This window comes from Lysobacter enzymogenes (genome assembly GCF_017355525.1).
Classification (GTDB): Bacteria; Pseudomonadota; Gammaproteobacteria; order Xanthomonadales; family Xanthomonadaceae; genus Lysobacter; species Lysobacter enzymogenes_C.
Genome location: NZ_CP067395.1, coordinates 5,650,146 through 5,762,218 on the forward strand (window position 1 = coordinate 5,650,146; position 112,073 = coordinate 5,762,218).

Sequence of the window (112,073 nt, forward strand, 5' to 3'; positions counted from 1 at the left end):
GCGAACACGCCCTGCTGATCCAGCCTCACTCCGGCGGCGCGCCGGAGGAGGACCTGCTGGAAGAGTTCGCCGACCTGGCGCGCTCGGCCGGCGCGTCCGTGGCCGCGGTGCTGACCGCGCGGATCGACCGGCCCAACGCGGCCATCCTGATCGGCAGCGGCAAGCTCGAGGAGGTCAAGGCCGCGGCCGAGGCCACCGGCGCCGACCTGATCCTGGTCAACCATCCGTTGAGCCCGGGCCAGGAGCGCAACCTCGAGCGCGCGCTGCAGCGGCGCGTGGTCGACCGCACCGGCCTGATCCTCGACATCTTTTCCCAGCGCGCGCGCAGCGCCGAGGGCAAGCTGCAGGTCGAACTGGCCCAGCTCAAGCACATGTCGACCCGGCTGGTGCGCGGCTGGACCCACCTGGAGCGCCAGCGCGGCGGCTCGATCGGCCTGCGCGGCCCCGGCGAAACCCAGCTGGAAACCGACCGCCGGCTGTTGCAGAAGCGGCTGGAGCAATTGCAGAAGCGCCTCGACAAGGTCGAAGTGCAGCGCAACCAGATGCGCCGCGCGCGCCTGCGCAGCGAACTGCCGCGGGTCGCGCTGGTCGGCTACACCAACGCCGGCAAGTCGACCCTGTTCAATGCGCTGACCGGCGCCGACGCCTACGCCGCCGACCAATTGTTCGCCACGCTCGATCCGACCGTGCGCAAGATCAGCCTCGCGCCCGGCTCCGAGCCCGGCCGGGCCGGCGCGGGCGGCGGCGTGGTCCTGGCCGATACGGTCGGGTTCGTGAGGGATCTGCCGCACGACTTGGTCGCCGCGTTCCGCTCGACCTTGTCGGAAGCGCGCGAGGCCGACCTGCTGCTGCACGTGATCGACGCCGCCGACCCGCACCGCGACGAGCGCATCGCCCAGGTCGACGCGGTGCTGGCCGAAATCGGCGCCGGCGATCTGCCGCAGCTGCTGGTGTTCAACAAGATCGACCGGCTCGACGGCGTCGCGCCGCGGGTCGACCGGCCCGGCGAGGAACGCCATCGGGTGTTCCTGTCGGCGCGCGACGGCGGCGGCCTCGACCTGCTGCGCGAGGCGCTCGGCGAGGCCTTGCAGTTGCGCCGCGTTCAGGGCGCGGTGCGGGTCGCGCCGCAGGACGCGCGCCTGCGCGCGCGCCTGCACGAACTCGGCGCGGTGCGTTCCGAGCTGGCCGACGAGCACGGCTGGCAGCTCGAAGTCGACCTGCCCGTGGCCGACGCCCAGCGCCTGTTCGCCCAGGCCCACGGCGAGCCGCTGCGGCCCTTGCTTGAGACGGTGGAGACCCCCACCTAGAATCGACAGGTTCGCGCGCAGGTGAATGCGCGCGCGACCCGCCGCGGGCGTCCCGACGTCCGCGGACCGGCATCGGCCCTGCCGCGGCCGGTGCTCGGGCGCAGCCGCACTGCCGAACGGCAGGACGCCGCGCCCGGCGTCCACTTTCTTAGGAGCAGGCATGGCCTGGAACACCCCCGGTAGTGACAATTCCGGCGACAACCGACCGTCGCGGCAACGCAAACCCTCCGGCCGCGGCCTGGATTCCCTGATCGATTCCGCGCGCGGGCTGTTCGGCAACGGCGGCAGCGGCGGGATCCTGCGCTGGCTCGGCCTGCTGGTCGCGCTGTGGCTGGTGTTCAACTGCTTCGTGCTGGTGACCGAACAGGAACGCGGCGTGGTCCTGCGCTTCGGCACCTTCTCGCGCGTGCTCCAGCCCGGCCCGCACTTCAAGCTGCCGTGGCCGGTCGAGAGCGTGAAGAAGGTCAACGCGACCCAGAGCAAGGCCTACAGCGAGAACGTTCCGGTCCTGACCCGCGACGGCAACATGGTCAACGTCGAGATCAACGTCCAGTACCGGATCGAGTCGCCGCGCCAGTTCCTGTTCGGTTCGCGCGAACCCGAGGAAGTGCTCAAGCAGGCCGCGCAGAGCGCGGTGCGCGAGCAGATCGGCCGTTCCGACCTGGACACCGTGCTCGGTTCGCGCAGCGTGCTGACCACCCAGGTGCGCCAGCGCCTGCAGTCGTCGCTGAAGGACTACGAGACCGGCCTGACCGTCACCGAGCTCAACCTGCCCAACGCGCGCCCGCCGGACGAGGTCAAGGACGCGTTCGACGAAGCCCAGCGCGCCAACGCCGACAAGTCGACCGCGATCAACGAGGCCCAGGCCTACGCCAAGAAGATCGTGCCGGAAGCGCGCGGCGACGCGCAGCGCATCCGCACCACCGCCGAGGGCTACAAGACCTCGATCGTGGCGCGCGCGCAAGGCGACGCGGCGCGCTTCTCGCTGCTGGTCGAGCAGTACAAGGGCGCGCCCGACGTGACCCGCAAGCGGCTGTGGCTGGACACCGTGCAGGACGTGCTGAGCCAGAACCGCAAGATCGTCGGCGGCGACTCCAAGCAGATCCTGTACGTGCCGATGAGCGACCGCAGCGGCGTGCCGGTGACCCCGGGCCCGGTCAGCGTGCCGTTGAACCAGCCCGAGCTGCTGCCGTCGGTGACGGCGACCGATTCGTCCTCGTCCAGTTCCAGCGTTCCCTACGTCGGCCGCCCCACGCGCCCGAAGACCCGCGATGAGGTGATGCGATGAGAGTTCCTGCCCTGATCGCAGCGGGCGTGGCCCTGCTGCTGGCCCTGCTGGGCTCGGTGTTCGTGGTCAACGAAGGCCACAGCGCGATCGTGTTCCGCCTCGGCACCGTGGTGCGCGAGGACGTCGGCCCGGGCCTGCGCTTCAAGTGGCCGCTGATCGAAACCGCGCGCACCTTCGACCGCCGCCTCAAGGTGCTGCCGGCCGAGCCGGAGCGCTACCTCACCGCCGACAAGCTCGACGTCAGCGTCGACTTCTTCGCGCTCGGCCGGATCGAGGACATGCGCCGCTTCTTCCAGGCCACCGGCGGCAACGAAGACGTCGCGGCCGAGCGCCTGGCGCCGATCATCCGCGATTCGCTGCGCAACGAGATCAACTCGCTGAAGCTGCTCGACGTGGTCAAGGGCGACCGCGAAGCCGTGGTCGGCAAGCAGCTCGAAGCGATCAACCGCGGCGCGTCGACCCTGGGCGTGAAGATCCTCGACATCCGGATCAAGCGCATCGACCTGCCGCAGGACAGCAACGTGCTGCAGTCGGTCTACAACCAGATGCGTTCGCAGCGCTTGCAGGTGGCCAGCCAGTTGCGCGCGGAAGGCTTCGAGCAATCGCAGGCGGTGCGCGCCTCGGCCGATCGCGACAAGACCGTGATCCTGGCCGAAGCCGAGCGCGACGCCCAGCGCCTGCGCGGCGAAGGCGATGCCGAGGCCGCGCGCCTGTACGGCGAGGCCGCGTCGAAGGATCCATCGTTCTTCGCGTTCCAGCGCAGCCTGGATTCCTACCGCAAGGCCTTCGCCGACGGCCAGAGCGTGATCGTGCTCGACCGCGACGACCCGTACCTGCAGTACCTCAAGTCCGACCGCTGAGGCCGGCCGATGGCCGGCGAGCTGTGGCGGGCCTTGTGCCTGGTGGCGGTGTTCGAGGGGCTGGTGCTGTTCGTCGCCCCGAACGGCTGGAAGCGCGCCGCCGAGCAACTGCGTTCCTTGCCCGACCCGCATCTGCGCGCGGTCGGCGGGATCGTGGTGGCGATGGCGGTGACGGCGCTGTGGTGCCTGCGCAGCGGGTGACGGCGGCGCGCAAGGCGTCCGCCGCATCCGCCGTTGCCGCGTTCGCCGCAACGGCGACGGATTGATTGAACGGCGCGGGACGTTTTCACGGCGCGCGTTCGGCTGCGCAGCCGGGCGCGATGCCGAAAGTCCGCGCATCCTGCGACCGCGCGCACGCTGCGCGCCGCCGCCGCGGGCTCTCGCCGGTTGCGCAACGGCCTCGTACGCCGCACGCTTCGATCAGGCTCCGCCGCTAAAGCGCCGCGACCGTCGCAAAACCGGCGCGCCGCCGCGCTCACCGAATCTCCCGCCGCTTGACCGTCTTCAAGCGCGCCCAGCGACTGCCATCACCCAAATGCGGATATGTCCGCGCGCGCTGCGAATCCTTCCCGCGGCGTCCGCGTTCGTTCCCGTTTTCGCCCTGTCGGCCGCGCGCCGCGCCGTCTAGAACCGACGGCGGCCGGCGTCCGCGCGGATCCGTCCGGCGGGGAGCGCCGGATCCGCGGCGCGTCGCGCCTTCTCCGTCGAGGCCGCCGCCGCGCCGCATCCGCCAGCCGCAAGGCCGGGCGGGGCGGGCGCCGGCCGCGACGCCGCCAACGCCCCATCGCGCTAATGGAGTCAGCGTCATGAAGCAGATCCCGTCGTTGCGGCGCAGCGCGCTCGCGCTCGCGTTGCTCTCGCTCAGCGGTTCGGCCCTGGCCGCCACCTGTCCGGCGTACAACCCGTCGAACAAGGCCAACAAGCTGTACCTGGTGTTCCCGACCGCGAACATCGCCTATCCCTCGTTCGGCTTCAGCGCCGGCTCGGTCACCAACCCGGCCGCGCCGTTCTCGGCCGCCGACCTGCCCAGCTACACCGGCACCACCGCGGCGCTGCGCTCGGCGGTCAAGCACGTGGTCGAACTGGACTACTGCGAGTTCAACGTGCAGGTGCTCGACACCACGACCTTGCCGCCGACGACGTTCGCGCGCCGCAACACGGTGGCGGTGACGACCAAGTCGGACATCACCGACGGCCTGTTCGGGCTGGCGCAGGCGGTCGACACCGGCGACACGACCGCGGTCGATTTCTCCTACGTCTGGGGCAAGACCTACCAGGACTGGACCGGCGGCCCCGGCGGCGCGCTCAACGGCGCCAGTTCCACCCTCGACCGCTGGGCCAACTCGATCGGCGGCACCGCCGCGCACGAAGCCGGCCACAACTACGGCCTGGCCCACAACACCACGCTGAACCCGGGCGAAGACACCTTCAAGCACCACGTCATGCCGGCCGGCGGCAGCCTCACCGCCGAAGACCGCGCCGGTTACCGCCGCCATTTCAGCGACACCGAATTCTCGATCCTCGCCGCCAACGTCGGCCTGTCGCTGCAGACGATGTGGAACTGGGACCTGGTCAATCCCAACGCCAATCCCGCGCACAGCCTCGAACTGCGCGTGCTGCATCCGTCCAGCACCGCGCCGTCGATCGACTGGTCCTACGCCGGCTGCAACAGCCCGTGGATCAACCCGACCGTGATCGGCCCGATCGGCCCGGCCGAAACCTTCCAGGGCGGCACCTACTACCCGTACACGGTGAAGTGGAGCACGCCGAATCCGGCCTGGGCGACCGGCTCCTGCGCCGGTCTGCCGGGCCCGCCGGGACAGGCGCCGGGCGGCATCCTGTTCCACATCGGCGCGTCGTTCATGGGCGTCAACTTCAACCTGTCCACGCCGAATCCGATCGTCATCAAGGACATCACCCTGCGCGACGCGTCGAGCACGGCGATGGCGCTGAACCCGCGCCTGCACGCGTTCGATGCCGGCACCCTCGACACCATCGGCAACCTCAACCTCGGCGTGTTCAACGTCGCGCAAGTGCCGCTGCGCCTGCAGAACCTGCAAGTGCGCGAGCTGCCGCGCGTGCTCGGGCTGGACCAGATGGTCGCCGACGGGCGCATGGCCGATTTCACCGGCCAGGAGTTCCGCGCCTGGGAGAAGACCGAACGCACCCTGGTGCAGGAGCGCCAGAGCCGGCCCGGCGAAGCCATCGCGATTCCGGTCGCGCACGTGTCGCAGCCGCGCCACGTCTACCAGGTGATCACCGCCGACGACTGCAAGCAGGGCGACAGCCTGTACAGCGGCCGCGACGTGGCCGACTGCAAGCCGGGCACCGCGATCGACCTGTTCCCGTCGACGACGATGTACTTCACCGCCAACACCATCGACGACAACGCCACGTATTGGGATCCGACCAAGCGCGAATACGTGCGCGGCCCGCTGGCGTCGCGCACCTACTACCAGGTGACCGGACGGCGCCTGGACCGCAACAAGAACGGCGTCGACGACTACATCGACGAGCGCCAGGGCAAGTAAGCCGCCGCGCCGCCGGAGCACGGGCTCCGGCGGCTGCGGTTCGATCCATCGTTTCGAGGGCGCGCCGCGCGTCGGACCGCGGCGCCGCTGCGGGCCCGGCGCAAGGCCGGGCCCGCGTTTTTCGCTGCGGCGGGGAATCAGCTTAATTGACGGACTTCCGAGCCGAAGTAATTCAAGACTTTAGTGGTGCGCCCATTGAGGATCGGCAGGTCCTCGCGATTGCACCAGCCGATCAGTTCCTGCACGTTGGCTGTGCCGAATTCGTTGAGTTTGTAGTCGGTCGAGTAGATGACGTTAGCCATGCGGTCGACCACATGGTCGGAGCCGTGCACCAGATAAGCGAGCGTGTCGCGGGTACGCACAGGATCGTTGTAAGTGGGGAACTCGCGCCTCCAGGTCGCCATGCCTCCGGCGAAGAAACGGAAACGGTCGTGGAACGAGTGGAGGGTGGACAGGGCGTCGAACAGTTCCGAATCGTCGGCTTGCCGGATCGATTGTGGCGAGGCGAAGACGCGCGTGAGGCGGGGATAGTTGATCGCGACGATAGTCTGTTCGAAGTGAGGCCACGGATTTTGACGCCACTCCTGCATCAGTGAGCCAACTAGGGCGTGTTGTTCTTGCCGGGAGCGCCGCGGCGCTTGCCGCCATGATTCGCCGATGGCGTAGCGTTCGCGGACGAAGCTGATGAACGAGTCGATTTCTATGCGCAGCGGGACGGCGGCCTCATCAGCCTTGCGATAGCCGTTGCTTCGGTAGGCGTCGCGTACGATATCGAACGCGGCGACGCTCTCCTGATACGCACGGCGGTAGCTGGACGCGAACAATGACGACTTGGAGCGCTTCGGCTTGGTGCGTTCGATGTTTTCTGGCTCGCTGTCGCCCAATTGCGAAAGTAGGCCGCGCGCGAGTTCATCGATCCCGCGCTGCTGCCGGTCGTATTCGCGGAAGGCGCTGCGGTATGCCTTCAACTGGTCATCAGTTGGAACTTCCGCGCTGTCCCAGTATTCCTCGAACAGCTCGATCAACCCGTGCAGGCGCTCGTCGTCCGCCTCGACGCTCAGCATGACCTCCTGGTTGCGCATCATTGCGCTGCGAGTGAGGTTCGCCGAGCCGACTAGCGCGGCGTCGGTTCCGAACAGATACAATTTCGGGTGATAGTGGTTCGAGGTGTAGCAGCGCAACTGAACCTGTGGATGCTTGAGCACGCGATCGATGGCGTCGGGATCGGTGGGAAATCCGAGCCGGATAACCAAATGAATGCGGCAGCCTTTATCGAGCAGCTTGAGCACCAACTCCGCGTCGGTGAAGAACGCGGATGCGATATAGATGTCGCCGCCGCCATCGGCGAGCCGTTCAATTTCGTTGAGTACGAAGTCGCCCTTGCTGTTGCGGTTCGCGAACAATCCTTTCATTCGATCCCCCTCTGGTCGTGGCGGTCGCACGGCGACGGACGCGCCTGCCGCCCGTGGCTGCGTCCTTGGATCGCAAGCGTTCCCCACGTCGATCTTGGCCCGGCGCCTGACCGGCGTCTACGCAGGCAGGCGGCCGCAGGCGCCTGGACGCTGCCGCGAGGGTCGATTTTTGCGTCATGCGGCGGCGACGGCGGGTTTGGACATGAACGCGGGGCGGCCGGCGCGGCTATTCCGCCAAAAATCGGGTCATTTTGGGGGTGGCCTTGGCCACCCGAAACCCGGATAATGCACAAAAGCCGGCTGGGGCCATCCCCGCCGGCTTTTTTCCGTTCATGGCCCTGTGGCGCGGCATCGGCTGCGACTGGGCGCGGGCGGACCTTGCGGCAGCCGCCGCCTTCACAGCTAAAAAGCGCAGGAGTTTGGACTCATGGGTCAGTCAGTCGTCGTTCTCGGTGCCCAGTGGGGCGATGAAGGCAAGGGCAAAATCGTCGACCTGCTGACCGAGCAGATCGGTGCGGTGGTGCGCTTCCAGGGCGGCCACAACGCCGGCCACACCCTGGTCATCGGCGGCAAGAAGACCGTGCTGCACCTGATCCCGTCCGGCATCCTGCGCGAAGGCGCGCTGTGCCTGATCGGCAACGGCGTGGTGCTCAGCCCCGCCGCGCTGCGCAAGGAAATCGACGAGCTCGAAGCGACCGGCGTGGAAGTGCGTTCGCGCCTCAAGATCAGCCCGGCCACCCCGCTGATCATGCCGTACCACATCGCCCTGGATCAGGCCCGCGAAAAGGCCGCCGGCGGCAAGGCCATCGGCACCACCGGCCGCGGCATCGGCCCGGCGTACGAAGACAAGGTCGCGCGCCGCGGCATCCGCGTGGCCGACCTGCATTACCCGGCCCAGCTCGCCGAACTGCTGCGCAGCGCGCTGGACTACCACAACTTCGTGCTGACCAAGTACCTCGGCGTCGACGGCGTCGACTACCAGAAGACCCTCGACGAAGCGCTGGAATTCGGCGAATACGTGCAGCCGATGAAGTCCGACGTCGCCGGCATCCTTCACGACCTGCGCAAGCAGGGCAAGCGCGTGCTGTTCGAAGGCGCGCAGGGCTCGCTGCTCGACATCGACCACGGCACCTACCCGTACGTGACCTCGTCCAACACCACCGTCGGCGGCGCGCTCGCCGGCACCGGCGTCGGCGCGGACGCGATCGACTACGTGCTCGGCATCGCCAAGGCCTACGCGACCCGCGTCGGCGGCGGCCCGTTCCCGACCGAACTCGACGACGAAGTCGGCCAGGGCATCCGCGACCGCGGCCAGGAATACGGCGCCACCACCGGCCGCCCGCGCCGCTGCGGCTGGATCGACATCGTCGCGCTCAAGCGCGCCGTCGCGATCAACGGCATCACCGGCCTGTGCATCACCAAGCTCGACGTGCTCGACGGCATGAAGACCTTGAAGATCTGCATCGCCTACGAATACCGCGGCAAGCGCACCGAGTACGCGCCGCTGGACGCGGCCGGCTGGGACGAGTGCACCCCGGTGTACCTGGAGTTCCCCGGCTGGGACGAGAACACCCACGGCATCACCGAATGGGACAAACTGCCGCCGGCCGCGCGCGCCTACCTGCGCGCGCTGGAGGAACTGGCCGGCTGCCCGCTGGCGATCGTCTCGACCGGCCCGGACCGCGACCACACGATGGTGCTGCAGGATCTTTGGGCGTAAGCGTCCAGGGTTGAGCGACGAGAAAGCCCCGCGATTGCGGGGCTTTTCTTTTGTGCGGCCAGAGGCATTGCCGGATACTCGTCCGCGCCCGCCGATGTGCGGGCGAACGGGAGGGGCGATGGCCGAGGAAGTGTCGGATTGGTACGCGTGCTTCAGCCTGTACAAGCGCGTAGTGGACTTCGAGGGCGCCGGGCTCTACCACGCGGTGCTGCGTCCCTGGCTGGACGAGCATCCCGGAGTCGGACGATGGTTGCGCGGGCTGGCCGCCGAAGGGCCCGATCCGGGGCCGTTTCCCACTTACGATCCGCTTTGGACGCTGTACGCGCTTTCGCGCGTAAACGATCTGCTGTTGTTCGGGTTTCAGCCTCACGGAGAGGACGTCGATGCGTCGTGCCGTTCGCTGGAGTTGAGCCAGGACGAATACCTGGATTTCATGAGCGCGCTCGGTATGCGCCAGGTGCGCTGGCCGCATTTCTCGCCGTTCCACCATGAAATCGTTACGGTGGCGCAGGACGCGTTTCCCGCGCGTCCGCCGGTGTTGCTGCGCGAGCGCTGGCCGTGCCTGATGCTGGGCGACATGTTGTTTTCCCGGGCCGGCGTGGATATCCGTGCGGGCAGCGCATACGTCCGCGCCGACGTGGCCGAGCGCGCGCATCTGTATTGGAGTTTTCGGCGCTTCAATCGACGGACGCACGACTTGTCTCACGGTTGGGGCAGCAATTCGCAATGGAGCACCGAGTTCCGCCGCGACTTCCACATCGGCGACGAGTTCCGTTTCAACGTCGACGGATGCCGGGACCTCAACGAAATCAAGGACGATGTCCCGGATGTGGATTACGGCCTGGTCCGCCGCGAACGCATCGAGATGGTTCGGCACCGGATGTGGGTGGTGACGGACAAGCCCGACGACGATCTGTTCCCGTACGACGATCGTTTCGTTTGCGGGGTCGAGTTCGCGCCGACGCCGATGCATCAACCCCTCCTGCGCTGAAGGCCTCGGCGCCGGATCGGCGGACGGCCCGGGGTGGACGACGGCGCCGCGGGCTTGCCCGATTGGTTCCAACCATTCCCCATTGAAACCGCCGCCCAGCGCCCAGCCGCGGCGCGCGCCTGTCTAACCTGAGCGCCCCGATCACACTGCGGCGCTCCCATGAACAAGAACATCCTCATCGTCTACGCCCACCCCGAGCCGGCCTCGCTCAACGGCGCGCTCAAGGACGCGATGCGCGAGCATCTGCTGGCCCAAGGCCACCAAGTCGAAGTCAGCGATCTCTACGCGATGGGCTGGAAAGCCGCGGTCGACGCCGCCGATTTCCCCCGGCGCGACGCCGCCGCGCGCTTGCGCGTGCCGAAGGATTCGCATGCGGCGTTCGCCGCCGGCGCGCTGACCGACGATGTGCGCGCCGAGCAGGACAAGCTGCTCCGCGCCGATGCGCTGATCCTGCAGTTCCCGCTGTGGTGGTATTCGATGCCGGCGATCCTCAAGGGCTGGTTCGACCGGGTGTATTCCTACGGCTTCGGCTACGGCGTCGGCGAACACTCCGAGACCCATTGGGGCGACCGTTACGGTGAGGGCACGCTGGCCGGCAAGCGCGCGCTGGTGTCGGTCACCGCCGGCGGCTGGGAGCCGCATTACTCGCCGCGCGGGATCAACGGGCCGATCGACGATCTGCTGTTTCCGATCAACCACGGCGTACTGCATTACCCGGGCTTCGAGGTGCTGCCGCCGTTCGTGGCCTACCGCACCGACCGGGTCGACGCCGAGCGGTTCGAACAGACCCGCGCGGCGCTGCTGCGGCGCCTGGACGGGTTGTGGAGCGATGCGCCGATCGCGTTCCGCGCGCAGAACGGCGGCGATTACGAGCTGCCCTCGCTGGAGCTCAAGCCCGGCCGCGAGAGCGGCGGCGCGCACGGATTCGGCATGCATGTGGCGGCGGCCGCCGCGGTGGGCTGAGGCCCGCCGGCGCCGCTTGGCGACAGGTACCTGAACGTCGACGGCCTGTTTTTGGCTGGAAGAAGCGTGCTTAGTGGCACAGAATAATTGTGCTATTCGTCACATTTATGTTCAGTTGATTCAGGCGGCACCGCCGTCCTCTGCCGGAGCGTCGCGCTCGAACGAGCGCGCGCCCTGTGTCCCGCCCGGCGGGAGCCGGCCGGGCGCGGCGACGTACAGGGGGAGTCCGGCGGCTTATGAAGAAGTTCCTGCAGCGCGGCCCGCGAGGGCCGCGCCCGGTGTTGTTCACGGCCTTGGCGGCGTTGGCGTTGGCGGCGGCAGGTCCGGCGCAGGCCCAGGTCCAGCGCACCTTCGTCAATCTCGGTTTCGAGCAGCCCGACCTGGGCACCGGCGCCTGCGTCGGCTTCTTCGCCGGGCCGCAGCAGGTGACCGGGTGGAACACCACCCATCCCAGCCGCGCCGCCGGCGGCTGCGGCATCACCGCCAATCCGGCCAGCGGCCCGATCGTCGAGCTGTGGGGCAACAGCTTCAACAACACGCCCGCGCGCGCCGGCAAGCAGCACGCCGAACTCAATGCCGACCAGGCCTCGCGCATCTACCAGAACATCTGCCTCACCAACGGCGAGGTGATCGGTTGGCGGCTCAGCCACCGCGGCCGCAACTCGTCGAGCGTGCCGGACGTGATGAGCTTCGGCATCAACGCTTCCGGCAGCACCGCCACCCCGGTGACCAGCGAGATCGCGCAGATCGGCACGACCAACGACGGCACCGACCGGGTCAACACCGGCGGCGCCGCGATCCCGTCCTCGGCGACCCAGGGCACGATCAGCATCGGCAGCACCGTCAACGGCTGGCGCGACTACAGCGGCAGCTTCACCTACAACGGCAGTACCGGCGTGCAGCAGGTCGGTTTCGCCGCGGTCAGCAGCAGCGGCGGCATTTCGCTCGGCAACTTCCTCGACGAGATCCAGATCACCCTGCGCCCCTACGTCGAATTCGACGCCGGCAACTACAGCGTGCGCGAAGGCCAGAGCGCCGGCCTGCCGCGCCTGCGGGTGATCGGCACGGTGCCGAGCGGCGGGATCGTGGTGCCGGTGAGGATCACCGGCGGTACCGCGACCCAAGGCAGCGACTACACCGTCGCCGGCGGCAGCGGCACGACCGTCAACGTGTCGATTCCGGCCGGCACCTACGACAACGCTACCTTCGACCTGCCGATCACCGTCATCGACGACGCGGTCATCGAAGACAACGAGACGGTGACGTTGCAGGCGCAGAGCGACGCCAACGCCTACACGCTGACCTCGACCACGACCTGTTCGACCAACGCCGCGGCGCAGACCACCGCCACCCTGACCATCCTCGACAACGACGTCGACGTGCTGACCACCAAGCAGGTCGACAACGCCGCGCCGGCGCCGGGCGGCACGGTGCGCTACACGGTGACCTTCCGCAACAACACCGCGCGCACCACGGTCGGCGACACCAGCATGCACGACGCGACGGTGAACCTCGCCGATGCGGTGCCGACCGGGCTGACCTTTACCTCGTGGACGTGCACGCCGATCGGCAGCGCGACCTGTCCGGCCGCCAGCGGCAGCGGCGCGATTTCCGCGACCGCGACATTGCCCGCGGGCAATGCCGCGGCCGGCGCCGGGCTGACCTATGTGATCGACGCGAAGGTCGGCGCCAGCCAGTGCGCGGCGGTCGCCAACACCTCGACGATCCAGGCCAACGCGCCGGTCGCCGAGGGTACGTCGGCGCAGGCCGGCTTCGTCACGCCGGCGCCGGGCGGCAGCGCCAACAACACCGCCAGCGCGTCGATCGACCCGGTGTGCGTGTCGCTGTCGCTGAGCAAGAGCGACGGCAGCGCGACCTACACGCCCGGCAGCCCGGCCGATTACGTGCTGCGCGCGTGCAACGCCAACGGGCCGGACGCGGCCGCCGGCGCCAGCGTCAGCGACGCTTTGCCGCGCGGGGTCAGCCTGCGCGCCGGATGGTCGTGCCGCGGCGTTTCCGGCGGCGGCAGTTGCCCGGCCGGCGGCGGCAACATCGGCGACACGAATGTCGCGGTGGCGGGTTTGCAGTTGCCGGTCGGCGCTTGCGTCGAGATCACCGTGCCGGTGATTTTCGCGGCTGCGCCGGGCGCGTACTGAGGCCGCGCGGCGGCATTGCGCCGCGGCCCGGCGGGATCGCAACGGCGGTGCGCGAGCGCCGCCGTTTTCGTTCGCGCGCGCCGGTGCGGGCGCCCGCGCGCGCGCCGGCGGCGCGGACCCGCGCCGGACGGACCGGCGCGGCGCAAACGTCGGATCGCGGCCATAGAGGCCGTTTTGTTCAGTTTTTACGCCAAAACTGTGATGCGGTTCCGGCTACAAGCCCGCCCGGTTCTTGTTAGGCTGCCCGCTGCCACGGTACGTGCCCGTATGTCATCTGCGGCCGGCATCGTGTGCAGTGGTCTCGCGCGACGGTAGGGGTACCGTCGCGTCGCAGCACTCCCGCCGGTCCGGCGGGCCTCGGGGAAAGTCCGTCAGGTACTCAGGAGGAGTCGCTATGTCCGCAGTGCACGCGCCGTCGCTGGCCGCCCAAGTGTTCGCCGATCCGGTCGTGGCCGAACTGGCCGATGCCGTCGCCGCCGGCGACCGCGCCGAAATCCGCCGCCTCGCCGCACGCGCGCCCGCGTCCGCGCTGAGCGCGCGCGGCGACAAGAACGTCACCCTGCCGGAGTGGGCGGTGTTCAACCAAAGCCCCGAAGGGCTCGATGAATTGCTCGCGCTCGGCGCCGATCCTTCGCGCGCCGGCGTCGACGGTTCCACCGTCGTGCATCTGGCGGCGATGGCGCGCGATCCGGTGTATCTGGAAACCCTGCTCGCGCGCGGCGCCGATCCCAACGTCGAGCACGCCCACACCGGCGCCGCGCCGCTGGCCGCGGCCTTGATGGGCGAACGCGCGATCCAGTTCCGCCTGCTGCTCGCCGCCGGCGCCGATCCGCGCCACGCCGACCGCATGGGCAACACCGCGCTGCACGTCGCCGGCAAGGTCAACCAGCCCGATCTGGCGCTGGAACTGCTCAAGGCCGGCACCGATCCGCTCGCGCGCAACGCCCAGAACGTGACCTTCCAGCGCTACGCCTTCATGACTCCGCCGAGCCTGCTCAGCGTCCAGGCCCGCGCCGACCGCGAGGCCCTGGTGGCATGGATGCGCGATCGCGGCTTGACGCTGGAACACGGCTGATCCGCGCCGCCGCCCGCGTCCGCGGGCGCGCGCATCGCAATTCGGGACAGGCACGCCAAGGAATTCAGGAGACCGCAGGATGAGCCAGCAGACGCAGCCGCAGTCCTTCGCCGACGAAGTGCGCGGCAACCAGGCCAAGCCGATCGACAAGACCTTGTCGCGGCTGATGGACGATCTGTACGACCAGGGCCCGGGCATCGACGGCTTCAAGCCGCTCAGCGCCGAACAACTGCTCGCCAAGGGCATCGACCCGGCCGGACTGGAGAACAAGGATTCGGGCTTTCTCGCCCGCATCTACGGCGACGAGCACGGCCATTACGTGGTCGCGTATTCGGGCACCGACGAAGGCAAGGACTGGCTGACCAATTTCCGCCAGGGCCTGGGCTTCGAGGACGCGCAGTACAACCAGGCCATCGCGCTGGCGCGCGAGGCCAAGGTCGCGTTCGGCGACGAAGTGGTCATCACCGGGCATTCGCTCGGCGGCGGCCTGGCCGGCGCGGCGTCGATCGCCAGCGGCATTCCGGCGGTGACCTTCAACGCCTCGGGCGTGCACGACAAGACCCTGGAGCGCATCGGCATCGACGCCGACGCGGCCAAGCGCGAAGTCGCCGACAACGGCCAGATCCGCCGTTACGCGGTCAAGAACGAAATCCTGACCGACTTGCAGGAGCACAGCATTCCGCTGAAGTGGGCGATGCCCGACGCGGTCGGGCACAAGATCGAATTGCCCGATCCGGATCCGCAGAGTTTCTGGCAGAAGTTGATTCCCGGCAGCGGCATCAAGCACGGCATCGACATCCACTACATCGAAGCGGTCATCAAGGCGCAGGAACAGGCGCGGCCGGGCGAGCGCGGGCACGATCCGGGCCGCGCCGGCGCGGCGCGCGAGGCGGGCGGCGCGCTGGTCGATCCGGCGCATCCGCAGCACGGCATGTACCAGCAGGCGCTGCACGGCCTGCGCGGATTGCCGGCCGGGGCGATGGAATTCGGCGGCGAGCCGGGCTACCGCAACGCCGCCGCGCACGCGGCGGTGGACGCGGGCGGGCAGGGCATGCGCAGCATCGACCACGTCATCGCCGGCCGCGACGGCCGCGGTTTCTTTGCGGTCGAAGGCGGGCTCGACGATCCGGGCCATCGCCGCGTGTTCGTCGACCAGCAGCGCACGCAGGCGCCGCCGGATGCCAGCGCTTCGGTGCAGGTCGCTGCGGAAGCGGCGCCGGCGCAGGAGAGCCGGCGCGCAGCGTTGAGCTGACCGCCATCGCGCGGCGAGCCTTCGGGCCCGCTGCGCGCGACTCGAACCATTGCGTTGCGTCTGATCGAACAGCATCGGGCTGAAGCCTCTCCCACAAGCGAGCTACGGTGGGAGGGCTTTTCGGGCCCGGCGCTTTTTCGTTCGGGTCGTTGCGTCCCGCCGGGCCCGACCGCATCGGGGCTGACGCCCTTTCGCAAAAAACGCGAGCCGATCAAACCTTCCACTTCCCCACCGGCTGGCGCACGGCGACGTTGAGCCGGTTCCACACATTGATGTTGGCGATCGCCAGCACCAGCGCCGACAGCGCCTTTTCGTCGTAGTGGCGCGCGGCTTCGTTCCAGATCTCGTCCGACACCGACTCGGGCCGGTCGCTGATCCGGGTCAGCGCTTCGGTCAGCGCCAGCGCGGCGCGTTCGGCGTCGCTGAAGTACGGCGCTTCGCGCCACGCGGCGACCGCGAACAGGCGTTCGGCGCTGTCGCCGTGCTTGAGCCCGTCGCGCGCATGCATGTCGACGCAGGCGCCGCAGCCGTTGATCTGGCTCGCGCGCAGTTCGATCAGGATCAAGGTGGCCGCGTCCACGCCCTGGTGTTCGAGCGAGGCCTTGAGCGCCCACAAGGCCTTCATGGCTTCGGGCAGCTGCTGGACGGGATGGGTCATGCGGGGGAAGCGGTCATGGCGGAACTCCGGTCAAGTCGAGAGAGGGGGCGATCGACCCGTGAGCGCGCAGCTCAGGGTCTTACCGGTTCGACGGGCCAGTGCGCGCGAACGTGACATGACCGGACGAAAAAATTTGCCGGACCCGTTCGGCCGCGTCCGCCGGCGCCGATTCGCCGGACCCGCGCTCGCTTGCCGCCGCGCCGCGCGCAAAGCGAAGCCGCGGAACCTTTCGGTCCCACGGCTCGCGGGAGCCGCTCGGCAACCGGCGATCACTTCAACCGTTGCAGCAGCTCCTTGGCCACGTCCGCCGCCGACGCCGGGTTCTGCCCGGTGATCAACTCGCGGTCGACCACCACCTTCGACGTCCACGGCGCGGTATTGCTTTGGTAATCCGCGCCGGCCGCCTGCAACGCGGTCTGCGGATAGAACTTCATCGCGCCGCCGCCGAGCTGCGGCTTGGCGATTTCTTCTTCCTGATTGCTGATGACCGTGACTTTGTAGCCGCGATAGATCCACTGCGGCGGCGCCGCCACCTTGCCGCCGCGCGCCAGCGCAGCGGCGAAGCCGGCGGCGTCGGGCAGGGTCGACAGCAGCGCGATCGGCCCGTGGCAGACCAGCGCGGTGGTCTTGCCCTTGGCGTGGAAGTCGCTCAGCAGCCGGCCCAGCGCCGGGCTGCGCAGCAGGTCCTGCATCGGCGCGTGGCCGCCGGGGACGTAGACCGCGTCGAAGCGGTCGTAGCCGATCTGCTGCACGCGTTCCAGGCTCAGCACCGGCGACTTGTCCGGTGCGGTCAGCGCGAGCTTGTCGAGCAGCGCCTGATGCGCGCGCAGCGCCTGCGCGTCGCCGCCGAAGTACATCGGGTCGAGCGAGCCGCGGTCCAGGGTCGGCGCGCGGCCCTGCGGGGTGGCGAAGCTGACCTCGTGGCCGGCGTCGAGCAGCGCCTTGACCGGCTGCATCAGTTCGTTGAGGTAGAAGCCGGTGCGGAAGGTCTTGCCGTCTTGCAGATCCAGATGGTCGGCGTCGGACAGCACCACCAGCACGCGCGCGGCCTGGGCGTCGCCGAACGACAGGGCCAGCGCCAGGGCGGCGCCGATCAGGGTGTAGGGTTTCATCTCGTTGCTCCTCAGGGGACGATGGCGGGCACTGTATTGCGTGCCTGGCCGGCGATAAAATCCCGCCGCGCGAATTGATTTGTTCGCCAGGAGCAAAAATGAGCCGGCGCTTCGATCACCTCGGCGATGTCGAGACCTTCATCGCCGTGGTCGACCACGGCTCGCTGACCGCCGCGGCGGTGGCCCTGGCGACCACGCCTTCGGTGGTCAGCCGCGCGGTGGCGCGGCTGGAACAGCGCCTGGGCGCGCAACTGCTGCGCCGGACCACCCGCCGCCAGGGCCTGACCGAAGCCGGCCGGCTGTATCTGGAGCAGGCGCGCGCCGCGTTCGCCCAGATCGACGAGGCCGAGCGCGCGATCCAGGGCCAGGGCGGCGAACTCAGCGGCCGGGTGCGCCTGAGCGTGCCGACCACCTACGGCCACTACCGCCTGCCGCCGCTGTTGCGGCGCTTCGCCGAGCGCTGTCCGCGGGTGCGGGTCGAACTCAACATCGCCAACCGCAACGTCGATCTGGTCGCCGAGGGTTTCGATCTGGCGGTGCGCCTGGGCGCGTTGCCCGACAGCGGGCTGGCCGCGCGCAAGCTCGAGGACGCGGCGCTGTGCGTGGTCGCCTCGCCCGAGTACCTGCGCCGGTGCGGCGAGCCCCATAGCCTCGACGATCTGGCCGCGCACACGTTGCTGCCGTTCGAGATGCCGAGCACCGGCCGCATCGCCCAATGGCAGTTCCGCGACGGCGGGCGCGACGTCGACTGGACGCCCGAATCGTCGCTGCGGGTGACCGACGACGTGCTCGGCGTGGTCTCGCTGGCCGAGCACGGACTCGGTCTGTGCCAGAGCTACGACTTCGTCGTCGCGCAGCGCGTGGCGGCCGGAAAACTGGTCGAGACTTTGCCGCATCTGCGCGGTCGCTCGCGTCCGTTCTCGCTGATCTACGCCCCGCACCGGCGTTTGTCGGCGGCCTCGCGCGCGCTGATCGACGCGCTCGCCGACGAAAGCTGAGCGGCAGATATCCGTCGCGCGCGAAAAACTGCGCGTTGGGTCTCGCGGTTACAAGTCGCGCACACTTCGACACGGCGCATCGGTTATTTCGTCAGCGCGGTCGCGAACGGTTACCTCGCCGACGCGATCGCGCGAAGCGCCCGCCTCCGCGCGTCGCCGCCGTCCGCGCTTCAGCTCCCGTTCGTACAAGCACGCATTTCCGCCGCGCGGCGGCGATGCGGTTAAACAACTCTTAAAAACCCGCCGTTAGCTTCGTGGCGCGCGTTCGCGCCGCGTCGGTCCGTTGCTGTCCTTTTCCTCCCCACCCACCAGGAAACCTTGTCCATGCGCATCGTTCGCATCGCTGCCTTGCTGTCGCTTTCGCTTCCCCTCGCGGTTTCCGCCCAAGTGCGCAAAGAAGGCGAGGAGCGCGCCGACATGGCGCCTTCGAACTGGAGCGTCGGCCTCGCCGTCGGCGGCCGCAACGAGCTGTACGCCGGCGAAGGCAACCACACCCGGGCGCTGCCGTTCTTCGGCTACGAGGGCGATCGTTTCTATTTCCGCGGCATCACCGCCGGCTATCACCTGGTCAAGAGCGAGGAGGTGGTGGTCGACGTGTTCCTGGGCGGGCGCCTGGACGCGATGGACGCCAAGGACTTCGGCCGGCGCGAACTGCTCAAGCGCGGGATCAACCGCGACCTGCTGTCGGACCGCGACGACAGCGTCGACGCCGGCGCCTCGGTGAGCTGGCGCGGCAGCGCCGGCGAGGTGCAGCTGGAAGTGAAGGCCGACATCCTCGACGTCAGCGGCGGTTTCCAGGCCGATGCGAGCTATCGCTATCCGATGCAGGCCGGCAAGTGGGCGCTGACGCCGGCGATCGGCGTGACCGTGCTGTCGAAGGATCTGGCCAACTACTACTACGGCACCTTGGACAAGGAAGTGCGGCGCGGCGTCGTCAGCTATCGCCCGGGCAGCGCGACGATTCCGTACGTCGGCCTGAGCGTGGCGCGGCCGTTCGCGGACAAGTGGCGGTTCATGGCCAACGTCGGCTATCAGGTGCTGCCGGACGAGATCAGCGACAGCCCGTTGGTGGCGGAGAACACCGATGGGGTGGCGCAGGCGTTCTTTGGGGTGGTGCGGAGTTTCTGATCGCTTGAGTAGAGCGGCCCTCACCCCAACCCCTCTCCCGCAAGCGGGAGAGGGGCTACAAGCAGCAGCGTCGCTTGCTGTCCCTTCTCCCGCTTGCGGGAGAAGGTGCCCCGAAGGGGCGGATGAGGGCAACGAGAGCGATCAGTACAACGGCGTCCCCGCGTTGTAAGCCTCCACAAACGCCTCCCAATCCAGCTTCACCTGATCGGCATACGCGAACGCGAACCCGCGAATCTCCGCCTTCAACCCGCTCTTGCTCGTCACCGCCTCGCTGACCTGCTTGTCGATGCTGTAGCTGACCACCGAGCTGTCGTAATCCTGATCGGCCAACGCATGCGCGCTCGCCAGCGCCTGGCCCAGATAACCGGCGGCGGTGTCCAGCTTGCCCGCGCTGTCGAGCTTGGCCGGATCGAAATCCTCCTGGAACGGCGATTTCTCGTGCACGTAGAACGGCACCGCGCCGACGCTGGCGTAGCCGATCAGCACGTCCGCGTCGATGGTCTGCGCCTTGGCCGTGCGCGCCACCCGCATGCCCTGATGGTTGTCGTAGGCGCTGGCCGGCAGCCGGCCCGGCGCGGCCGCGGCGACGGCGCTGACGGCTTCCTGCTTGAACTCCAGGATCACATCGTCCGCGTTCGACGAACTCGCGCCTTCGATCAGCACGTAGTAGCGCGCGCGGCCGAGGCTGCCGACGCCCGAGCCGAGCTTCTGGCGCACGTCCTTGACCGTGTAGAACGCGGCCGGATAACGCTTGGACGCGGCGATCGACGACACGTAGCCGGCCATCGACGAGGTCACGCCGCTGTAGGCCGCCGCCGGCACCGCGACCAGGTTCGACAGTGCCTGGAAGCGGCGCGCGCTGCCGCTGACGGCGGTGTACTTCGACAACAGCTTGGCGCGGGTCTTGCCGTCGGCGTCGGCGATGGTGTCGTCGACGACGCCGGTGGTGGTGTCCTTGGTCAGGCGGAACGCGCTTTCGCCGTTGTTGCCCTTGAACTCGCCCATCTGGTCGACGTAAGCGCCGACCAGGGTGTCGATCGCGGTGCCGATGGCCGCGTCGCTGAGCGAGTTGTCGCGCCCGGCCAGGACCAGGCTCGCGGCGAGCCGGCGCAGGTCCCACACGTACTGGCCCAGATAGCCTTCGTCGAAATCGGCGACCTTGAACACCGCCTTGCCGCTGCTGTCGCGCGAGGCGTCGAAGTTGCCCAGGTGGGCGTCGCCGCCGATCCAGGTGTAGCCGGTCTGGGTGGTGGCGTAGGCCGAGGCCGGCAGCGTGGTCATGTCCTGGAAGAACAGGTGCGCGGTGCCGCGGTAGAACGCGAACGGGCCGTCGGCCATGGTCGCCAGCTTGGTGTCGAGCTCGCCGCTGGCGCTGGCCGCGTACGGGTGGTTTTGCTGGTAGATCTGCTGCACGACCCAGCTCTTGCGCGCGCTGGCGGCGTCGGCCGGCATCTGCGCGCAGGCGGCGGCGGAAAGGGCGAGGGCGAGCAGGCTGGCGCGGATCGACGGCATGAGGACATCCCTGGGCGATAGCCGCGCGGGCGCGGCGGCGCAGCCGAGTCGACCACCGGCATGTGTCAGGCGAATGAATCGCGGCCCGGCGCGCCGCGCCGGCGACTGGCGCGGCGGGGCGAAATGCGCTTGCATGGGCGCCTGGATTTCCACCGGACAAGGATGCTCGCATGAAACGGTTGCGTCGATGGTTTTGGACGGCGGCGACGGTCGCGGCGGTCGCCGCGCTTGCGCTGTTTCTCGTGGTCCAGCCCGGCGCGAGCCCGCGTCCGTCGACCCCGCCGGCCGCCGACGCGCAGCGCCTGCGCGACGACGTCAAGCGCCTGTCGGTCGACTTCTATCCGCGCAGCTACGACCGGCCCGAACAGCTCGACCGCGTCGCCGCCTGGCTGCGCGGCGAATTCGAACGCGCCGGTGCGCGCGTCAGCGAGCAGCCGGTGGTGGTCGAAGGGCAGACCTACCGCAATGTGATCGCGCGCTTCGGCCCCGAGCAAGGCCGGCTGCGGGTGATCGGCGCGCACTACGATTCCTTCGCCGACACCGGCATCGACAGCGGCGACGAACGCGGCTACTCGCCGCGCACGCACACGCCCGGCGCCGACGACAACGCCAGCGGCGTGGCCGGCCTGCTGGAGCTGGCGCGCATGCTCGGCCGCGCGCAGCCGCAGCATCGGCTGGAACTGGTCGCCTACACCCTGGAAGAACCGCCGCATTTCCGCAGCGAACACATGGGCAGCGCCTGGCATGCGCGCGCGCTGCGCGCGCAGGGGCGCGAGGTCGAGTACATGCTGTCGCTGGAAATGATCGGCCGCTTCAGCGACCGTCGCGGCAGCCAGAGCTATCCGCTGCCCGGCATGCACCGGCTGTATTCCGACCGCGGCGATTTCGTCGCCGTGGTCGGCCGCCTCGGCGATTTCGGCCTGACCCGCAAGGTCAAGGCGACGATGGCCGGCGCCACGCCGCTGCCGGTGCATTCGATCAACGCGCCGCCGCTGCTGGTGCAGGGCGTGGATTTCTCCGACCACCTGTCGTACTGGCGCGAAGGCTACCCGGCGCTGATGATCGGCGACACGGCGTTCCTGCGCAGTCCGCTTTATCACCAGGCCGGCGACACTTACGACACCCTGGATTACCCGCGCATGGCCCAGGTGGTGCAGGGCGTCTACGCGGTGGCGACGGCGCCGTAGCCGGGCGCCGTCGGGACGGCGCGGATCAATCGATGCGGTACACCCGCGCCTTCGGCATGTCTTCGTCGACCTGCAGGAACCAGCGCCCGGCCACGCCGGGCACCACCACTATCTCCGGTTTGAGCATCGGCTTCTTCAGGCTCATGCGGCCCTTGAGCACCTTCCACTGCTGGCCGTTCTCCAGCTCGAACACGGTGCCGGGCTCCCAGCCGGATACGTCGTGCTTGAGCCGGCTCTTGATCGGTTCGTCGTTGAGGCCGATGAACTGGCCCGCGCCCGGGCGCGGTTCGCGCGGCGCGCCGGCGCCGACCTGCGGGCCGCTGTCTTCGTCGTTGCCGGCCGCCGCCGGCGCTTCGGCCGCGGCCGGGCCCTGCTCGGCCTCGCGCAGCATGCGGTTGAGCTTGGCCAGTTGCTCGTCGCTGAGGCCGACTTCCTGCAATTGCTGCGCAGTCAGCTTGCGCTCGATCTCGACATAGGGTTTGCGCGCCTGCGCGGCGAAAGACAGCGACAGCAGGGCCAACAGCAGGGACGCGAGCTTGAACGGACGCATGGGGGATCGCCTGGGAATCGCGGGTGAAAGGGCGAAGGCGACAGGTCCGGTGCCCGGGCCGTCGCTTCGCGGTTCCGGGCAATTTATGGCTGTTTCGTGACAGTGACGAGACAGCGGCCGTGGCGCCGCAAACGCGGCGCCACGGCTGCCCGGCCGCCGCCGGGCGCGAGCCAGAACGCGCCGCGGCGCGTGCGCGCGATCGATGCCGGCCCGGGTTCGTGCGAACATCGCCGCCGCTCGCGCGGCCCGGCCGGCCGCGCGCTCCCCTTCGGACTCCCCAGGCATGAGCGAAGCGCTGCGATCGTTGCTGGACCGATTCGACGCCGACGCCGGCTGGCGTCGGCCGGCGGGCTGGCGCGAGCGCGCGCAGTGGCAGGAGCGGATCGAGCGCCTGAGTCTGAGCCTGGAGTCCGGCGCCGCGGCGCTGCGCGACCGCGCCGACGCCGCGCTGGCGCGCCTGGACGCGGCCGACGCCGATGCGGCCGCGGCGGTGCGCGCGCGCATCGTCGCCGGCGACGGCGCGCGCGTGCTGCGCGAGTGGACGAGCGAACCGGCGGCGCAGGCGGACGGCGAAGGTTACGACCCGCTCGACGCGATGCTCGGCGCGGTGCTGGCCTTGAACGAGCCGCGCGGCGAAATCGCCGCGCCGGCGCCGCAGACGGTGTTCTATCAGCCGACCCCGGCGCGGCACGCGCTGGATCTGCTGGCGCGGCTGGACCTGGGCGCGTACGATGTGCTGATCGACCTGGGTTCCGGCTTAGGCCACGTGCCGTTGCTGGCCGCGGCGTGCACGCCCGCGCGTTGCGTCGGCATCGAGCACGAAGCGGCCTACGTCGCCAGCGCGCGCGAATGCGCGCAGGCGCTGCGGCTGCGGCGGGTCGAGTTCGTGCATGCCGACGCGCGCGTCGCCGAACTCGCGGCGGGCACGGTGTTCTATCTGTACACGCCGTTCACCGGCGAGTTGTTGGCGCAGGTGTTGGAGCGCCTGCGTGCGCTGTCGCTGCGGCGGCCGATCCGACTGGCGAGTCTCGGCCCGTGCACGCAGACGCTGGCCGCGCAACCGTGGTTGCGGCCGTTGCAGGAAACGTGGGCGCCGGATCGGATCGCGGTGTTCGCGGCTGGCGCGGCGTAACGCCGCGCAGCGAATAGCGCGGCTCGCGATCGGTTTTTGTGGGAGGGCCTTCAGGCACGACGCATTCCGGTCAAGCTGCGGCGAACCGCGATCAGCCCGTTGCGACGATACCGTCCTGGGTCATCGCCGCCGCCCGCACCGGCGACACCAACGCCGCGGCCACCAACAGCGCCAGCGCGAACCAGCACGCCAGTTCCCGCAAGGACCGCCGACGGCGCTTCCTGCGCTCCGGATCGCGGCCGGCGAGCTTGAGCCGGTACAGGCGATCCAGCCGGCTGGGGTCGCGCGAAGACGGGCACGGCCATGCCGGCGCCCCCTGCCTGCGGCCGGCGCGCGCCGCGCCCTGCGGTCCCGCGACCAAGCCCGATGCGCCTTCGGCGCGATAACCCTTCAACGATTCCATGTCGTCCTCCCCGCCGTCCTGTCGGCCGGCCCTTGCATGCTGTTGACAACGCGGCCGCCGTGGGCGGACGGACACGCCGCGGCGCTGCGCATCCTGCGGGCGCCGAAAGGGTCCAACGCGCTGCGACGGCGCGCCCGGCCAGCGCCGCGGGCGCGGGTTAAGCTGGGCGCACCCGAACGCGGAACTCACCGATGCTCATCGACGGCGCCTGCCACTGCGGCAACATCCGATTCGCCCTGGCGTGGAACGGCGAGGCCGACAGCATCGCCGCGCGCGCCTGCGACTGCAGTTTCTGCGTCAAGCACGGCGGGGTGTGGACCGCGCAAGCCGGCGCGTCGCTGCGCCTGCGCCTACGCGAACCGGACCGGGTGTCGCGCTACGCCTTCGGCACCCACACCGCCGATTTCCTGGTCTGCGCGACCTGCGGCGCGGTGCCGGCGGTGGTCAGCCGGATCGAGGAACGGCTGTACGCCGTGGTCAACGTCAATACCTTCGAAAACATCGAGCCGGCGAGCATCCAGCGCGCGCCTTCGTCGCTGGATGGCGAGAGCGAAACCGAGCGTCTGGCGCGGCGGCAGCGCAATTGGATCGGCGACGTCGAGATCGTCGAAGGCGATTGAGCCGGTCGGGACCGCGTTCGCTGCGGCGGTCGCAAGAGCGCTGAGCGCCCGGCAGGCGTCTGCTGTCGCCTTGCTGCGTAAGGTGTGGAATTCAAGGGAAATGCTGCGGATGGAATGGCCGTGGGCCATCTGTACGCGTCGGGCGAGACACCGACGATGGAACGCTGACTGGGGGAGCGGGGCGCGCCTGAGGGGCGTTGGAGCCGCCTCGAACCCGCGAATTCTTCTTTGAAAGCGCCGCCATCATAACCCAGCCCGCTGCGACCTGCGCTGAAGCGCCGGCGCGGGGCGATGCGCCAATCGCGCTGCGGCCGCGTACCATGCCGCTTCGTTTCGCGCCGGCCGCCTGGGGAGGCCGCCGGCTTCGCGGTCCGCACCGATCTTTCTCATTCCACGTCGATGCCGGCGCCGTTCCGCGGCGCGCGGCCGGGAGCGTCGATGCCGTCGGTCGTATTCGAATCCGAGCGTTCGCAGGAAGTCCTTGGTTGGTGGCAAGGCTTGCCCCGCGGGCAGCGGCTGGCGTTGTTGCGCAGCCGCTTGCGCGATGGGGCGCGCGATCGCGCTACCGACCTCGGGAGGCGATGGACGTTGGAGGTTCTGCGTTCGCTGCGGCGCGAGCGCGTCTATCGCGAAGACCCGCGTCGATGGGGCGAGCGCGATTACTACGAATACTGGGTGCAGCGCGTGTCGCAGCCGCGGCAGTTCTCGCGCTTCGACTCCCGATGGACGCGTTGCGCGCCGAACCTGCTCGCACCGAACTTGCTCGAGAACATCCCCGAGGACTAAAGAGGCGCTGTCAGCAGGCGCACTCTCGCTTCACAACCGTTCGTTTTCACCCCACAGGAGCGACGATGACTTCGATTCCCGCACCTTACGCCGTCGATGCCGATGTTTCCGCCCAACGTTGGTGGGACGGCTTGTCCGAGCACAGCCGCGATGCCCTGACGTGCAGTTGGAAGGACGACGACCGCGCCGATCCGTTGCAGCGGGTCGCGCGCAGAGCCGCGCAGTACTTGAACGATTGGCTGATCGAATGCGAGCGGCCTCGCGACCCGACCGCGCGCGAATTGTGGCGGCGAGGACTGGCGACGCATGCGACCGAGGCCGAACCGGCAGGCTGGGATTGGGGGACGCAGGATCGCTATGAGTACCGGGTCGCGCATGCGGACTTGCTCGGTGTGAATCTGCATCGGGCCTGTTACTGGGAAAGCGCTTTGCCCGAGACGCGCATGAATCGCCAGCCGACTTGCACAGACACGCTGGCGTCGGGCTCGTGGTGGGCCTTGTAGGCGTGGCGCTTGCGGCGCCTCGCGCCGATGGCGGTCTTACCTTTCCCCCGACAGGAGCCACGATGACTTCGATCCCCGCACCGTATGCCGTTTCCGCCGATCCCGCCGCGCGTCGCTGGTGGGATGGCCTGTCCGAGCAGAGCCGGCGCGCGCTCAAGCGCAGTTGGCGGGATGACGGGCGACCCGATCCACTGCATGCGACAGCACGCAGAACCGCCGCTTTCCTCAATACCAGTCTGGTCGAACGCGAAGACGCCGAGTTGGCTTGGGAGCCACTGGATTTCTACGAATACTTGATGGGGCATTTTCCCGAGCCGAGGCTCTGGCCACGCTACATCGGCGGCATCGGGCCGAGCAGATGGCTGGTCGACGGAATCTTCTGGCCCGTCAAGTACGGGCAAGTCGACCGCGCCGCGTGCAGTCTCGAACAGCATGCGCTGCTGTCGATGCACGAAGGAAACGCCTGACCGCATTTATGGCTGTTGCGGCTTGCAATCGGCCTTCACCGCCCCATCGTCCTCGCTCACGCACACCTTGAACCCCGCCGCGACCCCGACGATCTCGCGGGTCGCGCCGGCGGCGAGGGCGAAGCGCTCCACCGGCGCCTGCGCGCAGCGCGCAGCCGCCGCCGCATCGGCCGCTGCGCCGGACGCCGGCGCCGCGGTCGGACAATCGCTGCGGAACAAACTGTAATGGCACTGCCCGCTGCGGCTGGCCTTGCACTCGAAACGGGCGATGCGCTCGCTGATCCGCACCCGGCTGTCGACGATGTCGATGCCGTCGACGATGCTGTGGTGCTCGATGGTGGTGCCGCCGACGCTGCAACCGAACAAGGCGCAGAGGTAATACATCAGGGCCATCAGGTTACGCATGTCCGACTCCTTGGTGCGTGGCGCGTCGCGGGCGGCGGCGCGTTCGGGCCGCGCGTCGGGAAAACGACGCGCGCGGGCGCACGCGCCGGGGAGCGGCGCGGGCGGGGTGCCGGCGTTTGCGGCGCTGGCGGGTATTTCGGGCGGTGCGGTCGACGCGGGCGCCGGTTTCGACCCGGCTACATGCTCTTGAACAAGGCCATGAACGTCTGGCTCACCGTCAACGTCTCCGGGCGCCCGCGCAAACGCACGGTGCCCTTGCCGCTGTCGTCGCGGACGATGCCGGCGATGGCCTTGAGGTTGACGATGGTGGAGCGGTGGATCTGCTTGAAGCGTTCGCCGTCGAGGCGGTCGAGCAGGTCGCGGATCGGCGTGCGCAGCAGCGCTTCGCCTTCGGCCGTGACCACGGTGGTGTATTTGTTGTCGGCGCGGAAATAGACCACGTCGTCGACCAGGATCAGCTTGGTTTCGCGGCCGGCGCTGGCGGTGATCCAGGTCAGGCCGGGCTTGTCTTCCTGCGCCGGGCGGCGCGCAGCCAGCTGGCGCGCGATCTCGCGCAGCGCGTCGTGGCGGTCGCCGCCGGGGCCGCGGCGCGCGCGCAGGCGGCGCACGGTCACCGCCAGGCGGTCGACGGTGACGGGCTTGAGCAGGTAATCCACCGCGCCGTGTTCGAACGCGTCGATGGCGTGCTGGTCGTAGGCGGTGACGAACACCACCTGGGTCGAGGGGCTGACTTCGGTCGCGGCCGCGGCCAAGTCCAGGCCGGTCAGGCCGGGCATGCGGATGTCGAGGAAGGCGACGTCGGGACGGTGTTCGGCCAGCGCTTCCAGCGCCTGCGCGCCGTCTTCGCATTCGGCCAGGATGCGCAGCTCGGGCCAGGCTTCGCGCAGCGCTTCGACCAGGGCCTGGCGCAGCAGCGTTTCGTCCTCGGCGATCAGGGCGGTCGGCGCGCCCGCGGCGCCGTCCTGGGCGGTGGAATCAGACACGGGCGTTCTCCTGGCCGGATGCGGCCGGCACGACGATGGTGGCGGCGACGCCGCTGGGGAAATTGGCGACGATCGACAACTGCGCGCGCTCGCCGTAGACCAGCCGCAGCCGTTCGCGCACGTTGCTCAGGCCGATGCCGCTGCCGGAATTGAGGGTGTTCAGGCCCATGCCGTCGTCGGCGACGGTGATCGCCACGCCGGTTTCGCCGTTGCGCGCGCGGATCCACACGGTCCCGCCGCCGGGCTTGGGTTCCAGGCCGTGCTTGATCGCGTTCTCGGCCAGGGTCTGCAGGATCATCGGCGGCAGCGGCAGCGCGCGCAGCTCGTCGGGCACGTCGATCTGGGTCTGCAGGCGCTGGCCCATGCGCAGCTTGAGGATTTCCAGGTAAGCGCGCGAACGTTCCAGTTCGTCGCCGAGCGTCGACAGCGCGTCTTCGGTGCGCGGCAGCGAGCGGCGCAGGAATTCGATCAGGTGGCCGAGCATCTCGTCGGCGCGCGGCGGGTCGTGGCGGGTCAGGTACTGCGCGCTGGCCAGGGTGTTGTAGAGGAAGTGCGGTTCGACCTGCGCATGCAGCAGGCTCAGCTTGGCCACCGCGAGTTCCTTCTCGGTGGCGGTGCGCGCGGCGTCGGCGCGCTCGCCGCGGTGGCGCTCGGCCACGCGCCGGGCGATGGCGCGCGACAGCGCTTCGGCGTTCTCCAGGTTGGTGCCCTGGTCGACGCAGAACCAGTCGCTCCAGGCGCCGACCTCGGGTTCGCAGATCAGGGTGATGCGGCTGCCGCCGGCGCCCGGGTCGATCGTGGCCTGGATCTGGTTGCGCGCGCGGCCGTACTTCCAGCTGTTGGGATCCGCGCCTTGCACGTCGAGCGCCCAGGCCTGATCGGAGCGCTGCACCTTGGCCCGGATCTGCAGGCTGTCGCGCGCGCTTTCCACGTCCTGCACCCGCGGCAGCTCGCGGATCGCAGCGTCGAGCAGTTCGAAGGTCTCCTCGACTTCCAGCGGCACCTCGATCTGGCGGCGCTGGCGGTTGCTGCGGGTGGCGGCGTCGACATGGCCGGCGATCAAGCGCACCCGATGCAGATGCGCGAACGCTTTGGTGGCGACGTAGATCGTGACCAGGATCGCGACCATGAACAACGGACCCGTGTCCAGGCGGTCCAGCACCGGCAAGGCCGAGGCGACCAGGGCCAGCAGGACGAACGCGCCGAACCAGGCGGCGGCGAGTCGGGCGACGAAGAAGAGGTTGCGGATCACGTGGGCGGTCCGTCGGTGGCTTGCTGCGCAGGATAGTGGTCTGCGGGCGCAAGGGAAGCCGGGGCGCGACGGAAGCGCGAGGAGGGCGACCGAAACGGGCTCAGGCGGAGCGAAACGGGCGCGGACGGCGCGAAAGGGGCGTTCGGGAAGCGGAATCGGGCGCGCGCCCGCGCTGGAGGCGCTCGAATCGGCTCGGCCGTGGCCGATGCGCCTGTGCGGGCGCGCGCCGCGGCGCATCGCGAGCCATGCCGCGGCGACGTTTATCGCAGCGAAGCCGGACGCGGCAGGCCCGGCGCGGGGCGCTCAATCGCGCGAATTCTTCTTGCTGCGCTTGACGTCGTACATGGCCTGATCGGCCTTTTCCAGCAATTCGCCCAGATCTTCGCCGTCGTCGGGATAGATCGCGCAGCCGATGCTCGCATCCAGCGCGATCGGCCGCTCTTCGAACTCGAATCCGAAGCGCAGCGCCTGCGCCAGCCGCTGGGCCTGGGCGAACGCGCCTTCGCGGTGCTCGATGCGCGGCAGGATCACCGCGAACTCGTCGCCGCCGACCCGCGCCACGGTGTCGCCGGTGCGCGCGCTGAGCTTCATGCGTTCGGCGAACTCGCGGATGGCGGCGTCGCCGGCGCGGTGGCCGAGCTGGTCGTTGACCGGCTTGAGCCCGTCCATGTCCAGGTTGAGGATGCCGACCCGGCGCGATTCGCGATGCGCCTGGGCGAGGTTGTGGCGCAGGCGGTCGTAGAACAGCGCGCGGTTCGGCAGGCCGGTCAGCGCGTCGTGGGTGGCCTGGTAGAACAGCTCGTTGGTTTCGTACTTGGCGGCGTGGTACATCGCCGCGGCGATCAGGCCCGACATCATGTCGAGCACGCGCAGATCGTCGTCGCCGAACGCGGCCGGCTCGCGCGACATCACCTTGAGCACGCCGACCACGGTGTCGTGATGCTTGAGCGGCACCACGATCATCGAACGCAGCCCGACCGCGCGGCAGGCGGCGCGGTCGACGCGGTCGTCGGTTTCGGAATCCACGCAGTTCAACGGCCGGCCTTCGGCCACGCAATGGCCCGACAGGCTCGCGGCCCGGCGCAAGCGCATGCCGAGGCTGGATTCGGCGATGCCGGCGGCGGCGCGGTAGACCATCTCCTCGCCTTCGGCCAACTCGACCACCGAGCCGACCGCGCCGGTGATGCCTTGCGCGCGGTGCGCCACCAGCGCCATCACCCCGCCCAGGTCCAAGCCCAGGCGGGCGATTTCGGTCTGCGTTTCGATCACTTTCAACAGACGCTCGGAGAACGCCTGCAGCTTCGGTTCCTGCATGTTCATGGCATACGCCCCCCGGCGATGGGGCGGAGTATATCGCCGCCGTGCGTCGCGGCGCGCCGAGGGCCGGATTCAGGCGCTTTTTGCTGATGCAGCGGTCCGGTGTCCGCAGGCCGGATGGCGTCTACGGTATACGGCCGGAAGCTGCGGACGGATTCGGCACAGTGCCGGCGTTGCGCCGTCGCGATGATGTTTCGCGCGATCCGCGCGGGCTGGCGGCAGGGAGCACGATGGATCCGGACCAGGACGCGCCCGGCGCGGGCGAACGCTTGCGCGTGCGCAGGTCGCTGGATTTCATTCGCAGCCGTCCCGGACTGTTTCTGCCGGACGACGAACCGCCGGCGTTCGCGATCGCCTCGCTGTTGCTGGAAACGGCGTTGCGTCAAGGCGTAGCGCCGCTGACGGTGCGCGCGAGCGCGGACTTTCGCGCGATCGGCGCCGACCGCGATTGGTTGTGGCGCGAGCGCGACGGCGAGCGCCATGTGTTCGACCGCTTGATCGCCTTGCCCGGCGTTGCGAATTCCTTCCGCGGCGAGATCCTGCTGAGCGCGTGCGCACCGTTCTGGGCGGCGGTGGCGAACGGGCGAGTGGTGTATCGATCGTCGGCGCGCTTCGACGATGCGCGTGTGCTGCGGGAAGCGCAGGGCCTGGGCGCGTTCGCGGTGGTCGTTGCGGAAGCGGCGGAATGATCTCGGCGGAGCCGTGAGTGTTTGAGCGGTCCGCATCAGGAAGGCGGCGAGTGGCGCATGGCGAGTGAGTCGGCAGGCGGATCCTCGTCGCCGGCACAACTGGGGGCTATCTGATCGCGGCGGCTCTTGCCGCGCCCGCGGCGCCGGTCGCCGAAACCGGGCGCGCGCCTGCGCGCGCCGGGCCGGGGCCAGACGCCGCAGCCTGAGGCGGCTTGCAGTGGCAGGGCGGGCCTCCGGTTTCTCGGGGGACTGCCGCCGGGGCGCAGCGAGGAGGCCGCGGGCAGGGCACTGTGGCCCGGGACAAGCCGGGTCTGTGCGCTGCTTGGCAGAATCCCGGGTTTTGGTTAGCGTGTCGCCCCACCAAGGACGGTAAGGGGACCGCCGGGATGTTGACGATATCGCGCTTGTTGATCGCGGCGACGGCTTTGGCCGCCGCTGTGCAGTGGGGGCCGGCCCAGGCCCGGCCGGACGCCGGGGCGGCGCTCGTCGAGGCCGCGGCGGCGTCGGCTTCGCCCGCGCCCGGTGCGGCGCCGATCCCGGCCCCCGCGCCCGTGCCCGCTGCGGCGGTTCCCGCCGAGGCCGCGGGCGCCGTTGCAGCATCCGCGCAGCGGATTCCCGCCGACACCGGCGTGATCCTGGAAACCGCGCAACCCTTGAGTTCGGCCACCGCCAAGCGCGGCGACGGCTTCGCCTTGCGCCTGGCCGAACCGCTGCTGGTGGACGGCGCCATGGTGCTGCCGGCCGGCGCGGCCTGCCATGGCGAAGTGATCCACGCCGAACGCTCGCGCGGCGGCGGCAAGCCCGGCGAACTGCTGCTGGCGGCGCGCTACATCGAACACGACGGGCGGCGCATCGCGCTGCGCGGCTTCCGCCTGTCCGGCGCGGGCCAGGACAAGATGGGCGCGGCGATCGGCGTAGCGGTCGTGGCCGGGCCGCTCGCGATGTTCCTGCGCGGCGGCCAGATCGAGATTCCGGCCGGCGCGCGCGCGCAGGCCCGCCTCGCCGAAGCCGTGGACCTGTCGTCCGCGCCGCTGGCCGCGTCTGCGCCGGCCTCCGCGCCCGCCGCCGATTCGGCGTCCGCCTCCGCTGCGCCGGCCCCGGCATCCGCCTCCCATCCCGCCGCCGCGCCCGCGAGCGCGCCGCCGGCATCGATTTCCACGCAACACCCAACCACAGGGGAAGCTGTCCAATGAAGTCCAAGTCCGCGTATGTCCTGACCGCCGTGTTGCTGCTGCCGTTGTCGGCCTGGGCCTGGAACGGCCAGGCGGTCGATCCGGCCAAGCAGGTGCCGCCCGCCGCAGCGGCTACGGCCGAACCGGCCGCGCAGGCCACCGGCGAAGCGGCTGCGGCCGAAGCCAAGTCCGAGCCGGCCGCCGCTGCTGCTGCCGCTCCCGCCGCCGCTCCCGCCGCGTCGGGCGCGCTGATCGGCGCGCCGCAGCCCGGCAAGGGCCAGGTCGTGTTCTTCCGTCCGTCCAAGTTCGCCGGCGCCGCGATCGGCTACAAGGTGCGCGAAGGCACGACCGAACTCGGCAAGCTGCGCAACGGCAAGTACTTCGTCGCCGCGGTCGAGCCGGGCGCGCACGAGTACACCGTGCACTCCGAAGCCAAGGACATCCTCAATCTGGAAGTCGAGGCGGGCGAGACCTACTACGTGCAGGGCTCGGTGACGATGGGCGTGTTCGCGGGCCGGCCGAACCTGTCGCCGGCGACCAAGGCCGATTTCGACGCGGCGTCGGCCAAGCTCAAGCCGGCGGCCGAGTAAGCGCGGCGAAGATCCGCAACCGGCAGCGGACATGTACAGCGTCCTGGTGTTGCTGGCCCCTGTGGCCATCGTTTTCAGTTTCGTCTATCTGTGCGAGCTGAGAACGTTTCTGCGGGGCCTGCAGCGCGAATCCGCCGAGCTGTGGGCCGAGCTCGGCAAGCCGGTGCTGGGCGCGGCCGCCCGCCGCGTCGTCGTGCCGGTGATGCGCGGCCGCTTTGCGCTCGAGCGCCTGCCGGCCGCGCAGCGCCGACGCGCCGCACGTCTGCGCGTTTACGCGATCGCGTCGACGATCTTCTACCTGGTCTGGCTCGTGGCGATGGTCTTTCGGCGCGAACTCGGTCTGACGACCTAGCCGCGCCGAGACCGCGCCGCAAAAACAAAAGGCCCCGCGCGAGCGGGGCCTTTGCGTTGCCGGCGATTCGCCGCGGGCGGTGTGCGGGGGGTGCTTGAGCGGATTGTCCTCGCGGTCCAGGCGGCCGTCTTCGACCGCGCGGATCTGAACTAAGCGTATGGGTTTCGCACAGAAGTTTTGCCCTGTTTGGCGGCACTGTCTTGCGACTTCTCTTTTCCCTCGCGACCGGCGACCCTTTTGCCAGGGGATGGGGCGAGGTTTCCCGTCTTTCGAGCGGGCCGGTGCGGTGGCCCGATGCCGGCGCCCGGGGGGCGCGGCAGCCGGGGATCGGCTCGATAAGCGGCAGCGCTGTGCGCGTGCCGCGACTGGAGAACGATCGCAAGGAGAACGCGGCCATGAAGAATCAATCGCTACAACCTTAGTACTCACCCAACCACGATCCCTGCGGCGGACTGCGCGCGAATTCGTTCGCGCGCCGCGCCCTGCTGCAGACGTTCGCGCGCGGCGCCCGCCGTCGCGAGGCGCTATCCAGCGCCAGGACTTGCATCGCATCACGCCGAGGAACAGAAGTGATTTCCAGACCCTCTTTGTCCATCAGCCTGCTCGCCGCTGCGATAGCGGCGGGGGGCTCCCTGGCATCCGCCAGCGCCCTGGCCGCGGTCGCCAGCCCCACCGTGATCGAAGACTACGATGGTCAGGTCAAGGGCACCGAAGTGACGGTGCTTACCGCCGACGGCATGTTCGGCGACAAGACCAGTCTGTTCGACGGCGCCACCACATTCTCGGCGACCGACGTGTCGCTCAAGACCAACAGCGCGTTGACCGTGGCGATCGGGCGCAAGCTGGCGATGGCGAGCAACACGAACCAATCCTGGAACGGCGCGCAAGCCGTGTTCGGTTCGTCCTGGATACTGGACGTGCCGAACATCCACGGCATCTTCGATGAGCGCATCGGCTGGGTAGTCGCCGACCGCGAATATCAAGGCAACGGCTTTCCGGACAGTTGGAAAGGTTCGACCCAGCGTTGCAGTGTTGCCGACTACTCGCCGCCGACCGTGCCCGATCTGGATGCGTCCGACCGCAAGAGCTCCTACGCCGGCGGCGATTACTGGGCCGGCAACATGATCAACATTCCAGGCCAAGGCGAGGAGTTGATGCTCAACCTCGGCGCCGGCCAGGCTAGGCCCAGCGACGGGCTCGCCTATTACGGAGGCACCAAGTCGAACTGGAAAGTGGCCTGCCTACCGAGCGTGCGCAACGCGGCCGGCGAAGGCTTCCTGGTGGCGACGCCGAACGGCCAGCGCTACTTCTTCGACTGGATGGTGGTGCGGCCGACCAAGCGGATCCGCGGCGTTCCGGGCGAGTTCGGCGGCGGACTGGGCACGCGCCGGGTCGAAGCCTTCCTGTACGCGACTCGGGTCGAGGACGCGCAGGGCAACTGGATCGCGTACGACTACGACCCAGCCAACCCTCATCGCTTGCTCGCGGTGCGCTCCAACGACGGCGTCGAAGCGAGGCTGGCCTACAACGCTGATGGCCGGATCGAATCGATTACCGCAGCGGGCCGTGTATGGCGCTATGCGTACGCGCCGCGTCCGGAGCCGGCCAGCGGCCAGTGGCTGAGCAGCGTCACTCTGCCGGACGGTTCGGCCTGGGGTTACCAGTACGGCCAGAACTTCTATTTCATGAATACCGACGTCAATACGCTGTGGCAGACCTGTTCGCCCAACGTCGGGACGCAGACTTCGGCGCAGCAACCGCTGCCGGCCGACATGAGTTCGTTCGTCGTCACCCATCCCTCGGGCGCGGTGGGCGAGTTCAAGTTCCGGCGCCTGGTGCACGGCACCAACCGCACCAGCGCTGTTTGCTTCCCGCGTCAGGAGCAGATCTGGACGCGTCTGAGCGGTACGCCGATGGCATACACGGTCGGTTCGCTCTACTCCAAGACCGTTACCGGCCCGGGCGTGCCGGCGCTCACCTGGAGCTATGTCTATAAGCCCAGTTGGAGCTGGAAAGCCGACTGCGAGACGCCCGGTACCTGCTACCGGCCCTCGGAAACCTGGATGACCAATCCGGACAGTTCGGTGAACGTCTACAAATTCAACAACGACTTCACCCAGAGCGTGGGCGAACTGCTCGAGGAGTCGAGGCGCACTGCGGCGGGCGTCGCGTTGCGCACGGTCAGCAACACCTATGTCGGCAGCGCCGAAGGGCAACCGTTCCCGGCCATCAACGGCGCTGTGCCCAAGGTGATCGGCGGCAGCGTCGGCTACTTGAACAACCGCCCGCTCAAGACCAGGCAGATCGTCCAGGACGGCGTGACGTTCACGACCGAGAACCAGATCTTCGACGTATACGCGCGCGTGCTGCGCTTCACAGGCTACAACACGCTGGGCTATAGCCGCAGCGAAGGCAGCGAATTCTACGATCACGCCGGCAAGTGGGTGCTGGGCCAGGTCTCGGCGACCTCGCTCAACGGAGTGGAGACAGCGCGCGCCGCGTTCGATCCCGCCACTGCGCTGGTCAGCCGGGTGACCGAATTCGGCAAACTGAAAAGCGCGTTCACTTACCGCGCCGACGGCACCTTGGAAACCGTCAAGGACGGCGCCGGCAACGTCACCGCGTTCGCCAACTGGAAGCGCGGCGTGCCGCAGACGATCCAGCGTCCGGCCACGCCGGAAAGCCCCGCGGGCGCGAGCGAGTCGGCCGTGGTCGACGATCGCGGCTGGGTAGTGTCGACTACCGACGAAAACGGCTTCGCCACCCAGTACAGCTACGACGGCATGGGCCGGCTGGCCGGAATCGTTTATCCGCAGGGCGATACCGTCGACTGGCACCCGATGAGCCAAGAATTCTCGCGCGTACCGGTGGCCGAGTACGGGCTGGAGCCCAACCACTGGCGCCGCGTCGCCATCACCGGCGATCGCCGCAGCGACACTTACTACGATGCGTTCCTGCGGCCGGTATTGGAGATGGAGTTCGACCTGGGCGACGCCAGCCGCAATACCCAGAAGCAGGTGTTCACCCGCTACGACGCCCAGGGACGAATGGCGTTCAAATCGCTTCCGACCCGCCATATCGGCGATTTCCGTCAGTCGGTGCCGGGTACGGCGTACGCCTACGACGCGTTGGGACGCCAGACCGCAGCGGTGCAGGATTCCGAGCTGGGGGCGCTGACCACGACGACCGAGTATCTGGCAGGCTTCAAGCGCAAGACCACGAACCCTCGCGGGCTGGCTACGGTCGAGACTTTCCAGGTGTTCGGCGAGCCGGGCTACGAATCGCCGGCGGTGATCGACGCGCCGGAGAGCGTGCGCACGCAGATCATGCGCGACGCGTTCGGCAAGCCGCTGGAGATCCAGCGCATGTCGACAGCGCAGTAAGGGGGAGTCATGAATCGGATGCGAATCGCTGCCGGCTGCGGCAGCACCACGATGTCGGCGCAAGCGGGGAACGCAATGCAGGAAAGGCTGTCCGGCGCAAGACGCGCTGAAGTGGGCGGGGCTCGGAGTTGGCGGCTGGCGTTGCTGCGCCTGCTGATTCTGATGGTCGCGCTGGCGCCCGCGCTGGCGGCCGCCGCGCCGGCCTGGATCAAACTGGTGCCTCCGCCGCAGAGCAGCTACACGGTGCCTGCCTCTTATACCGTCGGGATCCAGTCCGGCAGCGGCATGCAGGGATCCAGCGTAGAGACCGTGCGCTCGGTGAAGGTCTACCGCAACGGCGTGCGCGCCACGAACAACACCTCCGGCGGGCTCTTCGAAGCGGGTCTGGCGCCGGGCACCTACACGTACTACGCCGAGGCCGACGGCATCAGCATCTACCGCGGCGAGGAACGCGTGCGCAAGATGCGGTCGCTGGACGTGGTGGTCACCGTCAATCCGCCTCCGGCGCAGTACAACGAAGCGCAGTTCGTTTCGCAGCAGCTGTTCGCCGAAAGCCAGCCGCGCATCTATTCCGGCCGGACCCAGGCGGTGAGCGTGCAAATGCGCAACACCGGAACCACTACGTGGTCGTCGTCGCGCGCTTACTCGCTGGGGACGCAGAATCCCCGCGACAACTTCAACTGGGGCATGAGCCGCGTCGGCTTGCCGAATGATGTGGCTCCCGGCGAGGCCGTTACCTTCAATTTCACCCTGACCGCGCCGCAAGTGGCCGAGCCGACCGCGTTCTTCGTGCAACTGCAGATGGTGCAGGACGGCGTAGAGTGGTTCGGCCAAGCCACTGCCAGCCAGACCGTGACCGTATTTCCGGTCCCGGCCGGAACCATCAGCGCGCAGCCGAATCCTTGCGAACTGCTCAAGGGCGCGACCACCTGCGGCACCACACTGACGTGGAGTTCCAACCTGCGTGGCGAACTGTGGCAGGGCGATCTCAACGGCAACGTCGTATCGCGCACGCCGCTGACGACGAGTGGTTTCTACAATCTGAACAACATCACTGAAGCCGGGGTCCGCTATCAACTGGTGTTCGACGGACAGGTGCTTTCGTCCGTCGATGTAGTCGCCCGCCGCCCGCAGCCGACGATTACCGGCAACATCGACGGCCTCACCTCCGACGGCGGCGCGCTGATCGGCTGGGCCTGCGCGACCACGCATGAGGCGCCGGTCGACGTGCAGATGTACGTGGGCGGTCCGGCCGGCGCGGCGGGCTCGGTACTCGTCGGCACGTATCCGGCGAACCAGGCCAGCGAAGCCGCGGTGGCCGCCGCGTGCAAGGTCGACAGCAACAACCACCGTTTCGCGATCCCGATCAGCAACGAACTGCGCGCGCAGTACTCCGGCCGGCTGATCTACGTCTACGGCGTTTCGCCGGTGGGCGCGGCGAATCTCGCCGTCAACGCGTCGGGCCGCTTCGGCGTGCCGGCGCCGGCGGTGCCGGTTACACAGCCCAATACGCGTCGCTACGTCTACGACGAGCAGCAGCGGCTGTGCAAGGTGATCGAGCCGGAGACCGGATCGACGGTCGTGGCGTACGACGATGCGGGCAACGTGGCGTGGAGCGCGTCGGGGCTGAATCTACCTGCCACCGACAACTGCAACCGGGCCGATGCGTCCGCGTCCGGACGCGCGATCTTACGTGGCTACGATGCGCGCAGGAGACTGAAGACCCTGGTTTTCCCCGACGGGCGGGGTAATCAGACATGGGAATACACGCCCGATGGCCTTCCGAGCAAGGTCGTTACTTACAACAAAACAGGCAGTTCGGCGCCGATCGAGAATTACTACACCTACAACAAACGGCGCTTGGTGATCGGCGAAGCTTCCGCACAGCCGGGTTCGTACCGTTTGGACCTGGGGTACGGGTATGACCGCATCGGAAATCATGCCAGCCAGGCTTATCCGAACGGCCTAGTAGTTACTCTGGAGCCGGATGCGCTGGGTCAGCCCAGACGCGTCAGCAGCCCGGGCGCGTTGTACGCGTCGCAGATCGACTACTACGCCAACGGTGGCGTGCAGCGCTTCGTTTACGGCAACGGCATCGTCCACACGATGACGCAGAATCTGCGCCAGTTGCCGCAACGTAGTACCGATGGTGGGGTGCTGGATCTCGAGACGGTCTACGACCGCAACGGAAACGTCGGTATCGTCTACGACCGTGCGCGTGGCGATCATTACAGCAAGACCATGGAATACGATGGCCTGGACAGGCTCAAGTCGGCGGGTTCCTGCAGTTTCGGCGGAGATTGCTGGCACCGGTTCTCCTACGACGCTCAGGACAATTTGCGTTCATGGGTCCTGCCTGGAGTCAGGGACTATGCCTCCTACGTTTACGACGAGCGATCGCGGCTGACGAACATTCGCAACAGCGCCGGCGAATCGATCGTCGGGCTCGGTTATGACGATCAGGGCAATCTGGAGAACAAGAACGGCCAGTCTTATGTCTTCGATTACGGCAATCGGCTGCGCGAGGCCGTCGGCTTGGAGAGCTACCGTTACGACGCCGAAGGCAGGCGTGTGCTGAGCCTTTCTTCCGACGGCAACACGCGGTTGCTCTCTCTGTACAACCGCGACGGAGAACCCTCTTACACGGAAGACTCCGATGCCGGAAAGGACAGCGCGAACATCTTCCTGCGAGGCGGCTTGCTGGCCATCCGCGAGAAGGACCGCAGCGGTGGCGCCGAACGGATTCTCTACCAGCACACCGACGCCCTAGGCAGCCCGGTAGCGGTGACCGACGCTGCCGGTCAGGTATTGTCCCGGAATGAGTTCGAGCCTTACGGAAAAGTCATCGACAACTCCGCGTACAGCGGAATTGGGTACACCGGCCATCTGATGGACCGCACCACCGGTTTGATTCAGATGCAGCAGCGGTACTACGATCCGAGCGTGGGACGCTTCCTTTCGGTGGATCCGGTCGCGGCCGACACCGGTACCGGGGCCAACTTCAATCGCTACGCTTACGCCAACAGCAATCCGTATCGGTTTACGGATCCGGATGGACGAACCCCACGGCAGGACATCAAGGATCGCAAGGACTGGAGTTCGATCGCAGCGAAAGATTCCAGTGCGGCTACCCGAATGGCCACCTCGGCGGGCTCGTCGGGCGGCGAGCGGTCGGGACGTCAGCCCGCGGGAAGCATGAGCGAGTTGATTCAGAACATCGCAGGCGCCGTCGTCGATAAGACCAACATGACGATCTACGCCGAAGTGTCCGGCGCTGCCGGCCCTGGCGGCACCTTGTCCTTTTCGGATAGCCTGAAAACCGGCGAGAAGAAACTGGAACTCATGGGAGCTCTTGGTGAAGGCGCAGGAGCGTTCGCGGGCGTCGAAGTCGATATCCTCACTTTCAATGTCCCGGGCGCGAAAGATGCGCCGGTCTTCTTCGACAGCGGAGACGTGAAGGTCGGCGATTTGGTCGCAGGCGGGCTGAAGATCCAGTTGAACCCCGGTGGAACGGCTACCTTGAAGGGATTTGGCGGTTTGGGCATCGGCGGGAAGGGCATCATCAATAAGCCCTTGTCGATCGGCACGACGCTTTGGAGCAATAAGGATGGTGATTAGTATTTTGGTGCTGCTGGCGCCGATAGCGATCGTTTTCAGCTTCGTATACCTGTATGAGCTGTCGACGTTTCTCAAAGGGCTGGAGAAAGAGTCGCGCGAGCTGTGGACCAAGCTGGGCTCGCCGCGATTGGGCGGTGCGACCCGCGCGGTCGCCTTGCCGCTGCTGCTCGGGCGTCTGCCCGGGCTCGAAAACCTCGGCAGCGAGCAGCGACGGCGTGCGACGCGCTTGCGGTTCTATCTCGTCGGGCTGGTGGCGTTCTACATCATCTGGCTTTTCATCATGCTGTTCCGTCGGGAGCTGGGGCTGACCATTTAGCCCGGCCAGGTCGTTCGAAAAAGGAAAGAGCCCCGGAAATCCGGGGCTTTTTCATTGAGCGAAGGTGCACAAGCTCGATCAGGCCGGATCGCAGCTGTAGGGTGTATGCGGCGGCCGTGCGAATCCGCAACTGCGCCGCAGACGCATCCGCGGTGAAAAAAGAAGGCCCCGCATATGCGGGGCCTTCGTTCTAGCGCGATCCGCCGAAACTTACGCCTCGACTTCTTCCTTATACGCATCCACCGGAATACAAGCGCACATCACATTCTTGTCGCCATACACATTGTCCACCCGCGACACCGGCGGCCAGTACTTCTGCAGCTTCAGCGACGGCAGCGGGAACGCGGCCAGCTCGCGCGGGTAGGCGCGGGTCCATTCGCTGGCGCTGACCTGGGTGGCGGTGTGCGGGGCGTGCTTGAGCGGGTTGTCCTCGCGGTCCAGGCGGCCGTCTTCGACCGCGCGGATCTCGTCGCGGATCTGGATCATCGCGTCGATGAAGCGGTCCAGCTCGTGCTGCGATTCGCTCTCGGTCGGCTCGACCATCAGCGTGCCGGCGACCGGGAAGCTCAGGGTCGGGGCGTGGAAGCCGAAGTCGATCAGGCGCTTGGCGACGTCCTCGGCGCTGATGCCGGTGGCGTCCTTGAGCGGGCGCAGGTCGAGGATGCACTCGTGCGCGACCAGGCCGTTGCGGCCGGTGTACAGGGTCTCGTAGTGCGGTTCCAGGCGCTTGGCGATGTAGTTGGCGTTGAGCAGCGCGACCTGGGTCGCCTTGCGCAGGCCCTGCGTGCCCATCATCGTGACGTACATCCACGAGATCGGCAGGATGCTGGCCGAGCCGAAGCTCGCCGCGCTGACCATGCCGACCTCGCCTTCGCCGTCGACGGTCTTCGGCAGGAACGGCGCGAGGTGCGACTTGACCGCGCACGGGCCGACGCCCGGGCCGCCGCCGCCGTGCGGGATGCAGAAGGTCTTGTGCAGGTTGAGATGGGAGACGTCCGAACCCCACTTGCCCGGCTTGGCCACGCCGACCAGGGCGTTCATGTTGGCGCCGTCGGTGTACACCTGGCCGCCGTGCTTATGGATGATCTCGCAGATCTCGACGACTTCTTCCTCGAACACGCCGTGCGTGGACGGGTAGGTCATCATGATCGCGGCCAGGCGGCCGCTGTACTTCTCGGCGTTGCGGCGGATGTCTTCGACGTCGACGTTGCCGTTGGCGTCGGTCTTGGTCACCACGACCGTCATGCCGCACATCTGCGCCGAGGCCGGGTTGGTGCCGTGCGCCGAGTCGGGAATCAGGCAGATGTCGCGATGGCTTTCGCCGCGCGAGCGGTGGTAGGCGCGGATCGCCAGCAGGCCGGCGTATTCGCCCTGCGCGCCGGAGTTCGGCTGCAGGCTGACCGCGTCGTAGCCGGTGCATTCCACCAGCATCGCTTCGAGCTCGTCGATCAACTGCTTGTAGCCGGTGGCCTGATCGGCCGGCACCAGCGGGTGGATGTTGCCGAACTCGGGCCAGGTCACCGGGATCATCTCGGCGGTGGCGTTGAGCTTCATCGTGCACGAGCCCAGCGGGATCATGGTGCGATCCATCGCCAGGTCCTTGTCGGCCAGCGAGCGCATGTAGCGCAGCAGCTCGTGTTCGCTGTGGTGGGTGTTGAACACCGGGTGCTGCAGGAACGCGGACGAACGCTGCAACGAGGCCGGGATCGCGTCGGCGGTGGCGGCGTCGAGCGCGTCGATGTCGAGCGCGGCGCCGAACAGGGCGGCCAGCGCGCTCAGGTCGGCGCGGTTGACGGTTTCGTCGAGGCTGATGCCGACGCTGCCGGCGTCGATCTCGCGCAGGTTGATGCGCGCGTCGCGGGCGCGGGCGTGGACCGCGGCGGCGTCGACGCCGTCGATGCGCAAGGTGTCGAAGAAGCCGTCGGCGACCTTGTGTCCGGCCTGGCGCAGCGCGGCGGCCAGCACCGCGGCCTGGCGGTGCACGCGGCGGGCGATGCGGGTCAGGCCGTCGGGGCCGTGGTAGACCGCGTACATGCTCGCCATGACCGCCAGCAGCACCTGCGCGGTGCAGATGTTGCTGGTCGCCTTCTCGCGGCGGATGTGCTGCTCGCGGGTCTGCAGGGTCAGGCGGTAGGCCGGCTTGCCGTCGCTGTCGACCGACACGCCGATCAGGCGGCCCGGCATCGAGCGCTTGTAGGCGTCGCGGCAGGCCATGAAGCCGGCGTGCGGGCCGCCGAAGCCGAACGGCACGCCGAAGCGCTGGGTGTTGCCGACCACGATGTCGGCGCCGAATTCGCCCGGCGACTTCAGCAGCACCAGCGCGAGCAGGTCGCTGGCCACGGCCAGGATCGCGCCGCGCGCGTGCAGCGCGTCGGCGGTGGCTTGATAGTCGCCGAGGCCGCCGAAGGTGTCGGGGTATTGCAGCAGCGCGCCGAACACGTCGGCGGTCGCGGCTTCGCTGTCGTCGGCGACCAGCAACTGGATCTCCAGCGGCTCGGCGCGGGTGCGCAGCACTTCGAGCGTCTGCGGGTGCACGTTCTTCGAGACGAAGAAGGTATCGGACTTGGACTTGGCCGAACGCTTGGCCAGGGTCATCGCTTCGGCCGCGGCGGTGGCTTCGTCGAGCAGCGAGGCGTTGGCGATCTCCATCCCGGTCAGGTCGGCGACCATGGTCTGGAAGTTGATCAGCGCCTCCATGCGGCCCTGCGAGATTTCCGCCTGGTACGGCGTGTAGGCCGTGTACCACGCCGGATTCTCGAGGATGTTGCGCAGGATGACGTTGGGGGTGTGGGTGCCGTAGTAGCCGCGGCCGATGAAGCTGCGGAACACCTGGTTCTTCGCGGCGATGGCGCGGATCTTGGCCAGCGCTTCCACTTCGCTGATCGCCTGCGGCAGGGCCAGCGGCTGGGGGGACTTGATCGAGCCGGGAACGATGGCGTCGGTCAGCGCTTCGAGCGAGGCGTAGCCGACCTGCTCCAGCATGTGGCCGATTTCGGCGTCGTTGGGGCCGATGTGGCGCTCGATGAAGGCGTCGTGGTGCTCGAGATCGCGCAGGGTCGAATGAGTCATGGCAGGGGGCGTCCTAAGGCAACGTGCGGTGCCGCACGCGAGGCGCCCCTCTGTCCTTTTGCCTGAGAGTTTGGAAGCGTGCTGCGGCCCAGGCCGCTTGGGGGAGGGGTGGGCCGCTGGGGCCGCTCCTGTCCGCGCTCGCTTCGTGCCCCTTCGGCGCCGGTTCCGTCCGCGATGACGCTGCGGCCGGGCGGTCTCTCCAGAGTTTTGTACACGCGACGGTATAGGGCCTGAGCGATTACGGGCGTTGCGCCTTCGGCAGCGGCCGGCCGGGAGGCCCGGGCGGTCGCTTCTCCCACCGCGTGGTCGAAGCGGGGATTATAGCCGGTGGCGGGCGGGGGTGGGGGGCGGCCAGCTCCTGTGGGAGCGGCGCGAGCCGAGACCGCGGAACCACGCTTGCGGCGCGACCGGCTACCCCGCGGTCGCGGCTTGCGCCGCTCCTACAGGGGGCTGCGGACAGATTGGTACAAGGTCGGGAGCCGTCGGCCGCGCCGCGCGGGAGTATGCTGTCGCCCCCCATTCATGCGATGAGGTCCGGCGATGGCCGAGCGCCCGTTCCGCCTGCTGCAACTCGACCACGTGGTGCTGCGCGTGCGCGACCCCGCGGCGATGGTGGCCTTCTACTGCGAGGTGCTCGGTTGCAGCGTCGAGCGGCGCCAGGACGAGATCGGCCTGATCCAGTTGCGCGCCGGCGATTCGCTGATCGACCTGGTCGACGTCGAGGGCAAGATCGGCCGCCTCGGCGGCGCCGCGCCGGGCGAGCAGGGCCGCAACATGGACCACCTGTGCCTGCGCGCCGAGCCGTTCGACCGCGACGCGATCGCCGCCCACCTCGCCGCGCACGGCGCGCGCGTCGGCGATTTCGGTTCGCGCTACGGCGCCGAAGGCGAGGGGCCCTCGCAGTATCTGTTCGATCCGGAAGGCAACATGGTCGAGCTCAAGGGCCCGCCCGATGTTCCCGCCGATCCCGCACTGAAATGAGCCCTGCCTGAAATGAGCCACGACGCCGCCACCGTCAAAGCCCCGATCCCGATCCGCCGCCTGGCCCTGCTGCTCGGCGGGCTGGCGATGTTCGGGCCGTTTTCGATCGACACCATCTTTCCGGCGTTTCCGGCGATGGGGGTGGAGCTCGGCGCCGACAAGCTGCAGATGCAGCAGACGATCAGCGTGTATCTGGTCGCTTATGCGTTGATGAGCATCGTGCATGGGCCGCTGTCGGATGCGATCGGGCGGCGCAAGGTGATTTTGGGTGGGTTGGCTATCTTTACGTTGGCTTCGGCGGCGTGTGCTTTGGCCGACGATCTGCCTGCTTTGCTTTTCTTTCGCGCGGTCCAAGGTTTGTCTGCTGGTGTTGGCCTGATCGTAGGCCGCGCCGTCATCCGCGACCTGCTGCACGGCGACGACGCGCAGCGGCTGATGAGCCAGGTGATGATGATCTTCGGCATCGCCCCGGCGATCGCGCCGGTGATCGGCGGCTGGATCCTGGGCTGGTCGCACTGGCCGGCGATCTTCTGGTTCCTGGTCGCGTTCTCGGTGGTGCTGTGGCTGGCGGTGGCGACCTTGCTGCCGGAGACCCATCCGCCGCAGGCGCGCCTGCCGCTCAAGCCCAAGCGCCTGCTGCGCGACTATTTCGCGATCTGCCTCAATCCGCGCTTCCAGCGCCTGACCGCGGTCGGCGCGCTGAACTTCGGCGCGCTGTTCCTGTACATCGCTTCGGCGCCGGCGTTCGTGCTCGATCTGCTCAAACTCGGCGAACGCGATTTCGCCTGGTTCTTCGTGCCGACCATCGGCGGCATGGTCGCCGGTTCGTTCGTGTCCGGGCGCGCGGCCGGCAAGGTCAGCGGCGACCGGCTGGTCAACATCGGCTTCGCCTTCTGCGCGCTCGCCATCGTCGTCAACCTCGGCTACAACCTGTGGACCGACGTGCCGCGGGTGCCGTGGGCGGTCGTGCCGATGTGCATCGGGGCGTTCGGCATCGCCCTGGTGTTCCCGATCGTGACCTTGTCGATCCTCGACATGTACCCGCATCAGCGCGGCTCGGCTTCGTCGTTGCAGGCGTTCACGGGGTTGGTGTTGAACGCGGTGCTGGCGGGGGTGATCTCGCCGATGCTCAGCGACAGCGCGATCCATCTGGCGATCGCCGCCTCGTGCCTGACCGCGGCGGGGTGGTTGTTCTGGCGCTGGGAGGCGTGTGTGTCGCGCAATCGCGTGGCGCGGGTGCCGGAGGATGCGGTGGTGGTGGAGCCGCAGGATTCGTTGTAGCGGCGGATCGCCGCGTTTGCGCGATGGATTTCTGTAGGAGCGGCGCGAGCCGCGACTGCGAAACCTCGCTTACGGCGCAAACAGGCAAGCCCGCAGTCGCGGCTCGCGCCGCTCCTACAGTCGGATCCCCGCCATCGGCCAAGGCCGGCAAGCCCGCCCGCTTCGCCGAGGACTAAGCTGTAGCCCTCGCGGCGCGCAACGCGCCGCACCGGCAGCCAGGCCGCGCCACGCGCTCCCCAGCCATGTGCATACGCTCATGCAGGAGGCGCCGCCATGGCCCAACGCAGAACCTTCCATTTGTTCGATGTCTCGGTGCGTCGGCGCATCGAGCTGAGCCCGTCGATGCTGCGCTTCGTCTTCGCCGGCGATTGCCTGGCGCAGGCGCGCAGCTTCGGCCCGGACCAGCGCATCAAGATCTTTTTCCCCAACGAGGCCGGCGAACTCAGCGTGCCGCGCGGCGAGGATTGGTACGCGCGTTACCGCGACCAGCACGAGGCGCAACGCGCGCCGATGCGCACTTACACCATCCGCGCGCTGCGCGAGGACGCGTGCGAGATGGATGTGGATTTCGCGGTGCACGGCGACGCTGGGCCGGCGTCGCGCTGGGCCTTGAATGCGCGGCCAGGCGACCGGGTGGTGTTGATGGCGCCGCATGCCAGCCAGGACGACAGCGGCGGGGTCGAGTGGCAGCCGCCGGCGGACGTGCGTGAGGTGTTGCTGATCGCCGACGAAACCGCGCTGCCGGCCGTGGCCGGGATTCTCGAAGCGCTGGCGGCGCAGGCGCAGCCGCCGAAGGTGCGCGCTTATATCGAAGTGCCGTTGCGCGGCGATGCGGTGCCGCTGCACGGGCCGCGCGACATGCAGGTTCATTGGTTGCCGCGCGCCGAGCACAGCGATTCGATTGCGGTGGATTACGGCGCGCGGTTGGTTGCGGCGATCCGCGCGGCGGAGCTGGCGCCGGCGCGGGCGCATGCGCAGGAGCCGGTGCTGGCCGAGATCGATATAGACCGCGAGATCCTGTGGGAGCAGGCGGCGGCGACCGCGTCGGATTTCTATGCGTGGATCGCCGGCGAGGCCGGGGCGGTGATGGCGATCCGGCGGCACTTGGTCGGCGAGCGCGGGTTCGACAAATCGGCGATCAGTTTTATGGGGTATTGGCGCAAGGGACGGGTGTTGGATTAGGCGGTGTGTTGGGAGTGGTGGGGCTTTGTTTGTGCTTGTGTCGTTGTTGCAGTTGCGAGTGGCGAGAAGCTGCAATCAAGAGCTTCCGTCCGCAAGCGGCCGGGTCACTTTCTTTGTCTTGCCAAAGAAAGTAACCAAAGAAAGGCGCTTTCCTTGTTTTCGAATCAAGAGCCACTAAGGTTCGATGCCTGCGCAGGGATGCGGGACAAGGGCCATCCTGGCCCGGTCCCGCACGCGCGCATCCATGCGCGCGCCCTTCGGGTCTACGGTTGCCTGTGGCGAGTTCGGGACGGCGGGGGGAGCAAAGAGCAACGGCAATCGCAACAGCAAAACGGGTTCCGGCTTTCGCCGGAACCCGTTTTGATTTTTGCTTCTGCCTCAGCGTCCGGTGGGGACGGCTCGCGACTTGCTCGCCGAAGATACGACGAGAAAGCCGCGTCGCTCAGATCAACCCGGGATCGGTGATGCCGTGCGCGCCGGTCTCCACCCGCCCCGCGATGCGGCGGTAGTACTCCGGATCGTTGGCGTCGGTCAGCACGAAGTCGTACCACTGGCAGCTTTCGTCCAAGCGCAGCGGGCGATAGCGCAGCGAGCCGGCGCCGAGGCGTTCCAGGCGTGGTTCGTATACGCCGTACTGGTCGGCCAGCTCCAGCCGCAGCGGTTTGCGGCCGGGGTTGCGCAGCGCCAGCACCAGCTTGCGGTGGCGCAGGCGCAGGTCGGGGATGGTGGTCGCGCTGGGGTTGGCGCCGTGCAGCGAACCGCGGAATTCGCGGAAGAAACCGTTCGGGCCGAACACCTGCAAGGCGTAGGCGCGCGCGCCGCCGCTGCGCAGCAGCCAGTCGCCGTTGAGCGAGCGGCCGGCTTCGACGGTGTAGCGGCGCGGGATCGCGTCGGGGTCGAGCAGGTCGTAGACCTGGAACACCGCCGCGGCGCGGCCGCTGTTGCCGAAGTTCAGGCGCAGCGAGCGCGCGTCGCGGTCGAAACGTTCGCCGACGTGCAGGTCGTACGGCAGCGCGCGCGAGGGCTTGATGCCGGGCTGCTGCTGGGCCGCGCTCGGCGTCGCCGGCGGTTTCGGCGCGGGCAGCTTGCTCTGCTCGGCGACGATGCGGTCGGCGTCGCCGGTGTAGGGCAGGCTCGGGATCGGTTCGTTGTTCGGGTTTTCGAAATTGAACGCGGTGGTGAGGTCGCCGCAGACCGCGCGCCGCCACGGGCTGATGTTCGGTTCGATCACGCCGAAGCGCTTTTCCAGGAAGCGGATCACCGAGGTGTGGTCGAACACCTGCGAGTTGATCCAGCCGCCGCGGCTCCACGGCGAGATCGCGTACATCGGCACGCGCGGGCCCAAGCCGTAGGGGCGGTCGTAGTAGATCGCCGGGTCCGCCGAGGTGCCGTGCGAGGGGCCGCTGCGGGCGGTGTGGTGTTCGCCGCGCAGGTCGACGGTGGAGCCGCCGATCGGCTTGCGCTGCGCGTCCAGCGACGGCGGCGACGGCGGCGGCATGTGGTCGAAGAAGCCGTCGTTCTCGTCGAAGTTGACGATCAGCACGGTGCGCGCCCACACCGCCGGATCGGCGGTCAGCGCGTCGAGCACGCGCGCGGTGTAGTCGGCGCCCCAGATCGGCGCCGACGGGCCGGGGTGCTCGGAGTACTTGGCCGGCGCGACCAGCCACGACACCTGCGGCAGCTTGCCGCTGCGCACGTCGGCGGCCAGGTCTTCCAGCGTCCAGGTCTTCAGCGCCTTTTCCGCCAGCGCCGAACCCGGCGCCGCCGCGCGGAACTGGCGGAAGCCTTCCAGCGGGTTGTCGGAGAAGTTGTCGTCCATGTCCTGGTACAGCTTCCAGCTCACGCCCGCGCGCTCCAGGCGCTCGGGATAGGTGGTCCAGAAGTAGCCTTCGCCGGCCGGGCCGGAATCGTCGAAGGTGTTGACGATGGCGGGGCCGCCGCGGTCGGCGGCGGGATTGTTGGTGCCGGTCCACAGGAACAGGCGGTTGGGATTGGTGCCGGTCTGCTGCGAGCAGTGGTAGGCGTCGCACAGGGTAAAGGCGTTGGCGAGCGCGTACTGGAACGGGATGTCGGCCTCGACGTAATGGCCCATCGAGCGCTCGGTCTTGGCCGGCAGCCACTGGTCCATCTTGCCGTTGTTCCAGGCCGCCTGGGCATCGGGCCAGGTGTGCGGAGTGCCGCCGATGCGCTGCGCGCTGGTGGTCTTGGTGTCGATATGCCAGGGCTGGATTTCGCGGCCCTTGGCGTCGGTCTGGCGCCACACCGGGCGGCCGCTCGGCAGCGGCGCCGGGAACCGGTCGCCGAAGCCGCGCACGCCGCGCATCGCGCCGAAGTAGTGGTCGAACGAGCGGTTTTCCTGCATCAGGATCACCACGTGCTGGACGTCGTGCAGGGTGCCGGTGACGCGCGCGGCCGGAATGGCCAGGGCTTTCTGGATCGAGGGCGGGAACAGGTTCAGGGCGAGGCCGGCGGCGGTGGCGCCGGCGGCGCCGCGCAGGAAGCCGCGGCGCGAAGCATCGTGTTGGTCGGTCATGGCGATCCGGGCGAAGTTCCGCGCTGAGGCGGAGGCTGGGGGAAGCGGCGGGCAGCGCCGCTGTCGCAGCGTGCTGCGCGCGTATGGCAGTTCGGTGACGCGAAGCGCGCAGGTGCGCGCAGCTGTGCGCTAGCGCGCGCCGGCTTGCGACGCGCGTCGCAGCCACAAGCGAACGGGTACGCCGGCCAGCAACAGGATCGCGCCCCAAAACAGCGCGTCCAGGCCGATGCCGGCGAGCGCGTACACGCTGAACGCGAAGCCGCCGGCGGCGGCGATGCGGCTGCCGCGGCCTTCGCCGCGGCGCAGCCATGCGGCGCTGCCGGCCAGATACGGCACCAGCGTCGCCGCGGTCGACAGCAGGATCGCGAACACGAACACCTGCACCAGCGAGCGGCTGTAGTTGGCCAGCACCAGCGCGCTGGCCAGGCCGCTGCCGGCGAGCACGCCGAACCATGGCGTGCCGCGCGCGTCGACCCGCGCGAACGCGGCCGGGAACACGCCGTCGCGCGCGGCCGCCAGCGGCAGTTGCCCGGCCAGCAAGGTCCAGCCGTTGAGCGCGCCGAGGCACGACACCGCCGCGGCCGCGGCCATCGCCAGGCCGGCGGGCGCGCCCCAGTAGAACGCGGCGGCGTCGGCCATCGGCGCGGGCGACGCGGCCAGCTGCTGCGCCGGCAGCAAGCCGACCACGACCGTGCAGGCCAGCACCGTGGCGACGCCGGCGACCAGGGTGCCGAGCACCGTCGCCAGCGGCACGTTGCGGCGCGGGTCGGCGACCGCGCCGGCCGGCACCGTCGCCGCTTCCAGGCCGAGCAAGGCCCACAGGCACAGCGCGGCGCTGGCGTGCGCGGCCTGCCACAGCGGCTGGCCGCTGGGATTGAACGGTTCGAACGCCTGGCGCAGGTCCAGCCACCACACCCCGACCGCGCCGAACAGCAACAGCGGCGCCAGCTTCAGCGCGGTCGCCGCCACTTGCAGCCGCCCGGCTTCGCGCACGCCGGCCAGATTCACCGCCGCGCACAGCCACAACGCGGCGAGCGCGCACGCGGCCGCGCGCAGCGGCGTCGCGGTCGCCGCCGGCCACAGCGCGCCGAGGCTGCCGGCGAAGGCGATCGCGATCGCGGCGTTGGCGCACCAGATCGAGATCCAGTAGCTCCACGCCACCGCGAAACCGACGCCGTCGCCGAACGCGTTGCGCGCATAGGCGTAAGGCCCGCCGCTGCACGGCCAGCGCATCGCCATGCGGGCGAAGGTGAAGGCCAGCAGCAGCGCGCCGGCGAGGGTGACCGCCCAGCCGAGCAGGCTGGCGCCGCCGAACGGCGCCAACGCCGCCGGCAACAGGAACACGCCGCTGCCGATCATGTTGCCGACCACCAGCGCGGTCGCCGTCCACGGTCCCAGCGGGCGCGCGCTCGCGGGACCGGCGTTCAAGCGCTCAGCGCTCCGCGCCGGCGGCGGCGCGGTAGGCCTCGCGCAGCAATTCGTGGAAATGGTGCACGGCGTTCTCGCGCAGCGGATTGAGCCGCCCGGAGAAGTAGGAACCCGAGGCCAACCCGCGCTGCACGTCCTCGCAGATGGTCAGGTCCTCGATCTGCACCTCGTCGCTGAAAACGCGGTCGGCTTCGCGCCTGGCTTCGCCTTCGTCGCTGTCGTCGGGCGAATAATAGAAATCGAACTCGACCCGGCAGCGGCCGACGCCGAGCGGCACGACCCGGTTGGTCTGCAAGCGCCCGGGCAGGATGTTGAGCATGGTGTTCGGCCACATCCAGTAGTACAGCGCGTCGCCGTTGCCGTACAGGCCGTCGCCGCTTTCCAGCGGGCTCCATTGGTAGGAATACCAGCGCGCGGTTTCGGTGATGTAGCTGCGGTAATCGAGCAGGCGGTTGAGGCCGGGATGGATGTGGGGGACGTGGTAGCCCTCCAGGTAATTGTCGACGTAGACCTTCCAGTTGCACGCCACCTCGTAGCCGACCCGGCGGTGATGGCGGTAACCGGCGAGCCCGCGCGCGTCGCCGATGCGTGCGGCGATGCCGGCGACGAAGTCGTCGAAGTCCATCGCCGCGTCGCTGGCGGCGAACACCAGGCCTTGCCAGACCCGCACCCGCAATTGCGGCAGGCGCACCGACGCCGGCTCGAAATCCGGTGCGGTCTGCATCTCCGGCGCCGAGCGCAGCACGCCGTCGAGGCCGTAGGTCCAGCCGTGGTAGCGGCAGCGCAAAGAGCGCGCGGCGAGGCCGTCGCAGTTGGCGATCGGCCCGGCGCGGTGGCGGCAGACGTTGTGGAAGACGCGGATGTCGCCGCTGCCGCTCTCGCCGCCTTCGGCATCGGCCCCGCGCACCGCGATCACCGGCAGCCCGGCGAAATCGGCGACGACGTGGTCGCCGGCGCCGCGCAACTGGCAGACGTGGGCGATCAGCTGCCAGCCGCGGTCGAAGATCGCCGCGCGGTCGAGCGCGGCCATCGCCGGTTCGGCGTAGTAGTGCGCCGGCAGCGCGGTGGCGGTGGCCAGCGCCTGCGGCGCGAGCTCGGAATCGGCGGACGGGGGCGACGTGGCGGCGGGCTCGGTCATGGCCGCAGTATCGCGCCGGCGCGGCCGGCGGCGCAAAACCGCGGCCGCGCGGCCCGGACTGGCCGCCGCTCCGGCGAGGGTGGCTATACTGGCCCTCTCCACAAGTCTGCAAGGGATTGTCATGACCCAACCCGCCATCCCCGACGTCGCCCTGGTCGACAACACCGAACAGCGCACCCCGCTGGTGCTGGTGCTGGACTGCTCCGGCAGCATGACCGGCGCGCCGATGGACCAGTTGAACGAAGGCCTGAAGCTGCTCGAAGAAGAGCTCAAGGGCGACGTGATCGCGGCCAAGCGCGTGCGCGTGCTGGTGGTGCGCTACGGCGGTTTCGATCAGGCCGAGCTGGCCGGCGACTGGTGCGATGCGATGGATTTCGAGGCGCCGGTGCTGGAAGCGGCGGGCACCACCCCGACCGGCCGCGCGATCGATCTGGCCCTGGCCGAGGTCGAGAACGAGAAGCAGCGCTTCAAGGCCGCCGGCATCGCCTACACCCGGCCGTGGCTGTTCCTGATGTCCGACGGCGCGCCGACCGACGCCTGGGAGGCCTCGGCGCAGCGCGCGCGCGACGCCGAAACCGCCAACAAGGTGGCGATCTTCCCGATCGCGGTCGGGCAGGGCGACGAACGCATCATGAGCCAGTTCAGCAGCAAGGGCGCCGGCGGGGTCAAGCGCCTGCAGGGCCTGCAGTTCCGCGAACTGTTCCTGTGGCTCAGCGCGAGCATGCAGGTGGTCTCGCAGTCGCGTCCGGGCGGCGCCGCGCAACTGCCGTCGACCGACACCTGGTCGTCGGTTCCGACCTGAGCGGGGCGCGCATGGGCTGGCGGATCTATGCCGCATCGGCGGTGGGCAGCTCGCATCTGGACAAAGGCATTCCGTGCCAGGACGCCTGCGCGTTCCATGTCAGCGGCGACGTGTTGACCGCGGTGGTCTGCGACGGCGCGGGTTCGGCCGCGCACAGCGACATCGGCGCGCGGCTGATCGCCGACGCGCTGGCGCGCGCGCTCGGCGAACGCCTCGGCGCCGAACCGGAACTGCTCGAAGCCTCGCGCGAGGCGTTCTTCGAAGCCGCCGCCGACGCCGCGGCGCAGGCGCGCGCGAGCGTGATCGAACGCGCGCGCGCCGACGGCCGCGCGCTCGGCGACTACGCCGCGACCGTGGTCGCGTATGCCGGCGACGCGCGGCGCGGCTGGTTCCTGCACATCGGCGACGGCATCGGCGTGGCCGAGGCCGGCGAGGGCGGCGCCGGCGCGGTGGTGTCGCTGCCGGCCAACGGCGAGTACGCCAACGAAACCTATTTCCTGACCGGCGAAGGCTGGCGCGAGCAACTGCGGGTGCTGGAAGTGCCGGCGCCGACCGCGCGCCTGGCGTTGATGTCCGACGGCGCGATGCCGTTCGCGATGGCGCGCGGCAACGCCGCCTTGTACGCGCCGTTCATCGATCCGGTGTCGCGCTACCTGGCGACGGTCGACGAGGACGAGGGCAGCCGCGCTTTGCACGGCACCCTGGCCGATCCGCGCACGCACGGCATCACCTCCGACGACAAGACCCTGCTGATCGCGTTGCGGGCCTGAGAACGCCGGCGATGAGCAGCCTCACCACCGGCAGCGCCATCGTGATCGGCTCGCGCCGTTCGCGCCTGGGCCCGCTGATCAAGAGCGGCGGCGCCGGCAGCGTGTACCTGCTCGCCGACGATCCGCACAGCGTAGCCAAGATCTACCACGCGCGGGTCGATCCGCCGAGCTACACCGACCGCATCGAGGCGATGCTGCAACTGCGGCCGAAGCTGCCCGACCAGTACGAGGCCGGCAAGCGCTACGTGCAGATCGCCTGGCCGGATTCGACCGTGCGCGACGCGCACGGCCGCTTCGTCGGCTTCAGCATGCCGGCGCTGGACGTGCAGTCGACCAACGAGGTCGAACAGATCCTGCAGGAGCGGCAGGCGCGCGCGGCGTCGTTGCCGGTCGGGCTCGGCCACAAGGTCACCCTGGCCGCGAACCTGGCTTCGGTGCTGGCGGCGCTGCACGCGCAGCATCATTACGTGGTCGATCTCAAGCCGGTCAACCTGCGCTTCTACCGCGCTTCGCTGTACATCGCGCTGCTCGATTGCGACGGCTTCAGCATCCAGGGCCGCGGGCGCCGCTTCCACGCGCCGCAGTTCACCCCCGACTATCTGGCGCCGGAATACCAGATCCGCGCGCTCGACGAAGCCGGCGAGGAAACCCAGGACCGCTTCGCGCTGGCGGTGGTGATCTTCCAGTTGCTGAACTTCGGCATCCATCCCTACAGCGGCCGGCCCGCGTACGACCGGGTGCCGACCGACGTGCCCGGGCGCATCCGCGAGCGCTGCTACGCCTATTCGCAGCGCGGCAATCCGGTGATGGCGCCGAATCCGGTCAGCGGCCACGCGCTGATGCCGCGCGGCCTGCGCGATCTGTTCGACCGCGCGTTCGGCGACGAGCCGGCGCAGCGGCCGAGTTCGGCCGAGTGGAGCGAGACGCTGCGCGCGTACGCGCAACCCTCGCGCGGCTTGATCGTGATCTGCGCGAAGAACCGCGAGCACCAGCACTACGCCAACGAACCCTGCGCGGCCTGCGTGCGCCACGACCTGCTCAACGCCACCGCGCGCAAGGCCGCGGCGCGTCCGCCGCCGGCCGCGCGCGCCGCTGCGGCGCGCGCGCAACCGCAACCGCAGACCCGCGGCTGGTGGCGCACCGCGCGCGGCGCCGCGCCGCCGCCGGCGCCGACCGCGCCGCCGCGGCTGCGGGTCGCGCGGCCGCAACCGCCGCAATGGAATCCGTACTACGCGCCGCCGCAAGCGCCGGCGGCCGCGGCGACGCCGCGCAACGGCTGGCGCGCGCGCCTGCCCGGACGCCTGCGCGCAGTGGCCGCGCTGGCCGCGCCGGTCGCGTTCGGCTGGCTGATGCAGCACGCGCAGGGCTATTACGACAGCCTGCGCGCGGCCGCGGCGACGCCGCTGGACCGCTGGACCAATTCGATCCTGCTGACCTTCCTCGGCATGGCCTTCGCCGTGGTCTGCTACGTGTTCCTGGTCGCGATCCCGCGCAGGCTGGCGCGCTCATGAGCTGGCGGCCGCCGCACCACTATCGCTGGAACATGCGCGTGCCCACGCGCTTCACCGCGATCAAGCTGCTGGTGCTGGCGTTCTTCACCATCCTGGTGCTGGCGCCGCTGACCGCGTGGCTGTTCTCGCTGCCGATGTGGGCGATGGACGTGCTCGGCTATCTGCTCGGCTCGGCCCAGCGCGAACCCGGCGCGCGCTGGTTCGGCGCCGGCATGGTCGCCGCCGGCCTGCCGTGCCTGGCGGCGGCGGGCTGGCGCGCGTGGCGCGAACGCGACCTGGATGCCGGCGTGATGGCCGGGCTCGCGACGGTGGCGTGGCTGGTGATCGCGGTGGCGCAGTTGCGTTGAGGCGGTGCTGCGGTCCGATCGCGCGCCCTGCGCGCCGCGGCGGCGGTACGGCCTGATCGAATCCCGCGTCGCCGCGCCATCGTCGAAACGCAAGCTCCGACCGGTGCGCGCCCGCCCCCTGACAGGCGCGCACCGGCCGGATTGCCGCGGCCGGCTCCTGCAAGCCGGTCGCCCATCGGCCCTGGCGGCGGATCGCCGTCGCTGGGGCGATCTTGCCGAGGATGCTTTGCCCGTCTGCGCTGGGGACGCCGACGGAGCGGGCCGATGCTTGCTGCTGCCGCGGCGCGCGCGCCGGCGGCGTTGTCGCTCGCGCCGGCTCAGCCGCCGGCGTTGGGCAGTTCCGCCACGGTCGCGCCGAGAATCAGCGGGCTGCGCGAGGTGCTGGCGCCGGTGAAGGTCTGGCTGGCCGCGTCGGCGTGCCAGCCCGCGGCGGCGCTGCCGCCTTCGGCTTCGAACACGAACGGGCCGATGCGCAGCGCGGTCGCGGCCTTGAACGGGTCGACGAAGCGGCGGAAGGTCGAGGTGCTGGTGCGGATCGCGAACGAAGGCCGGTAGCCCACGCACAGCCCGCTCTTGACCAGGCCGAAGAAGCCGCGTTCGCCGAACACCGGCTGGCCGCGGGTTTCCACGGTGTCGCCGCCGAACGCGCTGTAGCCGGGCATGAACGGTCCGTCGATCATCGAACGCGCGAACTCGCCGTCGAACCATTCGCCCGGACGGATCGCGATGGTGTCCACCGCCTGGAAGTCCAGCGACAGCTCCAGCTTGTTGTCGAATTCGAATTCGTCGATGCGCTCCCAGCGGCCGTTGATGCGCGCCTGCCAGAACAGCTGGCGGATGCGGCCGCGGCGGCCGGCCCAGGTGTGGGCGAAATCGTAAGGCGCCTCGCGGTTGCTGAAACCCAGGGTGACGCCGGCCGGCCCGCGCCCGGCCTCGACCTGCGCGACCCATTCGTCGCTGCTCTGCGCCAGGCGCCAGTCCGGCACCTTGGGCATGCGGATCAGGTTGAGGTCGGAGAAGCGCACGTGGAAGCGCTCGTCGCCGCAGCGGCGCTGGGCCTGGCCGAGTTCCGGCGACTGGCACTGCGCGACCAGCGCGGCGTAATGCGCCTGGGCGCGGTTCATCGCCGACTGCGCGGCGACGATGCGCGCCTGATGGCTGTGGCCGCGCGCGCCGCCGAGCCATTGGGTGAAGCTGGGCTGGTTGTCCTCGACCTGGGCGGCATAGGCCGAGGCGGCCGAGGTGGTGGCCAGGGTGTACTGGTTGGTCGCGGTGGTCAGCGCGTCGTCGGCGTCGTTGAGGTGCTGGCGCAGGCTGCGGTAGTCGGTCTGGGCCAGCGCGGTGTTGAGGAACTGCTGGTAGGCCTGGTGCACGGTGTCGCCGCTGGAGACGTAGGCGCCGATCGCGCTCCACTGCGGCGCGGTCGCGCAGAAGTCGTACTGGGCGGCGTGGACGAAGCCTTGCTGCGGGCACGGCCAGTCCCACGGCGCGCTCGGGTAGGTCAGCTGGAAGTCGTCCGGCGACAGCCCGATCGAATCGACCAGGGCGCGGTACAGCAGCCCCCACGGCTTGTCGTCGAAGTCGGCGTTGGCGGCGAGGCCGGCGTCGAGCCGCGCCAGTTCCAGCAGGCGCCGGTCCTGGGCGCCGTGGCGGAACTGCGACAAGGGCCCGACCTCTTCGTCCGGCGACTCCAGCGTCGGCGCCGATGCTTCGCCGACATGGGAATAGGGGGGCTCGTATGCGGACATGCTGCGCTCCTGCCTCGCCGCGGGGCGGCGTGCGCGCCGGTGGCCGCGCGCCCGGCGGCGCGTCGGCGGCGGAACGCGGCGTGCGGCGATCCGTTGCCGCGCAGGCTGCGCGCGGCGCCCGCCGGCGCGCCTTACGGCAACCTTACGGAGCGAAAACCGCAACCGATTCAATGATTTGTGATGCCGGTGCGCGACCGCGGCGGCATCCGCTCACGCTGGCATGGCCGGTCTGCGGCGCGACCGGCGCAGGCGCAGACCCCCGCTCACCCTCGCTCGCGGCGCGCTCACCGCGGCTCTACCGGCCCTCACCGGCGCCGGCCGCGGCCGGCGCGACCGTAAGGTTGCCGGAAGGCGCGGCCGCGGCGACGCGGCCAAGGTGGCGGTGCGGCACTGGCCGCAGCTTTGCGCGCACCGCCCTCGGGCGGGCCGCGCGGGCCCACCTTCTTCGGAGAGAGAGAACCCATGAACGCCAACTTTGTGAAGTGGTCGCTGGCCGCCGTGTTGATGGCCGCCGCCGCGCCGGCCCTGGCCGGCGACCCGCCGGCGTGCAAGAGCCCGCCGCCGGAGGCGCTGGTGCGCGACTTCAACCTGTGCGTGCACGCCGCCGACCCGACCAAGGCCTGCCTCAAGTACCGCCTCAACGCGCGCGTCTACGACAACGCCCAGGGCCTGTTGCCGCCGCTCGGCGGGATCGGCGCGCAGTACTGGCGCGCCTCGCCGGCGCTGCTGGGCTCGCCGCAGGGCCTGGTCTACAACGTCGCCGTCGGCGCCAAGGGCAAGCCGGTCGCCAAGCGCTACTTCACCGACGACAGCTTCAAGAGCTTCTGCCAGGTCGCGGGCAAGTAAGCGCGCGCGGACGGCGGCGCGCCGCGCCGCCGTTCTTTCGCAGTAGGGACGAAGCAGCGGATCGCGTTCGGGCGACCGGCCCGGCGCCGCTACGAGCGTTCCCGATCCGGCTCCATAACCAGGAGTATCGCCATGAACCTCGCAATCCGCGCCGCGTCGGCGCTGAGCCTTTGCCTTGTCGCCGCCGCGTCCGCGGCCGCGCCGCCCGCGTGCGGCAGCCTGCCGCCGGACATCCGCGACGCCAAGCGCGATATGTCGGTCTGCATCACGATGGCCAATCCCCTGGCCGATTGCGGCCGCCTTGGCCTGGACGTGCAGATCTTCTCCAACAACGAAGGCCGGCTGCCCAAGGCCGGTCGCGGGCAGGTGTACTGGGAAGGCAAGATCCGCGCGGCGACCGGCGCGGCCGGCCAGCGCCGGCTGGTATACCTGGTCACCGACGGAACCAAGAAGGTGATCGAGGCGAAGTACTACTCGCCGGATCACTACGTCACGTTCTGCTCGACGCCTTGAGCGCGGCGGCGCGCGCGGCGACGGCGGAGCGTTCGCGACCGCCCCGCCGCCGAGCGGCGAAGGCCGCGGACGGCGCGAACGCCGCCCGCGGCTGCGGGGCTCAGCCCTTCTTCGACTTCTTGGCCTTGTCGCCCTTGATCGTGCCCGGCACGATCTGCGGATCGTTGCCGACCTGCGGGTCGCACGAGATCACCTGCACGTCGTTGTAGTTGCTGAACTTGTCGCGCACCAGCACGGTGAAGAAGATCAGCGTCGATTCGGTGTTGCGGTTGAACAGGTACACGCGGCGGCGGTAGACGTCCTTCTTCTCCGGCGGGTCGAACACCGGCGGGCCGATCTGGTCCTTGGCGTCGGAGGTCAGCACGTTGATGATCTCGAAGCGCTCCGGCACCTGCAGTTCGAACACGTACTCGATCCACAGCCCGCCGGGCTGCTGGAAGGTCACCACGTCCGGGGCGAAGCTGTAGAAGTAATGGCCCTTGCCGGCGTTGCCGCCGAAGCCGACGTGGGCGACGGTCAGCTCGATCGGATGCACGGGGTACTTGCCGTCCCACGGCGTGGGGCGCTTGCCCTTCTTGTCGGCAGCGGTCGCGGGCTTGGCGGATTCTTTCTTGGGCATGAGGGATTCCTGTCGGTCAGGGCTGGGGAGCGGCTTCGTAAAGGGCTACGAAACCGGGATGGCGGTAGCCGGCGCGTTGCAGCCAGGCGATCTGGCGCGCGGCCCGGGCGCGCGCGCCGAGCCGCACCTGCGCGCGGCTCCAGGCGTCGAGCACGACCCGGTCGCGGGTATCGGCGGCGACCTGCGACAGCAGCGCGTCGACGCGGACGAAGTCGACCCGCGCGCGCGCCGCATCGCCGGCGGCGGCGTAGCGTTCGCCGCGCCAGACCAAAGCGCGGGCGAAGCTGGAACGGTTCGGCAGGTCGGCCGGCGCGCCTTCGTGCAGTTGCTGCAGGTCGGCGATCGCGGCGTCGGCGTCTTCGACCGCGGTCAGCGGATCGGCCTGGACGATGCGCAGGCGCACCGTCGCATCGAGCAAGCGCCATTCCGGCGGACGGTCCTTGGCCTGCATGATCGGCGCCAGCGTGCGCTGCGCCGCGCGCAGGCGTTCGAGCGCGCGCTCGCGCGCGCCGGCCATCGCCGCGACCCAGCCGGCCTGGGCGTAGGCGTGGCCGAGATTGCGCTGCCAGGTCTGGTTGTCGGGCTGCTGCTCGGACAGGTTCTTGAGCATGCGCACCGACTCGGCGCTGTCCTGTTCGGCCCGGTCCAGGTCGCCGCGGTCCAGCGCCAGGATCGAACTGCGCAGCAGCGAGGTCGCCAGCTTGCGCCGCCACTCGTCGGCGTTGGGTTCGCTGTCGACCAGCTGGCGCAGCATCTGGGTCTGCGCCGCATAGCCCTGCGCGGCCTCGGCCAGCAGCCCGCGCGCGTCCTGCGCGCTGCTGAGCCACGACAGGCTGTCGACCAGGTCGTAGCGCAGGGTGCTGTCGTCGGGCTTGTCGGCCAGCAGCTGGCGCTTGATCGTCACCGAGCGCGCGAACAGCTCGCCGGCTTCGTCCAGGCGCTGGTTGCTGTAGGCCAAGGTGCCGAGGTTGTTCAGCGCGTACGACAGTTCCAGGCGCCAGCGCGGATCGTTCGGCGCGCGCTGGACCAATCGCTCCGACGCATGCAGATAGGCCTGCCAGTGGCTGCGGGTGGCGTCGAACTTCTTCTGCTTGTAGTCGTGGTAACCGAGCCAGTAAGCGGTCGTGCCCGATTCGGCCAGCGCGTCCAGCGACTGCGGCTCGCCCTTGAGCGCTTGCGCCGCGGCGGCCTGGGCGCGCTCGAACGCGGCGCGGGCCTGATCGAACTTGCCCTGGTCGAGCAGCACTTCGCCGACCGTGCGCAGCGCGCGCGCGTGGCTGACCAGTTCGCGCGGCTGCATGTCGGCCTCGGGCATGCGCTCCAGGTACGACAGCGACTGGATGCCGATGCTGTTGAGCAGCTTGAGGTTGCCGAGCGGACGCAGCTGTTCGGCCAGATCGCCGAGCATGTAGGTGACCAGGCGCTGGGCCTGGTCGCGGCGCTGCTCGGCTTCGCGCCGCGCCTGCCAGGCCTGCAGGCCCAGGCCGGTGGCGACCAGGGCCAGCACGCACAGCGCGCCGATCGCGCCGGCGCGCAGCCATTGCTTGCGCCGCTGCTGGCGCTCGCAGGCGCTCAGGAACTGGCGGTCGTCGGCGTCGAGCTGGTCGGGCAGGCGGCGTGCGGCTTCGCGCGCTTCGGCCAGCGGCCGGCCGGGATTGAGCAGGTGATCGTTGCGCCGGCCTTCGGCGGCCCAGCGCCGCGCCGCGCGCTGCAAGCGCTCGCGCGCCTGCAACAGCTGGCGGTTCTCGCGCGTCCACTCGCGCGCGCGCGGCCACTGCCGCAGCAGGGCTTCGTGGGCGACGCCGAAGCCGGGTTCGCCGCCGCTGAGTTCGCCGACGAACAGGCGCGCGCGCACGAAGGCTTCGGCCAGTTCGCGCGCGGCCGCGTCGTCCAGGCTCGACCACGGCACCCGCCGGCCGGTGACCGCATCGCTGTCGGGGCGGATCACGATCAGCGCCGCCAGCACTTTTTCCAGACTCGCCTGCGCGGCCGCCGGCAACTCGGCGAACACCTGTTCGGCGCGGTGCGCCAGCGCGCCTTCCAGGCCGCCGAGTTCGCGATAGGTCGCCAGCCGCAGCAGGCCGCCGTCGCCCTGGTGGTCGTACAGCGCCTGCAAGGTGTGTTGCAGCAGCGGCAGCGAATCGGGATGTTCGGCGGCGGCGTCGCGCAACAGGTCGTCCAGGCGCAGCGAGCTGTCGGGGTCTTCCTCGAAGCTCAGCCCGGCCAGCGCGGCCGGGGCGCGGATGATCTGGCCGATCTCGCCGATGCGCGGGGTCAGCAGGTCGATGTGGCCGTCGCCGGCCTTGAGTTCGGCCAGGCCCGGGACTTTCTCGACCAGCGCCGGATAGAAATCGCTGCGGGCGATCGCGATCGCCGCGACCCGCGCGCTCGCGCACAGCGCGTCGAGCGCGGCGCCGAAGTCGCGGCGGTCGGCGTCGGTGATGCCCGGCGCGGCGACCGCGGCTTCGGCATGGTCGACCACCAGCAACAGGTGCGCGCGTTCGGCCAGCGCCGCGGTGCGGCGGGCGAAGGCGTCGTCGATGCGCGCGCGCACCGCGTCGGGCGCGCTGCGCAGTTGCTGTTCCAGCCACTGCGCTTCGCCGTCGAGGAACACCGCGCGGCCGTCCAGCGACCATGCGCACAAGGCCTGCGCCAGCCGCGCCAGCAGGTCGCCGCCGCGGCAGGCGCCGAGGTCGAAGTAGGCGCTGGCGAGCGCGTGCAGGCCGTCGAAGCCGCCGTCCTGATGCAGCAGCGGCAGCACCCCGGCGCGCAGCAGCGAGGTTTTGCCGCAGCCGCTGGCGCCGGCGACCAGGACGAAGCGGCGCTGGTTGTCGATCTGCTCGCGCAGCGTCGCCAACAGTTCGGCGGTGGCGCGGCTGCGGCCGAAGAACACGCCGGCGTGGTCCTGGTCGAACGAGCGCAGGCCGACGTACGGGCTGCCCTGGGTCCACGCCGCCGCGCGCGGCAGGCCGCTGCGGTAGTCGTCGGGGAAGCTGACCCGCGCTACCAGGCGGTAGCCGCGCTTGCGGATGGTCTCGATGAATTCCGGTTCGCGGCTGCTGTCGCCGAGGCGCCGGCGCAGCTGGGCGATGGTCTTGTGCACCGGGTTGTCGCCGTAGAACGTGCCGCGCCAGATCTCGATCAGCAACTGTTCGGCGCTGACCACCTCGCCGGCGCGTTCGGCCAGCGCGATCAGCACTTCCATCATGCGCGGTTCCAGCGCCGTGGCCTGGCCGTCGCGCACGATCGCCAGACGGTCGGGCTGCACCAGCAGCGCGCCGATGCGGAACTGCGACACGCTGGCCAGGTTCTTGATCCGATCGATGCGTTGGGGCATCGCAGCGTCCGCTCGCTTCCGTTGCTTCAGTCGTCGGGGCCGGTGGTCGCATGACGCCTCATGCGCGCCCCGCATCCGCGGACGCGGACCGGAGTCGGCGCAGCGGGCGAGAGGCCGCCTTGGACGTCGCGCCCCTTCGCGGCGTCGGGCGGGGTTGTTGCTGTGCGCAAATTAACAAACTCCGGTGGCCTGCGTCTGTATCGAAACTGCACGCAAGCCGCGCCGCGCAGTATGGGCAAAGCCTTCGTCGGGCTTGTCCGCTCGCGGTCGCGTTTTGCGTAACGCGCGCGCGTGAGCGACGGACGGTCGCCGCGGCGACGCGGCGGGCGGCGCGAACCTGCGCAGCGCGCGGCGTGCGCAGACGGGCGGCGGCGGTGGCGCGCGGTTCGTCGCGGCGGGCAAAAAAAAGCCGGCCGGGGGCCACCCCCCGCGGCCGGCACAGGCTTGCGGCCGAGGGGGATCAGCCGCAGCAATAGCAAACGTCGGGACGGCCCGGACCGCCGGGGCCGAGGTCGCCGCCGAAGCCGGGACATTCGGCGCGGCAGGCGATGTTGTCGCAGTAATCCGACGGCGGCGCCGCGGCGCCGTTGCCGGCGATCACCTGGGCGGCGCCGAACCCCATCGACGCGCAGAACAGCAGCGCCGCGAGGGCGACCCGGACACCACGCTTGCGTTCGGTCATGGCTGTACTCCTTTACCAGTGCCGCGATCGTCGCGCGGCGGCGATGCCGGGCGTCGCGCCGCGGCGGTAAGCGCGGCCGCCGTATTGCGGCGCGCGCCGTGCGCACAGACGTCGCGATGCGCAGCCGCGCCGTGCCGCGCGCGCCGCCGCCGCGCCGCCGGGCTTGCGGCTAACGCGCCGCGAGCGCCGTCGATGGGGTGGCCTGCCGCGGCGCGGGCGCTTCGGGCGCCGTCGCCGCGCGCAACAGTTCGTGCAGCGGGGTCTTGCCGTTGAGCGCGCCGACGCGCTGATAGCGCACCCGGCCGTCGTCGCCGATGACCAGCAGCGACGGCACCCGGCGCGCGCGGAACAGCGCCTGGGTGCGGCGGTCGTCGTCGACGGCGATCAACGGGAACGTCAGCGCATGCTCGCGCGCATAGGCGGCGGTCTGCGCCGGCGTGGCGAAGGCTACGCCGATCAGTTCGACATCGGCATGCTTGCGCAGCTCGCGCTCGGCCAACTGCAGTTGCGGCAGCGACGCGCGGCAATGCGGGCAGGAGGTATTGAAGAAGAACAGCACTTGCCGCCGCCGTTGCGGCTGGCCGAGCGACAGAGCGCGTCCGTCGAGCGCGGTCGCCGCCACCTGCGGCACGAACATGCCGACATACGGACGGTCGACGCGTTCGGCCAGCCAGCGCTGGTCCGCGCGCGAGCGCATCAGCTGCCAACCCAGCGCTACGACCAACGCGCAGGCCAACGCGAGCGCCGCCCACAACAGATAGGACGGACGCGGATTTCGGGTGAAGGTACTGTCGGGTGGCGACGACATGCCTGCGACCCTAGCAGCGCGCGCAGACGGCGAACTTGACGCGCCTCACAGGGCGGAAGCGGCAGGGTTGGGGCGGCTTGCGGGGCGCTGGGCCGGGAGGTTGCGCCTGGCTTCGCGCTTGCGGCGCGGTTGCGGTTTCGTGGTCGCGACTCGCGTCGCTCCTACAAAGGCTGCGTTGCGGCCTCTCCGACTGTAGGAGCGACGCGAGTCGCGACCGCGACAACTCAACTACGGCGCAACCCGAATCGCGCGACGCCTCACCCCGCGCACTCGCCGACCCGCAACGCCGGCGCCGGCTTCTGCTTCAACGCCTGCGCGACCGCCACGCCGAGCAGGGTCAGCCCGCCGCCGATCCAGTGGTACAGCTGCAACGGCTCGCCCAACAGCAGCACCGCCAGCATCGCGGTGAACACCGGGGTGAGGTTCATCAGCACCGCGGTCTTGTCGGTGCCGAGCTTCAGCAGCCCGTGCATCCAGAACCACGGCGCCAGGGTCGAGGCGAGAATGCCGGCGTACAGCACCAGCGGCAGGTTGTGCGCGGTCAGCGCCACCGACGGCGCCAGCAGGAAACCCGGCAGCAACAGCACCGTGCCGCACAGGATCTGCAGGTACAGCGATTCGCCGTTCGGGATCGGCAGCGCCCAGCGCTTGACCAGCACGCCGTACAGCGCATACGAGAACGCCGCCAACAGCATCATCAGTTCGCCGCGGCCGAGGCCGTTTTGCGCCAGCAGCGCCGGGTGGCCGCCGCTGAGCAGCCAGGTCAGGCCGACGAAGGACACCAGCGCGCCGATCAGCATGCCCGGCGAGGGCCGGGTCTTGAGCAGGACCATGCCGATGACCATCGTCATCGGCGGGATCGCCGCGACCACCAGGCCCATCGTCATCGCGCTGACGCTGTGCGCGGCGAAGTAGGCCAGCGACTGGTACATCACCATGCCCAGCGCGGCCAGCACCACCAGCTTGCGCCAGTGCGGCCGCACCTGCGCGCGCAGCTTCCACACCCGCGGCAGCAGGAACGGGGTCAGCGCCAGCAGCGCGACCAGCCAGCGGTAGAACGAGATCGCCGCCGGCTCGATCGCGCCGGCCGAGAGCTTGCTGACGATCGTGTTTCCGGCCCAGATCAGGGTGGCCAGGATCGGCAGTAACAGGTGCATCGCAAGAATCCTTCGTACAACCGGTACAACGTGGGGGCAGGCTATTTTAGAATGTCGGGTAGTCGGCAAATGCCGATAACCCGACACGCCGTAGCGAGGCCCGGACAAATGCGCCGCAGCCGCCAGTTCCATTACCCCTACCGTTCATTGCCGGGCCCGCTGCTGCTGCGCTACGAGGCGCTGGCGGTCGACACCGAGAGCGCGCTGCACCGGCATCCCTGGGGCCAGCTGGCGTTCGTCGAATCCGGCAGCATGGCGTTCGTGGTCGAGGGCCAGCCGCTGTTCGCGCCGCCGGGCTACGCGGCCTGGATCCCGGCCGGCATGGACCACACCTCGCACAACCGCCGCGAGGTCAAATGCCGGTTGATCAACATCGCCGAGCGCTACACCCCGGCGCTGGCGAAGTCGCCCGGCATCGTCCGCCTGCATCCCTTGTTCCTGGCCGGGGTCGAGGACTTGTTCGACCGCGGCGTCGAGATTCCCGAGACGCCGTCCGACCGCCGTCTGGCGCGGGTGCTGATCGACAAGCTGCTGGCCACGCCGATGCTGCCGAGCTTCGTACCGCACAGCGACGACCGTCTGCTCGGGCCGATCCTCGACGCCCTGCAGCACGCGCCGGGCGACAACACCACGCTGGAGCAATGGGCGCAGCGCGTGCACACCACCGAACGCACGCTGAGCCGGCGCTGCCGCGACGAATTGGGCATGTCGTTCAGCCAGTGGCGGCAGCGCCTGCGTTTCCAGCAGTCGGTGCCGTTGCTGGAACAGGGGCGCAGCGTGCAGCAGGTGGCGGCGCAGATGGGCTATGCCAGCGCGTCGGCGTTCATCGCGATGTTTCAGCAGTTCAGCGGGACGACGCCGCAGAAGTTTCGGGTGGCGAAGAAGGGGTAGGGCGGTTTCGTCGTCAGCGCGGTGTCGCGGTCGCGGCTCGCGCCGCTCCTACAGGGAGCCCATGTAGGAGCGGCGCGAGCCGCGACCCGACAATCCAACCACGACGAACCCCGGCTTCAGGGCTTCGCAACCGCCTTGTCGGCCTCGACCCGCTGCTCCGCCACTTCCTTCGCCACCCCCGCCAACATCGCATCCAGCGCCGCGCGATCGTGCACCCGGCCGCGCAGCACGAAGGTATCGATGCGCCGCGTCGCCGCGATATCGCGCAGTGGGTCGGCGTCGAGCAGCACGATGTCGGCCGCCTTGCCGGCCTCCAGCGATCCGTGCTCCTTGTCGTGGCCAAGGAAGCGCGCGCCGTTGATCGTCGCCGCGCGCAGCGTCTGCGCCGGGGTCAAACCGCTCTCGACGAAGCGCTGCATCTCGTCGTGCAGTCCCACGCCGGGGTAGTTGAAGGAATTGAGGAAGCCCGCGTCGGTGCCGGCGAGGATATTGACCCCGGCCTGCTGCAACAGCGGCAGGATCGCGGCGTTGCGCTGGTAGCGCTCGTGCCGGCGCACGATCGCCGCAGCGTCGTCCTTGGCCGCGCGCTCCACCCGCCACGCGTAGGTGGCTTGCAGGCCCGGGCCGATGTAGCGCAGGTACGGATCGTTCTTGTGGTCGTCGCGGTCCAGATACGTGGTGACGAAACTGCCGTTGAGCGTCGGCGTCACCGCGGTGCCGCGCTCGGCCAGGCGGCGATACGCGGCCAACGCGGTCTTGCGCTCGAACGTGGCCTGGATGCGGTTCCAGCCCTCGCGGCTGTCGATCTCGCCGCGGCGGACCATCGCGCTGATTGCGGCCTCCTGCGACGAGCCGGCCTTGTACGCGTATTCGATATGCTCGATCGAGCTCAAGCCGGCCGCGCTGACCTCGTCGATCGGCAGCACGAACGGCACGTGCGCCGACACCTTGAACCCGCGCGCGCGTGCCTGTTTGAGCGCGTCGAGGAACAGTTCTGGCGACAAGGTGTTGTCGGTGATCTTGACGAAGTCGACCTTCCAGCCCTGCAACTGGTCCAGCGCCTGGGAAATCTCCGCGCTGCTGCCGACTTCGATGTCGCCCGGCCAGATCGACTTGTAGCCTTCGAGCTTCGGGCCGGAAGTGAAGATCGTCGGCCCGTCCAGGCGCCCGGCGGCGACCGCGTCGCGCCACTCGAACACGCTCGGGCTGAGGTCGCCGGCGGCGTCGCGCACCGCGGCGATGCCGTGGGCGACGTACAGCGGCAGCAGGTTCTTGTTCTCCTCGATGAGCTTGTCGCCGCCGCCGAAGTGCACGTGCATGTCCCACAGGCCCGGGATCGCGTACTTGCCGGCCGCGTCGATGCTGCGCTGCGCGGCGTAGCGCGCGGCGCGCGCGTCGGGCTCGATCGCGACGATGCGGTCGCCGCGCACCGCGATCAGGCGGTCGGCGCGCAGCTGGCCGGCGATCACGTCGACGACGTTGGCGTGGCGGATCAGCAGATCGACCGGTTCGGCCGCGCGTCCGGCGGCGTGGGCGCCGGCGCTCGCGCAGGCGAGGGCGAGAGCGGCGAGGCGGAGGCGGTGGAATCGGGTCATGCGGGCGGTCTCGTCGGCAGCGGCGGGATCTCGCCGGTCAGGTCCGGATCATCGGCCGGGCTCCGGCATCGCGCCAGTACCGGGTCGGGCGGGGGAGATGGATTGGATCAGGTGTTTCGCAGAGCAGGAGCGGGGTTGGGGAACTGAAGTTTCGTTTCGGGCGGAGCGACGCGTTGCGGCTTGCGATTGCGCGAGCGGACGCTCGCTGCGGTCAAAAAAAAACGGGCCGGCATAAGCCGGCCCGTCGCTATCGCTTGAAACCCGCCGCTCAGCCCTTGGCGGGCTTGGCCGGCGCTTCCGCCTTCGCCGCCGGCTTGGCCGCCGGCGCGGCCGGCGCCGCAGCGCCCGCCGCCGAGGCCTGCCAGCCGCAGCTCTTGCCTTCGTTCTGCTGCTTGAGCCAGGTCTGCAACGGCGCGAAGTATTCCAGCACCGCCGAGGCGTCCATCTTCTCGCCGCCGGTCAGTTCCTTCATCGTCTGCTGCCACGGCTGGCTCGCGCCCTTGCTCAGCATCGCCTCGAACTTGGCGCCGGCGGCCTTGTTGCCGTAGAAGCTGCACTCGTACAGCGGGCCCTTGTAGCCGGCCGCGTCGCACAGCGACTTGTAGAACTGGAACTGCAGGATGTGCGAAAGGAAATAACGCGTGTACGGCGTATTGCCCGGCACGTGGTACTTGGCGCCGGCGTCGAAGAATTCCTCGCCGCGCGCTTCCACCGGCGCCACGCCCTGGTAGCGGGCCTTGAGATCCCACCACGCCTTGTTGTACTGGTCGGGCTTGATCGAGCCGTCGAACACGCCCCAGCGCCAGCGGTCGATCATCAGGCCGAACGGCAGGAACGAGACCTTGGCCAGGGCCATGCGCATCTGCGCGTTGATCAGCGCTTCCTGGCTCTGCTGCGGGTTGGCGACCATGCCGATCGACGACAGGTACTTCGGCGTCATCGCCAGCACGATGGTGTCGCCGATGGCCTCGTGGAAGCCGTCGTGCGCGCCGGTCTGGAACAGCGGCGGCTGCTTGTTGTAGGCCAGGTAGTAATAGACGTGGCCGAGCTCGTGATAGATCGTGGTGAAGTCTTCTTCGTTCGGCTTGATGCACATCTTGGTGCGCACGTCGCCGCTCATGTTCATGTCCCACGCGCTGGCGTGGCAGACCACGTCGCGGTCGCGCGGCTTGATGAACTGGGTCTTGTTCCAATAGCTGTCGGGCAGCTTGGGCATGCCGAGCGAGACGTAGAAGTCCTGCGCGCGCTCGGTCATGCGCTTGGCGGTCGCGAGCGAGGCGTCGACTTCGATCTGCGCCTGGCGCGCGGCGCTTTCGCCGTCGCCGCCGGCCTTGGCCTGCTGCGCGTCGAACGCCTGCTGGTACTGGCGCGCCAGCGCGCCGTTGATGTCGAGGCTGCCGGCCTGCTGCTCGCTGTACGGCGCCAGCACGTCCCACAGGTTGCCCCAGTCCTGCTGCCACATATTGCCGAGCAGGTGCGCCGGCAGCAGGCCGCCGCCGACCTGGCCCTTGTCCATGCCGTACTTGGTTTCCAGGCGCGAACGGGTGTAGCAGTGCAGCTGTTCGTACAGCGGCTTGACCTGGCCCCACAGGCGGTCGGTCTCGGCCGACAGTTCCGCCGGGCTCATGTCGTAGCCCGAACGCCACAGCTCGCCGGTGTCGGCGTAGCCGAGGTTGCGCGCGCCTTCGTTGACCAGTTCGACGAAGCGCGTGTAGTCCTTGCGCATCGGCTTGGAAATGCCGTGCCAGCCCTTCCACGCGTCGAGCTGGGCGTTGTAGTCGCGGCTGTTGCGCAGCACGTCCTCGAGTTCGCCGAGCTGGCGGCAATCGCTGTCGCCGGGGCCGGTGCAATAGCTGCCCGAGCCGTACATGCCTTCCATGCGGGTCGCGATCTGGGTCAGCTCGGCGAGCCGCGCCGGATCCTTCGGCGCCGGCATCGCGGTGCCGATCTTTAGCAACTGGATCGAACGCGCGGTGGCCGGCGACATCGGCTGGCCTTCGAACTTGCGCGACTGCTCGATCCAGCTGTTGAGCTGGGTCAGATAGCGCTCGTTGGCCTTGGCCGAGAGCAACTGGCTGTCGTCGTTGATGTAGGTCGACGACAGCCACTGCGCGGCGGTCATCTCCGGATACATCTTCTTGTATTCGTCGTTGACCCGGGCGATGAACTGGTCCGCGGTCTCGCCGGCCGGCGCGGCGGCCGGGGCGGTGGCGCTCGGGGCGGAGGCGGGTTCCTTCTTGCAGCCGGCCAGGCCGATCACGGCCGCAGCGACGCCGAGCGCCAGTAAGGCGCGGACAGGTTTCATGTGTGCTCTCTCCAATAAAAAGTGCCGCGCCTTGCACGCGCGAACCGGAAGGCTAGAGGGCAGGCCGACACGGCGCAAGCCGCACTGCGACGCGAGCCGGAACCGGGACGTGGCGCGTGCCCGAGTGAGACGGGTTTGCGCAAATCGAGCACAGTCACGACGTTGAAAACGTTTACACAAAGCCCGCTCCAGGCGCGTTTTTGGCTGAGTCGGGCGTTTCATCCATGACAAACTGCTGACAGGTTCGCGAAAATACGTTAAGAATGTGTTTCGTGTAACCGTTTAGATTGTTAAGCATTCGGTATTCACGATGCTTCTACGCAACGCTTGAGCGCTGAACCGCGACTTCGTTCAGCCAAGGGAACGACCCGTGAAAGGCACTAGCGGGCCGCTGTCACGAAAAGGGATTTGATTTGTGACGCGAAAACGGAAAAAGTGACGTCCAAGGGCAGCCGCTCGTCGGCTGTCCGCGTCGGAGTGGGGACTTCGGCATCGGCATTGGCTGCAACCGGATGAGGCATGAAACAGACCCTGAGCTCCGCTAACGGCAAGTTGCACACGGCCACGCTGACGGCACTGCCGTTGCGCAGTCGCGATGGCAGCGCGCGCTCGTTCAGTGCCGACTTGAGCTGGACCGAGTCCGCCGAAGCGCCGGTGCGCAGCCGTCCCGCGTTCGCCCGCCGCGCCGTCCGCATCGCGCTGTTCGCCCTGCTGGCGATGGCGGCGGTCGGGGTGGTGATGATCAACGGCCCGGCCGACGCCGGCCCCAACCGCAGCGCCGCGCGCGCCTTGCCCGATCCGGTCAGCGAAGCGGAGGTCGAAGTCGACCGCGCCGTGGCGCTGCCGGAACTGGCCGCGCCGGTGCCGCAACGCAGGCACGACCGGCTCGCCGCGCACTGAGCGCGGCGGCCACGAACTCGGGGAGAGTGGCGCCTGGAAGGCGCTTCAGGGGAAGGGAAGCACTGGTGCAGTGCAAGACGGGGCCGGCGTTATGGGGATAACCCGCTCCGCAAGGTTCGAATGGCGTCGGCGCCAGGGAGGGCGTCGGTGGCCGCTCGCGGCGATGCGCCGCGGACTCCCGGCTCCAGCTCCAGCTCCCGCGGCCCGCGCTTCCGGCAACGGCTTCGCGCTTGCGCGCAGCGCTTCGCTTCTGTGCGGGGAGCGTCAGCCCCGGTGCTCTCGTGTCCGCTTGCGGCGCAGAGCGGTTGCGTTCGCGGGTTGAGCGAAAAGCTTCGGGGCTGAACTGAAGTCCATCGCGCCGAAGCGGGCGACCGCTCAGGCAGCCAGCTTGCGCGCCGGCAGTTCGATCAGGCCGCGTTCGGCCAGCCAGCGCCACGAGGTTTCGGCGTCCTGTTCGACGTAAGCCTTCGCCGAGCCCAGGCGGAACGTGTAGCCCCACGCATCCATGTCGGCGTACATGCGTTCGCGGCCGACGCCGGGCAGGACCTGCGCGAGCGCGGTCTGCAACACCAGCACCGCATCTTCTTCCTCGATCGAATCGGTCGCGTCGGTGTGCACCGCCGCGCGCCGCTGCGGCGGCAGCACGATCAGATGGCAGGCTTCGTGCAGCATGGAATGCACCGGCGTGTCGGCGCGCACGTACACGGTGCTGGCGATGATGCCGGCCTCGCTGTCGCCCCAGTAGCTGCCCGGAATCGCCTCGCCGTCGGGCACGCGGACCAGGCTCAGCCCGTAGCGGGCGAGCAGGGCGGAGGCGTCGTCGAAGGCGATGTCGGCGAGGGTCAGCATGGTCGGAGCGTTTTGCTTTTTTGTAGGAGCGGCGCGAGCCGCGACCGCGAGACCGCGCATACGACGCAACCGGCTACCCTGCGGTCGCGGCTCGCGCCGCTCCTACAGGTAGGTCGCGTAGAGGACGCCGCGGCCGGGAGGTCGGCCGCGTCAGCGCCTCAAGCCTGCGCCGGCGTCGAGCCGGGCGCGTCGGGCAGCGCCACCGAAATGTCGAGCACGTCGTGCTGGCCTTCCTTGACCACATCGACCTTGACCGCTTCGACATCGACGTTGACGTACTTGCGGATCACTTCCAACAGTTCGCGCTGCAGCATCGGCAGGTAATCCGGGCCGCCGCGGCCGGCGCGTTCGTGCGCGACGATGATCCGCAGGCGGTCCTTGGCGACCGCGGCGGTTTGCTTCTTGGCCAGCAGGAAGTCGAACAGACCCATGAGCTCAGCCTCCGAAGATCTTGCTGAAGAAGCCCTTCTTTTCCACTTGGGTGAAGCGCATCGGACGGGTGTCGCCGAGCAGGCGGGCGACGGCGTCGTCGTAGGCCTGGGCAGCGTCGGATTCGGTTTCCAGGATCACCGGCTCGCCCTTGTTGGACGCGTTGAGCACGTCGCCGGACTCCGGGATCACGCCGACGGTCTTGAGGCCGAGGATTTCCTCGACGTCGCCGATGCTGAGCATCTCGCCGGTTTCCACCCGCTTGGGGCTGTAGCGGGTCAGCAGCAGGTGTTCCTTGACGCGCTCGCCGTTCTCGGCGCGGCGGGTCTTGGACGAGAGCAGGCCGAGGATGCGGTCGGAGTCGCGCACCGACGACACTTCCGGATTCACCACCACCACCGCCTGGTCGGCGAAGTACATGGCCAGGAACGCGCCCTTCTCGATGCCGGCCGGCGAATCGCAGACGATGTAGTCGAAGCCTTCGGCGGTGAGGTCTTCGAGCACCTTCTGCACGCCTTCCTTGGTCAGCGCGTCCTTGTCGCGGGTCTGCGACGCGGCGAGGATGAACAAGGTGTCGAAGCGCTTGTCCTTGATCAGCGCCTGCTTCAGCGTCGCCTCGCCGTTGACGACGTTGACGAAGTCGTACACCACGCGGCGCTCGCAACCCATGATGAGGTCGAGGTTGCGCAGGCCGACGTCGAAGTCGATGACCGCGACTTTGTGGCCGCGTCGGGCCAGACCGCAGGACAGGCTGGCGCTGGTCGTGGTCTTGCCGACGCCGCCCTTGCCCGAAGTGACAACAATAATCTCGGTCAAAATTCGTTCCTCCGTTCGTGCGGCGTCAGTCCAGCGCCGCAATCTTGATTTGTTCGTCTTCCAGCCAGACCTGCACCGGCTTGCCGCGCAGGTCCTTGGGGATGTCTTCGAGCACTTTGTAGTGCCCTGCGATCGCCACCAGTTCGGCATAGAACTCGCGGCAGAAAATTCTGGCCTTGGCGTTGCCCTGCGCGCCGGCCAGCGCGCGGCCGCGCAGCGGGCCGTAGATGTGCACCGAGCCGTCGGCGATGACCTCCGCGCCGGCGCCGACCGAGGTCAGCACGGTCAGGTCGCGCTGGTCGGCGTAGATCTGCTGGCCGGAGCGCACCGGGGTGGATTGGATCATGCCAACCGAAGAGGTCGGAGAAACAGCCGCTGCGCCCATGGGAGACCGCGACGCCTTGGCCGGCTCAGCCACCGGCGCCGGAGCCGCCGCAACCGCCTCGCGCCGCGGCGCCGCAGCCGCAACCTCAGCCACGCCGCCTTCGCCGCGCTCATACGACGCCCGGAACTTCGCCAGCAACGGCAACCCCAACGCCTGCGCCAACCGGTCGGTCTCGCTGGTGCCATAGGCCAGCGCCACCGGCAACACGCCGGCCGCGCGCAACCCGTCGAGCAGCGCCTGCGCCGTCGCCGCATCGGGCGTATGGCTGAGCCCGCCGAAATCGATCACCACCGCGGCGCGGCCGAACATGTTGGGCGCGCGCTGCACCCGGCTGCGCATTTCCTCGACCAGACGCGGGACGTCGAGGGTGCGGATGCGCAGGTTGGCGATGCCGACCTGGCCGATCTTGAGTTCGCCTGCCTGCTCGTAATCCACGGCCACGCTCACGGGCACGTCCCGGTGGGACGCGGCGCGTCGGCGTGCAGGCGCGCGGCCGGCACGCGCGGACGGGTCAGCCAGGTGGCTTCGGGCAGGGCGTCGCCGTAGGTCTGGCGCACCCACTCGTAACTGCACAGCGGCTTCATCAGCATCGCCGCGCGCACGCCGGCTTCTTCCATCACGTGCTGGCCGACCTCGCGGAAACCGAAGCTGCCGTGGAACAGCAGGGCCGGGTCGTTGCCGCCTTCCAGGAACACCTCGCAGGCCAGCTGCGGATAGCGCAGCTCGGCGTAGCTCTGGGCGTCGGCGTAGAACGCGCGGCCGACGCCGCCGCCGCGACGGCGGCTGGCGACGACGATGCGGTCGATGTAGAAGAAATCCGGATAGCGCTCGCGGAACCAGCGGAAATTGCTGCTGTCGTGGCCGGCGGCGGAACCTACGCCGATCAGGAAACCGGCCAGCGTGCCGTCGCGTTCGGCGACGCGGAAGTATTCGGCGGAATCGAAGAAGTGACGCAGACGCGCCGCATCCAGCGGCAGGATCGCAGGCCCGGCGGCGTTGTTGAGGGCAAGGACGGAATCCAGCTCGTGCTCGCGCACGTCGCGGACGACGATCGACATTCCAGGCTCCAGATAGTTGCAAGCCGGCGCGAAATCCGTGCCGGCGACCCGGATTATCGCACGGGGGGCGGCCGGGGGGCGAACGGCCAAGTCCATGACTTTCGGACGGCTCGGGCCGGAGCCCGCTACCGTTAGCATGCATTCATGCTGGCCCGCCTCACCCCCACCCAACTGATGCGATTCGCCGGGCTGTTCACCTGGGGGGTGGCCGGGTGCTGGCTGGTGATCATGTGGCTCGAACCCGAGGCGGCGGCGTCGCTGCCCGGCGGCAGCGAGCACACCTTCTTCCTGCTGATCCTGCGCTGGGTCGCGATCCACCTGGCGTTCGGCGCGGTGTACTGGTGGGCCAGCCGCGGCCTCGGCCAGCGCCGGCCGGGGCCGGCCGACCACGCCCTGCTGCTGGTGCTGACCGCCTGCGCGATCGGCGTGGGCTACTACTCCAACAGCGGCATCGGCAGCATCCTGCTGATGGTCGTGGCCGGGCTGCTGCCGTGGCTGCTGCCGCTGCGGGTCGGGGTGGCCTGGCTGATCCTGAGCAACCTGTCGATCATCCCGGTGTTCGTGATCGCGATCGGCCAGCCTTTGCTGGTGGCGATCGTGCAGTCGGTGGCCTACGCCGGCTTCTCCAGCCTGGTCTTCGTCAGCTCGCTGGTGGCGATGCAGCAGGCGCAGGCGCGCGAGGACCAGCGCCGGCTCAACGCCGAACTGCGCGCGACCCGCGCCCTGCTGGCCGAAAGCGCGCGCATCAACGAGCGCACCCGGATCTCGCGCGAGCTGCACGATCTGCTCGGCCACCACCTGACCGCGCTGAGCCTGAACCTGGAAGTGGCCGGGCATCTGTCGGAAGGGCGGGTCAAGGAACACGTGCAGCAGGCGCATACTCTGGCCCGGCTGCTGCTCACCGACGTGCGCGAGGCGGTCAGCCAGCTGCGCGAGAACGGCGCCATCGACCTGGCGCTGGCGCTGCGCCCGCTGGCCGAAAACGTGCCCTCGCTGGACATCCGCATGGACATCGAGACCCCGCTGACCCTGGACGACCCGGAGCGCGCCCACGTGCTGTTGCGCTGCACCCAGGAAATCATCACCAATGCGGTGCGCCACGCCGGCGCCCAGCATCTGTGGATCGACGTGCGCCGCGACGACGGCCACATCGTCATGAGCGCGCGCGACGACGGCCGCGGCGCCGACCACCTGATCGCCGGCAACGGCCTGCGCGGCATGCGCGAGCGGCTGATGCAGTACGGTGGCCAGCTTCGAATCGAAACCCGGGCCGAGGCCGGCTTCAGCCTGCGCCTGACCCTGCCCGCCACCGCGGCCTCGATGGGCCGCGAAGGAGCTCCGACATGATCCCCAACCCCATCCGCGTGCTGCTCGTCGACGACCAGACCCTGGTCCGGCAGGGCGTGCGCTCGCTGCTCGCCCTGGCCGAAGGCATCGAGGTCGTGGCCGAGGCCGGCGACGGCCGCCAGGCGGTCGAGATGATCCCGGGCCTGCGCCCGGACGTGGTCCTGATGGACATGCGCATGCCGGTGATGTCCGGCCTGGAGGCGCTGCAGGCGCTGGCCCGCTCGGGCTACCTGCCGCCGACGATCATCCTGACCACCTTCGACGACGACCAACTGGTGCTGGCCGGGCTCAAGGCCGGGGCCAAGGGCTATCTGCTCAAGGACGTCTCGCTGGAGCAACTGGTCGGGGCGATCCAGGCCGTCGCCGACGGCGGCTCGCTGGTGCAGCCGGCGATGACCCAGCGCCTGCTGTCGGGCCTGGAACACATGCGCAACGACTTCGTCAGCCTGGACCGGCCCGACCCGCTGACCGAGCGCGAGACCGAGATCCTGCGGCTGATGGCCGGCGGCTTCTCCAACAAGGAAATCGCCAACTCGCTCGGCGTGGCCGAGGGCACGATCAAGAACCACGTGTCGAACATCCTGTCCAAGCTCGGCGTGCGCGACCGCACCCGCGCGGTGCTGAAGGCGTTCGAGCTGCAACTGGTCTGAGGGATGCCGCCGCGCCGGCCCGCCGCAGCGCGGCGGGCGCCGGTGCGGGCGGCGCATCCGCGGGCGGATCGGCCGGCGGATCGGGCAGGGCGAGGCCCCAGCCTCGCCGAGCGGCGGCCGCGCGCAGGCCGCCGCCCACTGCCGCGATGGCCCGCGAGCGTCTCCCGCCCCGGCGCGTTCTACTTTCGTCGTACTCCGCCGCCGGCCCGCGCCGCGCTGCGGGCGCACGGGTGCGCGCCGCGGCGTGCGCGGCGGCGATCCGACTTGTCCGTATTTGCGCTTACGCGCCTGCGCGGCCCCGGCGACGGCTGGCCTGCCGGTGCGAATGCGGCGCCGAAGCGGCACAAAGCCGGCCAGTTGCGCGCTTTTCGCGGCCCGGGCCCGGCGCCGCGCGCTCCGACGGGATTTCTTGCTTGTGACGGCTGCCCTTGCCGGGATTTATCTTTGCTACGATTGCGGGTCTGCGCCCCTGGCCCGCACCTGGGCCCGGCCCTGGAGAACCCTGAATGACCCGTCTGATCGAGATTCTGATTTCCCTGGCGATCGTCGCCGTGCTGTTCCTGGTCGTCGGCATCGTTCTGCCGTCGAGCCGCCACCTGTCGCATTCGGTGGAGACCAACCGCAAGATGACCATCGTGTTCGACACTTTGAACAGCCTGCGTCGCTTCAAGGAGTGGAACCCGCTGGCGCTGCGCGATCCGGCGATGGAGATCAAGCTGGTCGGCAAGGAAGAGGGCGTCGGCGCCCGCCTGGAGTACTCCTCCAAGGAGCGCGGCCTGGGCAACGGCAGCTGGGAAATCGTCAAGAGCGAGCCGGGCAAGCTGGTCGGCTACAAGATCACCAACCCCGAGCGCGGCGACAACAAGCGCTCGGAGTTCACCTTCAAGCCGACCGGCCGCAACAACCGCAACGTCGAGATCACCCAGAGCTACGACGTCGACTACGGCTTCAACCTGCTCGGCCGCTACTCCGGCCTGTACGTCAGCAGCAGCGTCGGCGAAGACATCAAGATGGGTCTGGCGCGCCTGAGCAACCTGCTCGCGACGGTGCCGAACTACGACTACGCCAAGCTGTCGGAAACCGACCCGAACAACGCGCCGAAGGCGATCGACCGTCCGGCCGAGAACATCCTCAGCGTCAACGCCGCGGTCGAGCGCAACAACGACAAGATCAAGGGCCAGATCCACGCCAACATGGAGTGGATCAACAAGGTCATCGCCGCCAACGGTCTGGAAGCGGTCGGCCCGGTGCGCATCGTGACCAACGAGTTCGGCGCCGAGACCTACGACTTCGACACCGTCCAGGTCGTGCGCAAGAAGGGCGACACCGCGACCGGCGACGCCACCGCGATCGACGTCAAGGTCGAAGGCCCGGTCAAGGCCTCGCTGCTGCCGGCCTCGAAGGTCGTCGTCGCGTCCAGCGGCGGCCACAACTTCGCCGCGCTGCCGCCGGTGCGCGACGCCGTGCGCGCCTGGGCGATGACCCGCGGCTACACCACCAGCGACCGTCCGTACGAGTCGTGGAAGGCCGGCATCGACCAGAGCTTCGACCCGGCCCTGGGCCAGTTCGACGTCTACTGGCCGGTCAAGTAATCCCGCCGCCCGCGTTCGCGCGGGCCGGCTGCGACACCCGAACGCGCCGCGGATTCCGCGGCGCGTTTTTTTGTGCGTACGAGTCGGCGGCTCCTCTGTAGGAGCGGCGCGAGCCGCGACCGCGGGGTTCCAATCTCGCGCCGGACGTCGGAAGTCGCGGTCGCGGCTCGCGCCGCTCCTACAAGGGCGAGTCCGCGCACCGCGCCAACGCTGCTATCGTTGGACGCCTTCCACTTCCGACGTTCGCCCGCATGAGCGCAAACGTTCCCGAACTCCGCGCCGCCGCGCCGCTGTCCGCGCGCCTGCTCGCTTGCGCCGGCGGCGTACTCGCCGCGCTCGCGGTCGCGCTGTCGGCCTACGCCGCGCACGCCGGCGCCGATCCGCAGGCGCAGGTGCGGCTGCATACCGCCGCGGTGTTCGCGTTCGGCCACGGCATCGCCCTGGCCGCACTGGCGCCGCCGGCGCGGCGCGCGCTGACCCGCTGGCTGCTGGGCGCGTTGCTGCTCGGCGTGGCGGTGTTCGCCGGCGGGCTCGCGGCGGCGCATTTCTTCGGCGCCTCGACCCGGCTGGTGCCTTACGGCGGCAGCCTGATGATCTTCGCGTGGCTCGGCTACGCCGCCGACGCGGTGCGGCGCTGACATGCCGCGCCAGGTCCGCGGTTTCGACGCCGCCGCCGCGCACGCGCATCTGGGCCGCGCCTGCCGCCGGCTCGGCGCGTGGATGAAGAAAGTCGACAAGCTCGAGAACGGGCCGATCCCGAACGACCCGCGCTGGCGCCAGCGCTTCGATCCGGTCGACGCGCTGGCGCGCGCGATTTTGTTCCAGCAGCTCAGCGGCAAGGCCGCCTCGACCATCGTCGGGCGGGTCGAAACCGCGATCGGCAGCCAACGCCTGCATCACGACACCCTCGGCCGCTGCGACGACGCGGCATTGCGCGCCTGCGGCGTGTCCGGCAACAAGCTGCTGGCGCTGCGCGACCTGGCCGCGCGCGAGGCGCGCGGCGAAATCCCCGACCTGCGCGCGATGGCGCACATGGACAACGAGGCCATCGTCGCCGCGCTGGTGCCGATCCGCGGCATCGGCCGCTGGACCGTGGAGATGATGCTGATGTTGCGTCTCGGCCGTCCCGACATCCTGCCGGTCGACGACCTCGGCGTCCGCAGGGGCGCGCAGTTCGTCGACAAGCTCGAGGAGATGCCGGCGCCGAAGGCCTTGGCCGAACTCGGCGAGCGTTGGGGGCCGTACCGCACCTACGCCAGTTTGTATCTGTGGCGGATTGCGGATATCGGTTCGGGCGTGGCCAAGCCGGTCGAGCGCTCGCAGGGCTGAGCCAGCGCCGGGATGCCGGCTGCAGGAGCGGCGCTGCAAAGGGATTCCTTTCAGTCGAGCCGCGACCTCGGCATCGTGCTTGCGACGCGATCTGCAATCCCGCGGTCGCGGCTTGCGCCGCTCCTACAGTGAGCGGCGTTGCAGCGATACCGACTGTAGGAGCGGCGCGAGCCGCGACCGCGACATCGCGCTTACGACGCAATCTGCGGCCCCGCGGTCGCGGCTTGCGCCGCCCCTGCATGAGCGTCCGTTACTTCGCCGCCACTGCGCACAGGATCAGCGACGCGGGCTTCCCCGTCTGCGGATGCAGCGGTTCGCGCAACTCGCGCAACGCCAATCCGCTGCCGCGCAGCAGCGCCAGCCAGCCGCCGATGGTGCGGAAGTACCACGGCGCCGGTTCGCCGAACGCGCCGTCGCAGCCGGCCCAGCTGCCGTCGCGCCAGCCGTCGCGGTAGGCCGCGTCGCCGCAGGCGGTCGGCGGGTGCAAGGTCTGGATCAGCACGTGTCCGCCGTCGCCCAGGTGCGCCGGCAATGCGGCCAGCACGGCGTCGACCGCGGCGCCGCCGAGCAGCGAGAAGTTGCACACGATCAGGTCGTAGCGCGCGTCCAGCGCGCCGGCGGCGATGTCTTCGTAGCGCAGGCGGGCATAGCGCCGCGGCGGCGCTTCGGGATCGGCGCGGCGCGCGGCCTCGATCAGCTCGTCGATCGCGTCGACGCCGTCGGCGGCGATGCCGCGGGCGCGCAAGGCGCGGGTCAGCCAGCCTTCGCCGCAGCCCAGGTCGAGCGCGTCGCGCGGCGCGAGCCGCAGCGCGGCGTCGAGGATGGCGCGGTCGGTGACCAGGCGGCGGCTGGCGATGGCCTGGGCGCGCACGGTCTGCGTCCACGGCGCCGCGTTTTCGCGCCACGCGGCGAGCACGCGCGCGTCGCTGTGCAGCGGGTCGTCGTCGGCGCCCATCGCGGCGTCCGGCTCAAGCCGGCGCGTAACGCCAATGCCAGGGTTCGTAGACGATGCCGTGCGGGTTGTCGCGCGGATAGCTCATCGCGAAACCGTGGCCGCCGGCGTTGGCGCGCAGCCAGGCGAAGGCCGCGGTGCGTTCGAAGGATTCTTCCGCCGGCGGCTCGCCGGGCGCGCCGATGTCCACGGCCAGCCCGCTGTGGTGTTCGCTGTAGCCGGGCGCGGCGTTGACGGTCAGGATCTCGTCGACGCGCTGGCCGCGCGCGAGCTTGCGCTCGAAGATGCCCAGTTGGTAGTCGTGGCTGCGGTAGCCGGAGATCGCCTCGAGCACGAGGCCTTCGCCCAGCGCCGCGTCGCGCAGGTGGGTCCAGGCGCGCGCGGCGGCGGGATGCAGCCACAGCGGGCGGCGGTAGCGGTCGAAGCCGGCCAGGGCCAGGCGATCGGGCTCGGCGATCAGTTCCAGGCCGGTGCGCGCCTCGTAGCCGGCCGCGTCCAGGCCGAGCGCGTCGAGCCGTTGTTCGAGCCGGTCCAGCGGCAGTTCGGCGACCCGCACCAGGCCTTCGCGGCGGTAGTCGACGCTGCGTTCGAGCGCGTCGAGCGCGGCGTCGATGCCGTCCTCGCGCATCAGCCGATACACCAGCGGCAGGATGCCTTCGGGCAGGTCGGCGGCGAGGAAGCGGCCGTCGCGCTTGCGCCGCAGCACGTGGCGCGCGCGCGCCAGGGCGCGGGCGTCGGCGTTGCTGCGCGCGCGCAGCAGGCCGCCGGGCCAGACTTCGATGTCGGGGGTGTTGATCAGGACGTGGCCGGGTCCGCGCATGCGGGCAGGGTAGCGCGCATGGGGGCGGGCTGCCACGGTGGCGGCGTTCGTTCGGAGCGGGAGTCGCGTCGTTGCTGCGGTGGCGCGGTCGCGGCTCGCGCCGCTCCTACAGGGGGCGGTCGCAACGGCGATTCAGACTGTAGGAGCGGCGCGAGCCGCGACCGCGACACCGCGCCAACGTCGAAAGCACGAACCCGCCCTCAACCCGGCCGCTTGAAATACAACCGCGTCCCCAACACGCCCGGATCGTGCTCCACCGCGACCAGTTCCCACCCCAGCGCGCCCTGCCGGTCGAGCTCGTCCTGCAAGCGCTCGCGCATCGGCGCCTCGAACAGTTGGTAGGTCAGTTCGATGACGAGATGCTTCCAGGTCTGGCTCATGCGTCTTCCTCGGGCGATGGGGGCGGCGTTTCCTGGCGCGGCAGCCGGCCGTTGCGGCGCAGCGCGTCGCGCAGCACATATTCGATCTGGGCGTTGAGCGAGCGCAACTCGTCGTCGGCCCAGCGCTGCGCGGCGGCCAGCACCTCGGCGCTGATGCGCAGCGGGTAGGCCTTCTTCTCGCTCACCGCCGGCCGGTCCGCTGGTCGTCGCGCGGGGCGCGGTAGTCGCGCTTGAGCTTGGCCAGCGCAACCATCATCGCCACCGCCACGCCGTTGACCGCGACCAGCAGCGCGATGGTCACCCACATCGTCCGGCTCTGGTCGCCGTGGGCCCAGTAGAAGCCCAGCGCGGCCAGCAGCATCGCGATCGCCACCATCGCCAGCAGCTTGCCGAAGCGCGATGCGGCGGCCGCCGGATCGCGCAGGCGCGAGGCGTCCAGGCCGTTGATCAGTTGCAGGTTGCCGCGCGCGACCAGCACCGCGGCGACCAGGATCGGCGCCGCGCTGATCAGCATGATCGCGGGCAGCACGAATTCGTTGTTCGGCATATTCATCGCGCGCTCCTCAGTACAGGCTGCCGGTGTTGACGATGGGCTGGGTGCCGCGTTCGCCGCACAGCACCACCAGCAGGTTGCTGACCATCTGCGCCTTGCGCTCCTCGTCGAGCTGGACCACGCCGTTCTTCTGCAGTTCGGCCAGCGCCATCTCGACCATGCCGACCGCGCCGGCGACGATGCGGGTGCGCGCGGCGATCACCGCGTTGGCCTGCTGGCGCTGCAGCATGGCCTGGGCGATTTCCGGCGCATAGGCGAGGTGGCTGATGCGCGCGTCGCCGACTTCGACCCCGGCGTCGGCCAGGCGCTCCTGCAATTCCTGCTTGAGATGCAGGGAAATCTCGTTGGCGTGGCTGCGCAGCGACAGCTGGCCGTCCTCGTGCTGGTCGTAGGGATAGCTGGTGGCCATCGCCCGCAGCGCCGATTCGGACTGGATGTGGACGAAGGTTTCGTAATCGTCGACGTTGTAGACCGCTTCGGCCGAATCCACGACCTGCCAGACGATCACTGCGGCGATCTCGATCGGGCTGCCGTCGAGCTCGTTGACCTTGAGCTTGCCGCTTTCGAAGTTGCGCACGCGCTGGCTGACCTTGCGCTTGGCGTAGAGCGGGTTGTTCCAGCGCAGGCCGTTGTCCTTGACCGTGCCGACGTACTTGCCGAACAGGCTCAGCACCGCGGCCTGGTTGGGTTCGACCATGTACAGGCCGAACAGGCAGAACACCGCGAGCAGGCCGACCAGGACCGCGATCACGGTGATGGCGCTGGGGCCGGCGGCGCTGGAGAGGAAGACGTAACCGGCGCCGATGGCGACGGCGAACAAGCCGAGCAGGGCCGGGATGCCGGGCAGGGACTGGGTGGGGTTCTCTTTCATGGCGGCTCGTCCTTGGGATCTGGTGATTTGATATCAGATTGATATCAGATCGTCAGCTGCCGTCCGTCGGGATGCTCCCTGTAGGAGCGGCGCGAGCCGCGACCAAACGCAGCGACGCAGGCAAGCGCTTCTTCCGAAGCCCGGCCAATCGGCGGTCGGATCCCACCCTTGCGAAAATTTCATGGTTTCGACGCAAACGGCTGCCCCGCGGTCGCGGCTTGCGCCGCTCCTACAGGTAGGCATCGAAGTTACGGCGCGATCCGGTACAACGGCGCCGGAATGAACTCGCCGGTGGCATAGAGGAAACGCCCGTCGGCCGACCAGCCCAGCGCCTCGGCCTGCGGCAGCCACGGCAGCTCGCTGACCCGCGGCGCGCCGGCCACGGCCTGGGCCCAGTCCTGTTGCGGCTGGCGCGGGTACAGCAGCAGGTAGCGGTAGGTCATCACCGCCAGGGTGCGGCCGTCCGGCGAGACATCGGCGGCGGTGACCTGGCCCTGCAGCCTGGCCCGGAACGCGTTGGACTGGCGCAGTTGCGCGTCGGGCTCGGGAATGCCGGCCAGCGCGCCGATCCGGGTCGCGGTCTGCAGGGCGTTGCCGGCCGGCATCAGCGGCAAAGAGAACAACTCCGGCGGCTGGCGCTTCTTCGAGATCAGCAGGATCTGCCGGCGCGCCGCGTCGACCGCGACCGCCTCGCAGTCGCGCGCGCCGTCGGGCCAGCGGAACGCGATCGACCAGGCCGGCTTGAGCCGCGCGTTCTCGATCCGCTCGGGTTCTTCGATGATGTGCAGTTGCAGGCTGCGGCGCAGGCCGCCGTTGTCGCCGGTGTCGGCGATCAGCAGGTAATGGCGGCCGTCGAGCTCGAACGCCGCCATGTCTTCCCAATCGGTCTTGATCGCGCCCTCGATGCGCGCGGTGGCGAGGCGGTCGCCGTTTTCCGCGACCGCGAACAGGCGCTCGGGGTTGCCGCCGTCGTCGTGCATCCACAGCACCCCGGGATGCCGGCGCGACGCCGCCAGGCCGCTGATTTCCGACAGCTGCGGGTCCAGCAGCATCCCGGCCAGCTCGCTGGTGCCCGGCGCCGGCGGCTGCGCGCGGTGCGCGCGCCACAGCGTCCAGGCCGCCGCCAGCAGCGCCGCGAGCAGGCTGCCGGCGATCAGCCAGCGCCAGCGCCGCGGCGCGGACGCGCGGGCGGCAGGGACAGCGGGGGCGGCGGCACGTGCGGCGTGCCGTTCGGACGCGGGGGACATGGCCGACAGCATCGCATGCGGTCGCGCCGCCGCCATAGCCCGAAAGGCTGCGGCGGTCGTGGAAAGTTAGACTAGGCTCATCCCCACGCTTCGAGGCTGCACCCATGACCACGCTCGGCACGCCGCTGTCCCCGCACGCTTACCGCGTGCTTCTGCTCGGTTCGGGCGAGCTGGGCAAGGAGGTGGCGATCGAGCTGCAGCGCTTCGGCGTGGAAGTGATCGCCGCCGACCGCTACGCCGACGCGCCGGCGATGCAGGTCGCGCACCGCAGCCACGTGCTCGACATGCTCGACGGCGAGGCCGTGCGCGCGCTGATCGCGGCCGAGCGGCCGAACCTGATCGTGCCGGAGATCGAAGCGATCCACACCCAGACCCTGGTCGAGCTGGAACAGGAATTCGCCGGCCGCGGCAGCGACACCCGAGTGATTCCGACCGCGCGTGCCGCGCGTCTGACGATGGACCGCGAAGGCATCCGCCGCCTCGCCGCCGAGACGCTGCAATTGGCGACCTCGCCGTACCGCTTCGTCGACACGCTCGAGGACTACCGCGTCGCGGTCGCCGAAGTCGGCCTGCCGTGCGTGGTCAAGCCGGTGATGTCGTCCTCGGGCAAGGGCCAGAGCCTGGTTCGCGGCGCGGACGACATCGACGCGGCCTGGAACTACGCCCAGACCGGCGGCCGCGCCGGCGCCGGCCGGGTCATCGTCGAAGGCTTCATCGACTTCGACTACGAAATCACCCTGTTGACCGTGCGCCACGCCGGCGGCACCACGTTCTGCGCGCCGATCGGCCACCTGCAGCGCGACGGCGACTACCGCGAAAGCTGGCAGCCGCAGCCGATGAACCCGGTCGCGCTGGCGCGCGCGCAGGAGATCGCCCGCGCGATCACCGACGACCTCGGCGGCTACGGCGTGTTCGGCGTCGAGCTGTTCGTCAAGGGCGAGGACGTGTGGTTCAGCGAAGTCTCGCCGCGGCCGCACGACACCGGTCTGGTGACCCTGATTTCGCAGGACCTCAGCGAGTTCGCGCTGCATGCGCGCGCGATCCTCGGCCTGCCGATTCCGACCATCCGCGAACACGGCCCGTCCGCGTCGTGCGCGGTGCTGGCGCAAGGCCACGGCGTGCCGGTGTTCTCCGGCGTCGACGCGGCGCTGGGGCAGGTCGACACCCAGTTGCGCCTGTTCGGCAAGCCGCGCGTGGAAGGCCACCGCCGCGTCGCGGTGACCCTGGCGCTCGGCGACGACATCGACCAGGCCCGCGCCAAGGCGCGCGAAGCCGCGGCGCAGTTGCGGATCGAATTGCGCTGAGCGCGGTCCAAGCTGCACCCACCTTGCGGGCGCCACCTTTTCCAGCGGAGCGACGATGAACGAGACCCAGGGTTATGCCGTGTTCTTCTTCCCGCAGGCGCTCGAAGCGCTCGGCGAGGCGATCCGTCCCTATCTGCTCGACGGCCCCGCGGGGCCGCACGTGCTGTGCAAGGAGATCGACACCGGCGGCGCGTTCACCGAAATGACGTTGGAAGGCCGCACCGCCGACGGCCGCGACCTGACCCTGGAACTGATGGTGCCCGGCAGCATGCTGCGGATGATCGTGTCCGCGCATGGCGAGGGTTCGTTCGGCTTCGGCTCGCGCGCGGCTGCGCGTCCGGCGGCGAAGCCGGCCGCGGCTGCGGCGCCGGCGTCTGCGCCGGCACCGCAATCGCCGCCGGCGCCGCAAACGCCCGCGCCGGCGGTGCCGGATGCGCCGTCGCCGGTGGTCGCGGGCGAAGACAAACCGAAGTAGGCGCGGGTTGTCGTGGAAGGGCCTGAAACGCCCTTCCACAACACCGACGCGGCCTTGGCGCTGCACACGCTCTGATTTACCCTGCCCACGGCCGCGAGAACGCGGCCGTTTTTCGTTCACAAGGATTCGTGTCATGCAAGGCAACACCGTCACCCTGTACCGCCCGGTCGGCCCCATCGAGTTGCAGCGTCTGCGCGAGAACGCGTTCAAGCGCTGGCCGCCGCGCCTGCCGGAGCAACCGATCTTCTACCCGGTCACCAACGAGCGCTACTCCGCCGAAATCGCCGAACGCTGGAACGTCAAGGACAGCGGCTACGGCGCGGTGACCCGCTTCGAAGTCGACGTCGGTTTCATGGCGCGTTACCCGATCCAGAAAGTCGGCGGCGCGCACCATACCGAGTGGTGGGTGCCGGCGGAGGAACTGGACGCCTTGAACGACGCGATCGTCGGGTCGATCGAGGTGGTTCGCGAATTCCGCCGCGCGGACTGACGCGCAAACGGGCGCCGCTTTCCGGCGGCGCCTTGCGTCCGCGTCGTTTCGCCGTCGCGCAAGCGCGCGCCGGCGTCCGCCTCAATCGACCGGACAACCGCCGTCGAGCCAGCCGCCGAGCTGCGCGCCCACGGCGACGAAATCGGCTTCGCTCATGCTGCCGTGGCCCACGACGAACACCGTCGGCGGAACCAGCGCGCCGTGCACCACGACCGCGCGCCCGCCGCCGTCGTCGCCGAGGGTGAGGTAGCCCGGGCAGTACTCGCGGCTTTCGTACGTCAGATTGCGTTCGACGATTTCGTCGGTCGAATAGAACCGTACGTCCCCGACTTCGCGGCCACCCCAAGCGAGCACGAACGCGCGCAGCGGCGCGGCCAGCGGCGCGCCGTACCAGCGCTCGAGTTCGGCCAGCGCCGCCGCGTCGCTCATGCCCGCGCCGCGAAGTGCGCCGTCACCGCGGCGACGATCTTCTCGATGTCGTGCGCGTAGAAACCGGACGAGTTGAAGGTGTTGAACTCGATCACCTTGTAGCCCGCCTCGGTCAGCACCACGTCCATGACGCAGGTGCGGTGCGGCAGCCAGCCGTCGGCCAGAGCCTGCGCGATCGCGTACAACTCCGGCCGCGCCACCGCATTGGCCATGCGCTGGCCGGCGATGCGGTAGGACGAGCCGTCGACCACGCGGCCGTCGACCACGAAGAAACGCCACTCGCCGTGCAGTGTCTGCACCGGCGCGACGATCACCTCGGTTTCGGCGTCGAAGCTGTAGTTGCCCGAATCCACGCTGCTCATCCAGCGCCGGATCTCCTTGGCCACGGTCACGGTGCCGTCGAAATGCTTGAGGTCCTGCACCGGCCGCACGAACCACACGCTGTCTTCGTCCTCGTCCTGCATCGCCGCCATGCACTCGCGCACGCTCATCTGCCGCACGTGCTGGTTGAGCATGTCGTCGCGATGGCGGTTCCAGGCGTCGACGCGGAACGCGGCCTCGTCGAAACACAGGCCGCGCCAGCCGCGCGTCTGCGCGAGCCGGGTGAGCTTGGTCGCGCCGTAGGGAACCACCACGCCTTCGAGCGGCGGCACTTCGTTGCCGAGTTCGTCGGAGAACGGGATGACGAGCACTTCCTGCACGCGCGCGCCGGCGTCCTCGGCGGCGGACCAGACTCTGCGGATCTGGTCGTCGGCGATGAAGTTGGTCTGGATGGCCCAGGTGACCGGCGTGTTCATGTCGAATCCTTTGCGTTGCGCGTTCGCCGCCAGTCCTGTGGCGGCGCGCAATACTAGCCCGTCGATCGTGGGTCGACGGATGTCGACCGTTCGGTGACGACGGAAGGCTTGGACGAAGCGCGCACGCGCGGGCAGTGCGCTATGCCGCAGGCGGCGACGGCCGACAGCCGGCTTTCGCGTGCGGGCTCACTTCGCCAAATCCACCCACACCAAATGATGATCGCTGGCCTCGGACACCTTCGATTCCTCCGTCCCGGCCTTCGGCCAGAACACGCCCGTACCCTCGACCTTCCAGCCGCGCGACGGCAGCACGTAGTCCAGCCGCAGCGTTCCGGCCTTCGGGCCGAAGTCGCCGGTGTGGGTGGCGATGTCGCCCTTGCGCGCGAAGCCGTAGCCGCGCGCGCGTTCGCTCGCGCCTTCGCTGCGCGGCACGTGGGTGGAATCCACGCGCGGGTGGTCGAGCAGTTGCTTGATCGCGCCGGGCACGCCGTCGCCGTCGACCGGGTCGGCGTTCATGTCGCCGACGATGACGAAGCGCGCGTCGCCGGCGAGGCCGCCGCAGCGGCCCTGGTCGTCGCACAGCCACGACGGCGAGCCGCCGTCGAGGTAGCGCGCCCACAGCGCGATCTCGTCGTGATTGCGCGCGCCGTTGCGGTCTTCGGGGCCGTCGAACACCGGCGGGGTCGGGTGCGCGGCGAGGAAGTGCAGCACGCCGAACGGCGTTTGCACCGGCACGTCCCAATGCGATTTCGACGACAGGCGCATCTGCGGCCACACCGTCGGCGAATACCACGGCTTGCCGGTCGACGGGTCGCGCGGCTGGCGCGCGTTCGGCAGGTTCGCCCACCTGAAGGTCTGGAAGCTGCGCACCGCGGCGGCGTCGATGGGGTACTTCGACAGCACCAGCATGCCGTACTGGCCCGGGTGCAGGCCGTAGCCCCAGGCGTCGTTGCCGCGCGCGCGGTCGCTGCGCGCGGCGTCGCTGGACTGGCCGTCGCCGTCGAGGTCCAGGCCGCTCGGCACGCCGGTGTTGACCGGCGCGAGGTAGCGGTAGGGATAGCGCAGCGCGTCGCCGCCGCCGGGCTGGGCGACTTCGAGGTAGTCGCGCTGGAACAGTTCGGCCGCGCGCTGCTGCGGGTCGTAGTCGAATTCGTTGAGCAGGACCAGGTCCGGGCGCACCCGTTGCAGCACCGCGGCGATCTTGCGCGCGTTGTCGTCGCCGGCTTCGAGGCGGCGGATCAGGCCGCCGTCGGCTTCGTCGTAGAGCGAGGTGTTGTAGGTGGCCACGCGCAGCCGCGCCGGCGCCGCGGCTTCGTTCTGGGCGCGCACGTAAGCCTGGGGATCGCCGTGGACGTTCACTTGCGTGCAGCCCGCGAGCAGGGCCGCGGCGAGCGCGGCGCAGGGAAGGAGGAGTCTGGACATGGCGCGGATGATGGCATGGACGTGTGCTGAGAGAGTTACCGCAGCAGGGGCGAAAGCGGAACCACGGCGAAGGGCGGAATCGGCAAGGCGATCAGGCCTGGATGCCTGCGACGCGGCTTTCTCCTCTTTAAGCTTTTCCCGTGCCGCAAAAAACAACGCCCCGGCCGAAGCCGGGGCGTCGTCGATCCTACGTTGGCCGGACGCTTACAGCGTGCAGCCCAGCGCCGAGTACTGCGCCTTGCTCTGCTCCAGCGCGGTCTTGCAGGCGCCGGCCAGGGCGGTCTTGCCCTGCGGGGTGGCGGCCATCTGGACCCAGGCGCTCTGGCTCTGATCGAGCGCGGCCTGGAAGCCGGCGCGCTGGTCGGCCGGGACCTTGTCGGTCAGGCACGCGCGCACCTTGGCCAGGTAGTCGTCGCACTCGGGCACGCCGACGCTGGCGGTCGGCGCGGCGGCCGGAGCGGCAGCGGCGTCGGCCGGGGCAGCGGCCGGAGCGTCGGTCGGCGCCGGGGTGGCGGCCGGGGCGGCGTCGGTCGGGGCGGTCGCGGCCGGGGCGGCGTCGGCCGGAGCGGCGTCGGCCGGCTTGTCGGCGGGCTTGTTGCAGGCGGCCAGCGCCAGGGTGACGGCGGCGGCGAGGAACAGGACCTTCAATTTCATTGCGGACTCCATGTGGCGGTAAGTGTTGAGGGCGGCGGCTCCATTGCCAGGCCAGCGAGTGGCGCCATCCCGCGCGTCGTGGTTACGACGCGGCTACGAGATACACGACCTGAACGTGACGCGTGTTACGAATGTGTAAAAACCCGCCAATCGCGGCCATCGAAGGCCTCCAACGGTCGGAACCGGCGCTTGTAGTCCATCTTCGGATGGCCGGCGATCCAGTAACCCAGGTACAGGTGGCGGCGGCGCTCGCGCCGCGCCCATTCGATCTGGCGCAGGATCGCCAGGGTGCCGAGGCTGCGGTCGGCGAAGTCGGGGTCGTAGAAGGTGTAGACCGCCGACAGCGCGTCGTCGACCACGTCGGTGACCGCGACCGCGAGCAGGCGGCCGTGGCCGGCTTCGCGCAGTTCCAGGAAGCGGTTCTCGCTCCAGCTGCCGATCAGGAACTGGTCGAACTCGATCGCGCCGTGGCCGTCCATGCCGCCGCCGGCGTGGCGCGAGGCGAGGTAGCGCTTGTACAGCGCCAGTTGCTCGGGCGTGCGCTCGGCGCGGTGCACGCGCATTTCCACCTGCGCGTTGCGCGCCAGGCAGCGGCGCTGGCCGCGGTCGGGTACGAAACGTTCGACCGGGATGCGCACCGCGACGCAGGCGCGGCAGCCGCTGCAATGCGGGCGGTAGACGATGTCGCCGGAACGGCGGAAGCCCCAGCCCAGCGCGTGCGGATACCAGTCGCGCAGGCGCGGGTCGCGCGGGTCGCGCGGGTCGAGCACCAGGTCGCGGGCGATGCGCTCGGGCCAATAGCCGCAGGCGTGCTCGCCGGTGTGAAACAGGCGGAGGTCGTCGCTGTCCGGCTGCGGTTGCGTGCCCATGCGCTCAGCATAGCGCCGGCTCGGTGAGTTGCGCATGCAATGGCTCCCGGTTTGCGCAGCCGCGCGCGGCCGGCGCGGCGCTGAACGGTTTCGGGCCGTTGCGGGCCCTTGTCAACCGCCACGCGATCCAGGCGTTGATCCGGTCATCGGCGCCGCGGTGGCGCCTCCCGCAGGAGTCGACGATGACCCGTATCCCGCTGTTTCTCGCCGCGATCACCGCGGCCGCCATGTTCGCCGGCGCGGCGACCGCCGTGTTCGCTTCGCCGCAGGCCGCCGGCCCCGGCGCGGGCGCAGGCCCCGACGGCGCGCAGCGCCCGCGCATGAAGATCGACGCCAACGGCGACGGCGTGATCTCGCGTGAGGAAGCGGCCAAGTTCCCGCGCCTGGCCGAGCATTTCGACGAACTCGACAAGAACCACGACGGCAAGCTCGACGCCAGCGAACGCCCGCAGCGGCGCGGCGGGCGCGAGCACGGCGGCCGCCACGGCGGGCCGGGCGGCGCGGCCAAGCTCGACAGCGACGGCGACGGCCGCATCAGCCAGGCCGAAGCGGCCAAGTCGCCGCGGCTGGCGCAGAACTTCGCCAAGATCGACAGCAACAAGGACGGCTACATCGTGCGCAGCGAACTGCGCGCGTACTTCGAACGCGAACGCCCCAAGTTCGAGGCCGAGCGCGCCAAGCGCTTCGACGCCAAGTTCGCCGAAGCCGACCTCAACCACGACGGCAAGCTCAGCAAGATCGAAGTGCAGGAAAAAATGCCGCGGCTGGCTACGCAGTTCGCCTTCCTCGACGAGAACCGCGACGGTTTCCTGAGCAAGACCGAACTCAAGCCGGATTGGCGGCGCTGAGTTCCAGCGGCCGCGCAGGCCGCGGACCCCTCCCTAGCTGTAGTTCAGGGCGCCGCGAGGGCGCCCTGTTTTTGTCCGGCGTTCTTTGATCCAGCGTTTATCGTCCGGCATTCGCCTTTGCGGTCGCGCAATGCCGGCCTCGCGCGCGGCCTGCGCGCGAGCCGCGCGCACCGTAGCGAGGTTCAGCCGAAGCGGCCGTCGCGATACAGCACCATCGCCATCATCGACAGCAGCAAGACGTTGCTCCACACCATCGCCTGCGGACCCAGCAGCCAGCGGTAGCGCGGGGCCTGCCGCGGGTCGCGGCCGGTCTGGCGGCGGATGCGCGCGAACATCGGTTCGAGCCGGCGCGGCATCCACACCAGGGCTTGCCAGGTCGAGAACGCCGCGAACAGCACGGTGAACGCGCCCGGCGCCAGCCAGCCGCGGCTGGCCGTCATGACCGCGAGCAGGCCGAGGCAACTCGCGGCCGCGGTCGCGAACAGCCAGACCATCATCGAGACGATGCGGCGGCGCTCCTCGCGGTCGGCGGCGTAAGCGAACAGGTAGCGGGTCATGGCGTAGCCGACGATCGCGCCGCCGGCCACGCCGCCGGCGATGGCGCCGATGTCCGCCCCGCGCGCGAACGCATACAGCGTCGCCTGCATGCCTTGCCCGAGCGGATGCGCGGCGGCCGGCGCGGCGGCCTGTTGCAGCAGCGCCAGCGCGCCGCCGCCGGCCGCGCCGCCGCTGGCGCTGGCCGCGCCGAGGCCGAGCTTGCCGGCCAAGCCCGAGCCGGCCGCACCGCCGACCAAGGCCGCGGTGGCGATCGACGGCGGCGCCAGCAGGCCCAGCGCCGAGGCCACCGCGGTGGTGAAGCCGACCGACGGCGCGCTGGCGCGGGCGAACACGGCGAAGCGCTGCATCAGCTCCTCGCGTACCGCGCCGCGCGCGCGCGACAGGCGCTTGCGCACCGCCGCGTCGCTGAGCCCGAGCAGGGCGGCGACCTGTTGCGAGCTTTGGCCTTCGCGGTAATACAGCAGCAGCGCTTCGCGGCTTTCGTCGGGCAGCGCCGAGATCAGCTCGGCCGCGACCCGGGCGCGTTCGGCGTCGAGCAGGCGCTCGATCGCGCCGGGCGCGGGATCGGCGGCCAGTTCGATCGCCAGCTCGGCATCCTCGGCCTCGCGCGGCTGGCGCCCGCGCCCGCGCAGGTGGTCGCGGGCGAGGTTGCGGGTGATCTGGCGCAGCCACGGCAGGAAGCTGGCCGGGTTGTGCAGTGCGCGGATGTTCTGCCAGGCGCTGAGGAAGGCTTCCTGGGCGATGTCCTCGCTGGCCTGGACGTCGCGCACCATCGCCAGGGCGATCGCGGTGATCGAGTTCTGGCAGGCGCCGACGATGCGCGAATAGGCCGCGGTGTCGCCGCGCGAGGCCAGCGGCAGGTCGTGGCCGATCAGCGAGTGCAGGGCGTCGGCGTTCATCGCGTGCGGCGTCCGGCGGGGCGGCGATGGGCGGGGCTGCGCATGCGGACGGGCTCCTGGCTGGGGCATCGGGCGATGCCTGCAAGTCCTGGACGGCGGCTGCGAGAAAATGTGACCGCTCGGCCTCGCAGAACCCAGCCGGAGGCGACGGCGCTGTTGCGGCAGGGGCTTCAGCCCCGACGCTCTTGGCTCAAATGGATGCGTCGCGTCGGGCCGAAAAGCGTCGGGACTGAAACCCCTCCCACAAAGACAGCCCGCAGAGCCCGCGCGACCGGCCTCACCCCATCGCGCGCACGGTCTTGACCGTCTTGACCACGCTCCACTTGCCGCCGACGCGCTTGACTTCGAGCGTCTTGTACACCGCCACCGAACGGTTGAAGTAAGCGCTGTACTTGATCGTCCCGCCGTCCTTCGAGGTCGGCCGGAACGCGCCGACTTCGACCACTTCGGCCGGCTGGCCGTCGCGCGCGCGGCTGCCCGCGTCGTCGGCGATTTCCTCGCACTGGCTGGCCGGCAGCAGGCGCAGCTTCGGCTGCGCCAGCGCGGCCAGCAGCACGCGCGGGGCGTCGCCGCGGTCCAGGCGCAGGCATTGGGTCGGCTCGGCCGCCTCGCTCAATTGCGCGGCGAACACCGCCAGCGCCAGCGCGCGCGGAGTCGCGGCGACGCTGCCGTCGAAGGCGTGCGCGGCCAGCGCGGTTTCGGCCGGATCGGCCGGCTTCGCGCTCGGCGCCGGACGATGGCGCACGCCCTGGAACAGCGCCAGCCCCATAGCCACCGCGATGCACACCAGCAGCCCGACCTTGATCCGCAGCATGCGCTTGTCGCCGGGACGGCGCGCCACCTCGGCGTCGGAGCGGAAACGGTACGGCGCCTGATGCGACTGCTCGGCGCGGGTGCTGTCGATCAGCCCGGCCTCGCGCAGCAGGTCGCGCGCGCGCAGCTGGTCTTCGGAGCGGATCACCCACACCGCCGGGCGTTCTTTCGATTCTTGGCTGTAGCTGAAGCCGGAGCGGCGGTTGCCCTTGTACGAGCGGTCGTTGGTGACGCGCACGTCGATGCCCGCCTCGCGCAGCAACTGCGCGACGCCTTCGACGTTCTCCAGGCGCGAACTGCTGAAGACCTGCCTCATGTCATTCCTTCGCCGGTACGTGCGTGGCCGCGGCCGGATCCTGCACGACGCGGATCAGGCCTTCCTGCGCGGTGCTGGCCACCAGCCGGCCGTCGCGGTCGTAGATCTGCCCGCGCGCGAGGCCGCGCGCGCCCTGCGCGCTGGGGCTGTCGATCGAATACAGCAGCCACTCGTCGGCGCGGAACGGGCGATGGAACCACAGCGCGTGATCGAGCGACGCCATCTGCACGTTGGGCTGGTAATAGCTGATGCCGTGCGGAAACGTGGCGGTGCCGAGCAGATGGAAATCCGACGCGTAGGCCAGCAGCGCGCGATGCAGCTCCGGCGCGTCGCCGACGCGTTCGCTGAGGCGGAACCACACCTGCTGATACGGCGGCCGCTTGGGCGGGTTGAGCTCGTCGCGCGGATACACGTGGCGGAACTCGAACGGCCCCTGCCGCGAGAGCCAGCGCTGCACCTTGTTCGGCAGCGTCGCCATGACCTCCGGCGGCACCGGCGGCGCCGGCGCGATGTCCTCGGGTTTGGGCACTTCCGGCATCGACAGCTGATGCTCGCCGCCGTCCTGTTCGACCTGGAACGACGCGGCGAGGAAGAAGATCGGCTGGCCGTGCTGGATCGCGGTGACCCGGCGCACCGAGAAGCTGCCGCCGTCGCGGGTGCGGTCGGCCTGATAGACGATCGGCGCTTCGATGTCGCCGGCCTTGAGGAAATACGCGTGCAGCGAATGCGCCGCGCGCGGCGAATCCAGGGTGGCCTGCGCGGCCGACAGCGCCTGGCCGAGCACCTGTCCGCCGAACACGTACTTGGTGCCGATGTCGCGGCTCTGGCCGCGGAACAGATTGTCTTCGAGCCGTTCCAGCGACAGCAGTTCGATCAGTTCGGAAACGGGGGAGGACGGCATCGGGGCGCTCGAAGCGTGACGAAGCCGGCAGTATAGCGGAGGCCTCCCGCGCCTCCGCGCAGGCCCGGGCGCCGGTCGGCGCCCGGGCGGAACCCGGGCGCGAGGCTCAGCGCGCGCAGGCGGGGGGCGTGGCGTCCAGCCCGGCGGGGGCGGCGAAATCGGCCAGATAGACCGCGCCGGAGGTGATGCCCGGCATCAGGTTGCTGGACGAGGACTCGAACGCGACGCGAAGCCCGTCGGAGCTGATCGTGGCGCGCTGGCTGACCCCGTTCTCGGGCACGACCCGGCCGCCCGGGTTGCCGCGGGTCAGCAGCACCGGGACGCCGCCAGCGACTTCGCGCAGGTAGATGCCGGACATCTTTTCGCCGGGCTGGTAATCGATGTTCCAGGAGTTGTACGCGACCAGGCCGCCGTCGTAATCCAGCGCGGGCATGCGGTCGCGATGGTTCGGGTCGGCGAAGGTGATCGCGGTGAGGGTCTGGGCGACGGTATCGCGCACGTACACCACCGAGCGCCCACTGTCGCTGTTGACGCCGGCGAGCAGATCGGTGGCGTTGCTGGCGAAGGCCACATAGCGGCCATCGCCGCTGATCGACATCAGCGGCTCGGATTCCGTTTGCGGCCGGCCGTTGCTGCCGACGACGGTCGGGGGCGACGGCAGCGCGCCGGGCGGTCGGTCGACCAGATCGATGGCGCCGGTGCGGCGGTCGTAGACGTAGGCGTGCGGCGAACTGTTCACCGGGTTGGGCAGCAGATCCATGCTGCTGCTGAAGAACAGAACGCGGTTGCCGTCGGCGCTCAGACGCGGATTCATGCTGCTCATCGACGGCAGGCCGCCGCTGGGCGTGTTGCTGGCGCGCACGTAGGTGCCGGCGGCGATGTCGTAGAGATAGATCTGCTGGCTGGTGCTGCCGGGGCCCGACACCAGGCCGCGGTAGTTCGACGAGAACGCGACGTAGCGTCCGTCCGCGCTCACCGACGAGCTCAGCGAATAACCGTTGAGCGTGTTGTATTCGATGTCCGCGTCTGGCAGCAGCGCGGGCGGGCCGAGGCGCTTGAGCTCGTTGGTGCCGCGGTCGTACAGGAACACGTCGGAGCGGCCCGGGCTGGGATCGCCGGGCAGCATCGGCGAGGCCGAGGTGAAGCTGACATAGCGGCCGTTGGCGCTGATCGACGGGGCGAAATCGGACACGCCCCGGTCCAGGCCGTACTGCGAGAGGCTGACGCGCTCGGCCTCGCGGCAGACCGTGTCGTAGACGAACACGTCCTTGTAGCCGTTGTCGTCGGCGCGCGAAGTCAGATCGCTGGCGCCGGAAACGAAGGCGACGTAGCGGCCGTTGGCGCTGAGCGCGGGGCGTTCGGCGTTGCGCGATTCGGACGGTTGGCCGTAGGACTGGCTGATCAGGCGCAGGGTCGGGATGGCCGGCGCCGGCGCGGCGGGCGCGGCGCCGGCGAGCGTGGCGAGCAGGGCGCAGGAAAGTACGCAAGGCAGGAAGCGCGGCATGACGGAGTCCTCGAGCGACAGGGAAGCGCAGCGGCCCCGCGCGCGGACGCGGCGCCGATGGCGTGCGGCACGGGCCGCACCTGGGCTTACTCGCGCAATCGCGGCCGAACGGCTCAAGCCGCGCGTTATCGCGCCTCGGGACGCAGCCGTTCCAGGCCGCAGCGCTCCATCACCCGCGGCCATGGAAACTGCGGGCCGGGATCGCGCTTGCGCGGCACCTGCACGGCCGCGTCGTCGCTGGCTTCGATGCAGGCCGTGTCGAGGTCTTCGTGCCCGGCGATCCAGCGCAGCGACGGCAGGCGCGCGCGCAGGTCGGCGAGCAGCGCCAGCAAGGCCTCGACCTGCGCCGGCGGATACGCCTCGTCCATGGCCTGGTGGCGCGAATCCAGCCAGTGCGGATAGCGCCCGGTGTTGACCAGCTCGATCCCGAGCGAACGCGGGTTGTAGCCGCGCACGTGGTGGGCGATGCGGTCCTCGGCGACGTAGCGCAGGGTCGCGCCGTCGCGGTCGATGTAGTAGTGGCCGCTGTTGCCGGTGCCGGAGGCCGGGTAGAGCACGCGTTCGCCGTACTCGCGCGCCGTGGCCAGGTCCGGCAGCTCGGTGCAATGGATCACGACCAGATCGATCGCGGCCGGATCGCGCGCGTCCAGCCGGGTTTCGTAGGGCAGGGGCGCGAGGGCGAAATTCATGGGCGGCATGGGCCCGGATGCTACCATTCGCCCTTGCTCCGGAGCCCGCCATGACCGTTTTGCCCCCCGCCGACTCCGCGCTAGGAAAGCTGATGGCCGCCTTGCCGCGGCCGGGCCGGATCGAGTGGATCGGCCTGCGCCCGGCGCGCGGCGTGGCGATGCGCGAGGTCGACGAGGCGCTGGCCGAGACCGGCAAGGGCCTGGCCGGCGACCGTTACCAGGGCGCCAGCGGCAAGCGCGGGATCACCCTGATCCAGGCCGAGCATCTGCCGGCGGTCGCGGCCCTGGCCGGGCTCGACGCGGTCGCGCCGGCGACGCTGCGGCGCAACGTGGTGGTGTCGGGCCTGCCGCTGATCGCGCTGAAGGGGCGCCGCTTCCGTTTGGGCTCGGCGCTGCTGGAGATCACCGAATCCTGCGATCCGTGCTCGCTGATGGAAGCCGCGCTCGGTCCGGGCGGCTACAACGCGATGCGCGGGCACGGCGGCTGGTGCGCGCGGATCGTCGAAGGCGGCGCGCTGCGGCGCGGCGATGCGTTGACGGTCGTGAGCGATGCCGCAGCTTGAGCGCGAATGCGTTCGTTGTGCGTCGTGCGCGAACGGCGGCCGCCGCGCTGGCGCGCGGCCGCTGCGGACCTGATTCGTTGAACTTGGCGCGACCTGTGATCGCTCGACCTCGGCCGCAAGACGCGCGTTGCGCGCTCGACGATCGATGCGGCGCGATCTGCGGCCACTCAAGCCCGGCTCCAAGACGATCGTTGCGCACTCGATGATCGATGCGGCGCGATCTGCAACCACTCAAACTCGGCTCCAGGACGATCGTTACGCATTCGATGATCCATGCGGCGCGACCTGCAACTACTCAACCTCGGCTCTAAGATGATCGTTAACGGCCACTGCATCCTGTCTCATGGCTTCGAAAGCGGCCCCGACGCGACCAAGGTCACCGCCTTGGCCGACGCCGCGCACAGCCTGGGCTGGACCGCCGAGCGCCCCGACTACACCGACCTGGACGCGCGCAGCGAGGTCAGCAAGTACGGCGACGTGTATGCGCGCATCGAGCGTCTGCTCGGGTTGGCGCGCGCGGCCGCCGAACGCGGGCCGGTGGTGCTGGCCGGTTCCAGCCTGGGCGCGTACATTTCCGGCGCGGTGTCGATGCAGGTGCGGCCGGCCGGCCTGTTCCTGATGGCGCCGCCGATCTACATGGGCCCGGCGCCGGCGCTGCAGGCGGCCGACGTGCCGCTGAGCCTGCTGCACGGCTGGAACGACGAACTGATTCCGGCCAGCGACGTGGTCGCCTGGGCGCAGCCGCGCCGCGCGCGGCTGTTGCTGGTCGACGACGGGCATCGCCTGTCCGCTCACGTCGACGCCAGCGCCTCCGCTTTTCGCCGTCTGTTGCAGAGTCTGTAAATACGCATGAGCAAGTTCTACGCAAGCTGCGGCAAGGGCCTGGAATACCTGTTGGCCGACGAACTGGCCGCGCTGGGTTGCCAGCGCGCCACCGCCGCGACCGCCGGCGCCAACGTCGAAGGCACGCTCGCCGACGCTCAGCGCGCGGTGCTGTGGTCGCGCCTGGCCAGCCGGGTGCTGTGGCCGATCGCCGAATTCGACTGCCCCGACGAACACGCGCTGTACGCCGGCGTCGCCGCGGTGGCGTGGCCCGATCACCTGGAAGCGGTGCACACCCTGGCGGTGGACGCGCACGTGTCGGGCGAGGCCATCACCCACGCGCGCTATGCCGCGCAGCGGGTCAAGGACGCGGTCGTCGACGTGATGCGCGCGCGCACCGGCGCGCGTCCGGACGTGGACACCGAAGCGCCGGACCTGCGCCTGAATCTGGTCGTGCGCAAAGGCCGCGCGATCCTGTCGGTCGATCTCGGCGGCGGCCCGCTGCACCGGCGCGGCTGGCGCCAGCACCAGGGCGAGGCGCCGTTGAAGGAGAACCTCGCCGCGGCGGTGCTGCTGCGCGGGCAATGGCCGAAGCTGTACGCGCAGGGCGGCGCGCTGTTCGACCCGATGTGCGGCAGCGGCACCTTGCTGATCGAAGGCGCGCTGATGGCCGCCGACGTGGCGCCGGGCCTGTTGCGCCACGGCCTGCTGCCGCCGACGCGCTGGCGCGGTTTCGATTTCGCCGGCTGGCGCGCGCTGTGCGAGGAAGCGCGTTCGCGCGAGACCGCCGGTTTGACCGCGTTGCGGCCGGTGTTCGCCGGCAGCGATATCGACCCGCAGGCGATCCGCGCGGCGCGCGAGAACGAGGCGATGGCGGGGCTGGCGGGGTTGATCCGTTGGGACGTGGCGGCGGTGGAGGCATTGCGGGTGGTGCCGGAGCCGTTGCGGGCGAGCGCTGCTGCGCAAGCCGACGTTGTTGCGCAAGACGAATCGCAACCCTCCGACCGTCATCCCCGCGAAGGCGGGGATCCAGGGCTTCATCGCGACGGATCTGGCGACGTGCGAAAGAGCGGGGCCGGGCAGGAACGCGGCTTCGCCGATGGGGCACTGGCGGATGGGGGCGCGGCTACCCCAGTTGGCCTAGCCGTCTGCAACCCCCCCTACGACGCCCGCCTCGCCGCCGACCCCGCGCTCTACCGCGCCCTCGGCGAAGCGCTCAAGCGCCTGGTCCCGTCCTGGCGCGCGAGCCTGCTGTGCGGCGACCCCGCGCTGGCCCAGGCCACCGGCCTGCGCGCGAGCAAGAAGTACCAGGTGTTCAACGGCGCGATCGAATGCGCGCTGATCGTCTGCGACCCGATCGCCCGCGTCGGCCACGCCGAACAGCGCGCGATGGAACAAGACGCCGCGCCGCAGCCGCTCAGCGAAGGCGCGCAGATGGTCGCCAACCGCCTGCGCAAGAACCTGCGCAAGCTCAAGTCCTGGCGCCAGCGCGAGGGCGTGAGCTGCTTCCGCGCCTACGACGCCGACCTGCCCGAGTACGCCGCGGCCATCGACGTCTACGCCAGCGACGAAGCCGCGCCGCGCACCTACCTGCACGTGCAGGAGTACGCCGCGCCGGCCGACATTCCCGAGGCCGACCAGCGCCGCCGCCGCAACGAACTGCTGGCCGCGGCGCGCGAAGTGTTCGAAGTGCCGCGCGAACGCATCGCGGTGAAGACCCGCGCGCGCGGCAAGGGCGGCAGCAAGTACGGCCAGTTCGACCAGCGCGGCGAGTTCGTGCCGGTGCGCGAGGGCGCCGCGCGCCTGCGCGTGAACCTGTTCGACTACCTCGACACCGGCCTGTTCCTCGATCACCGGCCGATCCGCCTGCGCATCGCCGAGGAAGCGCGCGGCAAGCGCTTCCTCAACCTGTTCGCCTACACCGGCGCGGCCAGCGTGCAGGCCGCGGTCGGCGGCGCGGCGCAGACCGTTACGGTCGATCTGTCGTCGACCTATCTGCAATGGTGCGCCGACAACCTGCGCGAAAACGGCCTCGGCGGCGCCCAGCACCAGCTGATCCACGCCGACGCGATCGCCTGGCTGGAAGCCGAACGCAGCCGTTACGACCTGATCTTCTGCGACCCGCCGACCTTCTCCAACTCCGCGCGCGCCGACGACTTCGACATCCAGCGCGAACACGTGCGCCTGCTGCGCGCCGCGGTCGCGCGCCTGGCCGACAACGGCGTGCTGTACTTCTCCAACAACTTCCGCCGTTTCCGCCTGGACACCGAGGCGATCGCGCAGTTCGCCCGCTGCGAGGACATCAGCGCCGCGACGATTCCGCCGGATTTCGAACGCGACGCGCGCATCCACCGTTGCTGGCGCCTGGAGCCGCGTTGATGATCGCCCGCAGTGTTATCGGGGCGTCCGCAAGCGGCGCCGCCGCGGCGTGGCCTGTCGACGGCCGCGCCGCCAGGGACTGTACCGCCCGGAGCCGCGCATGAAGCCGCACCGCAAGCCCGGCGCCTGGACCTTCTTTCGCCAGTGGCTGAAGAACCCGTTGCGAGTGGCCGCGGTGGCGCCGTCCAGCGCCGAACTGGCCGCGGCGATGATCGCCGAACTGCCCGACGACGCGGCCCGGGTGATCGAACTCGGCGGCGGCACCGGCGCGATCACCCGCGCCTTGCTCGACGCCGGCATCGCCGACGCCGACCTGCTGGTGCTGGAGCTCAACGAAGAACTGCACGCGCACCTGCAAGTGCGCTTCCCGCAGGTGCCGGTGCTGCTCGGCGACGCGCGCATGCTTCCGCAACTGGCGCGCGAGCAGGGCTACCTGGCCGGCGGCCCGGCCGACGCGATCGTATCCGGTCTGGGCTTGCTGACCATGCCGCATCCCTTGCAGCGCGACATCATCGCCGCCGCGTTCCAGTGCCTGCGCCCGGGCGGCGTGTTCGTGCAATTCACCTACGGCCCGGCCGCGCCGGTCGCCGACGCGGTCGCGCGGCAGCTGTCGCTGCGCGTGCGCCGCGGCGAATTCGTTCTGCGCAACGTGCCGCCGGCGACGGTGTACGTCTACACCCGCGAGCCGGGCTGAGGCGCGCGGCCGCGGTTTTCTGTCGGAGAGTCACCTGCGAGGTTTGCATGGACGAGCAACGCGCACTACAGGCCCAGCAAGTGTTCTCCGGGTTCGCCGAGGCGATGAACGCCTGGGAAGTCGAGGCCTATGCGCTCAGCCGGCCCGAGAACGGCGGGCTGGAGGCGCACCTGGCGCCGATCCGGGCCGGGCTCGTCGCGATCTACGACCGGTTCCTGACCGTGAGAGAGCGCAAGATCGGCCGCCTGGCCGGCCCCGATGTCGGCTATCCGCCCGAATACGACCCGGCCAACGAGCGCGTGGTCGCGGTGCAGGACCTGGGCAAGAAGTTCGTGCTGGAGACCGTGTGGACCCATCCGGTCATGCGCGATTATTCGCGGCAGCAGCGCTACACGCTGGTGTTCGCCCGTGAGGCGTGGCGGATCGACAAGAAGGAAGTCCTGCGTGCGACAACGGGCAAGTGGACGAATCAGACGTTCTGACGAACCGCCGCGTCGGCCCCCTGTAGGAGCGGCGCGAGCCGCGACCGCGCCAACCCGGCTACGGCGCAGCTTGCGGCGCGATCGGATACCCCGCAGTCGCGGCTTGCGCCGCTCCTACAGGAGGCTCCGGCCGAGTTCGTTCTGTTTTTGTTACAGATGATTGCGGTTATCGTTGTATCGTTCTGAAAATGCAGTGGCATCCTGTGCCCAGCGCCAGTCCGGCGATCCCTCAGGAGCAAGATCCATGGCCACCACCGCCACCACTTACGCCCGCGTCGGCCGCAAGCTGCGCGGCCAGGCCACCTCCGACGGCGCCGGCGTGCGCCTGACCCGGGTCATCGGCGGGCCGCAGCTGCCCGACCTCGATCCGTTCCTGCTGCTCGACGAGTTCGGCACCGACCAGCCCGAGGATTATCTCGCCGGCTTCCCCGAGCATCCGCACCGCGGCTTCGAGACGGTGACCTACATGCTCGACGGCCGCATGCGCCATCGCGACAACCACGGCAACGAAGGCGTGCTGGTGCCCGGCAGCGTGCAGTGGATGACCGCCGGCCGCGGCCTGGTGCATTCGGAGATGCCCGAGCAGGAGGAAGGCCGCATGCGCGGCTTCCAGCTGTGGGTGAACCTGCCGGCGCGCGAGAAGATGACCGAGCCCAAGTACCAGGAGTTCGCGCCGGAGCGCATCGTCCAACTGGCGCCGGCCGAGGGCGTGCAGGTCAAGCTGATCGCCGGCCGCATCGGCGAGGCGCGCGGGCCGATCTCGCAGCCGGCGACCGACCCGGTCTATCTCGATGTCGAACTGCAAGCCGGCGCGGTGTGGGAGTACGAATTGCCCGAAGGCCACAACGCGTTCGCCTACGTGTACGAAGGCGGCGTGTCGGTCGGCGACGGCGAGGATGCGCGTGCGGTCGCGGCGCAGGAAATGGCGGTGTTGGCGGGCGGTTCGACGCTCAAGCTCGGCAACGGCGATGCGGCCAGCCGGTTGATCGTGATCGCGGGGCGTCCGTTGCGCGAGCCGGTGGCGCGGTATGGTCCGTTCGTGATGAACACGAAGCAGGAGATCATGCAGGCGTTCGTCGATTTTCAGGAAGGCAAGTTCTGAGGTGTGCGGCTGCGGACGAAGGCCGCGTACGAGAGCGATAGAGGAAGGCCACGCTTCGGCGTGGCCTTTTCGTTGCGGTTTTCTTTGAGGCGAGCGGAAAGGTCCGTATCCCCTCCTGTAGGAGCGACGCAAGTCGCGACCGCGAAAACACAACTACGACGAAACCTGCGCAATGGCTGCGCTTCCGCAGTCGCGACTCGCGTCGCTCCTACAGCCGGACACGAAGTTTGCCGAAGCCCCTGTAGGAGCTGCGCGAGCTGCGACCGCGACAACTGAACTACCGCGCCCTTGTCTTTCCGTGTTGATTTCGCCGTTGGCGGTGTGTCGTGTGACGACCAGCGAAGATCAACGGCTTCCGTCCGCAAGCGGCCGGGTCACTTTCTTTGTCTTGCCAAAGAAAGTAACCAAAGAAAGGCGCTTTCCTTGTCTTCGAATCAAGAGCCACTATGGTTCGGAGCTTGCGCAGGGATGCGGGACAAGGGCCATCCTGGCCCGGTCCCGCACGCGCGCATCCATGCGCGCGCCCTTCGGGTCTCTGTTTGTCTGTGGCGAGTTCGCAGCGGCGGGGGGAGCGAAGGGCAACGGCAACGGCAAGATCGAAATGGATTGCGGTTTTTGCTGGAATGATGGATTAGGACGAGGCTTCGGAAGTTACGGCAGTGCCGCCTCGCTTCAGCGGACTACGCACGCGCACAACTCGCGCGACTGCCTCGCCGCCATGAAAAAAGCCGCGCATCGGCGCGGCTTTTTTCTTGACGCATGCGGACGATCAATCGTCCTTGCCCAACCACCGATACACCGCGCCGCCGATCAGCCCGCCCAGGATCGGCGCGACCCAGAACATCCACAGCTGCCCCAGCGCCGCGGCGCCGGCGAACAGCGCCACGCCGGTCGAACGCGCCGGGTTCACCGAGGTGTTGGTCACCGGAATGCTGATCAGGTGGATCAGGGTCAGGCCCAGGCCGATCGCGATCGGGGCGAAGCCGGCCGGCGCGTTCTTGTGGGTCGCGCCGAGGATGATGACCAGGAACATCGCGGTCATGACCACTTCGGTCAGGAACGCCGCGCTCGCCGAATAGCCGCCCGGCGACATCAGGTCGTAGCCGTTGCTGGCGAAGGTGCCGGCGGCGTTGGGATCGATGCTGAAGCTGCCGGTGCCGCTGGCGATGTGGAACAGCACGAAGCCGGCGAGGATCGCGCCGAGCACCTGGGCGACGATGTACGGCACCAGGTCCTTGGCCGGGAAGCGGCCGCCGGCCCACAGGCCGAAGCTGACCGCCGGGTTGAAGTGGCCGCCGGAGATGTGGCCCAGCGCGTAGGCGCCGGTCAGCACGGTCAGGCCGAACGCCAGCGCCACGCCGAGCAGGCCGATGCCGAGCGGATTGCCGGCGCCGCCGAAGTTGGCCGCGAGCACGGCGCTGCCGCAACCGCCGAGCACCAGCCAGAAGGTACCGATGAACTCCGCACCCAGTCGCTTGATCATGATGTCTTTCCTTAAGAAGGGATGGGCGACTCTCTTGCGAGAGGCAGCGGCCCCGGGATCGACGATCGCGCCTGTTCAGCAGGGAATGGCGTTAACGCAGACCCTGTTCAGCCAGGCCGATTCTCATGCTGCTCGAACTCGGAAAAATGTGCAATGCATCACAGAATGTGCCGCTGAAGCAGCAAAACGATGCCACCGCCCAGAGGACGGTGGCATCGGATCATTTGCGCTGTGATGAGGCGGTTTACTTGCTGCTCAGTCGCGACGACTGAAATCGCAGCCCCTCGGTCTGGCCGAGGATCTCCTTGAGCTGGTCGGCCGACTGCGCCTGCAGCCAGACGTGGGCGATCTTGCCGTTGCCGACCTCGATCAGCGTCTCGCGCGCCTGCACGCCGGGCTGGCCGGCGATTTCGCTGCGGTACCAGTGGACCGGCTTGCCGTCGATGTTGGTTTCCTCGGCGCGGTTGCCGCGCTTGGGCTCGAACGGCGATTTCGACGCGATGTACAGGCCGAACGCCTCGCTGCCGTCCTCGCGCAGCGCGCGGCAGAAATCCGAGTCGGCGGTGCCGCGGTATTCCCAGTGCAGGCCGGTCGAGGCCGGCAGCATCGGGCAGTTGCCCTTGGCCGGTTCGGCTTCCTGAGCCTTGGCGCTGGCGCACAGCACGAACAGCAGTCCCAGCCACGGCAACGCGCGGCCCTTCCCCCATGACTTCACGACACGTCCCCCTGAAAACCGTCTGTTGGTTTAAGCAGTGTTGCGAGAGCCTTCGAGCGTGACCTTAGTCGAGTTTGCGGGGATTGACAAACGCTTGTGCAAAGTCATAGAGCAGATTCGGAAAAATCATCGCTCCGGCAGCGGGATGAATTCGTGCTCGCCGGGGATCTGGCCGAAGCGGCCCGCGGCCCAGTCCTGTTTAGCCTGCTCGATCCGCTCGCGCGAGCTGGACACGAAGTTCCACCACAGGTGGCGCGGGCCGTCGAGCGGCTCGCCGCCGAGCAGCATGGCCTTGAGCGGGGTCTTGGCGCGCAGGCGCGGGCGGGTGCCCGGGTCGAGCACGATCAGGTGCTTCTCCGGCAGGTCGGCGCCGTCGAGCTGGGACTGGCCTTCCAGGATGTACAGGGCGCGCTCGGCGTGGCTGTCCTCGATGTCCAGCTCGGCGTCGGGGTCGAGGTCGATGGCGACGTACAGCGTGTCGGCGAACACCCGCACCGGCGATTCGGCGCCGAAGCCGCGGCCGGCGACGACGCGCAGCCAGGCGCCGTCGCGGCGCTGCTGCGGCAGGGTCGCGGCCGGATGGTGGTGGAAGGCCGGCGCGGTTTCCTCGAACGAGCGCGGCAGCGCCACCCAGGTCTGCAGGCCGTGCACGGCCTGGCCGGCGGCGCGCGGCGCGTCGGGGGTGCGTTCGGAATGGGCGATGCCGCGGCCGGCGGTCATCCAGTTGACGTCGCCGGGATGGATGTCCTGGACGCTGCCGAGGGTGTCGCGATGGCCGATCGCGCCGGACCACAGGAAGGTGACCGTGGCCAGGCCGATGTGCGGATGCGGCCGCACGTCGATGCCCTGGCCGGGCGCGAATTCGGCCGGGCCCATGTGGTCGACGAACACGAACGGACCGACCGAACGCGCTTGCAGGCTGGGCACGGCGCGGCGCACCTGGAAGCCGCCGAGGTCGTGAACGCGCGGGGCGACGAGGATGGTCATGACGGGCTCTCCTGCAGGACTGATGCAGGCAGATTGGCACGTCTTGGCTGCAATCGCGCAACCGGGGCTGCAACTCGGTGTTGCAGGCTCGGGGTGTTGCGTTGCGTTGGTTGCGCGGTGGTGCGGCGCTGCGTTTGCTTAGGAAAAAGTTAAGCGAATTGGCCGCCGGAATGAGGATTTCGCTGCGGTCGCCGCGCTTACTGCGCTTCGAGCTTCACCGTCGCTTGCGGCGGCTCGGCGAAATCCAGCGCTTGCAGCTCCACCGTCCAGGCGCCGGCGTGCTGGCGTGGCTCGGCCGAGGTGTCGAACGACAGCGCCGACTTGGCGCCGTCGCCGCCGGTCAATTCGAACGCCAGCACCGCTTCGCCGGCGCGGATGCATTGCATCTGCGGGCGGCAGCGCGAGTCGTTGACGACTTCGACGAAGCGCAGCCGCGATTGGTCGGGCAGGACGACGCTGTCGCCGGGATGCAGTTGCGCCGACTGGCCGGCGGCGAGGCTGCGGCCCGCGCCGCCGGCGTGGGCGCACGCGGACAGGGCGAGCGTGCAGGCGAGGGCAAGGGCGAACGGGACGGATTTCATCGCAGGCTCCTGGGGCCGGCATCGCGGCGGGTTGCGGCGGGCGGGTCGGCGAGAGCCGGCGCGGCCCGCGTCGTTGCGATCCTCGGCGATCCGCAGCGCGCCGTCCAGACGCGCGCGCCGCGGTTGCGCGCGGCGTCACCGATCGCGGCGACGATCGCGGCGGCGGCGCGACCGTGCCGACGCAGTCAGCGGTCGCGTTCGATCCGCAAGCTGGCGCGGCCTTGCGCGTCGATGTCGACGATCATGCGCCGGTCGTACTCGGTCTCCGGCATCGGCTCGACCGCGCAGGCGCACAGCGCGGCGGCGATGTCCGGCGCGGTGTTGCTGTGGCCGACCACCAGGGTCGCGCCGTCGCCGCGTTCGCGGCGCAACTGCGCGGCGAATTCGGCGGCCGGGCGCTTGGCGTCGTAGACGATCGGGGTCAGCGCGTGTTCGCGCGCGGCCGGCTCGCCGGTCTGCAAGGTGCGGCGGTAGGCGGTGACGTAGACCGCGCGCAGCGGTTCCTCGCGCACGCGCGCTGCCAGGCGTTGCGCGCGCTCGCGGCCGGCCGGCGCGAGCTCGGGATCGCGCGTGCCGTCGTCGGCTTTCTCGGCGTGGCGCACCACGATGTAGCGCGCGGAGGGCGCAGACGCTGCGGGCGGTGCGCCGGCGCAGCCGGCCAGGCCCGCCAGCAGCGCGGCGGACGACAACGTTGCGGCGATTCGATGCATGGCGGCTTCCCGTGGCGATGCGGCAGCCGGCAGCTTACTGCAAGCCGTTGCGGCGGCTCACTTCAGCAGATCGGCGCCGGCCTGGGCGATCTGCCCGTCCTGCGCGGCCTGCGCGCCGGACACGCCGATGCCGCCGATCACCTGATCGCCGAGCAGCAGGCGCACGCCGCCTTCGATCGGCAGCGAGTGCGGCAGGCCCAGCACGACGTTGTTGCCTGCTTCCAGCAGCTTCTGATGGAAACCGCTGTCGCGGCGGTAGTCGGCGGCGTGTACGGCCTTGCCGATGGCGACTTCGACGCTGGAGTTGGGCGTACCGTCCATGCGCTGGAAATGCAGCAGCCGGCCGGCTTCGTCGACGATGGCGATCGACACCGACAGGTTCTGCGCGCGCGCCTTGGCTGCGGCGGCCGCGGCGATCTGCTCGGCGGCGGCGAGGTTGAGCACGGTGCGCTGCGGGAGCTGGGTCTTGAGCGGCGGGGCGGCGAGGGTCGGCATGGCGGCGAGGCAGAGGGCGGCGGCTAGAGCGAGCGAAGTGCGGAGCATGCGCGAAGGCTCGGCGGGAGGGTGCGCGCAGGCTAGCGGAGGGGCGGGCGGGGCGGCAGTGCTTTTTGTACTGGTGCTTGCGGCGTAGTCGAGGTGTCGCGGTCGCGGCTTGCGCCGCTCCTACAGGGGCTGCGGCCGGTACGCGCAAGGCCGTCGAATCCCGGTAGCTCTTGTAGGAGCGGCGCGAGCCGCGACCGCGACACCTCGCTGGCGACGCGCGCCGGCGATCCGACGATCGCCGCGCCGCCGCCGCTCAATGCTTGGTATCGAGCAACATCAACAGCCCCTTCGCCGCCGCCAGCCGCGCCGGCGCATCCGGCAGATCGAGCTTGATCCGCAGCTTGTCCGGCCCGTCCATCTGATACAGCTTCGGCTGCCCCTGGATCATCTTGATGATCGACAGCGGGTCGACATTGGGCCGCTCGATGAACTGCAGGCGGCCGCCCTTGTCGCCGAGGTCGAGCTTGCGGATGCCCAGCGCGGTCGCGGCGAGCTTGAGCTCGGCCACCGCGAACAGGTGCTTGGCCGCGTCCGGCAGCAGGCCGAAGCGGTCGATCATCTCCACTTGCAGCTCGCGCAGTTCCTCGCTGCCGCGCGCGCCGCTGATGCGCTTGTACAGGGTCAGGCGGGTGTGCACGTCGGGCAGGTAGTCCTCGGGGATCAGCGCCGGAATGTGCAGCTCGACTTCGGCGCCGCGCGCGTCGGTCGAATCCACGTCCGGCAGCTTGCCCTGGCGGATCGAGCGCACCGCGCGCTCCAGCAGTTCGGTGTAGAGGCTGAAGCCGACCTCGGCCATCTGCCCGCTCTGGTCCTCGCCGAGCAGCTCGCCGGCGCCGCGGATTTCCAGGTCGTGGGTGGCCAGGGTGAAGCCGGCGCCGAGTTCGTCCATCGAGGCGATCGCCTCCAGCCGCTTCTGCGCGTCGGCGGTGACCGAACGCTGGTCCGGGATGACCAGATAAGCGTAGGCGCGATGGTGCGAACGGCCGACGCGGCCGCGCAGCTGGTGCAGCTGGGCCAGGCCGAACTTGTCGGCGCGGTTCATGATGATGGTGTTGGCGTTGGGGATGTCGATGCCCGACTCGATGATGGTCGTGCACAGCAGCACGTTGAAGCGCTGCTTGTGGAAGTCGAGCATCACGCTCTCGAGTTCGCGCTCGGCCATCTGGCCGTGGGCGATGCCGATGCGCGCTTCCGGCACCAGTTCTTCGAGCTGGCGCTTCATCCGGCCGATGCTCTCGACGTCGTTGTGCAGGAAGTACACCTGCCCGCCGCGCGACAGCTCGCGCTGGAACGCCTCGCGCAACTGCATGTCGTCCCACGGCACGACGAAGGTCTGCACCGCCAGCCGGTGCGCCGGCGGGGTGGCGATGATGCTGAGGTCGCGCAGCCCGGCCATCGCCATGTTCAGCGTGCGCGGGATCGGCGTGGCGGTCAGCGTGAGCAGGTGCACGTTGGCGCGCAGCGCCTTCAGCGCTTCCTTCTGGCGCACGCCGAAGCGTTGTTCCTCGTCGACGATGACCAGCCCGAGGTCCTTGAAGCGCACGTCGCTCTGCAACAGGCGATGGGTGCCGACGACCACGTCGATCTTGCCTTCGCTCAGCTTCTCCAGTTCGGCCTTGATCTCCTTGCTGGTCTTGAAGCGCGACAGCACTTCGACCTTGAGCGGCCAGTCGGCGAAGCGGTCGCGGAAATTGCGGTAGTGCTGTTCGGCCAGCAGCGTGGTCGGCACCAGCACCGCGACCTGCTTGCCGGCGGCGGCGGCGACGAAGGCCGCGCGCACCGCGACTTCGGTCTTGCCGAAGCCGACGTCGCCGCAGACCACCCGGTCCATCGGCTGGCTGCTGCCGAGGTCGCGGATCACCGCTTCGATCGAGGAGTGCTGGTCGGGCGTTTCCTCGAACGGGAACGCCGCGGCGAACGGTTCGTACATCGCCCGGTCGACGTCCAGCGCGAGGCCCGCGCGGGCCTGGCGCTTGGCCTGGATTTCCAGCAGTTCGGCGGCGACGTCGCGGACTTTCTCCGCGGCCTTGCGCTTGGCCTTGGTCCACTGCTCGCCGCCGAGCGAATGCAGCGGCGCGGTTTCCACCGACGCGCCGGAGTAGCGGCTGATCAGGTGCAGCTGCGCGACCGGCACGTACAGCCGGTCGCCCTTGGCGTATTCGATTTCCAGGTATTCGCCGGGCTGGCCGCCGGCTTCGAGCACGATCAGGCCGCGGTAACGGCCGACGCCGTGGTCCTCGTGCACGATCGGCGCGCCTTCGGACAGTTCGCCGAGGTCGCGGATGATCGCCTCGGGCTCGCGCCCGGCGCGCTTGCGCCGGCGCGGCTGCGAGGCGCGCTCGGGGAACAGCTGGCGTTCGGTCAGGATCGCCAGCGCCGGTTCGTCGATCGCGAAGCCGTCGTCGAGCGGCGCCACCGCGATGGCGAAGCGCGCCGCGCCGTCGCGGAACGCGGTCCAGTCGGCGACGGTCTCGGGGCGCAGCCCGGCCGATTGCAGCACTTCCAGCAAGGCCTCGCGGCGGCCGGCGGTGTCGGCGGCGATCAGCACCCGGCCCGGATAGCTGGCGAGAAACGATTTGAGCGCTTCGGCCGGCGCGGTGTCGCGCGCGGCCACCGGCAGGTTCGGCGCGGGCTGCTCGCCGAGCGCCAGCGCGCGCGGACGCTGCGCGTGCTGCTCGCCGCACAGTTCGATGCGCTCGCCCTGGTTGAGCCGTTCGCGCAGGCCGACCGGAGTCAGATACAACTGGTCCGGCGGCAGCAGCGGCCGTTCGATGTCGTGGCGGCGTTGTTCGTAACGCTCGCCGGTGTGGGCCCAGAACGCGTCGGCGGCTTCGAGCGCGCCGTCGGCGATCACCGGCAGCACGTTGCCGGCGAGGTAATCGAACAGGGTCGCGGTCTGTTCGAAGAACAGCGGCAGGTAGTACTCGATGCCCGACGGCGCCAGCCCGGCCTTGAGGTCCTGGTACAGCGCGCTGCGCCGGGTGTCGAGGTCGAAGCGTTCGCGCAGCGCGTCGAGCGCGCGCTTCAGCGAGGCCTCGTCGAGCGGCACTTCGCGGCCCGGCAGAAGGCGCACGCGTTCGATCTTGTCGAGCGAGCGTTGCGATTCGGGATCGAACGCGCGGATGGTCTCGATCTCGTCGTCGAGCAGTTCGACCCGGAACGGCGAGTCCGCGCCCATCGGATAGACGTCGAGCAGGCCGCCGCGCACGGCGAAATCGCCGGGGTCGAGCACCTGCGGCACGTTGCGGTAACCGGCCGATTCGAGCCGGCGCTTTTCGCCGTCGAGGTCCAGGCGCTGGCCGACGCGCACGTCGAAGCTGCCGCCGACCACGTGGCGCAGCGGTGCGAGCTTCTGCAGCAGCGTCTGCACCGGCACCACGACGATGCCGCGCTTGAGCGACGGCAGCCGGTGCAGCGCGGACAGGCGTTGCGAGACGATGTCCGGATGCGGGCTGAAGACGTCGTAAGGCAACGTCTCCCAATCCGGGAACGGCAGCACCGGCAGCGCGCCGTCGGCCGCGCCTTCGGCGCCGAGCAGGGTGCGCAGATCGGCTTCGAGCTGATGCGCGCCGTGGTTGTCGCGGGTCACCGCCAGCAGCGGGCCGTCGTGTTCGCCGGCGGCGCGGGCGATCGCC

The 112,073-nt window shown here is 69.6% G+C and carries 104 protein-coding genes and 1 riboswitch (2 of these 105 cut by a window edge); of the genes, 53 read left to right on the forward strand and 51 right to left on the reverse strand.

Annotated elements, in window-relative coordinates:
* From hflX to JHW38_RS23935, 5 genes are all read left to right on the forward strand, one after another.
* Positions 1–1,307, forward strand: the 3' portion of a protein-coding gene (gene hflX, locus JHW38_RS23915) for a ribosome rescue GTPase HflX (RefSeq protein WP_207523766.1). Its footprint begins 22 nt before the window's first position; the window shows 1,307 of its 1,329 coding nt (coding positions 23–1,329); the start codon falls outside the window, past its left edge; it ends in the stop codon at positions 1,305–1,307.
* 160 nt (positions 1,308–1,467) lie between these two features.
* The gene (gene hflK / locus JHW38_RS23920) at positions 1,468–2,595 is read left to right on the forward strand and encodes an FtsH protease activity modulator HflK (RefSeq protein WP_207523767.1); all 1,128 of its coding nucleotides are present in this window, start codon (positions 1,468–1,470) and stop codon (positions 2,593–2,595) included.
* Complete coding sequence (gene hflC, locus JHW38_RS23925) at positions 2,592–3,455, forward strand: protease modulator HflC (protein WP_207523768.1); 864 nt, start codon at positions 2,592–2,594, stop codon at positions 3,453–3,455. The genes hflK and hflC overlap by 4 nt, the downstream gene beginning before the upstream one ends.
* Positions 3,456–3,464: 9 nt before the next feature.
* Entirely contained in the window at positions 3,465–3,656 is a 192-nt protein-coding gene (locus JHW38_RS23930) for a DUF2065 domain-containing protein (RefSeq protein WP_207523769.1), read from the forward strand.
* A 605-nt stretch (positions 3,657–4,261) separates the two neighbouring features.
* Positions 4,262–5,986: a hypothetical protein gene (locus JHW38_RS23935; RefSeq protein ID WP_207523770.1), complete on the forward strand. Its 1,725-nt coding sequence runs from the start codon at positions 4,262–4,264 to the stop codon at positions 5,984–5,986.
* A 137-nt stretch (positions 5,987–6,123) separates the two neighbouring features.
* Here JHW38_RS23935 and JHW38_RS23940 read toward each other — a convergent pair whose 3' ends face one another.
* Positions 6,124–7,398 (reverse strand): phospholipase D-like domain-containing protein, encoded by a 1,275-nt coding sequence (locus JHW38_RS23940; protein WP_207523771.1) that lies wholly within the window; start codon positions 7,396–7,398, stop codon positions 6,124–6,126.
* A 427-nt stretch (positions 7,399–7,825) separates the two neighbouring features.
* Between JHW38_RS23940 and JHW38_RS23945 the strand changes: the two genes are divergently transcribed.
* The 6 genes from JHW38_RS23945 (at position 7,826) to JHW38_RS23970 (ending at position 15,555) form a co-directional block, all read left to right on the forward strand.
* Positions 7,826–9,118 (forward strand): adenylosuccinate synthase, encoded by a 1,293-nt coding sequence (locus JHW38_RS23945; protein ID WP_207523772.1) that lies wholly within the window; start codon positions 7,826–7,828, stop codon positions 9,116–9,118.
* Between the two features lie 118 nt (positions 9,119–9,236).
* Entirely contained in the window at positions 9,237–10,109 is an 873-nt protein-coding gene (locus tag JHW38_RS23950; protein WP_207523773.1) for a hypothetical protein, read from the forward strand.
* Between the two features lie 159 nt (positions 10,110–10,268).
* Entirely contained in the window at positions 10,269–11,072 is an 804-nt protein-coding gene (locus tag JHW38_RS23955; RefSeq protein ID WP_207523774.1) for an NAD(P)H-dependent oxidoreductase, read from the forward strand.
* 236 nt (positions 11,073–11,308) lie between these two features.
* A complete protein-coding gene (locus tag JHW38_RS23960; RefSeq protein WP_207523775.1) occupies positions 11,309–13,228 on the forward strand; it encodes a Calx-beta domain-containing protein in 1,920 nt (639 codons plus the stop codon).
* Between the two features lie 394 nt (positions 13,229–13,622).
* Positions 13,623–14,303: an ankyrin repeat domain-containing protein gene (locus JHW38_RS23965; protein ID WP_207523776.1), complete on the forward strand. Its 681-nt coding sequence runs from the start codon at positions 13,623–13,625 to the stop codon at positions 14,301–14,303.
* A gap of 79 nt (positions 14,304–14,382) precedes the next feature.
* A complete protein-coding gene (locus JHW38_RS23970) occupies positions 14,383–15,555 on the forward strand; it encodes an XVIPCD domain-containing protein (protein ID WP_207523777.1) in 1,173 nt (390 codons plus the stop codon).
* A gap of 211 nt (positions 15,556–15,766) precedes the next feature.
* On the opposite strand, the gene JHW38_RS23975 is transcribed toward JHW38_RS23970, so the two are convergent.
* On the reverse strand, positions 15,767–16,213 hold the full coding sequence (locus JHW38_RS23975) for a carboxymuconolactone decarboxylase family protein (RefSeq protein WP_207523778.1): 447 nt from the start codon (positions 16,211–16,213) through the stop codon (positions 15,767–15,769).
* A 269-nt stretch (positions 16,214–16,482) separates the two neighbouring features.
* Positions 16,483–17,325 (reverse strand): type 1 glutamine amidotransferase domain-containing protein, encoded by an 843-nt coding sequence (locus JHW38_RS23980; protein ID WP_207523779.1) that lies wholly within the window; start codon positions 17,323–17,325, stop codon positions 16,483–16,485.
* 98 nt (positions 17,326–17,423) lie between these two features.
* On the opposite strand from JHW38_RS23980, the gene JHW38_RS23985 reads away from it, so the two are divergent.
* Positions 17,424–18,323: a LysR family transcriptional regulator gene (locus JHW38_RS23985; protein WP_207523780.1), complete on the forward strand. Its 900-nt coding sequence runs from the start codon at positions 17,424–17,426 to the stop codon at positions 18,321–18,323.
* Positions 18,324–18,740: 417 nt separating this feature from the next.
* A complete protein-coding gene (locus tag JHW38_RS23990; RefSeq protein ID WP_207523781.1) occupies positions 18,741–19,451 on the forward strand; it encodes a MipA/OmpV family protein in 711 nt (236 codons plus the stop codon).
* Positions 19,452–19,592: 141 nt separating this feature from the next.
* Here the strand turns inward: JHW38_RS23990 and JHW38_RS23995 are convergent, their stop codons facing one another.
* A complete protein-coding gene (locus JHW38_RS23995) occupies positions 19,593–20,963 on the reverse strand; it encodes a DUF2252 domain-containing protein (protein WP_207523782.1) in 1,371 nt (456 codons plus the stop codon).
* Positions 20,964–21,133: 170 nt separating this feature from the next.
* On the opposite strand from JHW38_RS23995, the gene JHW38_RS24000 reads away from it, so the two are divergent.
* Positions 21,134–22,150 (forward strand): M20/M25/M40 family metallo-hydrolase, encoded by a 1,017-nt coding sequence (locus JHW38_RS24000; protein ID WP_207523783.1) that lies wholly within the window; start codon positions 21,134–21,136, stop codon positions 22,148–22,150.
* A gap of 25 nt (positions 22,151–22,175) precedes the next feature.
* On the opposite strand, the gene JHW38_RS24005 is transcribed toward JHW38_RS24000, so the two are convergent.
* On the reverse strand, positions 22,176–22,700 hold the full coding sequence (locus JHW38_RS24005) for a hypothetical protein (RefSeq protein WP_207523784.1): 525 nt from the start codon (positions 22,698–22,700) through the stop codon (positions 22,176–22,178).
* Between the two features lie 283 nt (positions 22,701–22,983).
* Between JHW38_RS24005 and JHW38_RS24010 the strand changes: the two genes are divergently transcribed.
* On the forward strand, positions 22,984–23,832 hold the full coding sequence (locus JHW38_RS24010) for a class I SAM-dependent methyltransferase (protein WP_207523785.1): 849 nt from the start codon (positions 22,984–22,986) through the stop codon (positions 23,830–23,832).
* Positions 23,833–23,923: 91 nt separating this feature from the next.
* On the opposite strand, the gene JHW38_RS24015 is transcribed toward JHW38_RS24010, so the two are convergent.
* A complete protein-coding gene (locus JHW38_RS24015) occupies positions 23,924–24,235 on the reverse strand; it encodes a hypothetical protein (RefSeq protein WP_207523786.1) in 312 nt (103 codons plus the stop codon).
* A 191-nt stretch (positions 24,236–24,426) separates the two neighbouring features.
* On the opposite strand from JHW38_RS24015, the gene JHW38_RS24020 reads away from it, so the two are divergent.
* The 4 genes from JHW38_RS24020 to JHW38_RS24035 all read left to right on the forward strand — a co-directional run bounded on the left by JHW38_RS24020 (position 24,427) and on the right by JHW38_RS24035 (position 26,611).
* Complete coding sequence (locus JHW38_RS24020) at positions 24,427–24,855, forward strand: GFA family protein (protein WP_207523787.1); 429 nt, start codon at positions 24,427–24,429, stop codon at positions 24,853–24,855.
* Between the two features lie 291 nt (positions 24,856–25,146).
* Positions 25,147–25,641, forward strand: a complete 495-nt coding sequence (locus JHW38_RS24025) for a hypothetical protein (protein WP_207523788.1) — start codon at positions 25,147–25,149, stop codon at positions 25,639–25,641.
* A 65-nt stretch (positions 25,642–25,706) separates the two neighbouring features.
* Positions 25,707–26,144 (forward strand): hypothetical protein, encoded by a 438-nt coding sequence (locus tag JHW38_RS24030; RefSeq protein WP_207523789.1) that lies wholly within the window; start codon positions 25,707–25,709, stop codon positions 26,142–26,144.
* A 62-nt stretch (positions 26,145–26,206) separates the two neighbouring features.
* Complete coding sequence (locus JHW38_RS24035; RefSeq protein WP_207523790.1) at positions 26,207–26,611, forward strand: hypothetical protein; 405 nt, start codon at positions 26,207–26,209, stop codon at positions 26,609–26,611.
* 6 nt (positions 26,612–26,617) lie between these two features.
* Here JHW38_RS24035 and JHW38_RS24040 read toward each other — a convergent pair whose 3' ends face one another.
* From JHW38_RS24040 to JHW38_RS24055, 4 genes are all read right to left on the reverse strand, one after another.
* Complete coding sequence (locus JHW38_RS24040) at positions 26,618–27,016, reverse strand: hypothetical protein (RefSeq protein ID WP_207523791.1); 399 nt, start codon at positions 27,014–27,016, stop codon at positions 26,618–26,620.
* 176 nt (positions 27,017–27,192) lie between these two features.
* Positions 27,193–27,999 carry a LytR/AlgR family response regulator transcription factor gene (locus JHW38_RS24045; RefSeq protein WP_207523792.1) on the reverse strand — a complete coding sequence of 269 codons (807 nt, stop codon included), beginning with the start codon at positions 27,997–27,999 and terminating at the stop codon, positions 27,193–27,195.
* The gene (locus JHW38_RS24050) at positions 27,992–29,251 is read right to left on the reverse strand and encodes a histidine kinase (protein ID WP_242691081.1); all 1,260 of its coding nucleotides are present in this window, start codon (positions 29,249–29,251) and stop codon (positions 27,992–27,994) included. The genes JHW38_RS24045 and JHW38_RS24050 overlap by 8 nt, the downstream gene beginning before the upstream one ends.
* Before the next feature lie 303 nt (positions 29,252–29,554).
* A complete protein-coding gene (locus JHW38_RS24055; RefSeq protein ID WP_207523794.1) occupies positions 29,555–30,571 on the reverse strand; it encodes a sensor domain-containing diguanylate cyclase in 1,017 nt (338 codons plus the stop codon).
* A 161-nt stretch (positions 30,572–30,732) separates the two neighbouring features.
* Here JHW38_RS24055 and JHW38_RS24060 point away from each other — a divergent pair, with 161 nt between their 5' ends.
* The 7 genes from JHW38_RS24060 (at position 30,733) to JHW38_RS24090 (ending at position 40,688) form a co-directional block, all read left to right on the forward strand.
* Positions 30,733–31,257 (forward strand): hypothetical protein, encoded by a 525-nt coding sequence (locus JHW38_RS24060; RefSeq protein WP_207523795.1) that lies wholly within the window; start codon positions 30,733–30,735, stop codon positions 31,255–31,257.
* A 290-nt stretch (positions 31,258–31,547) separates the two neighbouring features.
* Complete coding sequence (locus JHW38_RS24065; protein WP_207523796.1) at positions 31,548–32,450, forward strand: hypothetical protein; 903 nt, start codon at positions 31,548–31,550, stop codon at positions 32,448–32,450.
* Positions 32,447–33,019, forward strand: coding sequence for a DUF2846 domain-containing protein (locus tag JHW38_RS24070; protein WP_207523797.1), 573 nt, complete (start codon positions 32,447–32,449; stop codon positions 33,017–33,019). The genes JHW38_RS24065 and JHW38_RS24070 overlap by 4 nt, the downstream gene beginning before the upstream one ends.
* A 31-nt stretch (positions 33,020–33,050) precedes the next feature.
* Complete coding sequence (locus JHW38_RS24075; protein WP_207523798.1) at positions 33,051–33,371, forward strand: hypothetical protein; 321 nt, start codon at positions 33,051–33,053, stop codon at positions 33,369–33,371.
* A 587-nt stretch (positions 33,372–33,958) separates the two neighbouring features.
* Entirely contained in the window at positions 33,959–36,754 is a 2,796-nt protein-coding gene (locus JHW38_RS24080; protein ID WP_207523799.1) for an RHS repeat domain-containing protein, read from the forward strand.
* Between the two features lie 9 nt (positions 36,755–36,763).
* A complete protein-coding gene (locus JHW38_RS25645; RefSeq protein ID WP_242691082.1) occupies positions 36,764–40,372 on the forward strand; it encodes an RHS repeat domain-containing protein in 3,609 nt (1,202 codons plus the stop codon).
* Positions 40,362–40,688 (forward strand): hypothetical protein, encoded by a 327-nt coding sequence (locus JHW38_RS24090; RefSeq protein ID WP_207523800.1) that lies wholly within the window; start codon positions 40,362–40,364, stop codon positions 40,686–40,688. Before JHW38_RS25645 ends, JHW38_RS24090 begins: the two co-directional genes overlap by 11 nt.
* A gap of 210 nt (positions 40,689–40,898) precedes the next feature.
* Here JHW38_RS24090 and gcvP read toward each other — a convergent pair whose 3' ends face one another.
* A complete protein-coding gene (gcvP, locus tag JHW38_RS24095; RefSeq protein ID WP_207523801.1) occupies positions 40,899–43,757 on the reverse strand; it encodes an aminomethyl-transferring glycine dehydrogenase in 2,859 nt (952 codons plus the stop codon).
* Between the two features lie 209 nt (positions 43,758–43,966).
* A riboswitch (glycine riboswitch) is annotated at positions 43,967–44,065 on the reverse strand.
* Positions 44,066–44,297: 232 nt separating this feature from the next.
* On the opposite strand from gcvP, the gene JHW38_RS24100 reads away from it, so the two are divergent.
* The 3 genes from JHW38_RS24100 to JHW38_RS24110 all read left to right on the forward strand — a co-directional run bounded on the left by JHW38_RS24100 (position 44,298) and on the right by JHW38_RS24110 (position 47,201).
* Positions 44,298–44,738: a VOC family protein gene (locus JHW38_RS24100; protein WP_207523802.1), complete on the forward strand. Its 441-nt coding sequence runs from the start codon at positions 44,298–44,300 to the stop codon at positions 44,736–44,738.
* Between the two features lie 12 nt (positions 44,739–44,750).
* Positions 44,751–46,019, forward strand: a complete 1,269-nt coding sequence (locus JHW38_RS24105) for a multidrug effflux MFS transporter (RefSeq protein WP_207523803.1) — start codon at positions 44,751–44,753, stop codon at positions 46,017–46,019.
* 273 nt (positions 46,020–46,292) lie between these two features.
* The gene (locus tag JHW38_RS24110) at positions 46,293–47,201 is read left to right on the forward strand and encodes a siderophore-interacting protein (protein WP_207523804.1); all 909 of its coding nucleotides are present in this window, start codon (positions 46,293–46,295) and stop codon (positions 47,199–47,201) included.
* 442 nt (positions 47,202–47,643) lie between these two features.
* Here JHW38_RS24110 and JHW38_RS24115 read toward each other — a convergent pair whose 3' ends face one another.
* The 3 genes from JHW38_RS24115 to JHW38_RS24125 all read right to left on the reverse strand — a co-directional run bounded on the left by JHW38_RS24115 (position 47,644) and on the right by JHW38_RS24125 (position 52,300).
* Positions 47,644–49,734 carry a phosphocholine-specific phospholipase C gene (locus JHW38_RS24115; protein ID WP_207523805.1) on the reverse strand — a complete coding sequence of 697 codons (2,091 nt, stop codon included), beginning with the start codon at positions 49,732–49,734 and terminating at the stop codon, positions 47,644–47,646.
* Positions 49,735–49,863: 129 nt separating this feature from the next.
* Entirely contained in the window at positions 49,864–51,162 is a 1,299-nt protein-coding gene (locus tag JHW38_RS24120; protein ID WP_242691083.1) for an amino acid permease, read from the reverse strand.
* 4 nt (positions 51,163–51,166) lie between these two features.
* Positions 51,167–52,300 (reverse strand): aromatic ring-hydroxylating oxygenase subunit alpha, encoded by a 1,134-nt coding sequence (locus tag JHW38_RS24125; protein WP_207523806.1) that lies wholly within the window; start codon positions 52,298–52,300, stop codon positions 51,167–51,169.
* Positions 52,301–52,421: 121 nt separating this feature from the next.
* Here JHW38_RS24125 and JHW38_RS24130 point away from each other — a divergent pair, with 121 nt between their 5' ends.
* Genes JHW38_RS24130 through JHW38_RS24145 form a run of 4 tightly spaced genes read left to right on the forward strand, consistent with a single transcriptional unit; the run spans position 52,422 to position 55,730 of the window.
* Positions 52,422–53,102: a vWA domain-containing protein gene (locus tag JHW38_RS24130; protein WP_207523807.1), complete on the forward strand. Its 681-nt coding sequence runs from the start codon at positions 52,422–52,424 to the stop codon at positions 53,100–53,102.
* An 11-nt stretch (positions 53,103–53,113) separates the two neighbouring features.
* Complete coding sequence (locus JHW38_RS24135) at positions 53,114–53,872, forward strand: PP2C family serine/threonine-protein phosphatase (RefSeq protein ID WP_207523808.1); 759 nt, start codon at positions 53,114–53,116, stop codon at positions 53,870–53,872.
* A gap of 11 nt (positions 53,873–53,883) precedes the next feature.
* Positions 53,884–55,383, forward strand: a complete 1,500-nt coding sequence (locus JHW38_RS24140; protein ID WP_207523809.1) for a hypothetical protein — start codon at positions 53,884–53,886, stop codon at positions 55,381–55,383.
* Complete coding sequence (locus tag JHW38_RS24145; protein WP_207523810.1) at positions 55,380–55,730, forward strand: hypothetical protein; 351 nt, start codon at positions 55,380–55,382, stop codon at positions 55,728–55,730. The genes JHW38_RS24140 and JHW38_RS24145 overlap by 4 nt, the downstream gene beginning before the upstream one ends.
* A gap of 317 nt (positions 55,731–56,047) precedes the next feature.
* Here JHW38_RS24145 and JHW38_RS24150 read toward each other — a convergent pair whose 3' ends face one another.
* Positions 56,048–57,478 carry a hypothetical protein gene (locus JHW38_RS24150; RefSeq protein ID WP_207523811.1) on the reverse strand — a complete coding sequence of 477 codons (1,431 nt, stop codon included), beginning with the start codon at positions 57,476–57,478 and terminating at the stop codon, positions 56,048–56,050.
* Positions 57,479–57,940: 462 nt separating this feature from the next.
* Between JHW38_RS24150 and JHW38_RS24155 the strand changes: the two genes are divergently transcribed.
* The gene (locus JHW38_RS24155; protein ID WP_207523812.1) at positions 57,941–58,324 is read left to right on the forward strand and encodes a hypothetical protein; all 384 of its coding nucleotides are present in this window, start codon (positions 57,941–57,943) and stop codon (positions 58,322–58,324) included.
* Positions 58,325–58,456: 132 nt separating this feature from the next.
* Positions 58,457–58,837 carry a ribonuclease domain-containing protein gene (locus JHW38_RS24160; RefSeq protein ID WP_207523813.1) on the forward strand — a complete coding sequence of 127 codons (381 nt, stop codon included), beginning with the start codon at positions 58,457–58,459 and terminating at the stop codon, positions 58,835–58,837.
* A 100-nt stretch (positions 58,838–58,937) separates the two neighbouring features.
* Here JHW38_RS24160 and JHW38_RS24165 read toward each other — a convergent pair whose 3' ends face one another.
* The 5 genes from JHW38_RS24165 to JHW38_RS24185 all read right to left on the reverse strand — a co-directional run bounded on the left by JHW38_RS24165 (position 58,938) and on the right by JHW38_RS24185 (position 65,440).
* Entirely contained in the window at positions 58,938–59,456 is a 519-nt protein-coding gene (locus JHW38_RS24165) for a hypothetical protein (protein WP_242691085.1), read from the reverse strand.
* 16 nt (positions 59,457–59,472) lie between these two features.
* Positions 59,473–62,793, reverse strand: a complete 3,321-nt coding sequence (locus tag JHW38_RS24170; RefSeq protein WP_207523814.1) for a winged helix-turn-helix domain-containing protein — start codon at positions 62,791–62,793, stop codon at positions 59,473–59,475.
* A gap of 460 nt (positions 62,794–63,253) precedes the next feature.
* Entirely contained in the window at positions 63,254–63,475 is a 222-nt protein-coding gene (locus JHW38_RS24175) for a hypothetical protein (RefSeq protein ID WP_207523815.1), read from the reverse strand.
* Between the two features lie 169 nt (positions 63,476–63,644).
* A complete protein-coding gene (locus tag JHW38_RS24180) occupies positions 63,645–64,283 on the reverse strand; it encodes a peroxiredoxin family protein (RefSeq protein WP_207523816.1) in 639 nt (212 codons plus the stop codon).
* 257 nt (positions 64,284–64,540) lie between these two features.
* Positions 64,541–65,440 (reverse strand): DMT family transporter, encoded by a 900-nt coding sequence (locus tag JHW38_RS24185; protein ID WP_207523817.1) that lies wholly within the window; start codon positions 65,438–65,440, stop codon positions 64,541–64,543.
* Positions 65,441–65,548: 108 nt separating this feature from the next.
* Between JHW38_RS24185 and JHW38_RS24190 the strand changes: the two genes are divergently transcribed.
* Positions 65,549–66,331, forward strand: a complete 783-nt coding sequence (locus tag JHW38_RS24190) for a helix-turn-helix domain-containing protein (protein WP_207523818.1) — start codon at positions 65,549–65,551, stop codon at positions 66,329–66,331.
* Between the two features lie 116 nt (positions 66,332–66,447).
* Here the strand turns inward: JHW38_RS24190 and JHW38_RS24195 are convergent, their stop codons facing one another.
* Together JHW38_RS24195 and JHW38_RS24200 are read right to left on the reverse strand one after the other, a co-directional pair.
* Positions 66,448–67,926, reverse strand: coding sequence for an amidohydrolase family protein (locus JHW38_RS24195; RefSeq protein ID WP_207523819.1), 1,479 nt, complete (start codon positions 67,924–67,926; stop codon positions 66,448–66,450).
* Between the two features lie 268 nt (positions 67,927–68,194).
* Entirely contained in the window at positions 68,195–70,231 is a 2,037-nt protein-coding gene (locus JHW38_RS24200; protein WP_207523820.1) for a M2 family metallopeptidase, read from the reverse strand.
* A gap of 519 nt (positions 70,232–70,750) precedes the next feature.
* Here JHW38_RS24200 and JHW38_RS24205 point away from each other — a divergent pair.
* Positions 70,751–71,131 (forward strand): hypothetical protein, encoded by a 381-nt coding sequence (locus tag JHW38_RS24205; protein WP_207523821.1) that lies wholly within the window; start codon positions 70,751–70,753, stop codon positions 71,129–71,131.
* A 375-nt stretch (positions 71,132–71,506) separates the two neighbouring features.
* Here JHW38_RS24205 and JHW38_RS24210 read toward each other — a convergent pair whose 3' ends face one another.
* The 5 genes from JHW38_RS24210 to JHW38_RS24230 form a co-directional block, all read right to left on the reverse strand.
* Positions 71,507–71,980 carry a hypothetical protein gene (locus tag JHW38_RS24210; protein WP_207523822.1) on the reverse strand — a complete coding sequence of 158 codons (474 nt, stop codon included), beginning with the start codon at positions 71,978–71,980 and terminating at the stop codon, positions 71,507–71,509.
* A 158-nt stretch (positions 71,981–72,138) separates the two neighbouring features.
* The gene (gene minE / locus JHW38_RS24215; RefSeq protein WP_074863478.1) at positions 72,139–72,411 is read right to left on the reverse strand and encodes a cell division topological specificity factor MinE; all 273 of its coding nucleotides are present in this window, start codon (positions 72,409–72,411) and stop codon (positions 72,139–72,141) included.
* Positions 72,412–72,415: 4 nt separating this feature from the next.
* Entirely contained in the window at positions 72,416–73,225 is an 810-nt protein-coding gene (gene minD / locus JHW38_RS24220; RefSeq protein WP_206409969.1) for a septum site-determining protein MinD, read from the reverse strand.
* Between the two features lie 25 nt (positions 73,226–73,250).
* Positions 73,251–74,051 (reverse strand): septum site-determining protein MinC, encoded by an 801-nt coding sequence (gene minC, locus JHW38_RS24225; protein WP_207526498.1) that lies wholly within the window; start codon positions 74,049–74,051, stop codon positions 73,251–73,253.
* 2 nt (positions 74,052–74,053) lie between these two features.
* Positions 74,054–74,668 (reverse strand): GNAT family N-acetyltransferase, encoded by a 615-nt coding sequence (locus JHW38_RS24230; protein ID WP_207523823.1) that lies wholly within the window; start codon positions 74,666–74,668, stop codon positions 74,054–74,056.
* Positions 74,669–74,812: 144 nt separating this feature from the next.
* Here JHW38_RS24230 and JHW38_RS24235 point away from each other — a divergent pair, with 144 nt between their 5' ends.
* The 5 genes from JHW38_RS24235 to JHW38_RS24255 all read left to right on the forward strand — a co-directional run bounded on the left by JHW38_RS24235 (position 74,813) and on the right by JHW38_RS24255 (position 79,586).
* Complete coding sequence (locus tag JHW38_RS24235) at positions 74,813–76,015, forward strand: sensor histidine kinase (protein ID WP_207523824.1); 1,203 nt, start codon at positions 74,813–74,815, stop codon at positions 76,013–76,015.
* Positions 76,012–76,665, forward strand: a complete 654-nt coding sequence (locus JHW38_RS24240; RefSeq protein WP_207523825.1) for a response regulator — start codon at positions 76,012–76,014, stop codon at positions 76,663–76,665. The genes JHW38_RS24235 and JHW38_RS24240 overlap by 4 nt, the downstream gene beginning before the upstream one ends.
* A 506-nt stretch (positions 76,666–77,171) precedes the next feature.
* On the forward strand, positions 77,172–78,257 hold the full coding sequence (locus tag JHW38_RS24245) for an SRPBCC family protein (RefSeq protein WP_207523826.1): 1,086 nt from the start codon (positions 77,172–77,174) through the stop codon (positions 78,255–78,257).
* A gap of 251 nt (positions 78,258–78,508) precedes the next feature.
* On the forward strand, positions 78,509–78,895 hold the full coding sequence (locus JHW38_RS24250) for a DUF423 domain-containing protein (protein WP_207523827.1): 387 nt from the start codon (positions 78,509–78,511) through the stop codon (positions 78,893–78,895).
* 1 nt (position 78,896) lies between these two features.
* Complete coding sequence (locus tag JHW38_RS24255; RefSeq protein WP_207523828.1) at positions 78,897–79,586, forward strand: DNA-3-methyladenine glycosylase family protein; 690 nt, start codon at positions 78,897–78,899, stop codon at positions 79,584–79,586.
* A 250-nt stretch (positions 79,587–79,836) separates the two neighbouring features.
* Here the strand turns inward: JHW38_RS24255 and JHW38_RS24260 are convergent, their stop codons facing one another.
* The 7 genes from JHW38_RS24260 to JHW38_RS24290 all read right to left on the reverse strand — a co-directional run bounded on the left by JHW38_RS24260 (position 79,837) and on the right by JHW38_RS24290 (position 84,409).
* Positions 79,837–80,541: a class I SAM-dependent methyltransferase gene (locus JHW38_RS24260; RefSeq protein ID WP_207523829.1), complete on the reverse strand. Its 705-nt coding sequence runs from the start codon at positions 80,539–80,541 to the stop codon at positions 79,837–79,839.
* Between the two features lie 13 nt (positions 80,542–80,554).
* Positions 80,555–81,358 (reverse strand): M15 family metallopeptidase, encoded by an 804-nt coding sequence (locus JHW38_RS24265; protein ID WP_207523830.1) that lies wholly within the window; start codon positions 81,356–81,358, stop codon positions 80,555–80,557.
* A gap of 200 nt (positions 81,359–81,558) precedes the next feature.
* Positions 81,559–81,738: a hypothetical protein gene (locus tag JHW38_RS24270; RefSeq protein ID WP_207523831.1), complete on the reverse strand. Its 180-nt coding sequence runs from the start codon at positions 81,736–81,738 to the stop codon at positions 81,559–81,561.
* The gene (locus JHW38_RS24275) at positions 81,735–81,923 is read right to left on the reverse strand and encodes an Arc family DNA binding domain-containing protein (RefSeq protein ID WP_207523832.1); all 189 of its coding nucleotides are present in this window, start codon (positions 81,921–81,923) and stop codon (positions 81,735–81,737) included. The genes JHW38_RS24270 and JHW38_RS24275 overlap by 4 nt, the downstream gene beginning before the upstream one ends.
* Complete coding sequence (locus JHW38_RS24280) at positions 81,920–82,291, reverse strand: hypothetical protein (protein WP_207523833.1); 372 nt, start codon at positions 82,289–82,291, stop codon at positions 81,920–81,922. The genes JHW38_RS24275 and JHW38_RS24280 overlap by 4 nt, the downstream gene beginning before the upstream one ends.
* A gap of 10 nt (positions 82,292–82,301) precedes the next feature.
* Positions 82,302–83,162 (reverse strand): SPFH domain-containing protein, encoded by an 861-nt coding sequence (locus JHW38_RS24285; protein ID WP_207523834.1) that lies wholly within the window; start codon positions 83,160–83,162, stop codon positions 82,302–82,304.
* 248 nt (positions 83,163–83,410) lie between these two features.
* Positions 83,411–84,409 carry a hypothetical protein gene (locus JHW38_RS24290; RefSeq protein WP_207523835.1) on the reverse strand — a complete coding sequence of 333 codons (999 nt, stop codon included), beginning with the start codon at positions 84,407–84,409 and terminating at the stop codon, positions 83,411–83,413.
* A 104-nt stretch (positions 84,410–84,513) separates the two neighbouring features.
* Here JHW38_RS24290 and purT point away from each other — a divergent pair, with 104 nt between their 5' ends.
* From purT to JHW38_RS24305, 3 genes are all read left to right on the forward strand, one after another.
* The gene (purT, locus tag JHW38_RS24295; RefSeq protein WP_207523836.1) at positions 84,514–85,713 is read left to right on the forward strand and encodes a formate-dependent phosphoribosylglycinamide formyltransferase; all 1,200 of its coding nucleotides are present in this window, start codon (positions 84,514–84,516) and stop codon (positions 85,711–85,713) included.
* A gap of 55 nt (positions 85,714–85,768) precedes the next feature.
* Entirely contained in the window at positions 85,769–86,188 is a 420-nt protein-coding gene (locus JHW38_RS24300) for a hypothetical protein (protein ID WP_207523837.1), read from the forward strand.
* A gap of 133 nt (positions 86,189–86,321) precedes the next feature.
* Positions 86,322–86,678, forward strand: a complete 357-nt coding sequence (locus tag JHW38_RS24305) for a hypothetical protein (protein WP_207523838.1) — start codon at positions 86,322–86,324, stop codon at positions 86,676–86,678.
* 81 nt (positions 86,679–86,759) lie between these two features.
* Here JHW38_RS24305 and JHW38_RS24310 read toward each other — a convergent pair whose 3' ends face one another.
* The 5 genes from JHW38_RS24310 to JHW38_RS24330 all read right to left on the reverse strand — a co-directional run bounded on the left by JHW38_RS24310 (position 86,760) and on the right by JHW38_RS24330 (position 90,849).
* Positions 86,760–87,107 carry an SMI1/KNR4 family protein gene (locus JHW38_RS24310; RefSeq protein WP_207523839.1) on the reverse strand — a complete coding sequence of 116 codons (348 nt, stop codon included), beginning with the start codon at positions 87,105–87,107 and terminating at the stop codon, positions 86,760–86,762.
* Positions 87,104–87,904 (reverse strand): ATP-grasp domain-containing protein, encoded by an 801-nt coding sequence (locus JHW38_RS24315; RefSeq protein WP_207523840.1) that lies wholly within the window; start codon positions 87,902–87,904, stop codon positions 87,104–87,106. The genes JHW38_RS24310 and JHW38_RS24315 overlap by 4 nt, the downstream gene beginning before the upstream one ends.
* Before the next feature lie 186 nt (positions 87,905–88,090).
* Entirely contained in the window at positions 88,091–89,326 is a 1,236-nt protein-coding gene (locus tag JHW38_RS24320) for an endonuclease/exonuclease/phosphatase family protein (protein WP_207523841.1), read from the reverse strand.
* A 204-nt stretch (positions 89,327–89,530) separates the two neighbouring features.
* Complete coding sequence (locus JHW38_RS24325; RefSeq protein WP_207523842.1) at positions 89,531–89,980, reverse strand: hypothetical protein; 450 nt, start codon at positions 89,978–89,980, stop codon at positions 89,531–89,533.
* Between the two features lie 125 nt (positions 89,981–90,105).
* On the reverse strand, positions 90,106–90,849 hold the full coding sequence (locus tag JHW38_RS24330; RefSeq protein WP_242691436.1) for an arginyltransferase: 744 nt from the start codon (positions 90,847–90,849) through the stop codon (positions 90,106–90,108).
* 182 nt (positions 90,850–91,031) lie between these two features.
* Between JHW38_RS24330 and JHW38_RS24335 the strand changes: the two genes are divergently transcribed.
* Positions 91,032–91,697, forward strand: a complete 666-nt coding sequence (locus tag JHW38_RS24335) for an EF-hand domain-containing protein (protein ID WP_207523844.1) — start codon at positions 91,032–91,034, stop codon at positions 91,695–91,697.
* 182 nt (positions 91,698–91,879) lie between these two features.
* Here the strand turns inward: JHW38_RS24335 and JHW38_RS24340 are convergent, their stop codons facing one another.
* The 5 genes from JHW38_RS24340 to JHW38_RS24360 all read right to left on the reverse strand — a co-directional run bounded on the left by JHW38_RS24340 (position 91,880) and on the right by JHW38_RS24360 (position 97,386).
* Complete coding sequence (locus tag JHW38_RS24340) at positions 91,880–93,154, reverse strand: RNA polymerase sigma factor (RefSeq protein WP_207523845.1); 1,275 nt, start codon at positions 93,152–93,154, stop codon at positions 91,880–91,882.
* Positions 93,155–93,431: 277 nt separating this feature from the next.
* Complete coding sequence (locus tag JHW38_RS24345; RefSeq protein ID WP_207523846.1) at positions 93,432–94,283, reverse strand: hypothetical protein; 852 nt, start codon at positions 94,281–94,283, stop codon at positions 93,432–93,434.
* A 1-nt stretch (position 94,284) separates the two neighbouring features.
* Positions 94,285–95,184: an acyl-CoA thioesterase II gene (tesB, locus tag JHW38_RS24350; RefSeq protein ID WP_207523847.1), complete on the reverse strand. Its 900-nt coding sequence runs from the start codon at positions 95,182–95,184 to the stop codon at positions 94,285–94,287.
* A 106-nt stretch (positions 95,185–95,290) separates the two neighbouring features.
* Complete coding sequence (locus tag JHW38_RS24355) at positions 95,291–96,688, reverse strand: TolB family protein (RefSeq protein ID WP_207523848.1); 1,398 nt, start codon at positions 96,686–96,688, stop codon at positions 95,291–95,293.
* Positions 96,689–96,813: 125 nt separating this feature from the next.
* Positions 96,814–97,386, reverse strand: coding sequence for an N-acetylmuramoyl-L-alanine amidase (locus tag JHW38_RS24360; RefSeq protein WP_428995274.1), 573 nt, complete (start codon positions 97,384–97,386; stop codon positions 96,814–96,816).
* A gap of 41 nt (positions 97,387–97,427) precedes the next feature.
* Between JHW38_RS24360 and JHW38_RS24365 the strand changes: the two genes are divergently transcribed.
* The 6 genes from JHW38_RS24365 to JHW38_RS24390 all read left to right on the forward strand — a co-directional run bounded on the left by JHW38_RS24365 (position 97,428) and on the right by JHW38_RS24390 (position 103,419).
* Entirely contained in the window at positions 97,428–97,940 is a 513-nt protein-coding gene (locus JHW38_RS24365) for an MOSC domain-containing protein (RefSeq protein ID WP_207523850.1), read from the forward strand.
* 315 nt (positions 97,941–98,255) lie between these two features.
* Complete coding sequence (locus tag JHW38_RS24370) at positions 98,256–98,783, forward strand: hypothetical protein (protein ID WP_207526499.1); 528 nt, start codon at positions 98,256–98,258, stop codon at positions 98,781–98,783.
* A 6-nt stretch (positions 98,784–98,789) separates the two neighbouring features.
* A complete protein-coding gene (rlmKL, locus tag JHW38_RS24375) occupies positions 98,790–101,141 on the forward strand; it encodes a bifunctional 23S rRNA (guanine(2069)-N(7))-methyltransferase RlmK/23S rRNA (guanine(2445)-N(2))-methyltransferase RlmL (protein ID WP_207523851.1) in 2,352 nt (783 codons plus the stop codon).
* A gap of 100 nt (positions 101,142–101,241) precedes the next feature.
* The gene (locus tag JHW38_RS24380) at positions 101,242–101,835 is read left to right on the forward strand and encodes a class I SAM-dependent methyltransferase (RefSeq protein ID WP_207523852.1); all 594 of its coding nucleotides are present in this window, start codon (positions 101,242–101,244) and stop codon (positions 101,833–101,835) included.
* Between the two features lie 47 nt (positions 101,836–101,882).
* Positions 101,883–102,317 (forward strand): NTF2 fold immunity protein, encoded by a 435-nt coding sequence (locus tag JHW38_RS24385; protein WP_207523853.1) that lies wholly within the window; start codon positions 101,883–101,885, stop codon positions 102,315–102,317.
* Between the two features lie 244 nt (positions 102,318–102,561).
* Positions 102,562–103,419: a pirin family protein gene (locus tag JHW38_RS24390; protein ID WP_207523854.1), complete on the forward strand. Its 858-nt coding sequence runs from the start codon at positions 102,562–102,564 to the stop codon at positions 103,417–103,419.
* Positions 103,420–104,188: 769 nt separating this feature from the next.
* Here JHW38_RS24390 and aqpZ read toward each other — a convergent pair.
* The gene (gene aqpZ, locus JHW38_RS24395; protein ID WP_207523855.1) at positions 104,189–104,902 is read right to left on the reverse strand and encodes an aquaporin Z; all 714 of its coding nucleotides are present in this window, start codon (positions 104,900–104,902) and stop codon (positions 104,189–104,191) included.
* Positions 104,903–105,027: 125 nt separating this feature from the next.
* On the opposite strand from aqpZ, the gene JHW38_RS24400 reads away from it, so the two are divergent.
* Complete coding sequence (locus JHW38_RS24400; protein WP_207523856.1) at positions 105,028–105,174, forward strand: hypothetical protein; 147 nt, start codon at positions 105,028–105,030, stop codon at positions 105,172–105,174.
* Here JHW38_RS24400 and JHW38_RS24405 read toward each other — a convergent pair.
* The 6 genes from JHW38_RS24405 to mfd form a co-directional block, all read right to left on the reverse strand.
* On the reverse strand, positions 105,147–105,617 hold the full coding sequence (locus JHW38_RS24405) for a hypothetical protein (protein ID WP_207523857.1): 471 nt from the start codon (positions 105,615–105,617) through the stop codon (positions 105,147–105,149). The two genes, JHW38_RS24400 and JHW38_RS24405, sit on opposite strands and share 28 nt — an antisense overlap.
* Positions 105,618–105,743: 126 nt before the next feature.
* Entirely contained in the window at positions 105,744–106,604 is an 861-nt protein-coding gene (locus JHW38_RS24410; protein ID WP_207523858.1) for a pirin family protein, read from the reverse strand.
* Between the two features lie 197 nt (positions 106,605–106,801).
* Entirely contained in the window at positions 106,802–107,185 is a 384-nt protein-coding gene (locus JHW38_RS24415) for a hypothetical protein (RefSeq protein ID WP_207523859.1), read from the reverse strand.
* A gap of 185 nt (positions 107,186–107,370) precedes the next feature.
* Positions 107,371–107,895 carry a SixA phosphatase family protein gene (locus JHW38_RS24420; RefSeq protein WP_207523860.1) on the reverse strand — a complete coding sequence of 175 codons (525 nt, stop codon included), beginning with the start codon at positions 107,893–107,895 and terminating at the stop codon, positions 107,371–107,373.
* 57 nt (positions 107,896–107,952) lie between these two features.
* Positions 107,953–108,390 (reverse strand): GlcG/HbpS family heme-binding protein, encoded by a 438-nt coding sequence (locus JHW38_RS24425; protein WP_207523861.1) that lies wholly within the window; start codon positions 108,388–108,390, stop codon positions 107,953–107,955.
* A gap of 301 nt (positions 108,391–108,691) precedes the next feature.
* Positions 108,692–112,073 carry the 3' portion of a transcription-repair coupling factor gene (mfd, locus tag JHW38_RS24430; protein WP_207523862.1) on the reverse strand. It continues 77 nt past the right edge of the window, so the window shows 3,382 of its 3,459 coding nt (coding positions 78–3,459); its start codon lies off the right edge, out of view; it ends in the stop codon at positions 108,692–108,694.

Bases quoted from the DNA above. Each gene is read 5' to 3' on its own strand.
- gcvP (WP_207523801.1), bottom strand. From the start codon at position 43,757: ATGACTCATTCGACCCTGCGCGATCTCGAGCACCACGACGCCTTCATC.
- JHW38_RS24315 (WP_207523840.1), bottom strand. From the start codon at position 87,904: ATGAACACGCCGGTCACCTGGGCCATCCAGACCAACTTCATCGCCGAC.
- JHW38_RS24150 (WP_207523811.1), bottom strand. From the start codon at position 57,478: ATGTCCGCATACGAGCCCCCCTATTCCCATGTCGGCGAAGCATCGGCG.
- JHW38_RS24325 (WP_207523842.1), bottom strand. From the start codon at position 89,980: ATGAAATTGAAGGTCCTGTTCCTCGCCGCCGCCGTCACCCTGGCGCTG.
- JHW38_RS24105 (WP_207523803.1), top strand. From the start codon at position 44,751: ATGAGCCACGACGCCGCCACCGTCAAAGCCCCGATCCCGATCCGCCGC.
- JHW38_RS24025 (WP_207523788.1), top strand. From the start codon at position 25,147: ATGCGCCAATCGCGCTGCGGCCGCGTACCATGCCGCTTCGTTTCGCGC.
- JHW38_RS24240 (WP_207523825.1), top strand. From the start codon at position 76,012: ATGATCCCCAACCCCATCCGCGTGCTGCTCGTCGACGACCAGACCCTG.
- JHW38_RS24185 (WP_207523817.1), bottom strand. From the start codon at position 65,440: ATGCACCTGTTACTGCCGATCCTGGCCACCCTGATCTGGGCCGGAAAC.
- JHW38_RS24245 (WP_207523826.1), top strand. From the start codon at position 77,172: ATGACCCGTCTGATCGAGATTCTGATTTCCCTGGCGATCGTCGCCGTG.
- JHW38_RS24000 (WP_207523783.1), top strand. From the start codon at position 21,134: ATGAAACGGTTGCGTCGATGGTTTTGGACGGCGGCGACGGTCGCGGCG.
- JHW38_RS24195 (WP_207523819.1), bottom strand. From the start codon at position 67,926: ATGACCCGATTCCACCGCCTCCGCCTCGCCGCTCTCGCCCTCGCCTGC.
- minE (WP_074863478.1), bottom strand. From the start codon at position 72,411: ATGGGTCTGTTCGACTTCCTGCTGGCCAAGAAGCAAACCGCCGCGGTC.
- JHW38_RS24265 (WP_207523830.1), bottom strand. From the start codon at position 81,358: ATGCGCGGACCCGGCCACGTCCTGATCAACACCCCCGACATCGAAGTC.
- JHW38_RS24340 (WP_207523845.1), bottom strand. From the start codon at position 93,154: ATGAACGCCGACGCCCTGCACTCGCTGATCGGCCACGACCTGCCGCTG.
- JHW38_RS24135 (WP_207523808.1), top strand. From the start codon at position 53,114: ATGGGCTGGCGGATCTATGCCGCATCGGCGGTGGGCAGCTCGCATCTG.
- JHW38_RS24330 (WP_242691436.1), bottom strand. From the start codon at position 90,849: ATGGGCACGCAACCGCAGCCGGACAGCGACGACCTCCGCCTGTTTCAC.
- JHW38_RS24250 (WP_207523827.1), top strand. From the start codon at position 78,509: ATGAGCGCAAACGTTCCCGAACTCCGCGCCGCCGCGCCGCTGTCCGCG.
- JHW38_RS24305 (WP_207523838.1), top strand. From the start codon at position 86,322: ATGCAAGGCAACACCGTCACCCTGTACCGCCCGGTCGGCCCCATCGAG.
- JHW38_RS24180 (WP_207523816.1), bottom strand. From the start codon at position 64,283: ATGTCGTCGCCACCCGACAGTACCTTCACCCGAAATCCGCGTCCGTCC.
- JHW38_RS24140 (WP_207523809.1), top strand. From the start codon at position 53,884: ATGAGCAGCCTCACCACCGGCAGCGCCATCGTGATCGGCTCGCGCCGT.
- JHW38_RS23945 (WP_207523772.1), top strand. From the start codon at position 7,826: ATGGGTCAGTCAGTCGTCGTTCTCGGTGCCCAGTGGGGCGATGAAGGC.
- JHW38_RS24410 (WP_207523858.1), bottom strand. From the start codon at position 106,604: ATGACCATCCTCGTCGCCCCGCGCGTTCACGACCTCGGCGGCTTCCAG.
- JHW38_RS24415 (WP_207523859.1), bottom strand. From the start codon at position 107,185: ATGAAATCCGTCCCGTTCGCCCTTGCCCTCGCCTGCACGCTCGCCCTG.
- JHW38_RS24100 (WP_207523802.1), top strand. From the start codon at position 44,298: ATGGCCGAGCGCCCGTTCCGCCTGCTGCAACTCGACCACGTGGTGCTG.
- JHW38_RS24170 (WP_207523814.1), bottom strand. From the start codon at position 62,793: ATGCCCCAACGCATCGATCGGATCAAGAACCTGGCCAGCGTGTCGCAG.
- JHW38_RS24205 (WP_207523821.1), top strand. From the start codon at position 70,751: ATGAAACAGACCCTGAGCTCCGCTAACGGCAAGTTGCACACGGCCACG.
- JHW38_RS24260 (WP_207523829.1), bottom strand. From the start codon at position 80,541: ATGGGCGCCGACGACGACCCGCTGCACAGCGACGCGCGCGTGCTCGCC.
- JHW38_RS24380 (WP_207523852.1), top strand. From the start codon at position 101,242: ATGAAGCCGCACCGCAAGCCCGGCGCCTGGACCTTCTTTCGCCAGTGG.
- JHW38_RS24125 (WP_207523806.1), bottom strand. From the start codon at position 52,300: ATGACCGAGCCCGCCGCCACGTCGCCCCCGTCCGCCGATTCCGAGCTC.
- JHW38_RS24040 (WP_207523791.1), bottom strand. From the start codon at position 27,016: ATGCGTAACCTGATGGCCCTGATGTATTACCTCTGCGCCTTGTTCGGT.
- JHW38_RS24365 (WP_207523850.1), top strand. From the start codon at position 97,428: ATGACCGTTTTGCCCCCCGCCGACTCCGCGCTAGGAAAGCTGATGGCC.
- JHW38_RS24420 (WP_207523860.1), bottom strand. From the start codon at position 107,895: ATGCATCGAATCGCCGCAACGTTGTCGTCCGCCGCGCTGCTGGCGGGC.
- JHW38_RS24055 (WP_207523794.1), bottom strand. From the start codon at position 30,571: ATGAACATGCAGGAACCGAAGCTGCAGGCGTTCTCCGAGCGTCTGTTG.
- JHW38_RS24155 (WP_207523812.1), top strand. From the start codon at position 57,941: ATGAACGCCAACTTTGTGAAGTGGTCGCTGGCCGCCGTGTTGATGGCC.
- JHW38_RS24310 (WP_207523839.1), bottom strand. From the start codon at position 87,107: ATGAGCGACGCGGCGGCGCTGGCCGAACTCGAGCGCTGGTACGGCGCG.
- hflC (WP_207523768.1), top strand. From the start codon at position 2,592: ATGAGAGTTCCTGCCCTGATCGCAGCGGGCGTGGCCCTGCTGCTGGCC.
- JHW38_RS25645 (WP_242691082.1), top strand. From the start codon at position 36,764: ATGAATCGGATGCGAATCGCTGCCGGCTGCGGCAGCACCACGATGTCG.
- JHW38_RS23985 (WP_207523780.1), top strand. From the start codon at position 17,424: ATGAGCCGGCGCTTCGATCACCTCGGCGATGTCGAGACCTTCATCGCC.
- JHW38_RS24200 (WP_207523820.1), bottom strand. From the start codon at position 70,231: ATGAAACCTGTCCGCGCCTTACTGGCGCTCGGCGTCGCTGCGGCCGTG.
- JHW38_RS24115 (WP_207523805.1), bottom strand. From the start codon at position 49,734: ATGACCGACCAACACGATGCTTCGCGCCGCGGCTTCCTGCGCGGCGCC.
- JHW38_RS24285 (WP_207523834.1), bottom strand. From the start codon at position 83,162: ATGAAAGAGAACCCCACCCAGTCCCTGCCCGGCATCCCGGCCCTGCTC.
- JHW38_RS23965 (WP_207523776.1), top strand. From the start codon at position 13,623: ATGTCCGCAGTGCACGCGCCGTCGCTGGCCGCCCAAGTGTTCGCCGAT.
- JHW38_RS23940 (WP_207523771.1), bottom strand. From the start codon at position 7,398: ATGAAAGGATTGTTCGCGAACCGCAACAGCAAGGGCGACTTCGTACTC.
- JHW38_RS23955 (WP_207523774.1), top strand. From the start codon at position 10,269: ATGAACAAGAACATCCTCATCGTCTACGCCCACCCCGAGCCGGCCTCG.
- JHW38_RS24070 (WP_207523797.1), top strand. From the start codon at position 32,447: ATGAAGTCCAAGTCCGCGTATGTCCTGACCGCCGTGTTGCTGCTGCCG.
- JHW38_RS24110 (WP_207523804.1), top strand. From the start codon at position 46,293: ATGGCCCAACGCAGAACCTTCCATTTGTTCGATGTCTCGGTGCGTCGG.
- JHW38_RS24160 (WP_207523813.1), top strand. From the start codon at position 58,457: ATGAACCTCGCAATCCGCGCCGCGTCGGCGCTGAGCCTTTGCCTTGTC.
- JHW38_RS24230 (WP_207523823.1), bottom strand. From the start codon at position 74,668: ATGTCGATCGTCGTCCGCGACGTGCGCGAGCACGAGCTGGATTCCGTC.
- JHW38_RS24010 (WP_207523785.1), top strand. From the start codon at position 22,984: ATGAGCGAAGCGCTGCGATCGTTGCTGGACCGATTCGACGCCGACGCC.
- JHW38_RS24300 (WP_207523837.1), top strand. From the start codon at position 85,769: ATGAACGAGACCCAGGGTTATGCCGTGTTCTTCTTCCCGCAGGCGCTC.
- JHW38_RS24320 (WP_207523841.1), bottom strand. From the start codon at position 89,326: ATGTCCAGACTCCTCCTTCCCTGCGCCGCGCTCGCCGCGGCCCTGCTC.
- JHW38_RS24335 (WP_207523844.1), top strand. From the start codon at position 91,032: ATGACCCGTATCCCGCTGTTTCTCGCCGCGATCACCGCGGCCGCCATG.
- JHW38_RS24015 (WP_207523786.1), bottom strand. From the start codon at position 24,235: ATGGAATCGTTGAAGGGTTATCGCGCCGAAGGCGCATCGGGCTTGGTC.
- JHW38_RS24280 (WP_207523833.1), bottom strand. From the start codon at position 82,291: ATGAATATGCCGAACAACGAATTCGTGCTGCCCGCGATCATGCTGATC.
- JHW38_RS24075 (WP_207523798.1), top strand. From the start codon at position 33,051: ATGTACAGCGTCCTGGTGTTGCTGGCCCCTGTGGCCATCGTTTTCAGT.
- JHW38_RS23980 (WP_207523779.1), bottom strand. From the start codon at position 17,325: ATGAAACCCTACACCCTGATCGGCGCCGCCCTGGCGCTGGCCCTGTCG.
- JHW38_RS24235 (WP_207523824.1), top strand. From the start codon at position 74,813: ATGCTGGCCCGCCTCACCCCCACCCAACTGATGCGATTCGCCGGGCTG.
- JHW38_RS24345 (WP_207523846.1), bottom strand. From the start codon at position 94,283: ATGAGGCAGGTCTTCAGCAGTTCGCGCCTGGAGAACGTCGAAGGCGTC.
- JHW38_RS24030 (WP_207523789.1), top strand. From the start codon at position 25,707: ATGACTTCGATTCCCGCACCTTACGCCGTCGATGCCGATGTTTCCGCC.
- JHW38_RS24360 (WP_428995274.1), bottom strand. From the start codon at position 97,386: ATGCCGCCCATGAATTTCGCCCTCGCGCCCCTGCCCTACGAAACCCGG.
- JHW38_RS24385 (WP_207523853.1), top strand. From the start codon at position 101,883: ATGGACGAGCAACGCGCACTACAGGCCCAGCAAGTGTTCTCCGGGTTC.
- JHW38_RS24145 (WP_207523810.1), top strand. From the start codon at position 55,380: ATGAGCTGGCGGCCGCCGCACCACTATCGCTGGAACATGCGCGTGCCC.
- JHW38_RS24175 (WP_207523815.1), bottom strand. From the start codon at position 63,475: ATGACCGAACGCAAGCGTGGTGTCCGGGTCGCCCTCGCGGCGCTGCTG.
- aqpZ (WP_207523855.1), bottom strand. From the start codon at position 104,902: ATGATCAAGCGACTGGGTGCGGAGTTCATCGGTACCTTCTGGCTGGTG.
- hflK (WP_207523767.1), top strand. From the start codon at position 1,468: ATGGCCTGGAACACCCCCGGTAGTGACAATTCCGGCGACAACCGACCG.
- JHW38_RS24355 (WP_207523848.1), bottom strand. From the start codon at position 96,688: ATGCCGCGCTTCCTGCCTTGCGTACTTTCCTGCGCCCTGCTCGCCACG.
- JHW38_RS24270 (WP_207523831.1), bottom strand. From the start codon at position 81,738: ATGAGCCAGACCTGGAAGCATCTCGTCATCGAACTGACCTACCAACTG.
- JHW38_RS23995 (WP_207523782.1), bottom strand. From the start codon at position 20,963: ATGCCGTCGATCCGCGCCAGCCTGCTCGCCCTCGCCCTTTCCGCCGCC.
- JHW38_RS24190 (WP_207523818.1), top strand. From the start codon at position 65,549: ATGCGCCGCAGCCGCCAGTTCCATTACCCCTACCGTTCATTGCCGGGC.
- JHW38_RS23975 (WP_207523778.1), bottom strand. From the start codon at position 16,213: ATGACCCATCCCGTCCAGCAGCTGCCCGAAGCCATGAAGGCCTTGTGG.
- JHW38_RS23990 (WP_207523781.1), top strand. From the start codon at position 18,741: ATGGCGCCTTCGAACTGGAGCGTCGGCCTCGCCGTCGGCGGCCGCAAC.
- JHW38_RS24425 (WP_207523861.1), bottom strand. From the start codon at position 108,390: ATGCCGACCCTCGCCGCCCCGCCGCTCAAGACCCAGCTCCCGCAGCGC.
- JHW38_RS23960 (WP_207523775.1), top strand. From the start codon at position 11,309: ATGAAGAAGTTCCTGCAGCGCGGCCCGCGAGGGCCGCGCCCGGTGTTG.
- JHW38_RS24165 (WP_242691085.1), bottom strand. From the start codon at position 59,456: ATGCCCAAGAAAGAATCCGCCAAGCCCGCGACCGCTGCCGACAAGAAG.
- rlmKL (WP_207523851.1), top strand. From the start codon at position 98,790: ATGAGCAAGTTCTACGCAAGCTGCGGCAAGGGCCTGGAATACCTGTTG.
- JHW38_RS24035 (WP_207523790.1), top strand. From the start codon at position 26,207: ATGACTTCGATCCCCGCACCGTATGCCGTTTCCGCCGATCCCGCCGCG.
- JHW38_RS24020 (WP_207523787.1), top strand. From the start codon at position 24,427: ATGCTCATCGACGGCGCCTGCCACTGCGGCAACATCCGATTCGCCCTG.
- JHW38_RS24090 (WP_207523800.1), top strand. From the start codon at position 40,362: ATGGTGATTAGTATTTTGGTGCTGCTGGCGCCGATAGCGATCGTTTTC.
- purT (WP_207523836.1), top strand. From the start codon at position 84,514: ATGACCACGCTCGGCACGCCGCTGTCCCCGCACGCTTACCGCGTGCTT.
- JHW38_RS23935 (WP_207523770.1), top strand. From the start codon at position 4,262: ATGAAGCAGATCCCGTCGTTGCGGCGCAGCGCGCTCGCGCTCGCGTTG.
- JHW38_RS23930 (WP_207523769.1), top strand. From the start codon at position 3,465: ATGGCCGGCGAGCTGTGGCGGGCCTTGTGCCTGGTGGCGGTGTTCGAG.
- JHW38_RS23950 (WP_207523773.1), top strand. From the start codon at position 9,237: ATGGCCGAGGAAGTGTCGGATTGGTACGCGTGCTTCAGCCTGTACAAG.
- tesB (WP_207523847.1), bottom strand. From the start codon at position 95,184: ATGCCGTCCTCCCCCGTTTCCGAACTGATCGAACTGCTGTCGCTGGAA.
- JHW38_RS24400 (WP_207523856.1), top strand. From the start codon at position 105,028: ATGCTGCTCGAACTCGGAAAAATGTGCAATGCATCACAGAATGTGCCG.
- JHW38_RS24255 (WP_207523828.1), top strand. From the start codon at position 78,897: ATGCCGCGCCAGGTCCGCGGTTTCGACGCCGCCGCCGCGCACGCGCAT.
- JHW38_RS24390 (WP_207523854.1), top strand. From the start codon at position 102,562: ATGGCCACCACCGCCACCACTTACGCCCGCGTCGGCCGCAAGCTGCGC.
- JHW38_RS24290 (WP_207523835.1), bottom strand. From the start codon at position 84,409: ATGTCCCCCGCGTCCGAACGGCACGCCGCACGTGCCGCCGCCCCCGCT.
- JHW38_RS24130 (WP_207523807.1), top strand. From the start codon at position 52,422: ATGACCCAACCCGCCATCCCCGACGTCGCCCTGGTCGACAACACCGAA.
- JHW38_RS23970 (WP_207523777.1), top strand. From the start codon at position 14,383: ATGAGCCAGCAGACGCAGCCGCAGTCCTTCGCCGACGAAGTGCGCGGC.
- JHW38_RS24210 (WP_207523822.1), bottom strand. From the start codon at position 71,980: ATGCTGACCCTCGCCGACATCGCCTTCGACGACGCCTCCGCCCTGCTC.
- JHW38_RS24005 (WP_207523784.1), bottom strand. From the start codon at position 22,700: ATGCGTCCGTTCAAGCTCGCGTCCCTGCTGTTGGCCCTGCTGTCGCTG.